The organism is Mycoplana sp. ABR4_002, assembly GCF_056159645.1.
Genome location: NZ_JBSWVO010000001.1, coordinates 3295223 through 3406837, shown reverse-complemented (window position 1 = coordinate 3406837; position 111615 = coordinate 3295223). Strand labels below are relative to the sequence as shown.

Annotated in this window: 100 protein-coding genes (2 of these 100 only partly in view); 41 read left to right on the top strand and 59 right to left on the bottom strand. The window is 66.4% G+C overall.

What is annotated here, in order from left to right; genetic code table 11:
* The 4 genes from ACXAGF_RS16205 to ACXAGF_RS16190 all read right to left on the bottom strand — a co-directional run.
* A protein-coding gene (locus tag ACXAGF_RS16205; protein WP_475018406.1) for an FAD-containing oxidoreductase crosses the window boundary here: on the bottom strand, position 1 shows a 1-nt sliver of it. The gene continues 1355 nt to the left of window position 1, outside the view; just 1 of its 1356 coding nucleotides falls inside the window; its start codon straddles the left edge of the window (only 1 of its three bases is visible, at position 1); the stop codon falls past the left edge of the window.
* 164 nt (positions 2 to 165) lie between these two features.
* On the bottom strand, positions 166 to 402 hold the full coding sequence (locus ACXAGF_RS16200) for a tautomerase family protein (RefSeq protein ID WP_475018405.1): 237 nt from the start codon (positions 400 to 402) through the stop codon (positions 166 to 168).
* Positions 403 to 519: 117 nt separating this feature from the next.
* Entirely contained in the window at positions 520 to 1233 is a 714-nt protein-coding gene (locus tag ACXAGF_RS16195) for an SDR family NAD(P)-dependent oxidoreductase (protein WP_475018404.1), read from the bottom strand.
* 138 nt (positions 1234 to 1371) lie between these two features.
* Positions 1372 to 2304: a LysR family transcriptional regulator gene (locus ACXAGF_RS16190; RefSeq protein ID WP_475018403.1), complete on the bottom strand. Its 933-nt coding sequence runs from the start codon at positions 2302 to 2304 to the stop codon at positions 1372 to 1374.
* 218 nt (positions 2305 to 2522) lie between these two features.
* Between ACXAGF_RS16190 and ACXAGF_RS16185 the strand changes: the two genes are divergently transcribed.
* From ACXAGF_RS16185 to ACXAGF_RS16165, 5 genes are all read left to right on the top strand, one after another.
* Positions 2523 to 4295 (top strand): cytochrome c biogenesis protein DipZ, encoded by a 1773-nt coding sequence (locus tag ACXAGF_RS16185; RefSeq protein WP_475019325.1) that lies wholly within the window; start codon positions 2523 to 2525, stop codon positions 4293 to 4295.
* A gap of 11 nt (positions 4296 to 4306) precedes the next feature.
* Positions 4307 to 5086, top strand: a complete 780-nt coding sequence (gene msrA / locus ACXAGF_RS16180) for a peptide-methionine (S)-S-oxide reductase MsrA (protein ID WP_475018402.1) — start codon at positions 4307 to 4309, stop codon at positions 5084 to 5086.
* 321 nt (positions 5087 to 5407) lie between these two features.
* Positions 5408 to 6214, top strand: a complete 807-nt coding sequence (locus ACXAGF_RS16175; protein WP_475018401.1) for an SDR family NAD(P)-dependent oxidoreductase — start codon at positions 5408 to 5410, stop codon at positions 6212 to 6214.
* 173 nt (positions 6215 to 6387) lie between these two features.
* Positions 6388 to 7335 carry a GlxA family transcriptional regulator gene (locus tag ACXAGF_RS16170; RefSeq protein ID WP_475018400.1) on the top strand — a complete coding sequence of 316 codons (948 nt, stop codon included), beginning with the start codon at positions 6388 to 6390 and terminating at the stop codon, positions 7333 to 7335.
* Between the two features lie 255 nt (positions 7336 to 7590).
* Positions 7591 to 8634 carry an alpha/beta fold hydrolase gene (locus tag ACXAGF_RS16165; protein WP_475018399.1) on the top strand — a complete coding sequence of 348 codons (1044 nt, stop codon included), beginning with the start codon at positions 7591 to 7593 and terminating at the stop codon, positions 8632 to 8634.
* A gap of 275 nt (positions 8635 to 8909) precedes the next feature.
* Here the strand turns inward: ACXAGF_RS16165 and ACXAGF_RS16160 are convergent, their stop codons facing one another.
* From ACXAGF_RS16160 to ACXAGF_RS16105, 12 genes are all read right to left on the bottom strand, one after another.
* Positions 8910 to 10232, bottom strand: coding sequence for a sensor histidine kinase (locus ACXAGF_RS16160; protein ID WP_475018398.1), 1323 nt, complete (start codon positions 10230 to 10232; stop codon positions 8910 to 8912).
* A complete protein-coding gene (locus ACXAGF_RS16155; RefSeq protein ID WP_475018397.1) occupies positions 10232 to 10969 on the bottom strand; it encodes a response regulator in 738 nt (245 codons plus the stop codon). The genes ACXAGF_RS16160 and ACXAGF_RS16155 overlap by 1 nt, the downstream gene beginning before the upstream one ends.
* Positions 10970 to 11238: 269 nt before the next feature.
* Complete coding sequence (locus tag ACXAGF_RS16150; protein WP_475018396.1) at positions 11239 to 13800, bottom strand: GcvT family protein; 2562 nt, start codon at positions 13798 to 13800, stop codon at positions 11239 to 11241.
* Positions 13801 to 14092: 292 nt separating this feature from the next.
* The gene (locus tag ACXAGF_RS16145) at positions 14093 to 15361 is read right to left on the bottom strand and encodes a glycerate kinase type-2 family protein (protein ID WP_475018395.1); all 1269 of its coding nucleotides are present in this window, start codon (positions 15359 to 15361) and stop codon (positions 14093 to 14095) included.
* Between the two features lie 6 nt (positions 15362 to 15367).
* Positions 15368 to 15685 carry a Dabb family protein gene (locus ACXAGF_RS16140; protein WP_475018394.1) on the bottom strand — a complete coding sequence of 106 codons (318 nt, stop codon included), beginning with the start codon at positions 15683 to 15685 and terminating at the stop codon, positions 15368 to 15370.
* Positions 15686 to 15694: 9 nt separating this feature from the next.
* Positions 15695 to 17350 (bottom strand): GMC family oxidoreductase, encoded by a 1656-nt coding sequence (locus tag ACXAGF_RS16135; protein WP_475018393.1) that lies wholly within the window; start codon positions 17348 to 17350, stop codon positions 15695 to 15697.
* Positions 17351 to 17387: 37 nt separating this feature from the next.
* A complete protein-coding gene (locus ACXAGF_RS16130; protein ID WP_475018392.1) occupies positions 17388 to 18164 on the bottom strand; it encodes a 3-ketoacyl-ACP reductase in 777 nt (258 codons plus the stop codon).
* Positions 18161 to 19669, bottom strand: coding sequence for a GMC oxidoreductase (locus tag ACXAGF_RS16125; protein ID WP_475018391.1), 1509 nt, complete (start codon positions 19667 to 19669; stop codon positions 18161 to 18163). Before ACXAGF_RS16125 ends, ACXAGF_RS16130 begins: the two co-directional genes overlap by 4 nt.
* Before the next feature lie 9 nt (positions 19670 to 19678).
* Positions 19679 to 20794, bottom strand: coding sequence for an ABC transporter ATP-binding protein (locus ACXAGF_RS16120; protein ID WP_475018390.1), 1116 nt, complete (start codon positions 20792 to 20794; stop codon positions 19679 to 19681).
* Positions 20795 to 20799: 5 nt separating this feature from the next.
* The gene (locus tag ACXAGF_RS16115; protein WP_475018389.1) at positions 20800 to 21681 is read right to left on the bottom strand and encodes a carbohydrate ABC transporter permease; all 882 of its coding nucleotides are present in this window, start codon (positions 21679 to 21681) and stop codon (positions 20800 to 20802) included.
* Positions 21678 to 22559 carry a carbohydrate ABC transporter permease gene (locus ACXAGF_RS16110; RefSeq protein WP_475018388.1) on the bottom strand — a complete coding sequence of 294 codons (882 nt, stop codon included), beginning with the start codon at positions 22557 to 22559 and terminating at the stop codon, positions 21678 to 21680. The genes ACXAGF_RS16115 and ACXAGF_RS16110 overlap by 4 nt, the downstream gene beginning before the upstream one ends.
* A gap of 176 nt (positions 22560 to 22735) precedes the next feature.
* Positions 22736 to 23950, bottom strand: a complete 1215-nt coding sequence (locus tag ACXAGF_RS16105; protein ID WP_475019324.1) for an ABC transporter substrate-binding protein — start codon at positions 23948 to 23950, stop codon at positions 22736 to 22738.
* A gap of 373 nt (positions 23951 to 24323) precedes the next feature.
* Here ACXAGF_RS16105 and ACXAGF_RS16100 point away from each other — a divergent pair, with 373 nt between their 5' ends.
* Positions 24324 to 25376 carry a LacI family transcriptional regulator gene (locus ACXAGF_RS16100; protein ID WP_475018387.1) on the top strand — a complete coding sequence of 351 codons (1053 nt, stop codon included), beginning with the start codon at positions 24324 to 24326 and terminating at the stop codon, positions 25374 to 25376.
* 44 nt (positions 25377 to 25420) lie between these two features.
* On the opposite strand, the gene ACXAGF_RS16095 is transcribed toward ACXAGF_RS16100, so the two are convergent.
* The 5 genes from ACXAGF_RS16095 to ACXAGF_RS16075 are packed head-to-tail and all read right to left on the bottom strand — an operon-like array spanning position 25421 to position 31368.
* Positions 25421 to 26929 carry an aldehyde dehydrogenase family protein gene (locus ACXAGF_RS16095; protein WP_475018386.1) on the bottom strand — a complete coding sequence of 503 codons (1509 nt, stop codon included), beginning with the start codon at positions 26927 to 26929 and terminating at the stop codon, positions 25421 to 25423.
* Complete coding sequence (locus ACXAGF_RS16090) at positions 26929 to 27708, bottom strand: enoyl-CoA hydratase/isomerase family protein (protein WP_475018385.1); 780 nt, start codon at positions 27706 to 27708, stop codon at positions 26929 to 26931. The genes ACXAGF_RS16095 and ACXAGF_RS16090 overlap by 1 nt, the downstream gene beginning before the upstream one ends.
* Complete coding sequence (locus tag ACXAGF_RS16085) at positions 27701 to 29314, bottom strand: acyl CoA:acetate/3-ketoacid CoA transferase (RefSeq protein ID WP_475018384.1); 1614 nt, start codon at positions 29312 to 29314, stop codon at positions 27701 to 27703. The genes ACXAGF_RS16090 and ACXAGF_RS16085 overlap by 8 nt, the downstream gene beginning before the upstream one ends.
* Before the next feature lie 9 nt (positions 29315 to 29323).
* Positions 29324 to 30325, bottom strand: a complete 1002-nt coding sequence (locus tag ACXAGF_RS16080; protein WP_475018383.1) for a Gfo/Idh/MocA family protein — start codon at positions 30323 to 30325, stop codon at positions 29324 to 29326.
* On the bottom strand, positions 30322 to 31368 hold the full coding sequence (locus ACXAGF_RS16075) for a LacI family DNA-binding transcriptional regulator (protein WP_475018382.1): 1047 nt from the start codon (positions 31366 to 31368) through the stop codon (positions 30322 to 30324). Before ACXAGF_RS16075 ends, ACXAGF_RS16080 begins: the two co-directional genes overlap by 4 nt.
* Before the next feature lie 406 nt (positions 31369 to 31774).
* Between ACXAGF_RS16075 and ACXAGF_RS16070 the strand changes: the two genes are divergently transcribed.
* Positions 31775 to 32941 (top strand): dihydrodipicolinate synthase family protein, encoded by a 1167-nt coding sequence (locus ACXAGF_RS16070; RefSeq protein ID WP_475018381.1) that lies wholly within the window; start codon positions 31775 to 31777, stop codon positions 32939 to 32941.
* 90 nt (positions 32942 to 33031) lie between these two features.
* Positions 33032 to 33727, top strand: coding sequence for a uracil-DNA glycosylase (ung, locus tag ACXAGF_RS16065; RefSeq protein ID WP_475018380.1), 696 nt, complete (start codon positions 33032 to 33034; stop codon positions 33725 to 33727).
* Between the two features lie 66 nt (positions 33728 to 33793).
* On the opposite strand, the gene ACXAGF_RS16060 is transcribed toward ung, so the two are convergent.
* The 6 genes from ACXAGF_RS16060 to ACXAGF_RS16035 form a co-directional block, all read right to left on the bottom strand.
* Entirely contained in the window at positions 33794 to 34747 is a 954-nt protein-coding gene (locus ACXAGF_RS16060; RefSeq protein ID WP_475018379.1) for a nucleoside hydrolase, read from the bottom strand.
* Positions 34748 to 34777: 30 nt separating this feature from the next.
* On the bottom strand, positions 34778 to 36016 hold the full coding sequence (locus ACXAGF_RS16055) for an NAD(P)/FAD-dependent oxidoreductase (RefSeq protein ID WP_475018378.1): 1239 nt from the start codon (positions 36014 to 36016) through the stop codon (positions 34778 to 34780).
* Positions 36017 to 36170: 154 nt separating this feature from the next.
* On the bottom strand, positions 36171 to 37034 hold the full coding sequence (locus ACXAGF_RS16050; RefSeq protein WP_475018377.1) for a metal ABC transporter permease: 864 nt from the start codon (positions 37032 to 37034) through the stop codon (positions 36171 to 36173).
* Positions 37031 to 37861 (bottom strand): metal ABC transporter permease, encoded by an 831-nt coding sequence (locus ACXAGF_RS16045; RefSeq protein ID WP_475019323.1) that lies wholly within the window; start codon positions 37859 to 37861, stop codon positions 37031 to 37033. Before ACXAGF_RS16045 ends, ACXAGF_RS16050 begins: the two co-directional genes overlap by 4 nt.
* Positions 37862 to 37893: 32 nt before the next feature.
* Positions 37894 to 38796, bottom strand: a complete 903-nt coding sequence (locus tag ACXAGF_RS16040; protein ID WP_475018376.1) for a manganese/iron ABC transporter ATP-binding protein — start codon at positions 38794 to 38796, stop codon at positions 37894 to 37896.
* The gene (locus tag ACXAGF_RS16035; RefSeq protein ID WP_475019322.1) at positions 38793 to 39626 is read right to left on the bottom strand and encodes a metal ABC transporter substrate-binding protein; all 834 of its coding nucleotides are present in this window, start codon (positions 39624 to 39626) and stop codon (positions 38793 to 38795) included. The genes ACXAGF_RS16040 and ACXAGF_RS16035 overlap by 4 nt, the downstream gene beginning before the upstream one ends.
* Before the next feature lie 341 nt (positions 39627 to 39967).
* Here ACXAGF_RS16035 and ACXAGF_RS16030 point away from each other — a divergent pair, with 341 nt between their 5' ends.
* Complete coding sequence (locus tag ACXAGF_RS16030; RefSeq protein WP_475018375.1) at positions 39968 to 40624, top strand: hypothetical protein; 657 nt, start codon at positions 39968 to 39970, stop codon at positions 40622 to 40624.
* 93 nt (positions 40625 to 40717) lie between these two features.
* Here ACXAGF_RS16030 and lysS read toward each other — a convergent pair whose 3' ends face one another.
* The 4 genes from lysS to ACXAGF_RS16010 all read right to left on the bottom strand — a co-directional run bounded on the left by lysS (position 40718) and on the right by ACXAGF_RS16010 (position 46702).
* On the bottom strand, positions 40718 to 42214 hold the full coding sequence (gene lysS / locus ACXAGF_RS16025) for a lysine--tRNA ligase (RefSeq protein WP_475018374.1): 1497 nt from the start codon (positions 42212 to 42214) through the stop codon (positions 40718 to 40720).
* Positions 42215 to 42224: 10 nt separating this feature from the next.
* Positions 42225 to 43694 (bottom strand): glutamate--tRNA ligase, encoded by a 1470-nt coding sequence (gltX, locus tag ACXAGF_RS16020; RefSeq protein WP_475018373.1) that lies wholly within the window; start codon positions 43692 to 43694, stop codon positions 42225 to 42227.
* 194 nt (positions 43695 to 43888) lie between these two features.
* A complete protein-coding gene (locus tag ACXAGF_RS16015) occupies positions 43889 to 45661 on the bottom strand; it encodes an SLC13 family permease (RefSeq protein WP_475018372.1) in 1773 nt (590 codons plus the stop codon).
* Positions 45662 to 45943: 282 nt separating this feature from the next.
* Complete coding sequence (locus ACXAGF_RS16010) at positions 45944 to 46702, bottom strand: TerC family protein (protein WP_475018371.1); 759 nt, start codon at positions 46700 to 46702, stop codon at positions 45944 to 45946.
* A 191-nt stretch (positions 46703 to 46893) separates the two neighbouring features.
* On the opposite strand from ACXAGF_RS16010, the gene ACXAGF_RS16005 reads away from it, so the two are divergent.
* The 3 genes from ACXAGF_RS16005 (at position 46894) to xylA (ending at position 50859) form a co-directional block, all read left to right on the top strand.
* Positions 46894 to 47961, top strand: a complete 1068-nt coding sequence (locus tag ACXAGF_RS16005) for a LacI family DNA-binding transcriptional regulator (RefSeq protein WP_475018370.1) — start codon at positions 46894 to 46896, stop codon at positions 47959 to 47961.
* 9 nt (positions 47962 to 47970) lie between these two features.
* On the top strand, positions 47971 to 49425 hold the full coding sequence (gene xylB, locus ACXAGF_RS16000; RefSeq protein ID WP_475018369.1) for a xylulokinase: 1455 nt from the start codon (positions 47971 to 47973) through the stop codon (positions 49423 to 49425).
* Positions 49426 to 49548: 123 nt separating this feature from the next.
* A complete protein-coding gene (gene xylA, locus ACXAGF_RS15995; RefSeq protein WP_475018368.1) occupies positions 49549 to 50859 on the top strand; it encodes a xylose isomerase in 1311 nt (436 codons plus the stop codon).
* Positions 50860 to 51333: 474 nt separating this feature from the next.
* Here the strand turns inward: xylA and ACXAGF_RS15990 are convergent, their stop codons facing one another.
* Entirely contained in the window at positions 51334 to 52365 is a 1032-nt protein-coding gene (locus ACXAGF_RS15990) for a LacI family DNA-binding transcriptional regulator (RefSeq protein WP_475018367.1), read from the bottom strand.
* Between the two features lie 165 nt (positions 52366 to 52530).
* Between ACXAGF_RS15990 and ACXAGF_RS15985 the strand changes: the two genes are divergently transcribed.
* The 4 genes from ACXAGF_RS15985 (at position 52531) to ACXAGF_RS15970 (ending at position 57472) form a co-directional block, all read left to right on the top strand.
* Positions 52531 to 54057 carry a sugar ABC transporter ATP-binding protein gene (locus ACXAGF_RS15985; protein ID WP_475018366.1) on the top strand — a complete coding sequence of 509 codons (1527 nt, stop codon included), beginning with the start codon at positions 52531 to 52533 and terminating at the stop codon, positions 54055 to 54057.
* A gap of 65 nt (positions 54058 to 54122) precedes the next feature.
* Complete coding sequence (locus ACXAGF_RS15980; protein ID WP_475018365.1) at positions 54123 to 55133, top strand: ABC transporter permease; 1011 nt, start codon at positions 54123 to 54125, stop codon at positions 55131 to 55133.
* A 106-nt stretch (positions 55134 to 55239) separates the two neighbouring features.
* Positions 55240 to 56190 (top strand): substrate-binding domain-containing protein, encoded by a 951-nt coding sequence (locus ACXAGF_RS15975; protein ID WP_475018364.1) that lies wholly within the window; start codon positions 55240 to 55242, stop codon positions 56188 to 56190.
* A gap of 229 nt (positions 56191 to 56419) precedes the next feature.
* Positions 56420 to 57472 (top strand): sugar phosphate isomerase/epimerase family protein, encoded by a 1053-nt coding sequence (locus ACXAGF_RS15970; RefSeq protein WP_475018363.1) that lies wholly within the window; start codon positions 56420 to 56422, stop codon positions 57470 to 57472.
* A 2-nt stretch (positions 57473 to 57474) separates the two neighbouring features.
* On the opposite strand, the gene ACXAGF_RS15965 is transcribed toward ACXAGF_RS15970, so the two are convergent.
* Positions 57475 to 58110 (bottom strand): CatB-related O-acetyltransferase, encoded by a 636-nt coding sequence (locus ACXAGF_RS15965; RefSeq protein ID WP_475018362.1) that lies wholly within the window; start codon positions 58108 to 58110, stop codon positions 57475 to 57477.
* 189 nt (positions 58111 to 58299) lie between these two features.
* Here ACXAGF_RS15965 and ACXAGF_RS15960 point away from each other — a divergent pair, with 189 nt between their 5' ends.
* A complete protein-coding gene (locus ACXAGF_RS15960; RefSeq protein WP_475018361.1) occupies positions 58300 to 59484 on the top strand; it encodes a Gfo/Idh/MocA family protein in 1185 nt (394 codons plus the stop codon).
* 138 nt (positions 59485 to 59622) lie between these two features.
* Here ACXAGF_RS15960 and ACXAGF_RS15955 read toward each other — a convergent pair whose 3' ends face one another.
* Entirely contained in the window at positions 59623 to 60513 is an 891-nt protein-coding gene (locus ACXAGF_RS15955) for a LysR family transcriptional regulator (RefSeq protein WP_475018360.1), read from the bottom strand.
* A gap of 167 nt (positions 60514 to 60680) precedes the next feature.
* On the opposite strand from ACXAGF_RS15955, the gene ACXAGF_RS15950 reads away from it, so the two are divergent.
* A complete protein-coding gene (locus ACXAGF_RS15950; RefSeq protein ID WP_475018359.1) occupies positions 60681 to 61577 on the top strand; it encodes a DMT family transporter in 897 nt (298 codons plus the stop codon).
* A 14-nt stretch (positions 61578 to 61591) separates the two neighbouring features.
* On the opposite strand, the gene ACXAGF_RS15945 is transcribed toward ACXAGF_RS15950, so the two are convergent.
* Entirely contained in the window at positions 61592 to 62008 is a 417-nt protein-coding gene (locus ACXAGF_RS15945) for a DUF1801 domain-containing protein (protein WP_475018358.1), read from the bottom strand.
* Between the two features lie 126 nt (positions 62009 to 62134).
* Complete coding sequence (locus tag ACXAGF_RS15940) at positions 62135 to 62857, bottom strand: glutathione S-transferase (RefSeq protein ID WP_475018357.1); 723 nt, start codon at positions 62855 to 62857, stop codon at positions 62135 to 62137.
* A 170-nt stretch (positions 62858 to 63027) separates the two neighbouring features.
* On the opposite strand from ACXAGF_RS15940, the gene ACXAGF_RS15935 reads away from it, so the two are divergent.
* The gene (locus ACXAGF_RS15935; protein WP_475018356.1) at positions 63028 to 64401 is read left to right on the top strand and encodes a GH1 family beta-glucosidase; all 1374 of its coding nucleotides are present in this window, start codon (positions 63028 to 63030) and stop codon (positions 64399 to 64401) included.
* Between the two features lie 24 nt (positions 64402 to 64425).
* Here ACXAGF_RS15935 and trhO read toward each other — a convergent pair whose 3' ends face one another.
* From trhO to ACXAGF_RS15920, 3 genes are all read right to left on the bottom strand, one after another.
* Positions 64426 to 65370, bottom strand: a complete 945-nt coding sequence (gene trhO / locus ACXAGF_RS15930) for an oxygen-dependent tRNA uridine(34) hydroxylase TrhO (protein WP_475018355.1) — start codon at positions 65368 to 65370, stop codon at positions 64426 to 64428.
* 64 nt (positions 65371 to 65434) lie between these two features.
* Positions 65435 to 66337, bottom strand: a complete 903-nt coding sequence (locus ACXAGF_RS15925) for a CHAD domain-containing protein (protein WP_475018354.1) — start codon at positions 66335 to 66337, stop codon at positions 65435 to 65437.
* Positions 66321 to 66809, bottom strand: coding sequence for a CYTH domain-containing protein (locus ACXAGF_RS15920; protein WP_475018353.1), 489 nt, complete (start codon positions 66807 to 66809; stop codon positions 66321 to 66323). The genes ACXAGF_RS15925 and ACXAGF_RS15920 overlap by 17 nt, the downstream gene beginning before the upstream one ends.
* A 188-nt stretch (positions 66810 to 66997) precedes the next feature.
* On the opposite strand from ACXAGF_RS15920, the gene ACXAGF_RS15915 reads away from it, so the two are divergent.
* The 4 genes from ACXAGF_RS15915 (at position 66998) to ACXAGF_RS15900 (ending at position 69508) form a co-directional block, all read left to right on the top strand.
* On the top strand, positions 66998 to 67636 hold the full coding sequence (locus ACXAGF_RS15915) for a 2-dehydro-3-deoxy-phosphogluconate aldolase (protein WP_475018352.1): 639 nt from the start codon (positions 66998 to 67000) through the stop codon (positions 67634 to 67636).
* Positions 67637 to 67774: 138 nt separating this feature from the next.
* On the top strand, positions 67775 to 68491 hold the full coding sequence (locus tag ACXAGF_RS15910; protein WP_475018351.1) for a tellurite resistance TerB family protein: 717 nt from the start codon (positions 67775 to 67777) through the stop codon (positions 68489 to 68491).
* A gap of 112 nt (positions 68492 to 68603) precedes the next feature.
* Entirely contained in the window at positions 68604 to 69296 is a 693-nt protein-coding gene (locus ACXAGF_RS15905; RefSeq protein WP_475018350.1) for a GNAT family N-acetyltransferase, read from the top strand.
* Positions 69293 to 69508: a hypothetical protein gene (locus ACXAGF_RS15900; protein WP_475018349.1), complete on the top strand. Its 216-nt coding sequence runs from the start codon at positions 69293 to 69295 to the stop codon at positions 69506 to 69508. The genes ACXAGF_RS15905 and ACXAGF_RS15900 overlap by 4 nt, the downstream gene beginning before the upstream one ends.
* A gap of 22 nt (positions 69509 to 69530) precedes the next feature.
* Here ACXAGF_RS15900 and ACXAGF_RS15895 read toward each other — a convergent pair whose 3' ends face one another.
* The 3 genes from ACXAGF_RS15895 to ACXAGF_RS15885 form a co-directional block, all read right to left on the bottom strand.
* Positions 69531 to 70592: a nickel/cobalt transporter gene (locus ACXAGF_RS15895; RefSeq protein WP_475018348.1), complete on the bottom strand. Its 1062-nt coding sequence runs from the start codon at positions 70590 to 70592 to the stop codon at positions 69531 to 69533.
* Positions 70586 to 71227: a DUF1007 family protein gene (locus ACXAGF_RS15890; RefSeq protein WP_475018347.1), complete on the bottom strand. Its 642-nt coding sequence runs from the start codon at positions 71225 to 71227 to the stop codon at positions 70586 to 70588. Before ACXAGF_RS15890 ends, ACXAGF_RS15895 begins: the two co-directional genes overlap by 7 nt.
* 100 nt (positions 71228 to 71327) lie before the next feature.
* Positions 71328 to 72242, bottom strand: coding sequence for a LysR family transcriptional regulator (locus ACXAGF_RS15885; RefSeq protein WP_475018346.1), 915 nt, complete (start codon positions 72240 to 72242; stop codon positions 71328 to 71330).
* 543 nt (positions 72243 to 72785) lie between these two features.
* Between ACXAGF_RS15885 and odc2 the strand changes: the two genes are divergently transcribed.
* The 4 genes from odc2 to ACXAGF_RS15865 all read left to right on the top strand — a co-directional run bounded on the left by odc2 (position 72786) and on the right by ACXAGF_RS15865 (position 76360).
* Positions 72786 to 73919, top strand: coding sequence for an ornithine/lysine decarboxylase (gene odc2 / locus ACXAGF_RS15880; protein WP_475018345.1), 1134 nt, complete (start codon positions 72786 to 72788; stop codon positions 73917 to 73919).
* Between the two features lie 88 nt (positions 73920 to 74007).
* The gene (locus tag ACXAGF_RS15875; RefSeq protein ID WP_475018344.1) at positions 74008 to 74598 is read left to right on the top strand and encodes a GNAT family N-acetyltransferase; all 591 of its coding nucleotides are present in this window, start codon (positions 74008 to 74010) and stop codon (positions 74596 to 74598) included.
* Between the two features lie 96 nt (positions 74599 to 74694).
* Complete coding sequence (locus ACXAGF_RS15870; protein ID WP_475018343.1) at positions 74695 to 75720, top strand: serine hydrolase domain-containing protein; 1026 nt, start codon at positions 74695 to 74697, stop codon at positions 75718 to 75720.
* Between the two features lie 196 nt (positions 75721 to 75916).
* The gene (locus ACXAGF_RS15865) at positions 75917 to 76360 is read left to right on the top strand and encodes a glyoxalase superfamily protein (RefSeq protein WP_475018342.1); all 444 of its coding nucleotides are present in this window, start codon (positions 75917 to 75919) and stop codon (positions 76358 to 76360) included.
* A 6-nt stretch (positions 76361 to 76366) separates the two neighbouring features.
* On the opposite strand, the gene ACXAGF_RS15860 is transcribed toward ACXAGF_RS15865, so the two are convergent.
* From ACXAGF_RS15860 to ACXAGF_RS15840, 5 genes are all read right to left on the bottom strand, one after another.
* On the bottom strand, positions 76367 to 76762 hold the full coding sequence (locus tag ACXAGF_RS15860) for a VOC family protein (protein ID WP_475018341.1): 396 nt from the start codon (positions 76760 to 76762) through the stop codon (positions 76367 to 76369).
* A gap of 64 nt (positions 76763 to 76826) precedes the next feature.
* A complete protein-coding gene (gene cysE / locus ACXAGF_RS15855) occupies positions 76827 to 77594 on the bottom strand; it encodes a serine O-acetyltransferase (RefSeq protein WP_475019321.1) in 768 nt (255 codons plus the stop codon).
* Positions 77595 to 77732: 138 nt separating this feature from the next.
* The gene (locus tag ACXAGF_RS15850) at positions 77733 to 78722 is read right to left on the bottom strand and encodes a WD40 repeat domain-containing protein (RefSeq protein ID WP_475018340.1); all 990 of its coding nucleotides are present in this window, start codon (positions 78720 to 78722) and stop codon (positions 77733 to 77735) included.
* The gene (locus ACXAGF_RS15845) at positions 78722 to 79822 is read right to left on the bottom strand and encodes a CobW family GTP-binding protein (protein ID WP_475018339.1); all 1101 of its coding nucleotides are present in this window, start codon (positions 79820 to 79822) and stop codon (positions 78722 to 78724) included. Before ACXAGF_RS15845 ends, ACXAGF_RS15850 begins: the two co-directional genes overlap by 1 nt.
* 99 nt (positions 79823 to 79921) lie before the next feature.
* Positions 79922 to 80716 (bottom strand): creatininase family protein, encoded by a 795-nt coding sequence (locus ACXAGF_RS15840; protein WP_475018338.1) that lies wholly within the window; start codon positions 80714 to 80716, stop codon positions 79922 to 79924.
* Positions 80717 to 80800: 84 nt separating this feature from the next.
* Between ACXAGF_RS15840 and ACXAGF_RS15835 the strand changes: the two genes are divergently transcribed.
* The 4 genes from ACXAGF_RS15835 (at position 80801) to ACXAGF_RS15820 (ending at position 83916) form a co-directional block, all read left to right on the top strand.
* On the top strand, positions 80801 to 81331 hold the full coding sequence (locus ACXAGF_RS15835; protein WP_475018337.1) for a MarR family winged helix-turn-helix transcriptional regulator: 531 nt from the start codon (positions 80801 to 80803) through the stop codon (positions 81329 to 81331).
* 43 nt (positions 81332 to 81374) lie between these two features.
* Entirely contained in the window at positions 81375 to 82406 is a 1032-nt protein-coding gene (locus ACXAGF_RS15830; RefSeq protein WP_475018336.1) for a LacI family DNA-binding transcriptional regulator, read from the top strand.
* A 21-nt stretch (positions 82407 to 82427) separates the two neighbouring features.
* Entirely contained in the window at positions 82428 to 83387 is a 960-nt protein-coding gene (locus tag ACXAGF_RS15825) for a 2-hydroxyacid dehydrogenase (RefSeq protein WP_475018335.1), read from the top strand.
* A gap of 109 nt (positions 83388 to 83496) precedes the next feature.
* Positions 83497 to 83916 (top strand): hypothetical protein, encoded by a 420-nt coding sequence (locus ACXAGF_RS15820; protein ID WP_475018334.1) that lies wholly within the window; start codon positions 83497 to 83499, stop codon positions 83914 to 83916.
* Positions 83917 to 83932: 16 nt separating this feature from the next.
* Here ACXAGF_RS15820 and ACXAGF_RS15815 read toward each other — a convergent pair whose 3' ends face one another.
* Both ACXAGF_RS15815 and ACXAGF_RS15810 read right to left on the bottom strand, forming a co-directional pair.
* Entirely contained in the window at positions 83933 to 84712 is a 780-nt protein-coding gene (locus ACXAGF_RS15815; RefSeq protein WP_475018333.1) for a gamma-glutamyl-gamma-aminobutyrate hydrolase family protein, read from the bottom strand.
* 63 nt (positions 84713 to 84775) lie between these two features.
* The gene (locus ACXAGF_RS15810; protein WP_475018332.1) at positions 84776 to 85033 is read right to left on the bottom strand and encodes a hypothetical protein; all 258 of its coding nucleotides are present in this window, start codon (positions 85031 to 85033) and stop codon (positions 84776 to 84778) included.
* Between the two features lie 201 nt (positions 85034 to 85234).
* Here ACXAGF_RS15810 and ACXAGF_RS15805 point away from each other — a divergent pair, with 201 nt between their 5' ends.
* The 6 genes from ACXAGF_RS15805 to ACXAGF_RS15780 all read left to right on the top strand — a co-directional run bounded on the left by ACXAGF_RS15805 (position 85235) and on the right by ACXAGF_RS15780 (position 91976).
* Positions 85235 to 87547 carry a putative bifunctional diguanylate cyclase/phosphodiesterase gene (locus ACXAGF_RS15805; protein ID WP_475018331.1) on the top strand — a complete coding sequence of 771 codons (2313 nt, stop codon included), beginning with the start codon at positions 85235 to 85237 and terminating at the stop codon, positions 87545 to 87547.
* 168 nt (positions 87548 to 87715) lie between these two features.
* Complete coding sequence (locus ACXAGF_RS15800; protein ID WP_475018330.1) at positions 87716 to 88486, top strand: N-acyl amino acid synthase FeeM domain-containing protein; 771 nt, start codon at positions 87716 to 87718, stop codon at positions 88484 to 88486.
* A gap of 212 nt (positions 88487 to 88698) precedes the next feature.
* Positions 88699 to 88923, top strand: a complete 225-nt coding sequence (locus ACXAGF_RS15795; protein ID WP_475018329.1) for an aa3-type cytochrome c oxidase subunit IV — start codon at positions 88699 to 88701, stop codon at positions 88921 to 88923.
* Between the two features lie 82 nt (positions 88924 to 89005).
* Positions 89006 to 90157: a Re/Si-specific NAD(P)(+) transhydrogenase subunit alpha gene (locus ACXAGF_RS15790; RefSeq protein ID WP_475018328.1), complete on the top strand. Its 1152-nt coding sequence runs from the start codon at positions 89006 to 89008 to the stop codon at positions 90155 to 90157.
* Entirely contained in the window at positions 90157 to 90567 is a 411-nt protein-coding gene (locus tag ACXAGF_RS15785; protein WP_475019320.1) for a proton-translocating transhydrogenase family protein, read from the top strand. The genes ACXAGF_RS15790 and ACXAGF_RS15785 overlap by 1 nt, the downstream gene beginning before the upstream one ends.
* A gap of 11 nt (positions 90568 to 90578) precedes the next feature.
* A complete protein-coding gene (locus tag ACXAGF_RS15780) occupies positions 90579 to 91976 on the top strand; it encodes an NAD(P)(+) transhydrogenase (Re/Si-specific) subunit beta (RefSeq protein WP_475018327.1) in 1398 nt (465 codons plus the stop codon).
* 147 nt (positions 91977 to 92123) lie between these two features.
* Here ACXAGF_RS15780 and ACXAGF_RS15775 read toward each other — a convergent pair whose 3' ends face one another.
* Together ACXAGF_RS15775 and rpsU are read right to left on the bottom strand one after the other, a co-directional pair.
* Positions 92124 to 92999, bottom strand: a complete 876-nt coding sequence (locus ACXAGF_RS15775) for a tetratricopeptide repeat protein (protein ID WP_475018326.1) — start codon at positions 92997 to 92999, stop codon at positions 92124 to 92126.
* A 303-nt stretch (positions 93000 to 93302) separates the two neighbouring features.
* The gene (gene rpsU, locus ACXAGF_RS15770; RefSeq protein ID WP_475018325.1) at positions 93303 to 93530 is read right to left on the bottom strand and encodes a 30S ribosomal protein S21; all 228 of its coding nucleotides are present in this window, start codon (positions 93528 to 93530) and stop codon (positions 93303 to 93305) included.
* A gap of 323 nt (positions 93531 to 93853) precedes the next feature.
* Between rpsU and ACXAGF_RS15765 the strand changes: the two genes are divergently transcribed.
* From ACXAGF_RS15765 to ACXAGF_RS15750, 4 genes are read left to right on the top strand one after another with little or no spacing between them, the layout of a single operon-like run.
* Complete coding sequence (locus tag ACXAGF_RS15765; RefSeq protein WP_475018324.1) at positions 93854 to 95107, top strand: sarcosine oxidase subunit beta; 1254 nt, start codon at positions 93854 to 93856, stop codon at positions 95105 to 95107.
* 56 nt (positions 95108 to 95163) lie between these two features.
* Entirely contained in the window at positions 95164 to 95511 is a 348-nt protein-coding gene (locus ACXAGF_RS15760; protein WP_475018323.1) for a sarcosine oxidase subunit delta, read from the top strand.
* Positions 95508 to 98501 (top strand): sarcosine oxidase subunit alpha, encoded by a 2994-nt coding sequence (locus tag ACXAGF_RS15755; RefSeq protein ID WP_475018322.1) that lies wholly within the window; start codon positions 95508 to 95510, stop codon positions 98499 to 98501. The genes ACXAGF_RS15760 and ACXAGF_RS15755 overlap by 4 nt, the downstream gene beginning before the upstream one ends.
* Positions 98494 to 99042: a sarcosine oxidase subunit gamma gene (locus tag ACXAGF_RS15750; protein WP_475018321.1), complete on the top strand. Its 549-nt coding sequence runs from the start codon at positions 98494 to 98496 to the stop codon at positions 99040 to 99042. Before ACXAGF_RS15755 ends, ACXAGF_RS15750 begins: the two co-directional genes overlap by 8 nt.
* Before the next feature lie 153 nt (positions 99043 to 99195).
* Here the strand turns inward: ACXAGF_RS15750 and ACXAGF_RS15745 are convergent, their stop codons facing one another.
* From ACXAGF_RS15745 to ACXAGF_RS15710, 8 genes are all read right to left on the bottom strand, one after another.
* Positions 99196 to 99684: a MaoC family dehydratase gene (locus ACXAGF_RS15745; protein ID WP_475018320.1), complete on the bottom strand. Its 489-nt coding sequence runs from the start codon at positions 99682 to 99684 to the stop codon at positions 99196 to 99198.
* 128 nt (positions 99685 to 99812) lie between these two features.
* Positions 99813 to 101810, bottom strand: coding sequence for a glycogen debranching protein GlgX (gene glgX, locus ACXAGF_RS15740; RefSeq protein WP_475018319.1), 1998 nt, complete (start codon positions 101808 to 101810; stop codon positions 99813 to 99815).
* 2 nt (positions 101811 to 101812) lie between these two features.
* Entirely contained in the window at positions 101813 to 103441 is a 1629-nt protein-coding gene (locus ACXAGF_RS15735) for an alpha-D-glucose phosphate-specific phosphoglucomutase (protein WP_475018318.1), read from the bottom strand.
* A gap of 3 nt (positions 103442 to 103444) precedes the next feature.
* On the bottom strand, positions 103445 to 104884 hold the full coding sequence (gene glgA / locus ACXAGF_RS15730) for a glycogen synthase GlgA (protein ID WP_475018317.1): 1440 nt from the start codon (positions 104882 to 104884) through the stop codon (positions 103445 to 103447).
* A gap of 9 nt (positions 104885 to 104893) precedes the next feature.
* Positions 104894 to 106156 carry a glucose-1-phosphate adenylyltransferase gene (gene glgC, locus ACXAGF_RS15725; RefSeq protein WP_475018316.1) on the bottom strand — a complete coding sequence of 421 codons (1263 nt, stop codon included), beginning with the start codon at positions 106154 to 106156 and terminating at the stop codon, positions 104894 to 104896.
* 21 nt (positions 106157 to 106177) lie between these two features.
* The gene (glgB, locus tag ACXAGF_RS15720; RefSeq protein ID WP_475018315.1) at positions 106178 to 108382 is read right to left on the bottom strand and encodes a 1,4-alpha-glucan branching protein GlgB; all 2205 of its coding nucleotides are present in this window, start codon (positions 108380 to 108382) and stop codon (positions 106178 to 106180) included.
* Positions 108382 to 110841: a glycogen/starch/alpha-glucan phosphorylase gene (locus ACXAGF_RS15715; protein ID WP_475019319.1), complete on the bottom strand. Its 2460-nt coding sequence runs from the start codon at positions 110839 to 110841 to the stop codon at positions 108382 to 108384. Before ACXAGF_RS15715 ends, glgB begins: the two co-directional genes overlap by 1 nt.
* A gap of 210 nt (positions 110842 to 111051) precedes the next feature.
* Positions 111052 to 111615 carry the final stretch of a pilus assembly protein TadG-related protein gene (locus tag ACXAGF_RS15710; RefSeq protein ID WP_475018314.1) on the bottom strand. 702 nt of this gene lie beyond the right edge of the window, so only the last 564 of its 1266 coding nucleotides appear in the window; the start codon falls outside the window, past its right edge; its stop codon occupies positions 111052 to 111054.

The following is a 111615-nucleotide window of genomic DNA, read 5'->3' as shown; positions in this document are numbered from 1 at the left end:
TCAGATCGCTCCGAAAACCATCCACCGGGCGTCCACCCGACGGAGCCGCCTCATCCCCAATGGCGGCAGAGCATAGCACATCGCGCCGGCGCGGCGCATGGCCGACAAGGCATCGGGGCCGGTCGCAACCACGGCAACCGGCCCAATTGTCGGCGGGCCACTGCTTCAGACGCCTTTGGCGGCCCGCAGCTTGCGGTACTCGGCGGTGGGAAGCCCGCCCCAGCCCCAATTGTCGAGGTCGATCTCCTCGATCACGACGTAGGTCGATTCGAGCGGCTTGTTGAGGACATCGAGCAGGACCTCGCTGACGCCCTTGATGATGGCGGCCCGTTCCCCGGCCGTTATCGACGAGCGCTCGGGGGCGGTGCCTTCGCGCGTGACCTGTACGGTGACGATCGGCATGTCAGTCTCCTTTCGGGTTTTGCTGGGACGATGCAAGTTGCGGTTCGCCGGGCTGCACCCGGGTGCGGCCCGCGGCCGGCCGGTTCTGGGCCGCAACCGCGAACCGATCCGGACCCTTCACCAACGGCCGGCGTTCTGGCCGCCGTCAACGTGGAGGATCTCGCCAGTGACGAACGGCGCGGTCTCGAGGTAGAGGACGGCGTCGACGATATCGCCGATCTCGCCCATCCGACCGACCGGGTGCAGCGCCGAGAGCGCGGCATGGGTGTCCGGCGCATGCATCGGGGTCTTGATGACGCCCGGGGAGACGGCATTGACGCGGACGCCGCTGCCGGCGAATTCCATTGACAGCGAGCGGGTTACCGCGTTCAGCCCGCCCTTGGTGAGCGAGGCCAGCGCCGAGGGCAGGCCGGCAATCGGCTGGTCGACCAGGCTGGTGGTGATGCTGACGATGTGGCCGGCGCCCCGCTTCAGCATGTGGGCGGCGGCGCGACGGGTGATATGGAAAAAGCCGGCAACATTGACCCCGAGATTGTGGTCATAGTCTTCCTGCGTCATGTCGACGAACGGCTTGGCAAGGAAGACGCCGGCGTTGTTGACCAGCGTGTCGATGCGACCGAAGCGTTCGAGCGCTTCGTCGACGACCCGCGCGGCCGTTTCCGGCCGGCTGATATCGCCGGGCACGGCAAGGACATCCGGGTCGGCGCCTTCCCGGATCGACCGGGCGGTCGCGACGACCCGGTAGTTGCGATCGCGGTAGGCGCGAACGAGGCCGGCGCCGATCCCTTGCGACGCGCCGGTGATGATGACGACTTTTTGCTCAGTGCTCATGATGTCGATCCTCGGTTGCAGCGGGGCCTTGTCGGCCACCGCCCTACGCCCTCGGCGTTGGTGCAACAGATCTAGAGAATTCCGTACCCAGGGAGAATTGCCGTCGATTGAGCGACAATCATGCGAAATTCGGCATAATCAGAGAAGTGTCGCTGCCTCGGATGACAGGCGCGCAAAATCAGCCCGCAGGCGGGGCGCCGCGAAATCGACGAAGGCGCGGACTTTGGGCACCGCCATTCGGCCGCTCGGCGCCAGCAGGTGTACCGGCAGCGGCGGATGCTCGGCTTCGGCCAGCACGATCCTCAACCGTCCGTCCCGCACGTGTTCGGCGACGTGATAGGAGTAGAGTCTGGTCAGACCGGTGCCGGCGATGGCCGAGGCGACGGCGACCCGCACGCTGTTGACGATGCACCGCGGCGTGAAGTGGACGGTGCGAGGAACCGCCGAGCCCTCCGCCGGGGTGAAGTTCCAGGACCCGAGGCCGAAATTACTGAAGGCGATGATCTGGTGCTTTGCCAGGTCGGCGGGCTCGTCGATGCGGGGATGGTCGGCAAGATAGCGCGGCGCGGCGACGACGACGCGCCGCACGTCGCCGCCGAGCCGGGTGGAAATGTCCGAGGAATCAGGCAGATGGCCAATGCGCAACGCCAGGTCGACGCCCTCGTCGACGAGATTGACGAACCGGTCGAGCATGAGGAGTTGGATTGACACGGCCGGGTGGCGGACGAGAAAGTCGTCCATGATCGGGCGCAGCAGTTCTTCGCCGACGATGGGCGGTGCCGAGATCGTCAACATCCCGCGCGGGGCGGCGCGCTCGCCGCCCGCCAGGATGTCCGCCTCCTCGAGGTCGACCAGCACCCGGCGGCAGGCCGCGGCATAGCGCTGGCCGGCCTCGCTCAGCTTCAGCGTCCGCGTCGTCCGGTGCAACAACTCGACCCCGACATGCGCTTCCAGGAAGCTCAATGCCCGGCTGACCGCCGTCGGCGACCGCTTCAGCCGGCGGGCGGCACCGGCGAGACTGCCCTCGTCGATGGCGGTGACGAAGACCCTCATGGCGTCAATGCGATCCATCTATTCTGCCGTACTGCGGGATGGTGGCAAGCGAAGAGCGAGTATCTACCCGAAATCGGCAAGAAGCAATCGCAGGCCAGACACCTCGAAGCGCTGCAAGCGGTCCGCCCCGAGCGACCTTCGCCTGCACTCTGATACAAAAGCGCCCGCCTCGGGACATATCGGCGATACCTCACACTGGTCCCCTTTCGCGCATTTCCTGAAGCGGAGGGACAATGATGATCCTGTTGCTGATAGCCTATCTTGCCGGCGTGCTGACGATCGTCAGTCCCTGCATCCTGCCCGTGCTGCCCTTCGTGTTCTCCCGGGCCGGTCATCCCCTCACCCGCAGCATCCTGCCGATGCTCGCCGGCAAAATGGTGACGTTCGCGGCCGTGGCCTCGCTGGCGGCGATCGGCGGCACCTGGGCGGTGCAGGCGAACGAGGTCGGCCGGTCCGCGGCGATCGTGCTGTTGGCGATCGTCGGCGCGACCCTGCTTTCGCCGCGGGTCGCGGCGGTGGCAACCCGGCCGCTCGTTGCGCTCGGGAACCGGATGTTATCGCGGACGGCGCCACAACGCGGGGCCGGCGCCGGCACATCGTTGCTGATCGGCGTTGCCACGGGGTTGCTCTGGGCGCCCTGCGCCGGTCCGATCCTCGGCCTGGTGCTGACGGGGGCCGCGCTCAACGGCGCCAACGTCCAGACGACGCTGCTGCTGCTGGCCTATGCCGCCGGCGCGGCGACCTCGCTGGCCCTGGCGGTCCTGGCCGGAGGACGCGTGCTCGCGGCAATGAAGCGCTCTCTGGGCCTGGGCGAAAGCCTGCGCAAGGGGCTCGGCGTGGCCGTGCTCGCGGGCGTTGCAACGATCGCGCTCGGGTTCGACACGGGGCTGCTGGCGCGCCTGTCCTATGCCAGCACCGCCAATCTCGAGCAGACGCTCCTCGACCGGCTGCACGCCAGCGATGACAAGGGTGCGGGCGAGGTGGTGAGCAATCGCGCGGCCCCGGCTGCACACGGAGCCCAGCGCGCCTATGAAAGCAGCTTGCCGGTAGAGGGAACTCTCCCCTCGCTTGGCGGGGCGGTCGAGTGGCTCAACTCCCCGCCGCTGACGGCGGAGCAGTTGCGCGGCAAGGTCGTGCTGGTCGATTTCTGGACCTATTCCTGCATCAACTGCATCCGCACCGTTCCCTATGTGCGCGCCTGGGCGGAGAAGTACCGGGACCAGGGCCTGGTCGTGATCGGCGTGCATGCGCCCGAGTTCGCGTTCGAGAAAGACATCGACAACGTCCGCCGCGCGGTTCGGAATTTCCAGATCGACTACCCGGTCGCCATCGACAACGACTTCGGCATCTGGCGGGCCTTCGGAAACGAGTACTGGCCCGCCCACTACTTCATCGACGCCAAGGGCCGGGTTCGCCATCATCACTTCGGCGAGGGTGACTACGACCGGTCCGAGCGGGTGATCCAGGACCTGCTGGCGGAGGCAAATGGCGCCCGGCAGGCCAAGGACGGCCTGGTGGCGCCGGCAACCACGGGCGCCGAGGCCGCGCCCGACCTTGCCCGCCTGCGCTCGGGCGAGACCTACATCGGCTACATGCGGGCGGCGAACTTTGCTTCGCCCGAGGGCATCGGCGCCGGCAAGCCGCGCGACTACGGCCCGGGCTGGCCCCAGCTCAACGAGTGGAGCCTCGCCGGCAACTGGACGGTCGGCGCCGAACAGGCAACCCTGAACCGGACCGGTGGAGGCATAACCTACCGGTTCAGCGCTCGCGACCTGCATCTCGTTCTCGGGCCCGGGGCAAGCGGCCGCAAGCTGCGCTTCCGCGTGACGGTCGACGGTGTCGCACCGGGTGCGAGCCACGGTGCCGACATCGACGCCGACGGCAACGGCACGGTTTCGGAAACACGGCTCTACCAAATGGTCCGGCAGACCGGCGAGGTACGGGAGCGGACGTTCGAGATCCGCTTCCTCGATCCCGGTGTCGAGGCCTTCGTCTTCACCTTCGGATGAGAAGGGCACGCATGAGCAGTCAGAACAGGAAATGCGCGCCGTCGGCCGGGGTAGCCATGATCAGGCGCCTGGCCATCGCCGTGGTCGGCGCCGGCATGCTGGCGTTCCCGCTTATCGGCGGCGCGACGGCCGAGGCGGCAAAGGCCGTTCCGGCGCCGGCGGACGACATCGCCGCGACCGGGCAGAGGCAGACCGCAGTGTTTGCGGGGGGATGCTTCTGGAGTGTGCAGGCGGCCTACCAGCACGTGGCCGGCGTCGTCAGCGCCACCACCGGCTATGCCGGCGGTGATGCCGCCACGGCCACGTATGAGGCGACCGAGACCGGCCGCACCGGCCATGCCGAGGCGGTGCAGATCGTCTTCGATCCGGCCAAGGTCAGCTATGGCACCTTGCTGCAGATCTTCTTTTCCGCCGTGCACGACCCGACGCAGGCCGGCGGGCAGGGCTCCGACATCGGGCCGCAGTACCGCTCGGCGGTCTTTCCGCTCGACGCGGCGCAGCGAAGGGTGGCATCCGGTTACATCGCACAGCTGGACGCGGCCGGCGTGTTCGAGGCACCGATCGCGACGACGATCGAGCCTGGCAAGGCGTTCTATCGGGCGGAGGCCTACCACCAGGACTACGTCGTCAACCATGCCGGGACGATCTATGTCCGCTTTCACGAACTGCCGAAGCTCGATGCGGTGCGCCGTCTCTTCCCCGCGCTCTACCGCGAGCAGCCCGTGCTGGTCTCCGCAGCGGCGGGCGCGGGTGGGGCCGACGATCCATCCGGACAGCGGAGCGGTCAGTGACATGCGGAACCTTGTGATAGCCCTCGCGGTTGTGGCGCTGGCTGCCGTGCCGTGCGCGTGGGACACAGACCCGCGGCAACGGCCGGCGATCGCGTCGCTGTTCGGCGGGCCGGTGCAGCCGCCCGATGGCAGGGGGCCGAAGGCTGCAAGCCGGCGGCTGGAAGTGTCGCTTGTCCGACCGAGGTTGAAGTCGCGCGGCGACGGCGAAACGCCGTGAGCACATCCGCCGAACCTGTCCTAAATGGACGGATATATGACATTTGAGACAGAGGCGCCTCGCGCTACTGTCACCGCATGACCTTCAACCCAAGGAGCCCCGCCATGACCCAGAAACCGAAAGGGACCGCCCTGATCACCGGCGCTTCGTCCGGCATCGGCGCGATCTACGCCGATCGCCTGGCGCGCAGAGGATTTGACCTGATCCTCGTCGCCCGCAACCGCCAGCGCCTCGACGAACTGGCCGGGCGCCTCACCGGCGAGACCGGGCGCGGCATCGAGGTCGTCGTGGCCGATCTCGGCAGCAGGGCCGACCTCGGCCGGCTCGAGCAACGGCTCCGCACGGACGCCCGGATCACCATGCTCGTCAACAATGCCGGGGTCGGCGCCACGGCCCCGCTGCTGGCATCCGACGTCGACAAGATGGACGAGATGATCACGCTGAACGTCAGCGCGCTGACGCGGCTGACCTATGCGGCGGTGCCCGGCCTCGTTGCGCGCGGCGGCGGCACCGTCGTCAACATCGCCTCGATCGTCGGCATCGCGCCGGAGGTGCTGAACGGGGTCTACGGCGGAACCAAGGCCTTCGTGCTCGCCCTGACCCAGTCGCTGCAGAAGGAGCTTGCCGAACATAACATCCGCGTCCAGGCTGTCCTTCCCGGCGCGACGGCGACCGATTTCTGGGGCACCGCCGGCACGCCGCTCGAGCATCTGCCCGGCGAACTGGTGATGCCCGCCGAGGCGATGGTTGACGCGGCCCTGGCCGGGCTCGACCTCGGCGAGACGATCACCATCCCGTCGCTGCCCGACCGGGACGACTGGGAGGCCTACGAGGCGGCGCGGCAGAAGTTGATGCCCAACCTCTCCCGCAGCGCGCCCGCCGCTCGCTACCGGGCCGCTTCCTCCATGTAAGCGGAGCGGGGCGCGGTGGCATCGCCGCCCTGTCGAAGCGCAACCGGTCTTGCGTCCGCGATCGGGCGCAAGACCGGCTGCGGTTTGCCGAGTGGTTGGTCCCTGTCTCGCCGCGGTTCCTTTTGTCTTGGCCGGAATATGCTATGTCCGGCAATACGAGACAGGGGCGCGCGATGCACACGATCGGGTTTGTCGTATTTCCAGGTTTTCAGCTGATGGGCTTCGCCGCGGTAACGGCCTTCGAGATGGTCAATGCGGAACTCGGAGCGCAGGCCTACCAAATCGACCTGATCTCGGAGCGGGGCGGCGAGGTCCGATCGTCCGCTGGATTTGCCGTCGTGACCGATGCCTTCGGCGGCGGCAGCTATGACACGGTCATGTTCGGTGCCGGGACGACGATCGAGCCGATGACCCCGGGGCTGCGCGATTTTACCCGCCGTTCCTTCGAGACCGCGCGCCGCGTGGCGGCGCCTTGCACCGGCGCCTTCGTCCTGGCGGAAGCCGGCCTGCTCGATGGTCGCCGGGCGACCACGCACTGGGCCTTCGCCCGCCAGCTGCACGAACGCTTCCCGGCCGTGAAGGTCGAGGAGGACCGCATCTTCATCGTCGACGGCAGTGTCTGGACGTCGGCCGGGATGACGGCCAGCATAGACCTGGCGCTGGCGATGATCGAGGCGGATCATGGCAAGCCCGTCGCCCGCTCGGTGGCGCGCAAGCTCGTCGACTACCACCGGCGCGCCGGCGGCCAGTCCCAGTTCTCCGCCCTGCTGGAGTTGGAGCCGAAATCTGACCGGATCCAGAAATCGATCGACTACGCCAAGACGCATCTTCGCAGCGCCCTGTCGGTGGAAGAGCTGGCTGAGGCGGCCGGGCTGAGCGCGCGTCAGTTCAGCCGGGCCTTCCGGGCCGAGACCGGGCAAACACCGGCAAAGGCGGTGGAGCACCTGCGCGTCGAGGCGGCGCGGCTGCTGATGGAGCAGGGTCGGCATCCGATGGACGTGATCGCGGCCGAAACCGGCTTCGCCGACCGTGATCGCATGCGCCGCGCCTTCCTGCGCACGCTCGGCCAGCCGCCGCAGTCGGTCCGGCGGAACGCGCGAGAGCATGCAGGTGTTGAGTAAGCCGCAACGTTGCTCGGCGCGAGCCGCAATGCCGTTGCGATCGGACGTTGGATACGCCGGAACGAGAGCCTGGCGGCGGATGCCGATCGACCGGAATGTCCGGTTCGACTGAATCCGGAGGGCGGTCGCGGGTACGGAAGTGTGTCGCCGGCCGGGTTGGCCACTCTGGCATTCAAATGCCGGCGGTTCACACATACCCAGGATACATCGTTGCGGCTTCCATGGCCGTGGTTCACGCAATCAGGAAGACAATCGATGACAGAGAACGTCAACCAGCCGCGGCGCCGTTTGCTCGGAATGGCAGCGCTGGCCGCTGCCGCACCGTTCGGCCTTGCCGCCGCCGGGGCGCAAGGGGCCGGCCAGGGCCAGCACGTCGCGCCGATCACGCCGGGCAGCCATGCCGGCTTCGCCACGCTCAAGCAGATCGATGCCGGCCCTTTGAGCGTCGGCTATGCCGAGGCAGGGCCGGACGGCGCGCCGGTCGTCATCCTCCTTCACGGCTGGCCGTACGACATCCATACCTATGTCGACGCGGCGCCGCTGCTCGCGGCCGCCGGCTACCGGGTGATCGTACCCTATTTGCGCGGCTATGGCCCGACACGCTTCCTGTCGGCGGAGACGCCGCGCAACGGCCAGCAGTCGGCGCTCGCCGCCGACGTGATCGCGTTGATGGATGCGCTCGCAGTCGACAAGGCCGTCATCGCCGGCTGCGACTGGGGCGCGAGGACCGCCAATATCGTCGCCGCCCTCTGGCCGGAACGCTGCAAGGCGATGGTGTCGGTGAGCGGATACCTGATCGGCAGCCGGGAGGCCAACAGCAGGCCGCTGCCGCCGGCGGCGGAGCTTGCCTGGTGGTACCAGTTCTACTTCGCCACCGAGCGCGGACGCGCGGGCTACGCGCAACACCGCAAGGCGTTCGCCCGGCTGATCTGGCAACTGGCATCGCCGAGATGGGCCTTTGACGACGCCACCTTCCAACGCAGCGCTGCGGCTCTGGAAAATCCCGACCACGTCGACATTGCCATTCACAACTACCGTTGGCGGCTGGGCCTGGCCGACGGCGAGGCCAAGTACGACCAGCTGGAGGAGCGGCTGGCCGCGTTTCCGACAATTGGCGTGCCGACAATCACGCTCGAGGGTGACGCCAACGGCGCCCCGCATCCCGACCCGGCGGCCTATGCCAGGAAGTTCTCGGGCCCCTATGAGCATCGGCTGATATCCGGCGGCATCGGTCACAACCTGCCGCAGGAAGCGCCCCAGGCCTTTGCCCAGGCGGTGGTGGACGTCGTTCGGTTTTGATCGACCTGCCGACACGCCGTGGCCGCGGAGGCGAGGGGTCCCTTGAGGCAGGCATGGCCCCGCTCCGCGACCACATCAAACCTTTGCGGTCAGGACCGGGCGCCGGTGCTGCAGCCGGCGTCTTCGGCGTTGCGGATCGCGTTGCACAAGGAGACTGCAAGCAGAGGCAGGGATGGGACGCGCGCAGGCATTGAGCAGGCAACGGGCAATGTGGAAAAGCGATCCGGGGCGCCAGGGCAGCGTTGCTCTCAACGACGCCACCCGGCCGGGCGCGGTCAGCGCGGGAGGACGAGCTCGGCCACAAGGCCGCCGCCGTCGCGGTTGTGGAGGGCCAGGCGGGCGCCGATCGCCCCCGCCAGCTGGTGGGCAATGGCAAGGCCGAGGCCCGTTCCGCCCGTGTCGCGGTTGCGGGATGCCTCGATCCGAAAGAACGGCTTCAGGACCGCGTCCAGCTGATCCTCGGGAATGCCGGGGCCACGGTCGAGGACCCGGATGACGACGGTCTGGTCGCTGGGACGCACCACCTCGATCTCCGCGCCGCCGCCGAACTTGAGGGCATTGTCGATGAGATTGGTGAGGATCCGCCGCAGCGCGTGCGGCCGGGTCAGGACCGCGCCGTTCGTCATTTCCGTGACCGCCACGGACTTGCCGGTGTCCTGGTAGTCATAGGCGAGGCTTTCGACGAACGACGCCAGGTCGATGCGCGAGGCCTTCTCGGCGTCGCCGTGGACGCTGCGGGCGTAGGCGACCCCCTCCTTGACGAGGCGTTCGATCTCGCCGAGATCCCGGATCAGCTTGTCGCGTTCCACGACCTCCGCCGTCTCCGCGCGCAGCCGCATGCGCGTGATCGGCGTCTGCAGGTCGTGGGAGATCGAGGCGAGGATCTGCACCCGCTCCTCCAGATACTGGGCGATGCGGTCGCGCATGGCGTTGAAGGCGGTGGCCGCGTAGGCGACCTCGCGTGGGCCGGCCTCACTGAGACGCGGCGTGTTCCGGTTCGGGTCGAGGGTGTCGGCGGCCCGGGCCAGGTTGACGAGCGGTCGAATGGCCAGCCGCACCGCCAGCCAGCAGCAGACGACCAGCAGGGCGAGCTGGGCGACCAGCACCCAGGGCAGCCAGTGTGCGAGCGGCATCACGCCCCTCGGGGTGATGTCGATCGTCAGCGGTGCACCGTCGCTCAAGGTCAGGTGAGCCTGGACGCGCAGGTTGCCGCCGGGGATGACCGCAACCTCGATCGGATATCGCGCACCGACCGCCGATCGGATCCTGGAGGCGATTTCCGCGCTTGCGGCGTCGAGATCGCGGCTGCCGGGAAGCCCCGGTCCCAGGACGAAGCTGTAGCTGCCGCGATCGAGACGGTCGAGCCAGCCGGCGCGCTCGGCCTCAGGCAGCCGGTCGAGAATGGCGATCGCGGTCGCGACATTGGTCTCCAGCGTGTTAAACATCATCGACCGGGTCGCGCTGTAGCGCTCCCAGAACAAGAGCGCGAATGAAAGGGCGTGCGCAACCACCAGCCCGGCCAGAAGAATGACGAACAGCCGCGCCCCGAGCGTGCCTGGCCAGAGGCGCAATCCGCGCAGGCCGCCGCCGGCGGCCATCAGCGCGCCTCCACGATCTCGATCGGCATGGCGAAGACGTAGCCCTCGCTGCGGACCGTCTTGATATAGTTCGGCTCGCGCGCGTCGTCGCCGAGCCGCTGGCGGACGCGGCTGACCAGCAGGTCGATCGACCGGTCGAACAGGTCGGCATCGCGTCCCTGGGTCAGGTTGAGCAACTGGTCGCGGTTGAGAACGCGTTGGGGATGATCGACGAAGACACGCAGGAGGCGGTATTCGGCGCCGCTGAGCGCGATCACCGTGCCGTCGGCATCGACGAGATGCCGTGCGGTGGTGTCAAGGCGCCACTTGCCAAAGCGCAGGATCTGGCCGGCCTCCGATATCTGCAGGTTCGGCGGCAGCATGCGCGTGCGCCGCAGCACGGCTTTGATGCGGGCCAACAGTTCACGCGCCGAGAACGGCTTGGCGACATAGTCGTCGGCGCCCATTTCCAGCCCGAGGATGCGGTCCATCTCGTCCGAGCGGGCCGTCAGCATGACGATGGGCGTCGCCTTGTGCCGGCCGGCGCGCAGTTCGCGGCTGAGGACAAGGCCATCGTCGCCCGGCATCATCAGGTCGAGGATGACGAGATCGACGACGTTCGCCTCAAGGAATGCGCGCATCTGCCGTCCGTCGGCAACGGCCGTCACGCGCAGGCCGTTCTTGGACAGGTAGCCCGACACGAGCTCGCGTATTTCGCGATCGTCATCGACAATCAGGATGTGGTCGATGTGCTCCATGGTTTTCCCTCATGTGGCCGTCCCACAAATGGCTGGCGTGTGTCGCGCCTGTGTCCGGATGCCTTGCCGCTTGCATCCCGCTGTAACAGACAGCAAGCCGGATACATCCTGATACAAAGGTTCCAGGGCGCTGGGCAATATTGTAGACCCAGCCGGCCCAAAACTGCGCTGCCGAATGAGGGTTGGCGCTTCTGCGGACCTGGGGCCGAGCCAAAAAAGGCCCGCTCGGTTGCGAGCGGGCCCACGAGGGTGTCGTCCGATGCGGCCGATCAGGTGCGCGGCTTGAGGTTTTCCGGATCGTAGAGCGGCTTGTAGCCCACGGCCGCCACCTCCACCGGATAGGTTTCGGCGAAGTACTCGACATTCAGCTTGCGGCCGACCTGGCAGTATTCCTTCGGGAGGTAGGCAAGCGCGATGTTGCTGCCGAGCGTCGGGCCGAAGGCGACCGAGGTGGTGTAGGAGATGCGGCCAAGCTCGTCGACCAGCGACTTGCCGGTCTCCGGATCCTGCACCGGCATCGAGCCGACGGGGTAGCGCTTCACGCCCGTGGCGTCGGTGTTCTCGGTCATTACCAGCGTGCAGAGCATCGCCGGCTGCTGGGCACGTGCCTTGTATTCCAGATGCTTGGCCTTGCCGCGGAAGTCGGCGTCCTTGACCTTGGGACGGGCAAGGTCGGACTCGATCAGGTTGTACTGGGTCAGGAGGTCCGCGTTCTGCAGGCGCAGGCTCTTTTCCATGCGCCGCGAGTTGGCATAGGTCTCAACGCCGAAGGCCATCACGCCGGTGGCGCGCAGCGCATCCCAGACGGCCAGCCCGTCCTCGTACTTCATGTGCAGTTCCCAGCCCTGCTCGCCGACATAGGAGATGCGGAAGGCGGTGACCGGCTTGCCGGCGATCTCGATCGGCTTGATTGCGGCGAAGGGGAAGTTTTCCGGGTCGAGGCCGGCCGGGTCGGCGACCGCCTTCTTCAAGGTCGCGCGGGCGTTCGGGCCCCAGATGCCGATGGTGACGTATTTCTCCGACACGTCGGTGATGGTGACGTCGAGGCCGCGATCCTCGGCGACACGCTTCATGTAGTGAAAGTCGCGCGGGCCGGCGTCGGCGCCGTTGACCAGGCGGCAGCGGTCGGCCATGCGGAAGACGGTGAAGTCGGCGCGCACCATGCCCTCGTCGTCGAGGAAGTGGGTGTAGACGCCCTTGCCGACATTGGCGTCACCGCCGATTTTGGCGGCGCAGAGCCATTCGAGCAGCTCGACATGATCGGGCCCCTCGATGTCCACCATGTGGAAGTGCGAAAGGTTGACGATGCCGCAGTCCTCGCTCATCGCCAGGTGCTCGGCATTGGAGACGCGCCAGAAGTGGCGGTTGTCCCATTCGTTCTCGCGCACGGGGACGCGGTCGCCGTATTTTTCGAGAAGGTGTTCGTTGGCGGCGTAACCATGGGCGCGTTCCCAGCCGCCCAGTTCCATAAAGTAGCCGCCGAGCTCGACTTCGCGCTCGTAGAAAGGCGAGCGCTTGATGTTGCGGCCGCTGAGATAGGGCTCGCGCGGGTGCACGGCCGGGAAGTAGATCTTCTGCGCGGCTTCGAAGCAGCGGCCTTCGATGTGCTTTTCTTCGAGCTGGTGCGGGTAGAAGCGGGAATAGTCGATCGAGGCGTGGTCGATGGCGGTGCGGCCGTCGGTCATCCAGTCGGCGATCAGCTTGCCGTAGCCGGGACCGTCCTTGACCCAGATGGCGACGCAGTACCACAGGCCGCGCACCTTCTGGCTTTCGCCGCAGGACGGGCCGCCGGCGGCGGAAACCTGCAGCAGGCCGTTGAACGAGTGGCTCTCGTTGTAGCCGAGTTCGCCGAGGATGGGGGTCAGCTCGATGGCGCGTTCCAGCGGCTCGAGGATCTGTTCCATCTCAAGGTCGCGCTGCGAGGGCGAGAGGCGGGCCTGGTTCTTCTCCAGCAGTTCGCGCGGGTGGCACAGGCGCGGGTTGGCGGCCTCGTAGTAGCCCCATTCGATCTGGCCGCCCTCGGTGGTCTTCGGGTCGCCGGTGTCGCGCATATAGGCCGAATTGCCCTGGTCGCGCAGGAGCGGGTAGCCGATCTCCTTGCCGGTGCCCTCGAACTCGTTGTAGGGGCCGAAGAAGGTGAGCGGATGGTCGACCGGCATCACCGGCAGGTCCTCGCCGACCATTTCGGCGATCAGGCGGCCCCAGAGGCCGGCGCAGACGATTACGTGGTCGGCCATGATCGTGCCGCGGTGGGTGACAACGCCCTTGATGCGGCCGTTTTCGACGATCAGCGACTGCGCGGGCGTGTTGCCGAACATCTGCAGCTTGCCGCTCTTCTCCGCCGCGTCGACGAGCTTGCCGGCGACGGTCTGCGACCGCGGCACGACGAGACCGGCGTCGGGGTCGAACATGCCGCCCATCACCTGGTCCTGTTCGATCAGCGGGAACAGTTCCTTGATCTCGGCGGGCGAGACGTAGCGGGCGCGGGTGCCGAAGGCCTTGGCCGAGGTCAGCTTGCGCTTGATCTCCTCCATCCAGGTGTCGTCGCCGGTGCGCGCGACTTCCAGGCCGCCGATGCGGGCGTAATGCCCCATTTTGTCGAAGAAATCGATCGAATACTGGGTGGTCCAGACCGAAAGATAGTCGTGGCTGGTGGTGTAGCAGAAATCGGAGGCATGTGCGGTCGAGCCGATATCGGTCGGGATGCCCGACTTGTCGATGCCGACGATATCGTCCCAGCCCCGCTCGATCAGGTGATGGGCGACCGAGGCGCCGACGATGCCACCCAGCCCGACAATTACAACCTTCGCCTTGTTCGGAAACTCTGCCATTGATAGCGACCCTAGTTGGTATTTGCGCCGGATATTAAGACCTGGCGCGGCGCGACTACAGCCTGTCTACGACATTATCATCCTGCTGCACGACCAGCGTGCTGTTGCTGCATGTTGATCGGAGCCGATGCCGGTGACCGGTTTTATGTATATGAAATAACTATTCTAATTGGCGCCGCGGTCCGGTCGGATCCGGCCTGCAAATGGCGGATGACGGCTGCATGCGCCGCCTGTTCCAGGCGCGTCAGCAGGCGAGCGCAGGTCTTGCGTCATGGCGGCCCGGATCGCGTCGTCAGAGGATCAGAATCGCGCGGAAATCGTTGACGTTGGTGCCGGTCGGGCCGGTCGTGAACAGGTCGCCAATGGCCGCGAAGGCGGTGTAGGCGTCGTGGCCGAGCAGGCGGGCACGGGGATCCTGGCCGGCGGCGCGCATGCGGGCGAGCGAGCCGCCATCGGCGAAGGCGCCGGCATTGTGCTCGGAACCGTCGCGGCCGTCGGTGTCGGCAGCCAGCGCGTGAATGCCGGACAGCCCGTCGATGGCTGCGGCGAAGGACAGCAGGAACTCGCTGTTGCGTCCGCCCTTGCCGTGTCCCTCATGGCCGATGGTCACCGTCGTTTCCCCGCCGGAGAGAATGAGCACCGGCGCGGCGAAGGGACGGCCGCGGGCGCGCACCTCGCGGGCGATGGCGGCGTGCATCAGGCCGATGTCGCGGGCCTCGCCCTCGATCGAATCCGACAGGATAACGGTTTCGATCCCGGCTGCGCGTGCCTTGGCGGCCGCTGCTTCCAGCGACACGCAGGCCGATGCGATCACGTGATGCTCGTGGCTGGCGAAGGCCGGGTCGTCCGGACCGGGCGCTTCGGCGGCGGCCGAGGCGATGTGGTCCATCACCGGCCCGGGCAGGGTCATGCGGTACTGGCGAACGATGTCCAGCGCCTCCTGCGGCGTCGAACCATCGGGCACGGTCGGTCCGGAGGCGACGTGCGCCGGGTTGTCGCCGGGAATGTCGGAGACGATCAAGCTCACGACCCGCGCCGGCGCGGCCGCATGCGCCAGCCGTCCGCCCTTGATCCCCGAGACGTGCTTGCGCACCACGTTCATGGCCGAGATCGGCGCGCCGGAGGCAAGCAGCGCCCGGTTGACGGCGATCTCGTCGTCGAGGGTCAATGAGCCGGCGGGGGCCGGTAGCAACGAGGAACCGCCGCCGGAGACGAGGGCGATGACGAGGTCGTCCGCGGTCAGGCCCTTTACGGCATCGAGCAGCCGCTGCGCCGCCGCCAGCCCGGCCCTGTCGGGCACCGGGTGCGCCGCCTGCAACACCTCGATCGAGCCGCAGGCGGCCACGGGACCGTGCTGGGCGACGACGACGCCCTCGAGCGGTCCCTGCCAAAGGCGCTCCAGCGCCGCCGCCATCTGGCTCGCCGCCTTGCCGGCGCCGACCACGATCGTGCGCCCTTTCGGCGCCGCCGGCAGGTGCGCGCGGATGGCGGCGAGCGGATCGGCGGCGCTGACCGCTTGGCTGAACAGCGAGGCGAGGAGGGTGCGAGGATCGTCAGTCATGCCGGATCAGTCCACCGATTCGAGATCGTAGACAAGCACGCCGCTCGTGCCGTCGAGCGCGGCGGCGACAATCTTGGCGCCGGTCGCCCTGTGAGCCTCGTCGGCGAGATAGGCGTCGCGGGCGAAACCGTCGTCGAAGTCGACGATGAAGCCGTCCGAGAAGCCCTTGTCCATGCCGATCTCCGGGCTGACATTGGTGCCGACATGCACCGCCAGCAGGCCGGGAATGCGCCCCTTCAACGCCGCGATCTCATCGAAGATCTCGGCCTTGGCGGCGGCGGAGATGGTCGGCTTGAAGCGGATGAACACACAGTGGCGGATCATGCTCGTCTCCTATCGGATGCCGGCGCGGGCGCGCGGCCTTGCATCGTTGCGCTCGTGGGCGAACACCTGCGGCGGCAGCGGCGGCAGTTCGCGGATGATGTCCGCGCCCTTTTCGCCGACCATGATCGTCGGGGCGTTGGTGTTGCAAGAGGGCACGCGCGGCATGACCGAGGAGTCGCACACACGCAGCCCGTCAAGGCCGCGCACCTTCAGGTCCGGCCCGACCACGGCGTCCGGGCCGGTGCCCATCCGGCAGGTGCCGACCGGGTGGTGGTCGGTCTTGGCGTTGGCGCAACCGTATTCGAACAGGTCCGCCTCGCTCTGGCATTTCGGCCCCGGCAGCCGCTCGGCCATGACATAGGGCTTCAGCGCTGCCTGGCTCATGATCTCGCGCGCGATCTTCAGCCCCTCGATCGACATCTTGCGGTCGTGCGGATCCTCCCAGTAGTTCGGATCGATCAGCGGGGCTGCGGCGGGATCGGCGGCGGACAGCCGCACGGTGCCGCGCGAACGCGGGTGCAGATAGGCAGAGTTCAGCGTGACGCCGGCGTTCTTCAGCCGCTCCACGCCCGCCTCGATGCCGGAGCCGAGGCCGAGGTGGAACTGGATGTCGGGCGAGCGGGCGTCGGGGTCGGCATACCAGAACCCGCCCGTCTCGAAGAGCGAGGAGGCGACCGGGCCGGTTCGGAACAGCACGTATTGCAGGCCGGCCCAGAGCGTGCGGTGCAGCTTTGCCACGTTGTCGTAGGTGTGGTCGCCGGTGCATTCGCAAATGACGAACAGGTCGAGGTGGTCCTGCAGGTTGGAGCCGACGCCTGGCAGGTCGTGCCGAACCGCGACGCCGACCGAGGCGAGGTGGTCGGCCGGGCCGATGCCCGACTGCAACAGCAACTTCGGCGAGCCGATCGCGCCGGAGGACACCAGCACCTCGCGCTCGGCTCGGATGGTCTCCGTGCCGCGCGACGTCACGACCTCGACGCCGACGGCGCGGGTGCCCTCCAGAACGATGCGGGCGACGCGGGCCCCGGTGCGGATCGTCAGGTTGCGTCGGTCCTTCACCGGCGAGAGATAGGCAAGCGAGGCCGACGAGCGGCGGCGGTTGCGCTGGGTCAGCTGGTAGAAGCCGACCCCGGCCTGCTGGCTGCCGTTGAAGTCGTGGTTGTAGGGGATGCCGAGTTCCTGCCCGGCGCGGATATAGGCATCGCAGATCGGCAGGCCGGAGACCGGCATGGAAACGCCGAGCGGGCCGCCATAGGAATGGTAGTCGTCGGCAAAGCGCTGGTTGTCTTCCGCGCGCTTGAAATAGGGCAGCACCGAGCGGTAGTCCCAGCCCTCGCAGCCGTCCTCGCTGGCCCACAGGTCGTAGTCGACGGCGTTGCCGCGGGTGTAGAGCTGGGCGTTGATCGAGGAGCCGCCACCCATGACCTTCGCCTGGGTATAGCGCAGCACACGCCCGTTCATGTGCTTCTGCGGCACCGTCTCCCAGCCCCAGCTGGCGACGCCCTTCGTCATCTTGGCGAAGCCTGCCGGCATATGGAACAGCGGGTTCCAGTCGCCGCCGCCGGCCTCCAGCAGCAGCACGCGCACGCCGGGGTCCTCGGAGAGGCGGCTGGCGAGCACGCATCCGGCAGGCCCGGCACCGGTGATGATGTAGTCGTAGGTCATGCACGTGTCCTCAAGAATTTGTCATCAGCGGGATCGCCTAAAGCCGCCCGATCGACAGACCGCCGTCCAGGTCGATCACCGAGCCGGTGGCGAAGGCGAAACGGCCGGAGGCGAGCGCGGCGACGGCCGCGCCGATGTCGCCCGGCTCGCCCCAGCGCTTCATTGGCACGAGGCCGCCGGCGATCAGGGTGTCGTACTTGGCCGAGACTCCGGCGGTCATGTCGGAGCGGATGATGCCCGGGCGCACCTCGAAGACCGAAATGCCGGTCTCCGCCAGCCGCAGCGCCAACCCCCGGCTGAAGGCGGCAAGGCCAGCCTTGGTCATGCAATAGTCTAGCCGCTCGGGCGAGGCCAGGGCGGCCGAGACCGAGGTGATGTTGACGACCGTCCGCGGCACGGCGGCCGGAGCCGCGGTCATTGCCCGCAGCACGGCCTGCGTGAAGAACACGGTGCCGCGCAGATTGGTGGCGACGATCGCGTCGAAGTTTTCCGGCGTCAGCTCGAGGAAATCGCCGCGCACCCGCGAGGCGATGCCGGCATTGTTGACGAGGCAGTCGATGCGGCCGAAGGCGCCCATGACGGCGTCGACGGTCGCCGCGTGACCGTCCACGTCGGCGAGGTCGGCCTTCAGGTACAGGGCCTGCGCGCCAAGGCGGGCGAGCTCGTGGCGCATCGCATCGGTGCTGGCGTCGGTATCGCCGATGCCGGTCACGGCAAGGTCGAAGCCCTCGGCGGCCAGTGCGCTGGCGATGCCGAGACCGATGCCGCGGCGACCGCCGGTGACGATGGCGAGGGGACGGGACGGTGTCGTCATGCTGCAAGCTCCCGCGTGCGGATGTGGTCGGCCACGCGCAGCGCCTGCGCGGCGACCGTCAGTGCCGGGTTCACCGCGGCCGAGGTCGGCAGGAAGGCGGCGTCGACGACGAAGAGATTGGGGTGGTCGTGGGCGCGGCAGTGGATATCAAGCGGGGCGGTTGCCGGATCGGTGCCGATGCGCACGGTGCCGCACTGGTGCGAGGGCGTGCGCTTGTCGAAGGCGCGCGACAGCACGATCGGAAAGCCTGCTTGCTTCAGCACGGCCTTGAGCTTTGCCACCAGACCGAGGTGCGCCTGCCAATTGGTCCGGGTCCATTTCAGCACGATCCGGTCACCGTCGACCATGATGCGGCTTTCGGGATGCGGCAGGTCCTCGCTGACGGTGTAGAAGTCGATTGCGTGTTCGGAGACGCGCTGCAGCAGCCATTCGGGCACCATCGGCATACTGGCCTTGAGGATCTTGCCGGAGACGCGGCCGAGCAGCTGGACGTTGCCGAGCGGCGGCCCGCCATTGCCGTCGGAGAGGTAGAAATCGTTGAAACCGAAGGTCTTCTGGTAGGTCGAGGTGTTGCGATAGAACGGCGAAAGGGCGATCACCGCGCTGGAGTTATGGTTCATGAAGTTGCGGCCGACCTGGTCGGACGAATTGGCGAGCCCGCGCGGGTTGGCCTCGTTGGCCGAGCGCAGCAGAAGTGCGGCGGACTGCACCGCGCCGGCCGAGAGGATCACCAGCTTCGGCGCGAGGCTGTGCTCCTCGCCGTTTCGCGTGTAGCGGAGGGCGGTGATCGCCCGCCCGTCCGCGGCCGTCTCCAACCTCGTCACCCGGCTGCCGGTCTGGAGCGTGACGTTCGGATGCCGCAATGCCTCGGCAAGGGCGGCGCTCTCGGCGTCCATCTTGCCGTCGTCCGCGTTGGGATGGGCGTCCCACGGCGTCTTGCCCTTCTTCAGCCAGCGTTCGATGTCGACGCCGAGCGGCAGCGCGGATGGGTGCATCCCGGCGGCCTTGAGCCGCTGGCGCACGGCCGCGATTGCCGGCTCGTCGGGGACCGGCGGGAAGGGATAGGGGGCGGAGTGCACAGGTTCGGTCGGGTCCTCGCCGAGGCTGCCACGGACCTGGTAGAGCCGCTCCGCCGCCGTGTACCAGGGTTCCAGTTCCTCGTAGGGGAACGGCCAGGCCGGCGAGACGCCGTCGCGATGACGCATTTCCAGGAAGTCCTCGCGCCGGTAGCGCAAAAGCACCGCGCCGTAGAACTTCGAATTGCCGCCGACATTGTAGTAGTTGCCGGGGTTGAAGCCCGTGCCGCCGGCCTCGTACCAGGTCTCCTTCGGGCGGAAATGACCGCGCTGAAAGATCGCGCGCTGGTCGCGGTTCTCCGGCCGGTCCTCGATGTGGCCGCCGGCCTCGAGGATCAGGATGCTGGCGCCCGCCGGCGCAAGGCCGGCGGCGACCGTGGCGCCGCCGATGCCGGAGCCGATGACGACGATGTCGGGTTGCACGCTCATCAGGTCGCCTCAGGCAATGCGCCGCTCGCTTTCGGGATCGAAGAAGCAGGCCTTGTCGAGGTTGAAGGCAAGCCGCGTCTTCTGCCCGGCGGAGATGGGCGCGTCGGCGCGCAGGCGGGCGACGATCTCCTTGCCGCCGAGGTTGGTGACGGCGAAGGTATCCGCACCCGCCGGTTCCACGACCTCGATCAGGCAGTCACCTTCCGCCAGCGTTCTCGCATTGCGGTCGGCTCCGTCGAGGTCGGTCAACGCCTCCGGGCGGATGCCGAAGACGATCTCCTTGCCGTGGTAGCCGGCCAGGGCCCCGGGCGCGTTGGGGACGGCGAGCCGCAAGGGTTCGGCCTCGGTGCGGGCCAGCGAAACCGCCAGTGCACTGCCGTCGCGCTCGATCCGGCCGGACAGGAGGTTCATCGCCGGCGATCCCATGAAATCGGCGACGAAGATGTTGGCCGGGTTGTTGTAGATCTCGGCCGGCGTGCCGAACTGCTGCAGGATGCCGTCGCGCAGGACGGCGATCTTGGTGGCGAGCGTCATCGCCTCGATCTGGTCGTGGGTGACGTAGACGATGGTCGTGCCCATGCGCTGGTGCAGGCGCTTGATCTCGGTGCGCATGTCGACGCGCAGCTTGGCGTCGAGGTTGGACAAGGGCTCGTCGAACAGGAACAGCTTGGGGTCGCGTACCAGCGCTCGGCCCATCGCGACGCGCTGGCGCTGGCCGCCCGACAGCTGGCCGGGCTTGCGGTCGAGCAGATGGTCGATCTGCAGCATTTCCGCGACCTCGTTGATCGCCTTGTCGCGCTGCTCCTTCGGTACGCCGCGGATCTCCATGCCGAAGGCGATGTTCCCGGCCACCGTCATGTTGGGATAGAGCGCGTAGGACTGGAACACCATGGCGATGTCGCGCTTGGACGGGTGCAGTCCGGCGACCGAACGGCCGTCGATGGCGATGTCGCCGGCGGTGATCGGCTCCAGCCCGGCGATGGTGTTGAGCAGGGTGGACTTGCCGCAGCCGGACGGGCCGACGAGCACGAGGAAGCCGCCCTGCTCGATCTCCAGGTTGATATCCTTCAGGATCTCCAGCGCGCCATAGGATTTGCGAAGATTGCTGATCTTGAGAAATGCCATTGCAGTTATCCTTTCACGGCACCGGACATCAGGCCACGGACGAAGTAGCGGCCGGAGACGATGTAGACGATGAGGGTGGGCAGGGCGGCGAGGATCGCGCCCGCAAAGTGGACATTGTATTCCTTCACGCCGGTGGACGACGAGACGAGGTTGTTGAGCGCGACCGTCATCGGCGTGGAGTAGGGGCCGGAGAAGGAGGCGCCGAAGAGGAAGTCGTTCCAGATATTGGTGAACTGCCAGATCACCGAGACGACGATGATCGGTCCGGAGGAGGGCAGCAGGATGCGGCGGAAGATCTGGAAGAAGCCCGCGCCGTCGATCTGGGCCGCCCGCACCAGTTCGCTCGGGAACGCCTCGTAGTAGTTGCGGAAGTAGAGCGTCGTGAAGCCGATGCCGTAGATCACGTGGACGAGGATCAGCCCCCAGATGGTGCCGGCGATGCCGAAGATGCCAAGCATGCGCGCCATCGGGATCAGCACGATCTGGAACGGAATGAAGCAGGACAAGAGCAGCATGCCGAAGAAGATGTTGGAACCGCGGAACTGCCACTTGGTCAGCACGTAGCCGTTCAGCGCGCCGAGGATGGTGGAGATCGCCACCGCCGGCACGACCATCAGGATCGAATTGATGAAGAACGGCCGCAGGCCGGTCGGCTGCACGCCGATCTGTGCCGTCGACCAGGCCGAAAGCCAGGGCTCGATGGTCCAGGTCTGCGGCAGGTTCAGCATCCCGCCCTGGCGGATCTCGTCCAGCGGCTTCAGCGAGTTGACCACCATCACATAGAGCGGCAGCAGGTAGTAGATGGCGAAGATGATCAGCGCGGTATAGATCAGCGCGCGTGTCAGGCGGCCGTGGCTGATGACGTTTTCGGGGCTGGCTGCGCTCATCGGCCTTTGCCTCCACGGATTTCGGAATAGAGATAGGGGACGATGATCGAGAAGATCATCACCAGCATGATGATTGCCGACGAGGCGCCGATCCCCATCTGGTTGCGGGTGAAGGTGTAGGAATACATGAAGGTCGCCGGCAGCTCGGTCGCCTGTCCGGGGCCGCCGCCGGTCAGCGCGATGATCAGGTCGTAGGCCTTGATCGCCAGGTGCGCGAGCACGACGAAGGCGGACAGGAACACCGGCCGCATCAGCGGAATGATGATGCGGCGGTAGACGGTCGGGGTCGAGGCCCCGTCGATCTGGGCGGCCTTGATGATCTCGTTGTCGACGCCGCGCAGGCCGGCCAGGAACATCGCCATGACGAAGCCGGAGGACTGCCAGACAGCGGCGATGACGACGCAGTAGATCGCGAAGTGGCGGTCCTTGATCCAGTTGAAGGAGAAGCTCTCCCAACCCCACAGGTGCATGGTGTGCTCCAGGCCGATGCCGGGATCGAGGAACCACTTCCAGGCCGTCCCGGTGACGATGAAGGAGAGCGCCATCGGATAGAGGTAGATCGGGCGCAGCAGGCCCTCGATGCGGATGCGCTGATCCAGCAGAATCGCCAGCCCCAGCCCGATCACGGTGCAAATGACGATGTAGAGCGAGGCGAAGATTGCGAGGTTGCTGATCGCCCGCCACCAGTGTGGCAGCGTCCAGAGGCGAACGTAGTTCTGCAGTCCGACGAAGTCGTAGGAAGGCAGCATACGGCTGCCCGTCAGCGACAGTAGGCCCGTGTAGGCAATGAAGCCGTAGACGAACACCAGGACTATGAGAAAGCTGGGGGCGAGCACGAGCTTCGGCAAAAGCTCCTGCAGCCGGCTGCGGCTATCCATGATCGTTACCACCGTATTTGTGCGGTTCTGGTTCAGAGGGCGTCTTGCCCGTCACCCTGGTCCTCTCCCCGCAAGGCGCGGGGAGAGGAAAGCTGGGCGATGCGGCACCTGGTTCCTCCCAAGCGGGACGATGGTGCCGTCGGTCGGCAGAGAGGAGGCGGCCGCCCCTGCCTTGCTTACTTTGCGCCTTCGACCGCCGTGACCAGTTCCTCGACGGCTTCCTCCGAGGAGATCTCGCCGTTGAACTGACGGGTCACGACGTCGTAGATCGCGTTCTTGACGGCAGCCGGGTTGGCATGGCCGTGCGCCATGGAGCCGTAGAGCGAGCCGTTGGAGTTGGCCTCGGCCAGGTCCTTGATGCCCTTCTTGCCGCAGTCGTCGAAGTCCGTGTCCGGAACGTCGGTGCGGGCCGGGACCGACCCCTTGACCACGTTGAAGGCCGACTGGAAGGTCGGGCTCTCGATGGCCGAGGCCATGGCGAGCTGCGCCGGCACCTTGTCGTCGGAGACCTTGAACATGGCGAACTGGTCGGAGTTGAAGGTGACTGCGCCCTGGGTGCCGGGGAAGCGCATGCAGACGAAGTCGGTGCCCGGCTTCTTGCCGGCCTTCAGGAATTCGCCCTTGGCCCAGTCGCCCATGAACTGCAGTCCGGCCTTGTCCTCGATGACCATGGCGGAAGCCAGGTTCCAGTCGCGGCCGGAGAAGTTGTCGTCCACGTAGGAGCGCAGCTTCGTCATGCGGTCGAAGGCTTCCTTCATCTGGTCGCTGCCGAGCGTCTCGGCATCAAGGTCGACGAAGGCCTTCTTGTAGAAGTCGGTGCCGAGCGAGAGCACGACAGCGTCGAAGATCGTCGCATCCTGCCAGGCCTGGCCGCCATGGGCGACCGGGGTGATGCCCTGCTCCTTGAAGTTGTCGAGCAACGCGATCAACTCGTCCCAGTTCTGCGGCTCCTTGCCGCCGGCCTTGTCGAGCGCGGCCTTGTTGATCCACACCCAGTTGGTGGAGTGGACGTTCACGGGCGCTGCGATCCAGTGACCGTCATACTTGGAGAACTGCTGCAGGGCGCCGGGAACGACCTCGTCCCAGCCTTCCTTGGCGGCGATCTCGTCAAGGTTGCCGAGCGCGCCTTCCTTGGCCCAGTCGAGGATGTCGAAGCCGAGCATCTGCACGGCCGTCGGCGCGTTGCCGGCGGTGACGCGGGCACGCAGCACGGTCATGGCCTCGGTGCCGCCGCCGCCTGCGACCGGCATGTCGGTCCAGCTGATGCCCTTGGACTCGAGGTCCTTCTTGAGCACGTCGAGCGCTGCCGCCTCGCCGCCGGACGTCCACCAGTGCAGTACTTCCACGTTCTCCTCAGCGCGTGCGGAGACGCCGCCGCCGAGGGTCATCATCACCGCGGCAATCGCGGTCGTCGTCATGAACTTGCGCATCGAATTCCTCCCGTTTGCAAGTTGTCCTGGCGGGTACTCCTCCCGCCGTACCAGGCCGCCGCCGGAATTCCGGCGATGACGTTGGGCTACGGCCACAGCCGTCGGCTCAATTTAAAACGTTATAAGTTCCTGTAAGTCAAGCGTACCTCCGCCCTTGACGGCCAAGCCGCGAAACGCCGCAAATTTCAGCGGGTAGGGACGTTTCCGGGCGATCAAAGCGCCGTTGTGCAGTGCGCGATGCGCATTTAAAACGTTTGCAGTGCAGGATTGCCTCGGACCCGGCCAGTTTGTAAGGTGCCGCCGAAATTGCCACCCCGAACCGAAGAAGAGCGCCGTGCCACGCCGCGAGAAGCTGTCCGATCCCGTGTTGCCTAAGACCGGCGCGCATACCGGCAAGCCGACGCTGAAGACCATCGCCGACATCACCGGTCTTGCCGTGACCACCGTCTCGCGGGCGCTCGGCAACGCGCCGCAGATTTCGGCCGCGACCCGCAAGCTCGTGCACGCGGTGGCAAGCGAGATCGGCTATCTGCCGGATCGCGCCGCCCAGCGGCTGAAAACCGGCCGCACCAACGTCATCTCCGTGCTGCTCGATCCGCACGAGGAAATCCTTGGCTACGGCACGTCGCTGATGCACGGCCTGGCGCGCGCGCTGCAGGCGACGCCCTACCATCTCATCGTCACGCCGAACTTCATCGGCGGCAGCAACGTCGACGCGGTCAATTACATCATCCGCAACGGCATGGCGGACGGCCTGATCTTCTCGCGCACCGAGCCGTTCGATCCGCGTGTGCGGCTGCTGCTGGAAAACGGCTTTCCCTTCGTCACGCACGGACGAACCGAATTCACCACGCCGCATCCCTATGTCGATTTCGACAACTACACCTTCGCCTACGAGGCGGTGCGGCGGCTGATTGCGAAGGGCCGCCGTACCGTGGCGGTCATTCCTCCGCCGAAGCGGCTGACGTTCTCGCAGCACATGCTGCACGGGTTCATGACCGCGGTTCGCGAGGCAGGCATTGCCTTCGAGGTCTTCGAAGCCATCGATCTCGACAGTCCGCCCGACCAGATCCGCGATCACATGCGCCGGCGCATGGCGCAGGCCGACGCACCGGACGGGATCGTCTGTCCCGGCGAGGTCTCGGCGCTGGCGTCGATCACCGGCATGAGCGACCGCGGCCTCAGCCTCGGTGTCGAGTATGACATCGTCGCCAAGCAGACCTCGCGGTTGCTGACCCAGATCCAGCCAAAGGTCGAGACGATCTACGAGGACCTTACCGCAACGGGCGAGGCGATGGGCGCGATCCTGCTGCGGCGCATTGCCGGCGAAGACCCGGCGGGCCTGCACGTGCTGCAGGCCCCACAACTGGGCTTTCCGACCCCTTGAAGGGGCGCAGCCGCCGCCAGCAATAGTTGTCGGAAGGGGGGCGGTCATTGGGGCATCCACCAGTTGGTGCGGGCGCCGATGTGCATGTTGAGCGTTTTCGTTTCGGTGTAGTCCTCCACGGCATGACGACCGAGTTCGCGACCGAGGCCTGACTGCTTGTAGCCGCCGAACGGCAGTTCGGCCGCGCCGTCCATGAAGGTGTTCATCCAGACCGTGCCGGCTCGCACCCGCCGTCCAACCATCAGGCAGGTGTCGAAATCGCGACTCCAGACACCGGCGGACAGGCCGTAATCGATGGAATTGGCGATGCGGATGGCCTCTTCGGTGGTATCGAAGGTCAGGACCGACAGCACCGGGCCGAACACCTCTTCGCGCGCCACCGCCATGTCCGGCGTGACCTGCGCCAACACGGTCGGCGCCATGTACTGGCCGATGCCGAAATCCAGCGAATCCCCGCCGTGGGCGAGGGTTGCCCCGCTACCGGCTGCCCCGAGCACGTAGCCGGCGATCTTCTGCAGGTGCTCCGGTGTGATGATCGCACCCACCTGCGTGGTCGGGTCGAGCGGGTCGCCGACCTTGACCGACTTCGAAAGCTCTGCGACGCGCGCCGTCACCTCGTCGGCGATGTCGCGGTGCAGGATCAGCCGCGAGCCGGCATTGCAGCACTCGCCGGCGTTGAAATAGGCACCGAACACGGCGGCGTCGATGAACTCGTCGAGGTTGGCGTCCGGGAAGACGATCTGCGGGTTCTTGCCGCCGAGCTCGAGCGACACCTTCTTCAGCGTCTGCGCCGCGTTGCCCATGGTCAGCCGGCCGACGCCGGTCGAGCCGGTGAAGGATACCATGTCGACGTCCGGATGCGTCGTCAGCGGCGCGCCGACGTCCGGGCCGGTGCCGGTGAGGATGTTGACCACACCGATCGGCACGCCGGCCTCAAGCAGGATTTCGCCGAGCACCATCGTCGAGCCGGAGGTAAGCTCCGACGGCTTGACCACGGCGGTGCAGCCGGCGGCCAGCGCGAACGGCAGCTTCTGACCGACGATCAGGAAGGGAAAGTTCCACGGCGTGATGATCGAGACGACGCCGACCGCCTCGCGCAGGACGACGCCGAGCGTGCCGTCGCCCAAGGTGTTGTAGCTCTCCCCGTGCAGGTCGCGGGCAAGCGCGGCGGCATAGCGCCAGATGTCGACGGCACCGGCAATCTCGCCGCGCACCTGGCTGATCGGCTTCCCGGCCTCGAGCGCATCGAGATGGGCCAGCTCGTCGGTGCGGGCGGCGATCAGGTCGGCAGCCTTCAAAAGAATGTTGGAGCGCTCGGCACCGGTCATGCGCGGCCAGCGGCCGTAGTCGAAAGCGTGGCGGGCGGCGGCAATGGCGCGTTCGGCGTCGGTCGCTGTTCCAGCCTGATAGCGGCTCACCACGATCCCGTGGCCCGGAGCGGTGCGTTCCAGTGTGTTGCCGCGGTCCGCCTCGACCCATGCGCCGTCGATCAGCATGCGGAACTCGCGCACCTTGTAGTCCGTCAGCGCCTTCGGCTCTACTGTAACTGTCATTACCATTCTCCCTTGAACTCGGCGGGGCGCTTTCCCGTAAAGGCGGCGACGCCTTCCTTCAGGTCCCCGGTCTTGGCGACGAGGATCGAGCCGAGAGCCTCGACCGCGCTGCCATTGTCCTCGCCGTTGGCGACGGCGATCATCAGTTTCGAGACTTCGGTCGCGGCGGGGCCACGGGCCGCGATCCGGGCCGCATAGTCGTTCGCCGCCTGCATCGCAGTTCCGGTCGCGACGACCTGGTCGACGATGCCTAGCGCCTGCGCCTCCGCCGCCGACAGCACTTCGCCGCCGAGAAGCATCCGCCGCACCGCCTGCGCGCCAAAGCGCTTCACCAGCCGCTGCGTGCCCGACCAGCCGGGGACCATGCCAAGGCCCGCTTCCGGCAGGCCGATCATAACCTGCATTTCGGCAATGCGAATGTCGGCGGCGGCGGCAAGCTCCAGTCCGCCGCCCAGCGCGTGGCCGTTGACGGCGGCGATCAGCGGCATGCGCAGGTTCGCCAGTCGCTCGAACACGCGGTGGCCGAAGCGCACCCAGGCATGGCCGAACTCGTTCGGCTCCATGCCGGCCCAGGCCTTGATGTCGCCGCCGGCGGAGAAGGCCTTTCCCGCCCCGGTCAGGATGGCGACGCGGATGGCGGCGTTCGCCTCGATCGCGTCGCAGGCGGCGGCAAGCTCCCTCAGCATGCCGATGTCGAAGGCATTCAGCTTGTCCGGCCGCGCGACGGTCAGCGTCGCGATCGCGCCGTCGACGGCGACCTTGATGCGCGACTCAGCCATGAACGTTCTCCCCGAGCCTGCGCTCCGGCTTGCGTGACAGGGTCAGCCCGAGCGGCGCATCGGCAAAGAGCGCACGGTCCATCACCTTGAGGTTTTCCGATACGATCAGCGGGAACTCCGATTGGTCGAGAATGTGGCTCTGCAGGTCGACGCCGGGCGCGATCTCGGTCAGCACGATGCCGCCAGGCGTCAGCTTCATCACGCAGCGCTCGGTGACATAGGTGATGTCCTGCCCCTGTTCGACGGCGCGGCGGCCCGAGAAGGTGACATGCTCGACCTCGTTGACCAGCTTCTTCAGCTTGCCTTCCTTCTCGATCGCCAGCCGTCCGTCTTCGATGGCGAGCCTGGCGCCGGCATTGAACATGCCGGAGAAGACGATCTTTCTGGCCCGAGCGGTGATGTCGACGAAACCGCCGGCTCCGGCCGTTACATGGGGGCGGAAGGAGAGCTTGGAGACATTGACGGAGCCGTCGCGGCCGATCTCGAGGAACGACAGCAGCGACGCGTCGAAGCCAGCGCCCTGGAAATAGGTGAACTGATAGGGGGAGGGCATGTAGGCATCGGCATTCGAAGCGCAGCCGAAGGCGAAGTCGAGCAGTGGCACGCCGCCGACGGCACCCTGCTCGATCACCCAGGTGACATCGCCATGGAGACCTTCCTCCAGCAGGATGCGCGGGACGTTGGCCGAGATGCCGAAGCCGAGATTGATGCAGCTGCCGGCCTCTAGCTCCTGCGCGACGCGGCGGGCGATCACCTTCTGGATGTTGAACTCGGGTACCCGGAAGGTATCGAGCGGGCGGATCAGTTCGCCGGAAATCGCCGGATCGTAGAGCGTCTGGGTCGTCTGCTTCTGGTCGGGGTCGACGACGACGTAGTCGACCAGCATGCCCGGCACGCGCACGTCGTGCGGGCGCAGCGTGCCGTCCTTGGTGATGCGCTTGACCTGGGCAATGACGATGCCGCCGTTGTTGCGGGCGGCGAGCGCCTGATCGAGCCCGCCGAGATAGGCGCCCTCGTGCTCGTAGCTGAGATTGCCGCGCTCGTCGGCGGTGGTGGCGCGGATGATCGCCACCTGCGGGATGATTGCCGGGAAATACAGCCACTCTTCACCCTCGAAGGCGACCTTCTTGACCACCGGCTCGGCGGCCGCCTTGTCGTTCATCGCACAGCCCTGCCGGGAGGGATCGACGAAAGTGTCGAGGCCGACCTTGGTCAGCACGCCGGGGCGCTTGGCGGCCGCTTCACGGTGGATATCGAACAGGATGCCGGAGGGCACGTTGTAGGCCGGGATCTCGTTGCCGGTCACCATCTGCCAGATCTGCGGCGGCTCGGCCGAGGACGGCCCCGATGGGTAGGAGCCGCCGATAATCCTCGCCAGCAGCCCCTTCTTGGCGATGTGGTCCACGCCCTTGATGCCGCTCATGTCGCCGGCGGCGATCGGATGCAGGGTGGTGATGTTCCGCGGGTGACCGGTTGCATCGAAGCGCTCGCCGATCGCCTTCAGCATCAGGTCCGGGCAACCGAGCCCGGACGATGACGACACGGTGACGATGGCTCCGTCGGGGATCAGGCTGGCCGCTTCGGAAGGAGAAATATGCTTGCTCATCGGATGCACTCAAAGTCCGGTTTCGATCTTGACGGCGCGCCCGCTCCTGGCCGCTTCGACGACGGCAAGGCCGGTCGCCAGCGACCAGACCCCGTCCTTGCCGGTGGCGGAGGGCATCCCCTTGCCGGCAACCGCCGCGTGGAAAGCCGCAAGGGCCGTCTCATAGAGATTGCGCTGGTCGAGCGGCAGTTGCTGTTCGCCCTCGGCATTGCGCAGCGTCACCGTGCCGACCGCGCGCTGGGTCATCACGTTGCGGCCGATCAGCGAGCCCTCGGTGCCGTGCACCTCCAGCCCGGTTTCGGCAAATTTGGTTGTAAAGCCGTCATGGAACTGGGCGATCACGCCGTTCTTGAACCGCAGCACGCCCATCACCGCGTCTTCCAGCCCGGCCTTGCTCATGCCGCCGGCCTGCGAGAAGGCAATGGCTTCGACCGGATCGTCGCCGAGCACGAAGCGCAACGTGTCGGTGTCGTGCACGGTGATGTCGAGGATGACGCCGCCCCCGGCCTCCGGCCTGTCGAGGCGCCAGCCCTGCAGGTGCGGCGGCAGGTAGACCGCGTGGAAGACGCGGGCCGACAGCGGCGTGCCGATCCGGCCGGCGGCAATCGCATCACGCATCGCACGATGGGTGGCGGCGTTGCGCAGATGATGGTTGGTCGCCAGCACGATGCCGGCCTCATTCGCCGCCTTCACCATGGCGCGCGCATCGTCCAGCGACACCGCCAGCGGCTTTTCGCACAGGATGTGCTTGCCGGCGCGGGCGGCGGCGAGCGCCTGGTCGCGGTGCAGTTCGTTGGTGGTGGAGATGTAGACGGCATCGACCTCGGAATCGCCGACCAGTTGATCGAGCGTCACGACCGACTTCGCGATGCCGTGCTCGGCCGCGTATTTCCGGCCGCGCTCGACGCTGCTGCTCATGACGGAAACGATGTCGCCGCCCGTTGCGCGGATCGCGTCGATCACCCACTCATGCGCGATCGTGCTCGCGCCGATCAATCCCCACCGTGTCATGCGAGTACCCTCCGTCCCATGTCCTTCAGCGCCGCCCCGCAGCTCTGGCGTACCACCAGCCGCACCGAGGAAACGATCGTCTCCGGTTCGACCCGACCCGAATTGATCTGCTTCAGCAGCATCTGCGCGGCCCGGCGGCCCATGCCCTGCGGATCGACCGACACCGTCGTCAGCGCCGGCACGGCCGATTCCGCCTCGATCACGTCGTCGAAGCCGACGACGCCGAAGTCGCGGCCCGGCTCGCGCCCGCGGGCGCGCAGGCCGTCGCAGACGCCGAAGGCGACGGCGTCGTTGAAGCACAACGCGGCCGTCGGGCCGTCGGCGATCAGCATGGCGCGCTCGATCGCGGCGACGCCGCCGGCGCGCGACGGCGCGGAGGTGACGACAAGCGCGGCGTCGGGCGCGATCCCGGCGGTCGCAAGGGTCTCGCGATAGCCCTGCATGCGCTCGCTCGACACGGCCGTGTCGGAGAAGCCGCCGAGGAAGGCGATGCGGCGGTGGCCCAGCGCGATCAGGTGTTCGGTCGCGGCGCGGGCGCCGGCATGGTTGTCCGAGGTGAGCGAGGAGATCTTGGCGCCGGCGACGTTGCGCACGACGCCGACAACCGGCACTCTGGCCGCGGTCAGCGGCTTGAGATCGGCGGCCTCCGTGCCGCGCGCCGGAGAGATGATCAGGCCGGAGATGCCGTGCTCGCGCATCGAGGCGATCACCTCGCGCTGACGGTCGACGCTCTCGGCGGTGTTGGCGAGAAACTGCACGTAGCCGGCGGACTGCATGACCATGTCCATGCCGACGGCGAGTTCGGCGAAGAAGGAGTTGGTGAGGTCGTTGACGACTATCCCGACGATCTTTGACGAGGCCGTCTGGCGCAGGTTGGCGGCGCCGCGATTGTAGACGTAGCCGAGCTCGCGGATGGCGGCGTTGACCTTGGCGCGGGTCTGCTCGTTGACCAGCGGGCTTGCCTGCAGCACGAGCGAGACGGTCGATTTCGACACGCCGGCGGCGCGCGCAATGTCGACAACGGTCACCCGGCTCCTGTTCACGAAGTCTCCCTCCCCTGCGAGGCTTGCTGCTCGCGCTTGATGGTCAAGCATTTATTGGATCGTTCCAAATTTGTCAAGCCGGAAATATGAAGGCTCTCGTTGGAACGGTCTCGCCTGACGTTCGGGGGTTCGGTTTGGCGGCTGTGGCGACCTGTGGTTGGCTATCGACTGAGGGCTCGTGCGTCAGATCTAAAAATCACTTATATCTCATATAGATATTCCGCCAATTAGGAGCCGGTTGGGGAGGGGTTCGCAGTTGATGCGGCAACTGGAAACTGGCGCCGACGGCGCCGGTGGAAGGATCGGTGCCCGACATCGGCGCTGTCCGAGGATGTCGGGCCGACTTAACGCTTGCAATTTGGAACGGTCTAAATTATGTCGATGCAAAAGCGTTGAGGAGGTTTCCATGGCGACAGTCACACTGCCGACGGCGGACGGTGCAAGCGCACCGTATCGGCTCGCAGGAACGCCGACCGTCCGGCCGGCCGGCCCGCCGGCGTTTAGCCGCATTGCCTATGCTGCCGCGCATGTCGTCTCCGACCCGTGGAGGGAGGTGCGTCCGTGGGAGAATCCGGCGATCGACTGGGAGGCGACAATGGCGTTCCGCCACCACCTCTGGTCGCTCGGCTTCCGCATCGCCGAGGCGATGGACACCGCCCAGCGCGGCATGGGACTGAACTGGGCCGGCGCGCAGGAACTGATCCGCCGTTCGCTTGCCGAAGCGCGGACGGTGCCGGGCGCCGATCTCGCCTGCGGCGCCGGCACCGACCATCTGGCGCCGGCCGACGCGCGCACACTCGAGGACGTGATCGCGGCCTATGAGGAGCAGATCGGCTTCGTGGAGAAGCATGGCGGGCGGTCGATCATGATGGCGAGCCGGGCGCTCGCGCGGGTCGCGACCTCGCCCGACGACTACCGCACGGTCTATGGGCGCATTCTTGGCCAGGCGAAGGACAAGGTGGTGCTGCACTGGCTCGGCGACATGTTCGACCCGCAACTGAAGGGATACTGGGGCGCGGCAGACTTCGAGGGCGCACTGGAGACGGTGCTTTCGATCATCGGCGAGAACAGGGACAAGGTCGAGGGCATCAAGATCTCGCTGCTCGACAATGCCAAGGAGATGGCGTTGCGCGACCGGCTGCCGGACGGCGTGCTCTGCTTCACCGGCGACGACTTCAACTACGCGGAACTGATCGAGGGCGACGGGCGCAAGTACAGCCACGCGCTGCTCGGCATCTTCGACGCGGTGGCGCCGCAGGCCTCCCGGGCGCTGGCCTCGCTCGCGGCCGGTGACCTGGCAACCTTCCGAAGCGTGATCGAGCCGACCGTGCCGCTGTCGCGCAAGATCTTCGAGGCGCCAACCCAGTACTACAAGGCCGGCGTCGTCTTCCTCGCCTGGCTGAACGGCCACCAGCGGCACTTCACGATGCCGGCGGGCATGCAGTCGGCGCGCGGCATGCTGCACTATGCCGATATTTTCCGCCTCGCCGACCGTGCCAACGTCTTGGACCAGCCGGAACTGGCGGCGGCGCGGATGGCGAGCCTGATGGCCGTGCAGGGGATCGGCGCGTAACGCCCTCCGGCGGAACGGAAGCGCTCTGCCGGGGATACCGCTTTGGCCTGCGGTGCGCTATCTCTCACGGCGAAGGCGACGGGGGGCGGCATGACGGGCGGCGATGTGCGGATCGGGGAAAGCTGGAGGGCGCCGCTGTCGGCGGAGTTCGAGAGCGCCTACATGGCGGCATTGAAAGGCTTCCTCGTCCGCGAGAAGGATCAGGGCAAGCACATCTTCCCGAGGGGCTCGGAGTATTTCCGCGCGCTCGACCTGACGCCGCTTGATACGGTCAAGGTCGTCATCCTCGGCCAGGATCCGTATCACGGCGAGGGGCAGGCGCACGGCCTGTGCTTCAGCGTGCGGCCGGGCGTGCGCATCCCGCCCTCGCTCGTCAACATCTACAAGGAGATCGAGGCGGATCTCGGGATAGGCCCGGCCCGGCACGGCTTTCTCGAGCACTGGGCGCGCCAGGGCGTGCTGCTGCTCAACAGCGTGCTGACGGTGGAGATGGGCCGCGCCGCCTCGCACCAGGGCCAGGGCTGGGAGCGCTTCACCGACGCCGTCATCCGCGCCGTCGACGAGAGCGGCAGCCCGGTCGCGTTCCTGCTCTGGGGCGCCTACGCGCAGAAGAAGGCTGCCTTCGTCGACCAGAGCAGGCACCTCGTGCTGCGCGCGCCGCATCCCTCGCCACTGTCCGCCCATAGCGGCTTTTTCGGCTGTCGGCATTTTTCCAAGGCCAATGCCTTCCTGCAGAGCCGCGGCCGCGCGCCGGTTGACTGGCGGCTGCCGGAACGGCCCGAATAACATTGCCGTTGTCGGTGCCTCGCGGGCATCCGAAGCCTGTCCACCCGTCCTTGCGACTGGCAGCGGTCAGGCGGAACCGGAAAGGGTCTTCTCGATCAATTGCAGCACCCCAGCGGCGTCGATGTCGACGCAGGCGTACTGGCTCGGGCACTCATCCCAGTTGCCGGGCGGAAAGGCGCGGCCGTCGGGCTTCTGGATCGTCTGGCCGTCGGCAATCCCGCCCGCAACGACGCGAATCGCGCCGCTGCGGGTGGTGAAGAGTTCCGGGGCCACGAGATAGACACAGGCGCAGGTGTCGTGCACGACCATGCCGTCCTCGACGTGGCGACCATAGAAATCGATGTAGAGCTGCGAAATGTCGGAAAGCAGCTTGGCGCGCGCGCCGCCCTTCGCGACGATCGCATTCAGCAGCGTCCGGGTCATCACCGTCTTCATCGTCACGTCGAGGCCGACGACCGTGACCTTCCATGGTGCGGTCATCACCGCGTCCGCGGCCTCCGGGTCGCCATGGATGTTGGCCTCCGCCGCCGGCGTGATGTTGCCAGGCACGTCGAAGGCGCCGCCCATGATGATCACCTGTTTCACCAGCGCTGCGATCTCGGGATCCTCCTTCAGCGCGAAGGCGAGGTTGGACATGCGGCCGACGGCGATCAGCGTCACCTCGCCGGGGTTCGCCCTTACCGTGTCGATGATGAACCTGGGGGCGGGGCGCGGGTCGAGAGGCAGGTCGATGGTGGCCGGCAGATCGATGTTGCCGAGCCCGTCATGGCCGTGGATCATCACCGGCCAGTCGACCGGGTTGCGCATCGGGTCGAAGGCCTTGCCGTCGCCTTTGGCGACGGGGGCAGGGATGTTCCATTCACGCTTGAGGAACAACGCGTTGCGGGTGGTCGTGTCAACCGAGGCGTTGCCGAACACGGTGGTGACACCGACAAGGTCGATCGCCGGGTGCTGGTGCAGGAACAGGAGCGCCATGGCATCGTCGATGCCGGGATCGGTGTCGAATATGACCTTGTGCATGGTCGCGGCTCCTTGAGACATGACAACGGGCTACTGGAAGCGCCGGATCGAGAAGGGGTCAAGTTCGGGGCCCGCCTGACCTCCGAAAAGATCGGCCACGAGGCGGCCCGTTGTGGCGGCGAGCGTCAGCCCGAGATGGCCGTGGCCGAAAGCGAAGGCGATGCGCGGGTCGCCGGGGTGCAGGCCGATCACAGGCACCGAATCCGGGGTCGACGGCCGACGCCCCATCCACTCGGTTCCACCCTCGTCCGGAAGATCGGGCACGTAGCGGCGCATTCTCTTGCGCATGGCTTCGGCGCGGCGGTAGTTGGCGGCGGTGTCCGGCCGCGCCAGCTCGACCGCGCCGCCGACGCGCAGCATGTTCTCGAACGGCGTGGCCACGAAGCCATGCTCGGAAAAGAAGATCGGCATTTCCAGCGTCAGCGGCGGGCTTGTAAAGGTGGTGTTGTAGCCGCGCTCGGCCTCGAGCTGGACATGGAGCCCGACGCGCTCGACGAGCGGTTTCGACCAGACGCCGGCGGCGACCACGACCTTGTCGAAGAGGTGGTTGTTCTGCGCCTCGGTGCGCACGGTGATGCCGTCGCTGCTCCAGGCGATCGAGACTGCCGCGGCGTCGACGAGCCGGGCACGGGCCCGGATCGCGGACTGCAGGCGGCGCAGGAAGGTGAGCGGGTATTCGAAGGTCTGGTAGCCTTCGTTGAACACCGCGCCCGCGAACTTTCCGCGCAGCGCCGGGATGCGCCGGCGCGTCTCGGCGACGTCGAGCTTCTCGACGCCGTAGCCGCCGAGCAGGCGGGCATTGTCGACCTCGTGGGCGAAAGCCTTGTCGCGGGCAGCCTCGGAATCGAACACTGCCATGGCGCCGGTCCGGCGGATGTGGCCGGAAACGCCGGCCAGCGCCGCCATCGCGGCATGATCTTGGAGCGCCGACCGCATCAGGAAGCTCAGGGCCTGGCGGGAGCGCTCGACCTGTGCCGGCCGGGAAGAAAGCAGGAAGCGTGTCAGCCACGGCAACAGCGCGGGCAGGTCCTTCCAGCGCAGCGCCAGCGGCCCCAGCGGGTCGAGCAGCCAGCCGGGGACGGAGAGCAGCATGCCCGGCCGGGCGATCGGGTCGATCTCGGGAACGGCGAGGATGCCGGCATTGCCGACCGAGGCCGGCAGGCCGCCGGCGTCGCGTTCGATCACCGTCACGCGGTGACCCCGGTCGAGAAGGTGAAGCGCGGTGGCACAGCCGATGATGCCGCCGCCGACGATGCCGATATGTGCCATGAAAGTCCTGTTTCAGTCCGCCGCCGGGGCCGGCCGAAGAACGACCCCTCCAGATCGCGGCGGACGATAGACGGAAAAGAAATGCCTGTCGACCGCGGCAGCGGCCGCCGGCTGTGGGCAAGGTCGGGGCCGGACGGCCGGCCTGGACGGAGGTTCAGCGCGCCGGCGGGGGAGGCGGGGCGGGCGCGCGGACCGCGCGATGACGGAGCGCCTGCAGCAGAAACGCCCACACGAACAGGACGGTCAGCAGCACCACGATCGTCGGCGCCGGCGCGCTGTCGAGGAAGAAGCTCAGATAGATGCCGCAGAGCGAGGCGCCGACGGCGATCGCAACGGCGGCGGCAAGCATGGTGGTGAAGCGTCGCGTAAGCAGCGCCGCGATCGCGCCCGGCGCCACCAGCATCGCCACCGACAGAATGATGCCGACGGCCTTGAGCGCGCCGACGACGACCAGGGAGAGGACCGCCAGCAGTCCGTAGTGCAGCAATCGAACCGGAAGGCCGATCGCGGCGGCATGCTGCCGGTCGAACGCCTGCACCAGCAGGTCCTTGCGGAACAGCAGGATGAATGCGGTGCAGGCGAGCGCGATCAGGCCTGTCTCGGCGAGGTCGGAGGCGGAAATCCCGAGCATGTCACCGAACAGGATGTGGTCGAGATGCACGTCGGTCTCGACCGCGACATAGAGCACGATCCCGAGCCCGAACATGCCGGAGAAGACGATGCCGAGCACCGTGTCCTCCTTGACCCGGCTGTTGTTGCGGATGTAGCCGGCGGCCAGCGCGCAAAAGAGCCCGGCGACGAAGGCGCCGAGGGCGAAGGGCAGGCCGATGACATAGGCGATGACCACGCCCGGCAGTACCGCATGCGAGACGGCATCGCCCATCAGCGACCAGCCCTTGAGCACGAGATAGCAGGACAGCAGCGCCATCGGTATGGCGATCATCAGCGTCACGGCGAAGGCATTCTGCATGAAGCCGAAGCGGAACGGCATGAGGGCAAGCTCGATGACGTCGCTCATGCCGCGCCTCCCCTCTGCTCCAGCGCCAGCCGCCCCTGGCGGCGCAGCGCGATCAGCCCGTGCTTCGGGGCGAAGACGAAGGCGAGCAGGAAGATCAGCGTCTGCAGCACGACGATGATGCCGCCGGTGGCGCCGTCGAGGAAATAGGAGATGTAGGCGCCGGCGAAGCTGGTGCCGGCCCCGAGCAGCGCGGCGAGCAGGATCAGCCGCTGGAAGCGGTCGGTCAGGAGATAGGCGGTGGCGCCAGGGGTCACGACCATGGCAACGACGAGAAAGGCGCCGACCGTCTGCAGCGCAGCCACGGTGGACGCCGAAAGCAGGGTGAAGAACAGGAGCTTCAGCGCCGCCGGCTTCAGGCCGATCGAGCGGGCATGGTTCTCGTCGAAGAAGGTCACCATCAGGTCCTTCCACTTCAGCAGCAGGACCAGCAGCGTCACGCCGCCGATGATGGCAAGCTGCAGGGTGTCGGCAGGGGTGATCGCCAGGATGTTGCCGAGCACGATCGTCTGGATGTTGACCGAGGCCGGCGAGAGCGAGACCATGAACAGGCCGATGCCGAAGAAGGAGGTGAAGATCATGCCGATGATGGCGTCTTCCCGCAGCCGCGTGCGCTGGTTGAGGAACAGCATGGCGCCGGCCGCGAGGCCGCCCGAGAGGAAGGCGCCGAGCGAGAACGGCAGGCCGAGCATGTAGGCGCCGGCGACCCCGGGCACGATTGCGTGCGAGAGTGCGTCGCCGATCAGCGACCAGCCCTTCAGCATCAGATAGGCGGACAGAAAGCCGCAGACGCAGCCGACAAGCGCGCTGACCCACATGGCATTGACCATGTAGCCGTAGCCGAACGGTTCGAGGAGCAGGCTCACGGTCCGGCCCTTTCTTTCTCCGCCTTGCCCGATCCGCCCGTTTCGTTCCGCGATTCGCCGTAGATGACGTAGGGGCGCTCGTCGTCGGTGATGACCTTGACCTGGCGCCGGTCCTCGTCCTCGTGCAGGTCGTGACCGGAAAGAATGAAATGGCGCAGCACGCCGCCGAAGGCGCGCTCCAGGTTGGCCTCGGTGAAGGTGCTGGCCGTCGGTCCGGCGGCCAGCACCGTCCCCTTGACGAAGACCGTCCAGTCGCAGAACTCCGGCACGCTGCCGAGATTGTGGGTGGAGACCAGGATCACGCGCCCTTCGTCGCGCAGGGTGCGCAGCAGTGCGATGATCTGTTCCTCGGTGGTGACGTCGACACCGGTGAAGGGCTCGTCGAGCAGGATCACCTGGCCTTCCTGGGCGAGCGCGCGAGCGAGGAATACGCGCTTGCGCTGACCGCCGGACAACTCGCCGATCTGGCGCTTGCGGAACTCGCTCATGTTGACGCGGGCGAGCGCGGCGGAAACCATCTCGTGATCGCGGCGCGAGGGAATGCGCAGCCAGTTCATGTGGCCGTAGCGGCCCATCATCACCACGTCCTCGACCAGCACGGGAAAGGACCAGTCGACCTCTTCGGCCTGCGGGACATAGGCGACCAGGTTCTTGCGCAAGGCCTCGCGCACCGGCAGTCCGAGGATCGTCACCTGGCCGCCGGCGAGCGGAACGAAACCCATAATCGCCTTGAACAGGGTGGACTTGCCGCTGCCGTTGACGCCGACCAGCGCCGTGATCGTCCCCTTCGGCACGGAGAAGGCCGCGTGCCTCAGCGCAGTCACGCCGGTGCGGTAGGTGACGGTAACGTCCTCGGCGACGATGCCGTCCGCCGGGCTCCTGCGGCCGCCGATGATCATTGTGACAAGCCCTTCACGATGGTTTCGGAAGTGACGCGCAGCAGGTCGAGATAGGTCGGCACCGGGCCGTCGGGCTCGCTCAGCGAATCGACGTAGAGCACGCCGCCATAGGCGGCGCCGGTTTCGGCGGCCACCTGCCGGGCGGGCTTGTCGGACACGGTGCTCTCGGAGAAGACGACATGGATGTCGTGCGCGCGCACCGCGTCGATCACCGCCTTTACCTGCTTCGGCGTGCCCTGCTGGTCGGCATTGATCGGCCAGAGAAACAGCTCCTTCAGGCCGAAATCGCGGGCGAGGTAGGAGAACGCGCCCTCGCTGCTGACCAGCCAGCGCCGGTCCTCGGGCAGTTTGTCGAGTTCGGCCTCTATCGCGACCTCGAGCGCCTTGATCTTCTCGCCATAGGCCTTCGCGTTCGAAGCGTAGACCTCAGCGTTGTCCGGATCGACATCGGTGAGCGCCTTGCGGATGTTCTCGACATACACAAGCGCATTGTCCGGCGACATCCAGGCGTGCGGGTTCGGCTTGCCGCTGTAGGGGCCCTCGGTGATCCCCATCGGCTCGATCCCGTCGGAGACGATGGCGCTCGGCACGTCGTCGAGATTGGCCAGGAACTTCTCGAACCAGAGCTCCAGGTTGAGACCGTTCCAGAGAACCAGCGAGGCATCCTGGGCCTTGAGGATATCACGCGGCGTCGGCTGGTAGTTGTGGATCTCGGCGCCCGGCTTGGTGATCGACTCCACGACCGCTGCCTCGCCGGCGACGTTGCTGGCGATGTCGGCGATGACGGTGAATGTGGTGATGACCTTCGGCTTGTCCTGTGCGGCAGCCATTGCCGCCCCGCCGACCGTTACAACCGCTGCAAGGAGGGCGGACTTCAGAATGCGAACGAACATAAGCAGTTCCCAATACGCTTTTGCAAATGAGTTGCAATAAAATATAGCCGGCAAATTCGGTCTGTCAATGCAATTGCAAATCATTCGCAAGAGAGGCTCGAGTATCGCGGCTTGGAAGGAGTGTGTTAACCATCCGGAGCGGGAGCCGGGCCAGGCAAGCAGCGCCGGCCGGGCTGCGGCAGCCCCTTAAGCATTCGGCAAGGCCCTGCGCACTAGGGTCGGCCATCGCCCGCCGATGCCGGGTCCGACGTCCCCGTGTTCCAGAGTAGTGCGTATCCTTGAAGTTGCCATCGCTGAAATTGCGTCTGCCGAAGAAGGTGCTGATCCTAGTGGCCGGGCTCGTCGTCCTGACTGGAGCGTCGGGGGCCGTGGCCGCGTATGTCGGCCGCGACGCCATCCTCGGTCCGTCGCAAGAGAAGATTTCCGGCGTCGCCTGCACGACGGTGCTGACCGAACGGCAGGACGAGGACGGGCAGCAGTGGGTGCGCCATTACATCCGCGCCAAGGCCGATGACGGGGACATTCGCGTCCGGACCGCCCTGCGCGTCGCCGCCGCGGTTTCCAACCAGGAAGAGGCCGATCTCTATCAGGTCGTGCTCCTGGACGAGGCCGGTCCGTCCTTGCGCGCCGACATGCGCGGTCGTGCGATCGGCGCCGAGGTGCTGTTCAGTCGCGACCCCGGCAAGATCGCCGGAATGACCGCGCCGTTCGAGGCGCGCTTCATCGACGGCGCAGCGGCGGAGAACGGCGAGTTCTACGGCGAGCGCCGGGTCCTCGCCCTCGGCGAGATCAAGGCCATCGTCACGGCGATGGCGGAACGCGCCGAATGCGTGGATCCCGCAGCGCCGGGCGAAGAGGTGATCGCCGCGGGGCAAGACGGGAGCGCGGGTCATGGTCCGGCGGCCGCGCCGGGCGAGCTGGCCGCCGCCCACTGACCGGCGCGCCGTGTCCGCCGCGGCGGAGGGCGGACATGAAAAAGCCCCGGGCTCTGCCGCGGGGCTTTTTGTTTGGTGCCGATGGGCCGTGCCTCAGTCCTGCTTCGCCCGGCGGGCGGGGAACAGGATGACGTCTCGGATTGAAGGTGCGTTGGTCAGCAGCATGATCAGCCGGTCGACGCCGATGCCGAGGCCGCCGGCCGGCGGCATGCCCTGGTCGATCGCGTCGAGGAACTCGTCATCGAGCTGCTTGGCCTTCTCGCCGCGGGCGTGCGCCTGCTCGAGCTGCTCGACCATGCGCGCGCGCTGCTCGATGGGGTCGTTCAACTCGGAAAACGCGTTGCCGAGTTCCCAGGTGTTGCAATAGGTCTCGAAACGCTCGACCAGGCGCGGTTCACCGGGCACTTCCTTGGCAAAGGGTGAGATGTCCTTCGGGAAATGGGTGACGTGGGCGGGCTGGATCAGCGTCGGCTCGACCTTTTCCTCGAAGATGAAGGCGAGGCACTCGCCCCAGGTCCAGTCCTTCTCGATCTCGAAGCCGGCGGCCTTGGCCGCATCGCGGGCCTCCGCGTCCGTCTTGAGGCTGAGGAAGTCGATGCCGGTCGCCTCCTTGACGGCGTCGGGCATCGGCACGCGCCGGAACGGTCCCTTGAAGGAGATGTCCTTGTCGCCGTAGGCGAACTCGGGCTTGCCGTGCACCGCCACCGCCAGGCTTTCGAACATGCGCTCGACCAGGGTCATGATGTCCTCGTAGTCGGCATAGGCCCAGTAGCACTCCATCATCGTGAATTCGGGATTGTGCCGGGTCGAAACGCCCTCGTTGCGGAAGTTGCGGTTGATCTCGAACACCTTGTCGGTCAGCCCGGACACCAGCGTGCGCTTGAGGTAGAGTTCGGGCGCAATGCGCAGGAACATGTCGAGCTTCAGCGTGTTGTGGTGCGTCTTGAACGGTTCGGCCGTGGCCCCGCCGTAGACGGAGTGCAGCATCGGCGTCTCGACTTCCATGAAGCCTTCGCTCTCCATGAAGTGCCGGATGCCCGAGACGATCTTCGATCGCTGCTGGAAGCGCAGCTTCGATTCGTCGTTGGTCATGATGTCGAGATGGCGTTTGCGGTAGCGGATCTCCACGTCGGCCACGCCGTGCCACTTCTCCGGCATCGGCAGCAGCGACTTGGTCAGCATGGTGATTTCCTGCGCGTTGATGGTCAGCTCGCCACGCTTGGTGCGCCGGACGACGCCGGTCACGCCGATGATGTCGCCGATGTCGATCATCGGCAGCAGCGCGCGCGCCGGCTCGCCGGTCACATCCTTGTGGCTGAACACCTGGATCTTGCCCGAGGCGTCATGGATGTCCATGAACATGCCGGAATTGCGCGAGGAATAGACGCGGCCGGCGACGGTGACGACGTCGCCGCTCTCGGTGTCCGGTTCGAGCTGGGCGTATTTCTCGGCCAGCTCCGCATTGGTGATCGTGCGGTGGAAGTGCGCCGGGTAGACATCGCCGATCTGCTCGCGCAACAGGTCGAGTTTCTGCCGGCGGACCTCGGTGGCATCCGAGGAAAGGGCGGCGGGCGTGGTCTTGTCGTTCATGGTCCTGTCCTTACTTTCCGCTGCCGGTCATCGACGCCACCACCTTGGCGGCGACCTTGAGGCGCTGGCGCACCACGGCGCGGCCGAGAATGGCCATGCTGTCGAACAGCGGCAGCGAACGCGACGAGCCGGAGACGGCGACGAACAGCGGCGCCAGCACCACCTTCAGCTTCTTGCCCATATTGTCGGCGACCGCGCGCAGCTTTTCCTCGATGGACTCGACGTTCCACTCGACGATGGCTTCGAGTTCGGGCTGGACAGTGTTGAGAACCTCGAGAATTTCCTCCGGTGGCGACTTCACCTTGGCAAAGGCGGAGGGCTCGAGGCCGAGGTCCGACTTCAGCAGGAAGCCGGCGAGGTCCGGCAGTTCGCCGAGCTTGGTGATGCGCGACTGCGACAGCTTCAGCCCTTCCTTCAGGCGCTCGTTCTCCATCGCCCAGACCAGAACGCGCTGCATGAACGCCTCTTCGCTGAACTTCTCGCGGATCCAGCGACCGTTCAGCCAGTCGAGCTTCTGGATGTCGAAGATCGCGCCGGACTTGGACAGGTTGTCGGAGTCGAACTTCTCCGAAAGCTCCTGCATCGTCATCAACTCCTCGCCTTCGGCGATCTGGATGAAGAACAGGCCGAGGAAGTTCATCAGCGCCTCCGGCATGTAGCCGAGGGCGGAGTAGTATGAGATCGAGGTCGGGTTCTTGCGCTTCGACAGCTTCGACTTGTCGGCGTTGCGCATCAGCGACAGGTGCATGAACACCGGCGGCTCGAGCCCGAGATACCGGTAAAGCAGGATGTGCTTTGGCACCGATGCCAGCCATTCCTCGCCGCGGGCAACGTGGGTGATCTTCATCAGGTGGTCGTCGACCACGTTGGCAAGGTGGTAGGTCGGCATCCCGTCCGCCTTGAGGATGACCTGCATGTCGACGGAATCCCACGGGATCGAGACGTCGCCATAGACCCCGTCGTGGAAGTCGCACGAGCCTTCGGCCGGGATCTTCATGCGCACGACGTGGGGTTCGCCGGCTTCGACGCGCCTGGTCACTTCCTCGGCGGTGAGGGCGAGGCAGTGCCCGTCATACTTCGGCTGCTTGCCGGCGGCGCGCTGCGCCTCGCGCATCGCCTCGAGCCGCTCGGGCGTGCAGAAGCAGCGGAAGGCGTGGCCGTTGTGTTCGATCTTGCGCACATAGTCGAGGTAGATGTGCTTGCGGTCGCTCTGGCGATAGGGGCCGTGAGGGCCGCCGACATCCGGGCCTTCCGCCCATTCAAGCCCGCACCATTTCAGCGCGTCGAGCACCTTGGTCTCGAATTCCGGCGTCGAGCGGGTGGCGTCGGTGTCCTCGATACGCAGAATGAACGTGCCGTTGTGCTTCCTGGCGAAGAGGTAGTTGAACAGCGCGATGTAGGCGGTGCCGACGTGCGGCTCGCCGGTCGGGGAAGGGGCGATGCGGACGCGTACGGGGGCGTTTGGTGCGGAGGTGTTCATTTGTGTTCGGCCCGGTCGAAATGCTGTGAGACTGTCCGCCGGAGGAGTTCCCGCGTGATCGGCTCATGCTTTGAGGGAGGGAAAGCCCGATGTGCCGCCGAAATTGCGGCGCCGGCGGAGTTTCCATTTGGGCACGGGTGAGACCATATTCGACCCGGCGCGTCAAGGGAAAGTGCCAAGGTTCGGCCTGCCGGTCAGTGTACCGGCCAGATGTTGAGCAGGGCGGGGACGCTGACGAGGACGATCAGCAGCGACAGCGGCAGCCCGAGCCGCGGATAGTCGCCGAAGCGGTAGCCGCCAGGACCCATCACGAGAGTGTTGCACTGGTGCCCGATCGGCGTCAGGAAATCGCAGCCGGCGCCGATCGCCACCGCCATCAGAAAGGCTTCGGGCCGGTAGTCGAGTGCGGAGGCGAAGCTGACCGCGATCGGCGCCATGACCAGGACGGTGGCGGCGTTGTTGAGAAACGGCGTCACGGCCATGGCGGAGACGAGGATCAACGCCAGCGCGCCGTAGGCGGGCATGCCCGAAGCGATCGTGCTGAGCCAGCCGGCGATCAGTTCGCTGCCGCCGGTTGTCCGCAGCGTATCGGATACCGGGATGAGCGCGGCGAGCATCACCAGGATCGGGCCGTCCACCGCGCGGTAGGCGTCCGCCAGCGGAATCACCCTGAACAGCAGCATGGCGATCGCGGCAGCGAAGAAGGCGGTCGCCACCGGCACCGCCCCTGTGGTGCTGGCGATCATCGCCGCCGCCAGGATGATCACCGGCACAATTGCGCGCCGCCGCGTGCCGAGCAGAATCTCGCGCTGGGCCAGCGGCAGGAGGCCGAGTTCCTGCAGGGTCGATGGCAGCGTCTTCCTGCCGCCCTGGACCACCAGCACGTCGCCGGGGGCGAGATTGATCTCGCCCAGGCGTTCGGTCAGCCGCTTGCCCTGCCGACCGACGGCGAGAAGATTGATGCCGTAGCTGTGAAAGAGCGCCAGCCGACGGGCGGACAGGCCCACGAGCCGGGAATCGTTGGAGACCACCGCCTCGATGGCGGCGATCTCCTCGCCGGTTGCCGGGGTTTCTCGGATCGGCTTGCCGGACAGCATCAGCCCGGCCGACGCGGTCACCCGGTCAAGGGCCGTCGGCGTCCCCTCCATCAAAATGGTGTCGCCAGCCTGGATGGTCACGTCCGGCAGCGGCGACATGTGGCGTCCTTCGCGGATGATGGTGGTCGCAATCAGGTCGCCCTCGCCGGGCTTGAGGATGGCGTTGAGCGACTTGCCGACCGCGCTGGACTTTACGGTCACGGTCGCCTCGGAGGAATAGGCGGCAAGATCGAGCGCCTCGTCGAGCGAGGGATTCTGGTTCGTCCGCTCCGGCACGAGCCGGTTGAAGGCGAGCAGGAACAGGATGCCGACGATGGTGAGTATCCCGCCGACCGGGGCGAAGTCGAACATGGTGAAGCTGTCGCCGGTGATCTCCTGGCGCATGCGCGAGACGACGATGTTCGGCGAGGTGCCGATCTGCGTCATCAGCCCGCCGAGCAGCGCGGCGAAGGCCATCGGCATCAGGTAGCGCGAGACCGGCATGCCAGAGCGGCGCGCAAACTGGAACGCCATCGGCATCATGATTGCCAGCGCGCCGATGTTCTTGATGAAGGCGGACATCACTGCGACCGTGACCAGCAGCAGCAGCATCTGCGGCGTGAACGAGGTGAGGCTCGGAAAGAAGCGCTGCACAGTCGTGCCGATAATGCCGGAACGGGCGACCGCCGCGCTGACGACGAGCGCGCTGCCGACGATGATGACAATGTCGTCCTGAAATCCGGAAAAGGCCTTGCTGTGCGGCACGATGCCGACGGCAACCGAAGCCAGCAGGGCCACGCAGGCGACGATGTCGTAGCGGATCCGGCCCCAGATGAAGGCGACCATGGTCGCGAAGATGACCGAGAATGCGAGGATCTGCTGTGTTGTCATGGAGGTTCCTGCCCATCCGCGAAAATAAAGCGTCGTAGAACTGGACGAAAATTTCCAGCGTTAACGGAAAGTTCCGGAACCTTTTCCCCTCCGGCGGCCTGGAGGAGGAGGTGCGGACGTGCCAACCGGACATGGCGGCGATGGAGACGCAGGGGTTTTTCCGGTTTCGTCCTGCGGCCAACGGAACGGCAGCCCGGGCTCCGAACCCGTCCGTCCGCGCCTTGCCGCTTTTGCCGGCCGAAGGACGGCGAGCGCGCTCGCCGTCCTTCATTGTCGGATGGTTCAGTGCCGCGTCTTTTCTGCGGCTTCCTTTTTCAGCCGGGCGTTGCGCGACAGCATGTTGAGCGCCTCCACCAAAGCCGAGAAGGCCATTGCGGCATAGACATAGCCCTTGGGGACATGGAAGCCCATGCCTTCGGCAATCAGCGTCGTGCCGATCATCAGCAGGAAGCCGAGCGCCAGCATGACGATGGTCGGGTTCTTCTCGATGAAATTGGCGAGCGGGGTCGCGGCCAGCAGCATGACGGTGACGGCAACGATGACGGCGACCACCATGATCGGCAGGTGTGGCGTCATGCCGACTGCGGTGATGATGCTGTCGATCGAGAAGACGAGGTCGAGCAGCAGGATCTGGCCGATCGCGGCTCCGAAGGAGGCGGTCGCCGAGGTGGCGATGAAGTCCTCGTCGTGATCGACGGGGTCGACATTGTGGTGGATTTCCTTGGTCGCCTTCCAGACGAGGAACAGGCCGCCGGCAATCAGGATCATGTCCTTCCAGGAAAAGGGCTGTCCAAGGATCTCGAACACCGGCGCCGTCAGCTTGACGATCCAGGCGATGGTGCCGAGCAGCGCCAGGCGCATGATCAGCGCCAGCCCGATGCCGATGCGGCGGGCGGAGATGCGATGCTCCGGCGGCAGCTTGTTGGACAGGATCGAGATGAAGATCAGGTTGTCGATGCCAAGGACCACCTCCATGACGATCAGCGTTATCAAGGCGATCCAGGCTTCCGGGCTCTGCAACAGGACAAGGATGCTGTCCATCCGGTCTTCCTCTCCGTTTCGAACGTGCTGACGCAGGTATGTATGGAGATTCGAAAGGGTTGCAAGCCGGCAGTTGCACCGGTGCCGGGAAATCTGCCCATGTCGAACTGGCCGCTGCGGGCTGAGCCGGTCCGATTTTTTTGATTTACGTACATCAAAAATGCCGCTAATGGTCGTCGCCGGAGGAAACCATGCGACCGACCGTTCACGACATCGCCGCCAGCGCGGGCGTCAGCCTCGCCACCGTCGACCGGGTCCTCAACGGACGCCCCGGGGTTCGCGCGGTGACGCGGGCGAAGGTCGAAGCGGCCATCCGGTCGCTCGGCTACGTCCGGGACGTGGCCGCGGCCAATCTCGCCAAGAGCCGGGTCTATCCGCTGGTCTTCATCCTGCCGGGCGGTGAAAACCCCTTCATGCGCCGGCTGGAATCAGAGGTGCAGGCCGCCGCCGGCCGCTCGAGCTTCGAGCGGACGCGGGTTTTCGTCACCCGCGTGCCGCCCTTCGATGCGGCGGCGCTAGTCAGTGCCATCGACGCTGCGATCGCCGACGGGATGGCGGGCATTGCCGCGGTTGCCGTCGATGCGCCCGCTGTCGCCGACGCCATCGGCCGGGCTCAGGCCGCCGGCATTCCCTTCGTGACGCTGGTCTCCGATCTTGCGGCATCGGGGCGCGATCATTTTTGTGGCGTCGACAACACCGCTGCCGGGCGCACCGCCGGCAGCCTGATGGCGCGCTTCCTCGGCCAGCGTGTTGGCCCGGTCGCCGTGCTGGCCGGATCCATGCTCGTGCGCGACCATCGGGAGCGGCTGGAGGGCTTTCGCGCGATCATGGCACAGGCGGGCGGCGGCCGCCCGGTCCTCGACGTGCTGGAAGGGCAGGACGACCCGGAGATCGCTCGCGCGCTCGTCGCTCGATGCCTCCAGGAGCATCCCGAACTGGCCGGCATCTACAGCCTCGGCGCCGGCAATGGCGGCCTCGTCGAGGCCTTGACCACGGCCGGTCGGGCCGATCTCTGCGTCGTCGCGCACGAGCTGACCCCGCCGACGCGGGCCGGGCTCGAGAACGGCATCATCGATGCGGTCCTGAACCAGGATGCCGGCCATGAGGTCCGAAGCGCCATTCGCGTGCTGCGTTCCCGTTCGGACGGGCTGCCGGTCGTCGAGGCGCAGGAGCGCATCCGGATCGACATCTTCATCAAGGAAAACCTGCCGCCGGAGGGCGGCGAGGCGCCTCGGCCGGACGAACCGGACGCAGAGTAGGAGAAGCCAATGTACCTGGGAATCGATGTCGGCACCTCGAGCGTCAAGGCGATGCTGATGGATGCCGGCCAGAGGGTGGTCGCGTCCGCGACGAGCAGCGAGGTCCAGACATCGCGGCCGCTCCCCGGCTGGTCGGAACAGGATCCGGCCGACTGGATCCGTGCAACGGAGGAGGCGCTGGACGGCCTGAAGGCCACGCATCCGACGCAGCTCGCCGCCGTCCGCGGCATCGGCCTTTCCGGCCACATGCACGGCGCCACCCTGCTAGACCGGCACGACCAAGTCCTGCGCCCCTGCATCATGTGGAACGACACGCGCAGCCATCACGAAGCCGCCGCGCTGGACGCCGACCCGCGCTTTCGCCAGATCACCGGCAACATCGTCTTTCCCGGATTCACTGCGCCCAAGCTCGCCTGGGTGAAAAGCAACGAACCGGCGGTCTTCTCCGCGGTGCGCTGGGTGCTGCTGCCGAAGGACTACCTGCGCCTGTGGCTGACCGGCGAGCACATGTCGGAGATGTCCGACTCGGCCGGCACATCCTGGCTCGACACGGGCGCGCGCAGCTGGTCGGACGAATTGCTGGCGGCCACCGGGCTGGAGCAGCGGCAGATGCCGAACCTCGTCGAAGGCACGGACAGCGCCGGCACGCTGCGGCCCGAGCTTGCCGCCCGCTGGGGCCTCGGCGCCGGTGTCGTCGTGGCCGGCGGGGCGGGCGATAACGCGGCCTCCGCCTGCGGCATGGGCGCGGTAACGGACGGGGCTGCCTTCGTCTCGCTCGGCACCTCGGGCGTGTTGTTCGCCGCCAACGGCAGCTACCTGCCGAACCCGGAAAGCGCCGTCCACGCCTTCTGCCACGCCCTGCCGGAGACCTGGCACCAGATGGGTGTGATCCTGTCGGCAACCGACGCGCTCAACTGGCACGCACGCCTCACCGGCGCCAGCGCCGCCGACCTGACCGCCGAGCTCGGCGAGACGCTCAGGGCGCCGTCCGGCGTCACCTTCCTGCCCTACCTGTCCGGCGAGCGCACGCCGCACAACGATGCCGCGATGCGCGGCGCCTTCACCGGCCTCGGCCACGAGAGCGACCGGGCGGTTCTGACGCAGGCGGTCCTGGAGGGCGTGGCCTTCGCCATTCGCGACAGTCTGGAGGCGCTGCGGCAGGCCGGCACGACCCTGAGCCGGGTCACCGCGATCGGCGGCGGCTCGCGCTCGCGTTACTGGCTGAAGGCGATCGCCACCGCACTGGCCGTTCCCGTCGACGTTCCGGCTGCTGGCGACTTCGGCGCGGCCTTCGGCGCCGCCCGGCTCGGACTGATCGCCGCGACCGGCGATGATCCGCTCTCCGTGTGCACCCTGCCGGCAACGGCCGAGACGATCGAGCCGGAGCGCGCGCTGGCATCCGCCTTTGACGCGGCCTATGGCCGCTATCGTCGCCTCTATCCGGCGATCCGCGACGCGACGTGAGATGCCCTTGGAGCTCATCCGCCTGCCGGGATTGCCGCGGCCCGTCATGGCCGTCGGGGCAGGACAGGGCCGCCATGGCCGGCAAGACAACGAAACCGAGATTCAGACAGCAAGGAGATTCCCATGAGCACCGGTTTTTTCGGCGATATCGCCAAGATCAAGTACGAGGGCCCGGAAAGCACCAATCCGCTCGCCTTCCGTCACTACGACAAGGACGAGGTTGTCCTCGGCAAGCGCATGGAGGACCATCTGCGCTTTGCCGTCGCCTACTGGCACACCTTCGTCTGGCCGGGCGGCGACCCGTTCGGAGGACAGACCTTCGAGCGTCCTTGGTTCGAGGATTCGATGAAGGCGGCCAAGCTGAAGGCCGACGTCGCCTTCGAGTTCTTCCAGCTGCTGGGTGTGCCGTTCTACTGCTTCCATGACGCCGACGTGCGTCCGGAAGGCAAGAGCTTCGCCGAGAACACCAAGAACCTCAACGAGATCGTCGACCATTTCGCCGAAAAGCAGGCGGCGACCGGCGTCAGCCTGCTCTGGGGCACGGCGAACCTGTTCTCCAACCGCCGCTACATGGGCGGCGCGGCCACCAATCCCGATCCGGATGTCTTCGCCTTCGCCGCGGCGACGGTGAAGACCTGCATCGACGCGACACAGCGCCTCGGCGGCCAGAACTACGTGCTGTGGGGCGGACGCGAGGGCTACGAGACGCTGCTCAATACCGACATGAAACGCGAACTCGACCAGCTCGGCCGCTTCGTCAACCTCGTCGTCGAGTACAAGCACAAGATCGGCTTCAAGGGCGCGATCCTGATCGAGCCGAAGCCGCAGGAGCCGACCAAGCACCAGTACGACTTCGACGTTGCCACCGTCTACGGCTTCCTGAAAAGCTACGGGCTGGAGAACGAGGTGAAGGTCAACATCGAGCAGGGCCACGCCATCCTCGCGGGGCACTCCTTCGAGCACGAACTGGCACTGGCAAACGCGCTCGGCATCTTCGGCTCGATCGACATGAACCGCAACGACTACCAGTCGGGCTGGGATACCGACCAGTTCCCCAACAACGTCCCGGAAATGGCGCTGGCCTATTACCAGGTGCTCGCCGGCGGCGGCTTCAAGACCGGCGGGACCAACTTCGACGCCAAGCTGCGTCGCCAGTCGATCGATCCGCAGGACCTGCTGATCGCCCACATCGGCGGCATGGACTGCTGCGCTCGCGGCCTGAAGGCGGCGGCGAAGATGATCGAGGACAAGGCACTGTCGAAGCCGCTGGAAGATCGCTATGCCGGCTGGAGCGGACCGGAGGCCCGAAAGATGCTCGACGGCGGCTTCTCGCTCGAGGAGATCGAAGCCCGGGTGCTGAAGGCCGACCTCAATCCGAAGCCGAAATCCGGCAGGCAGGAACTGCTGGAGAACATCGTCAACCGTTACGTCTGATGCGAACGGTCGTGATCGCAGCGCCGAACTGACAGAGGAAACGAAAGCCGGGAAGCGGAGACTTCCCGGCTCTCATGTTTGGGGGCGGCCCGGGCCGCACCGGGCGCAAACCGGTCGATCGTGCATGGCGGCCTGACCTAAGAGCTTCAACCGGCCACGGCCTGCGGGTCTTGCGGGCGCACTCGTTTGTCAGGCGCTACTGGAGTGCCTTGTTCGCTTGTCGCCATGGACGAAATCGGGATGCGGCGGGCCGGACCCGACGGGAGCCCGCCGCAGGGATCGCCGAGGCGAGAGGGGGCGTCTCGGCAATGGAACGCAAGTATCTGAGCACTTCGGGTTGGGTAGTTGCGAAATGGGTTATAGACCGAAGACCGAGGTCCCTCCAACTATCCATGGATATAGGGGAAGAGGCGGAGGCTGGTGGTCCCGTCCGCGCAAACGGCCGGCTTGCCGGAGACCCGGGACTGCACAGCTTCAGCGCCTGGTCCATTGCCTGGACGGCGCGGCCACCGAGTTGCGGACCACCAGGTCCGGCCGGAGCAGAATTTCGCTCTCCGCCGGGCTGCCGTCGGACAGCATCTCCAGCAGCAGGGCCATGGCGGTCTTGCCGATCGCCGTGCGCGGCTGGCGGATCGTCGTCAGCGAGGGCGTCATGAAGCTGGCCTGCGGCACGTCGTCGAAACCGGTGACGGAAAAGTCGCCCGGGATGTCGTAGCCGCGCGCCTTCAGCCCGATCATGACGCCGAGGGCGGTCTGGTCGTTGACGCACATGAAGGCGGTCGGCAGGTCGTCGCGCATGAAAAGCTGCTCGAGCGCCAGCCGGCCGCTCTCGATCGTGCCGTCACCTTCCATCACGATCCGCCGCTCTCTCGGCACGCCCGCGGCATCAAGGCCGGCGTCGTAACCCTCGCGCCGGCGGCTGTGGGCAAGCCGGGTGCGGGAATCGCCGATGAAGGCGATCTTGCGGTGACCCTCGGTGATCAGCAGGTCGACCGCCTTGCGTGCGCCCTCGACGTCGTCGACCCCGACATAGGGGATGCCGCCGTTGAAGACCGGCTCGAACACGCCCACGCATGGCGGCAGGCGCGCCGTCATTGCCTGATGCCCGAAGGGCAGGATGCCAGTGAACAGGATCAGTCCGGCGGCCTGGTTGGAATTGAGAAACTTCAGATATTCCAGGCCACGCTGCGGCTCGTTCTGGGTATGGCCGATCAGCACGCCATAGCCATGCGCGCGCGCCTCGTTCTCCAGCCCCACCAGTATGTTGGAGAAGTTCGGGTCGCCGATGTCGGGGGCCACCACGAGGATCATGTTGGAGCGGCCGAGCCTCAGGCTGCGCGCCATGGCGTTGGTGGTATAGCCGGTGATCGCGATCGCCTGGTTGACCTTCAGCCGCGTCGACTTCGCCACCTTTTCCGGCGTGTGGATCGCCCGTGAGACGGTGGCGATCGACACCTCGGCGATGCGGGCGACGTCCTCGATGGTCGCGGGGGTGGAATTCGACACTGCGTTCTGCCTCGGGCTGCTTTGCGGGGACACTACACAGACTTGCCCGGCGGTCAAACGCCGGACCTCGAAAGAATCGCGCTAAGACGTCATGTAAACCTTTACATTGCGCGATGTAAAGGTTTACATCATCGCCAAGCGGTTGGGAGCCGCATGGAGGAAATCATGAATTCGAGGCTTGCCGACGGGGCGCCCGTCGTGCTGTCTGCGCGGCGCATCAGCAAGTCGTTCGGCGGCGTGCAGGTGCTGTTCAGCGTCGATTTCGAACTGCGGCAGGGCGAGATTCACGCGCTGATGGGCGAGAACGGCGCCGGCAAGTCGACGCTGGTGAAGATCCTGTCCGGCTTCGAGCAGCCGACGGCGGGCGACATTGTCCTCGACGGCCAATCGGTGACGCTGCCGCCGAACGGCGCCGCCGAGGCGCTCGGCATCGTCATCATCCACCAGGAATTCAATCTCGCCGATCACCTGACCGTCACGGAGAGCCTGTTTCTCGGGCGCGAGGTGACACGCTACGGCGTGCTCGACCGCAAGTTCATGCGCGCGGAGGCCCGGCGAGTGCTCGACCTGCTAGGCTCGCATGTCGACGAGAACGCGATGATCGCCTCGCTGTCGATCGCCGAGAAGCAGATGGTCGAAATCGCCAAGGCAATCAGCCGCGATGCGCGCGTCGTCTTCATGGACGAGCCGACCGCGGTTCTGTCGCGCGAGGAGACGAACTTCCTGTTCCGCCAGGTGCGCAAGCTGCGCGACCAGGGCACGAGCTTCGTGTTCGTGTCGCACAAGCTCGACGAGGTGATGGAGCTGACCGACCGCGTCACGGTCCTGCGCGACGGCCAGTGGATCAAGACCTCACCGACCGCGATCCTCGACGGCGAGGCGATCGCGCAACTGATGGTCGGGCGCGAGCTTTCCAGCCTCTATCCGGCCAAGACGGAGCCCGACGTCGACGAGGATGTCGTCCTGCAGGTCGAGGCGGTGTCGACCGGCTATGTCCGCGACGCAAGCTTCGCGGTCCGGCGCGGCGAAATCCTCGGCTTCTCAGGCATGATCGGATCGGGGCGGACGGAGCTGATGGAGGCGATCGTCGGGCTTCGTTCGCGGCTTTCCGGCGAGGTGCGGGTCTCCGGCCAGCCGCTGCCGTCCGGCGACGTGCATGCGGCCAACCGCAGCGGGCTTGCCTACATGACCAAGGACCGCAAGGCCAAGGGGCTGCTGCTGGACGCGGGCATGATGGCGAACCTGACGCTGCAATCCCTGGAGCGCCACAGCCGGCTTGGCTACCTCGATCCGGGCAGCGAGGCGGCGTCGCTGGACAGGGCCCGGCGGCGGTTCGATATCCGGGTGCGGGACGAGAGGATCGTGGCCGGACGCATGTCCGGCGGCAACCAGCAGAAGCTGCTGCTCGCCAAGGTAATGGAGACCGAACCGCAGATCATCATCATCGACGAGCCGACCCGCGGCATCGACGTCGGCACCAAGCAGCAGATCTATCATTTCATCTCGGCGCTCGCGCGCGACGGACGCTCGATCATCGTGGTGTCTTCGGAGATGCCGGAGATCATCGGGCTGTGCAGCCGGGTGGCGGTGATGCGCGAGGGCCATATCGCCGGCATCCTCGAGGGCGACGAGATCTCCGAACAGGAGATCATGCGCTACGCGGCGGGACTGAAGAGGAAGGCCGCCGCCTAGGGCGGACGGCCTGCAGGAAATGAACTTCCCCGCCTGGAGGGCGGGACGGGAGGATGGACGTGGACATGAGCGTGAACGAAGAGGGTGGCCAGGCGACGATCCGGCGCCGCGGTTGGAAGGACGTCGACCTGAGGGCCGTGGCGCCGTTCGCAGCGCTGGCGCTGCTGCTGGTGATCGGTGCGCTCGTCAACCCCAATTTCATCGGTCTGACCAATCTGGCCAATGTCGCCACGCGCAGTGCCTTCATCGCCATCATCGCGGTCGGGGCGACCTTCGTCATTTCCTCGGGCGACCTCGACCTGTCGGTCGGCGCGATGGTGGCCTTCATCGCCAGCCTGATGATCCTGTTCATGAATTCCGGCGTGATCGCGGATCCGGCATTGATGCTGACGGCTGCGATCGCCTTCGCCGTCGCCGCCGGTGCGGCCTGCGGGCTTGCCAACGGCCTGATCACCACCATCGGCAAGATCGAGCCCTTCATTGCCACGCTCGGCACGATGGGGATCTATCGCGGGCTCACCACCTGGCTGTCGCAGGGCGGGGCGATCACGCTCAGGGAGCCCCAGTTGCAGGAGATGTATCGGCCGGCCTACTTCGGCACCCTCCTCGGCGTGCCGGTGCCGATCGTCGTCATCCTCGCCGTCACGGCGGTGGCCGCGTTCGTCCTCTACCGGACAAGCTACGGCCGGCACGTCGTGGCGGTCGGCTCCAACCGCGATGTCGCCCGCTATTCCGGAATCTCGGTCAACCGCGTGCGCACCATCGCCTTCGTCATCCAGGGGCTGTGCGTGGCGATCGCCGTGCTGCTCTACGTGCCGCGCCTCGGCTCGACGTCGGCAACGACTGGCATCCTTTGGGAACTGCAGGCGATCACCGCCGTCGTCGTCGGCGGCACCGCGCTCAAGGGCGGCGCCGGGCGCGTCTGGGGCACGATCTGCGGCGCCTTCATCCTCGAACTGGTCGGCAACATCATGCTGCTGTCCAACTTCATCAGCGAGTACCTGATCGGTGCCATCCAGGGCGCGATCATCATCATTGCGATGCTCGTCCAGCGTTCGCTGGTGCGGAAGTCGTAACACCCGTCGGTGCCGGCCGACAGGCGGCGCCGCTGCGGGAAGGAAGAGCCGGGCCAACAGGTCTCCCGGCAGTTGAAGAGACGGACCTGACTTTGGGAGGAACTTCATGCGCAAGAAACTACTGGGCCTCACCGTCGCCGGTGTCGCGGCCCTGTCCGGCCTCGGCCACGCCCAGGACAAGGATGTGACGATCGGTGTGTCGATCCCGGCCGCCGACCACGGCTGGACCGCCGGCGTCGTCTATCACGCCGAGCGCGTCGCCAAGCAGCTGATGGAGCAGCACCCCGGCCTCAACGTGATCGTCAAGACCTCGCCGGATCCGGCGAGCCAGGCGAACGCTGTGCAGGACCTCGAGACGCAGGGCATCGACGCGCTCGTGATCCTGCCGACCGACCCCGATCCGCTTGTCAATGCGATCAAGGAAGTGAAGGGGAAGGGCACCTTCGTTGCCATCGTCGACCGCGCGCCGTCGGTAAATGACGGATCGGTCCGCGATCTCTACGTCGCCGGCAACAACCCGGCGCTCGGCCAGACCGCCGGCGAATACATCAAGGCGACGACGCCGGATGCCGAAGTCGTGGTCATTCGCGGCCTGCCGATTCCGATCGACCAGCAGCGCCAGGACGGCTTCGACAAGGGCATCGAGGGATCCAACGTCAAGGTTCTCGACCGCCAGTACGGCAACTGGAACCGCGACGACGCCTTCAAGGTGATGCAGGACTACCTGACCAAGTACCCGAAGATCGACGTCGTCTGGTGCCAGGACGACGACATGGCCGTCGGCGTGCTGCAGGCGATCGAGCAGGCCAAGCGCACCGACATCCAGTATGTCGTCGCCGGCGCCGGCTCGAAGGAGATGGTCAAGAAGGTCATGGACGGCGACAAGATGATCCCGGTCGACGTGCTCTATCCGCCGGCCATGGTCGGCACCGCGCTGGAGATGACGACGGCCAATTTCTACGGCCAGGTCCCGGTGCGCGGCGTCTACACGATCGACGCGACGCTGATCACCAAGGACAACGCCAAGGACTTCTACTTCCCGGACTCTCCGTTCTGATCCGCTAGCCAGACAGTGCCGCCCGGGCCGCCAGCCCGGGCGGTCGTTCAAGACAGTCCTATTTTTCGTTTCGACCCGCCATGCGCATTGCCCGTCGGCGCAATCGCCGCTAGCTTCGGGCGAGACTGAAACGTTGCAGGTGTGGCGGTCGAGCGGTCTTTTGGCCAAGACGGTCCGTCTCGCGAGTTATTGCCGCATGGGCGGCGCATGCGTTGGGAGGAACTACAAGATGAAGACGATCAAGGGGCCAGCGCTGTTTCTGGCGCAATTCGCCGGGGACGCGGCGCCGTTCAACTCGTGGGACGCGATCACCAAGTGGGCGGCGGACTGTGGCTATCGGGGTGTGCAGGTGCCAAGCTGGGACGGTCGGCTGATCGACCTGAAAAAGGCGGCCGAATCCAAGAGCTATTGCGACGAGTTCGCCGGCAAGGCGCGCGAGAACGGCGTCGAGATCACCGAGCTTTCCACGCACCTGCAGGGCCAGCTCGTCGCCGTGCATCCGGCCTATGACGAGGCTTTCGACGGCTTCGCCGCGCCCGCGGTGCGGGGCGATCCGAAGGCGCGCCAGGCCTGGGCCGTCGAGCAGGTGAAGCTGGCGCTGACGGCCTCGAAGAATCTCGGCCTCAACGCGATGGCCAGCTTTTCCGGGGCGCTCGCCTGGCCATTCGTCTATCCCTGGCCGCAACGCCCGGCCGGCCTCGTCGAGACCGCCTTCGACGAGCTCGCCCGCCGATGGAGGCCGATACTCGACCATGCCGAGGACTGCGGGGTCGACGTCTGCTACGAGATCCACCCGGGCGAGGACCTGCACGACGGCATCACCTACGAGATGTTCCTGGAGCGCACCGGCAACCACGCCCGCGCCTGCATGCTGTACGACCCGTCGCACTACGTGCTGCAGTGTCTCGACTACCTCGACAACATCGATATCTACAGGGACCGCATCCGGATGTTCCACGTCAAGGACGCGGAATTCAACCCGACCGGGCGGCAGGGCGTCTATGGCGGCTACCAGGGCTGGGTGAACCGGGCCGGGCGCTTCCGTTCGCTGGGCGACGGCCAGGTCGACTTCGGCGCGGTCTTCTCGAAGATGGCCGCGAACGACTTCTCCGGCTGGGCCGTGGTCGAATGGGAATGTGCGCTGAAGCATCCGGAGGACGGCGCGCGCGAGGGTGCCGAATTCGTCCGGCACCACATCATCCGCGTCACCGAAAAGGCCTTCGACGACTTCGCCGACGCCGGCACCGACGAGGCCGCCAACCGGCGCATGCTGGGGATCTGAGCTCAGGCGGAGCGCAGGGCGGCCAGGTCGCCCGTTTCGAGCGCAGCGACGTTGCGCTCGATCCGTTCGGGATCCCAGTCCCACCACGCCAGGTCGAGGAGGGTCGAGTTCACGTCATCGGCGAAACGCTTGCGCAGGGGGACGGCCGGGTTGCCGCCGACGATGGAGTAGGGCTCGACGTCGCGCGTCACCACCGCGCCGGCAGCGACGATCGCCCCCGAACCGATCGTGACGCCGGGCATGACCAGCGCGCCGTAACCGAGCCAGACGTCGTGGCCGATCACCGTGTCCGCAAAGGGCAGATCGGGATAGCCGCCGGTGTTGGCCAGGTCGAAGATGCGGAAGGGATAGGTGGTGAAGCCGTCCATCGGATGGTTCGCCGAACTGGTAATGAAGCGCACGCCCTGGGCGATCTGCACGAACCGGCCGATAACGAGCCGCTCCGGGCTGAAGGCAAAAAGGTAGGGCGCGAGCGTCGCGGCCCAGTCGTCGGGGCAGGCGAAGTCGCTGGCATAGGAATAGTCGCCGACCTCGAACCTGGGGTGGTCGATGACGTTGCGAAGGTGGACAGTGTTCCCGACGACGGTTCCGTCGGGGGCGGTGATCGGATGGGTCCGAATGGGGTTGAGCAATGGCATGAGGGGCCTCTCCGGCAGTGACAGGGGGCGAGCGCCGGGGCGCCGCGTTCCGATGCGTGATCGAGCCGCCCCGAAGGCGGCCGGTTCTACCTGTCCATTGTCGCGAGCTCCCATAGGCCGGAGCCGGATATAGGCACAAAGTCGATTTCAATCCAACCCCGCAAGGGGAACAGGCAAGGAGGAAACAGCATGGCAATCGAAGCAGGCGCGACCGAGGCGCGGGAACCGCGGATCAGGCTCGGGATGGTCGGAGGCGGGGCCGGCGCCTTCATCGGCGCGGTGCACCGCATCGCCGCCCGGCTCGACGATCACTTCGAACTGGTGGCGGGGGCGCTGTCTTCGACGGCGGAGAAATCGATCGCGTCCGGCCGCGAACTCGGGCTCGAACCGTCGCGCTGCTACGGCAGCTTCAAGGAGATGGCGATCCGCGAGGCCAAGTTGAAGAACGGCATCGAGGCGGTCGCGATTGTGACGCCGAACCACGTGCACTACGAGGCCGCCAGGGAGTTTCTGAAGCGCGGCATCCATGTCATCTGCGACAAGCCGCTGACCTCGACGCTGTCGGATGCGAGGAAGCTGAAGAAGCTCGCCGACGAGAGCGAGGCGCTGTTCGTGCTCACCCACAACTACACCGGCTACCCGATGGTGCGGCAGGCACGGCAGATGGTGCTGGACGGGGAGATCGGCGCCGTCCGGCTGGTGCAGATGGAGTACCCGCAGGACTGGCTGACGGAGAGCATCGAACAGACCGGCCAAAAGCAGGCGGCCTGGCGCACGGATCCGTCGAAGTCCGGTGCGGGTGGCTCGACCGGCGACATCGGCACCCACGCCTACAACCTCGGCTGCTTCGTCTCCGGCCTCGAACTCGACGCACTGTGCGCCGACCTCGACAGCTTCGTGCCGGGCCGCCAGCTCGATGACAACGCCCATGTGATGATGCGGTTCAAGGAAAAGGACGGCGTCCGCGCCAAGGGCATGCTGTGGTGCAGCCAGGTGGCGCCGGGCAACGAGAACGGGCTGATGGTGCGCGTCTACGGCACCAAGGGCGGGCTGGAGTGGGTGCAGCGCGACCCGAACTACCTGTGGTACACGCCCTTTGGCGAGCCGAAGCGGCTGATCACCCGCGGCGGGGCCGGCGCCAATGCCGCCGCCGCCCGCGTCACCCGCGTGCCCCCGGGCCACCCCGAGGGCTACCTCGAGGGTTTCGCCAACATCTATGCCGAGGCCGCACGGGCGATCTTCTCAAGGCGCAAGGGCGCCCCGGTCGACCCGGCCGTGACCTATCCGACCGTGGACGACGGGCTGAAGGGCATGCTGTTCGTCGACGCCTGCGTGCAGTCCTCGAAGAAGAACGGTGCCTGGGTGAAGGTCTGATCGTCGTCGTGCCCCTGGCGCGATGAAGAGGGCGAGGGGCGGGCTGGCCGCCCCTTGGCCGTTTCTCACACTCTGCTTTTGAGATCGGTGGTCCAAGACGCCTGCTCGTGCTGCGGCTGTGTCGCGGGGCCGCTTGGCCTAGCTGGCCAAGACGAGCCCGCCGTAGCGGCTGATCTCGCTCTCGATTTCGGCAACGAGGGTGTCGAGCGCGGGGTTTCTCATTTTGCGGCTGCGGCGCACCACATAGGCGAGCGCCGGCGGGGCGGGCAGGAGATCGGTGACGACCTGCATCTCGCTGCGCAGATGCCGGTCGCTGAGGAGCGCCACGCCGAGTCCCGAGGTGACGGCGGCGATGATGCCGGCGGCGCTGGCGCATTCGAACACGGTTTCGAGCAGGAGGTCGCCATCCTGCCCGATGTCGAGCGCCCACTGGCGATAGAAGCACTCGTCGTCGAAGGACAGAAACGGGATCGGGCCGGCCCGCGGCAGCGACAGGTCCGGGTGTTTGACCCAATGCAATTCCTCGCGGAACAGCACGGCGTCGGTGGGGCGGACCTCGTGGGCGAAAACCTGGACGATGGCGGCGTCGAGTTCGCCCCGCTCCAGCATGGCGCGCAGGACCAGGCTCATGCGGACCTTGGTGCGCACGGAAACTTGCGGGTGCAGACGGCGGAAGCGCCCCAGTATGCGCGCAAGGTCGGTGCAGGTGGTGTCCTCGGTCAGCCCGAGGGCGATGCGGCCGGCGAGCGGCGTCTTCGACAGGCTCAGAAGCGCCTCGTCGTGCAGGCCGAGGATGCGGCCGGCAAAGTCGAGCAGGTCCTCGCCGGCCGCGGTGAACATCGGCGAACCGGGCTTGCGGCTAAGCAGTTCGCAATCGAGGCTGGTCTCCAGCCGCCTGAGCTTGTGGCTGACCGCCGATTGCGACAGGCCCAGGGCCTCGGCCGCCCGGGTGATGCCGCCGTGATGGCGGATCGCCCAGAGGGCGCGCAGGGCGTCGATTTCCAGGCGCCGGCCGTTGGTCTCCGTCATGATCTGTCCATCCCGATGAAGTCTGCAAAATTATGCTGACCAGCGCGGCATATTGCAACGATCCAGTGCAATTCCGGCTGATATGTCATGCATCGATCGATATTTGTCATGTGCATGGCGACGCACTCGGTCCTATTGCTGTGCGGCGAGCCAAATCCGAGCACCCCATGACCGATCAGTCCCTTTCCCTGCCGGCGACCAATCCACGCCGCTATCTCTGGCCGCTGATGGCGGTTCTCCTGGTGATCGGCTGGAGTTCGGGCTTCGTCGGCATCCGCTATGCCAGCGAAGAGGCGAGCGTCGTCCTGGTGCTGTTCTGGCGCACGCTGTTGTCCGGGCTGATCCTGCTGCCGTTCGCGCTCGCCTTCGGACCGCGGCTTCGCCTGCGCGGGATCTTGGAGCAGGCCCTTTTTGGCGTCATGTCGGTGTTCCTCTATCTCGGCGGCTTCGCCCTGGCGATCGAACAGCGGGTGCCGACCGGGCTGGTCGCGCTGATCTCGGATCTGCTGCCGCTGGCGATCGCAGCCATGGCGCAGCCGCTCCTGGGCGAGCGCCTGAGCGGGCGGCAATGGCTGGGAACGGCGATCGCGGTGGCGGGCGTGCTGGTCGTGTCGTTCGACAGCCTCGGCTTCGGCGCGGCACCGCTGTGGGCCTATGGGGTGACGGTGGGGTCGATGCTGGCATTCGCGCTCGCCTCCGTCATCTACAGGCGCCGCCGGACGCAGCAGATGCCCGTGCACCAGAGCCTTTGCATCCATACCCTGACCGGTGCGCTGCTGTTCGGCCTGTGCGCGCTGCTGCAGGGCAACATCGTCCCGCCGATGACCTACAATTTTGCCGTGGGCATGGTCTGGCTGGTGCTGATCGCGACCTTCGTCGCCTACGCGGTCTACTATGCAAGCCTGCGGCTGTTCCCGGTGGCGCAGGTCAGCGCCGCGATCTACCTCAGCCCGCCGGTCACCATGCTTTGGGCCTGGGTCCTTTTCTCCGAGCCTCTGACGGCGGCGATGTTCGTTGGCCTGGCGCTGACGCTGGTGGGCGTCTGGATGACGTCGCGCGGCTGAGACCGCGCCAGGCCTCAGCCAGCCTTCGCGCGCTTGCCGGAGCGGGCGGTGTTCAGCGCCACGGCGGCCTGGACCAGCGCCTTCAGCGCCGGCTCGTCCAGTGCCTCGCCCTCACGAATGTCGATGGCCCTGCGGGTGTTGCCGTCCAGGCTGGCGTTGAACAGGCCGGAAGGATCGGCCAGCGCGGCGCCCCTGGCGAAGGTCAGCTTGACTATGCTCTTGTAGGTCTCCCCGGTGCAGATGATGCCCGCGTGCGACCATACCGGCACGCCCCGCCACTTCCATTCCTCGACCACCTCGGGGTCTGCCTGCCGGATCAGGCCTCGCACCCTCGCCAGCATCTCGCCACGCCAATCACCAAGATCCGCGATCCGCGTATCAATCAGCGCTGCGGGCGAAGCGCCGTCGCCGCTCTCCTTGCTCCCGTCCATTTGATGCTCCTCTTGCCGGCGGTGTAGTGGCGGGATCATAGCGCCTCTGCGTTGCAAATTCCAAGGCCCCCGCGGACCCGCGGGTGCCACCGATCGCCTCATCCGGCAGGTGGCCTTCTCTCGGGGCTACGGCGCTATGTCGAGTTCGAAATAGCGCCGGAATATGCCGTTCTCATTGAACGCCAGCCGCCTTGGCGAGGCCAGGTAGGCCGCAATCCTGGGCCTGTCAGCGATCGACCGGTGAAGCCGCACGAGACCGGGACAGCGGCGCTCGTGATGCTGCATCGCCGTCGGGAAGGCGTAGCGCAGCCCCTCGATCATCTGGAACAGCGACAGGTCGACATAGGTGGCGTTGCCGCCGACGGCAAAACCACTTTCGGCCGGGTTCTGGTTGAGGACGCGCTCGAAATAGTTGAGGAACTTCGGCATGCGATTGTGGACGAACACGGTTGCGCGGGCCTTCGCCTGCTCCTTCTGGTCCTCGTAGCAGTGGGAGACGGCAATCGGGTGGTGCGTGTCGTGGACCTCCGTGACCAGGTCGGTGATGGTCAGTTGCAATGCATTGGCGAACCAGCGCGACCGTTCCCCCGCCGGGGCGAGGCCGAGCCGGGGGCCAAGATAGAGCAGGATGTTCGCCACGTGCGAGACGATCTGGTCGCCGTCCTTGAGGAATGGCGGGGCGAAGGGGATCTCGGCATCGGTCGTACCTTCGATCAGCCGCATCATCTCGCCGGTGCCGCGGCCCGGTTCCCGCGCGACGTCGACATAGGCGGCACCGGCCTCTTCCAGCGCCAGCCGCACGAATTCGCCGCGCCCCTGGATGCCGTCCCAATAGTAGAGCTCGTACATCGATCGCCTCCCTCTCGCCATGGCTTGCCCGATCCGACGACCTATCAGACCTTTGTGGCGACCGCAGGCACCATTCGTCATTGACATTTCATGCGACCCGGTTACGGCAACGTTGCAGGAGGGCAAACCGGACCAGGTTGCCCATGCATGTCCAGTGGCGGAAATTTCCCATGACCGACCCCAACATCCTCTCAGCCCGGTTTCCCGGTGATTTCGTCTTCGGCGTGGCGACGGCCGCCTTCCAGATCGAGGGCGCCACCAAGGCGGACGGCCGCAAGCCGTCGATCTGGGACGCCTTCGCCAGCATGCCCGGACGGGTCCATGGCCGCCACAACGGCGAGGTCGCCTGCGACCACTACAACCGACTGGAGCAGGACCTCGACCTGATCGAGGCGCTCGGTGCAAGAGCCTACCGCTTCTCGATCGCCTGGCCGCGCGTCATCCCCGAGGGCACAGGTCCGGTGAACGAGCGCGGGCTCGACTTCTACGACCGGCTCGTCGACGGGTTGAAGGCGCGCGGGATCAAGGCCTTCGCCACGCTGTACCACTGGGACCTGCCGCTGGCGCTGATGGGCGACGGCGGCTGGACCGCGCGCGCCACGGCCTACGCCTTCCAGCGCTATGCCAAGACGGTGATCGCCCGGATCGGCGATCGGCTCGACGCCGTCTCGACCTTCAACGAGCCGTGGTGCTCGGTCTGGCTCAGCCATCTCTACGGCGTCCACGCACCGGGTGAGCGCAACATGGACGCGGCCCTGCACGCTTTGCATTTCACCAATCTCGCCCATGGGCTTGGCGTTGCCGCGGTGCGGGCCGAGCGGGCGAATCTGCCGGTCGGTATCGTGCTCAATGCACACCAGACCTATGCGGGCTCGGACAGCGCCGACGATCTTGCGGCGGAACAACGCGCCTTCGATTTCCACAACGGCGTCTTCTTCGGTCCGGTGTTTGCCGGCGCCTATCCGGATTCGTTCATGCGGGCGCTCGGGCAGCGCATGCCGGACATCGAGCCCGGCGACATGGAGACGATCCAGGCGCCGCTCGACTGGTGGGGGCTAAACTACTATACGCCGATGCGGGTCTCCGCCGACCCGTCGGCGGACGCCGAGTACCCGGCAACCCTTCCCGCGGCCGCGGTCAACAAGGCCAAGACCGATATCGGCTGGGAGGTCTGCGCGCCGGCGCTCGGCGACCTGGTGCGGCGGCTGAACGTCCGCTATCGCCTGCCGGACTGCTACATCACCGAAAACGGCGCCTGCTACAACATCGGGGTGGAAGACGGTGCGGTCGACGACCAGCCGCGGCTCGACTACATCGCCGAGCATCTGGGCGTGACGGCCGACTTGATCGCCGAGGGCCATCCGTTGCGCGGCTATTTTGCCTGGAGCCTGATGGACAATTTCGAGTGGGCCGAGGGCTACCGGATGCGTTTCGGCATCGTCCACGTCGACTACGACAGCCAGGCGCGCACCATCAAGAACAGCGGGCACTGGTACAAGGCGCTGGCGCAGCAGTTCCCGCGGGGCAAGTCCAAGGCGGCCTAGCGGGCGTCGGCCGCCGCACCTCCCTCAGCCGCCGAGATGTGGCTTGCCGCGCCGGCGGGCGAGATCCATCTGCTTCTGGCGTTGGCGGAAGCGGGTCCGGTCGTCGTCGCTGCGGCTGTCGAAGCAATGCGGACAGGAGACGCCGGCCTCGTAGGTTGCCGCCGTGACCTCGTCCGCCGTCAGCGGGTGGCGGCAGGCGCGGCAGAGGGTGTGCTCGCCCTCCTCGAGGCCATGGGTGACGGAGACGCGCTCGTCGAAGACGAAGCAGGCGCCCTCCCACAGGCTTTCCTCCGGGGGCACGTCCTCGAGGTATTTCAGGATGCCGCCCTTGAGGTGATAGACCTCGTCGAAGCCCTGCTCCTTCATGAAGGCGGTCGCCTTCTCGCAACGGATGCCGCCGGTGCAATACATCGCGATCTTCGGCTTGTTGTGCAGGCCGGTGTGGTTGCGTACCCAGTCCGGGAACTCGCGGAACGTCTTCGTCTGCGGATCGAGCGCGCCGCGGAAGGTGCCGATGGCCGTCTCGTAGTCGTTGCGCGTGTCGATGACGATCGTGTCGGGATCGGCGATGAGCGCATTCCAGTCCTTCGCAGCGACATAGGTGCCGACCACCCGCCTGGGGTCGATCTCCTCGACGCCCATCGTCACGATTTCCTTTTTCAGCCGCACCTTCATGCGCAGAAACGGCATCTCGGCGGCCCGGCTTTCCTTGTGCTCGAGCGTCGCGAATTCCGGCTGCGCGCGCAGGAAGGCGAGCACGGCCGCAATGCCGGCATCGGTCCCGGCGATCGTGCCGTTGATCCCCTCGTGGGCGAGCAGCAGCGTTCCCCGCACGCCGTTCTGTTCGCAAAGCGCCTGCAGCGGCGCGCGCAGTTCGGCAAAGCGCGGCACCGACACGAAGTGGTAAAGGGTCGCGACGAGGAACGGCGCCTCGTTCTGGTTCGGAGTTGCGGTGTGGGTCGCTGTCATGCCGGCCCAAATACAGCTTTGCGCGCGGTGGCGCAATCGGCCGGAGCGCTCAAGCGTCCCGCGATCAGGCGGCGTGCCGCCACAACAGTGCGATGCGGCCGGCGTCCTGTTCGACATGCGGGGGGAAGATCAACTCGGCGAGCGGCAGCGCGGCGGCGCGCAGGCGGTTCTCCTCGGCGGACATCACGGCCATCAGATGCGCGAGGTCCTTCGCCTTGCCCATCGCCTCGGGATGTGCCTCGGCGAAGCTCGAAAGCAGGGCGATGTCCTGGTTCTGGCCAAGCAGCTTGACGAGTTGACGGGTCTGCTGGCGGGTGCTCTTCAAGGCCGCCGGCCATGCCTCGGCGAGGAAGCGGCAGTGTACCCAGCGATCCTGCGCCCGTTTGCGCAGGGTGTGGAAGGCCTCGGCGACGCCGCCGTCCCTGGCCTCGACCAGGGCCGCGGCCCCCTTTTCACCCGTCTTGCGCCATCCCTCGCCCAGCACCTGCGCGGCGCGCTTGTGGCCGGGGCGCAGTCTGAAGTCGGCCAGCGCCTCCAGCGCCTCGTCGCAGGCGGAGATGGCGTCCCCGATCTGCTCGTCCGTCGTGCCGGGATCGGCGACCGCGTCGCGCCTTGCCTCCAGTCGCTGGAGAATTCTTCCCGCCGCCATGCGTTGCTCTGCCGTCGAGGTGGTTTGGGTAAGCCGGCGCGCCACCTCGACCAGCGAGGTCGCATCGCGGCTCGCTCGCAGGCTGCGGCCGAGCGCGCCGACGCGCTCGTCCTCACGCTTTTGAAACGGCCTGTCGGCGGTCGCCACGAGCCGATAGAGGCTGCGGACCCGCTTGAACTGCTGGCGGGCGGTGTGGATCGCCTCGTGGGGGCCTTCCGGCTGCTCGGCAAGCACGGACCGCGCCCGCTTCAGATAACGCGCCGCAATCCGCTGCACTTCACTGTCGAGCGGCTTGTCTGGTCTAAGAACCGGACGCATGCTCCGTCACCAACGCTCCCTCAGACAATGCCAATGACTGGTTGGAGTAGCGGGAATCCCCCGTCACCTCGCGTCCCACCCAGGCGGGTAACTCGGGACGATCGCTCTCGCTATCGAGTTCGATCTCGGCCACGACGAGGCCCTTGTAGCTGCCGCCATAGACGTCAACTTCCCAGGTGAAGCCCCTGTGGGCGATCTCGTAGCGGACCTTCTCCAGCACCATTCCCACGGCGTGATCGAGCATTTCGGTGGCGAGCTCGGTGCTTATCGCGACCTCGAATTCGTCGCGGGTCAGCGCCGACGGTCCAATCTTGACCGTCAGCATGGCGCGACCGTCACCATAGATGCGAACCCTCAGCGACCGGTCCTCGGAGGTGATCACGTAGCCTTGCCGGATGGAGACACCACCTTCGGCAAGGCGGCGCCATTGATCGCCGGCGACGAGGAACTTGCGCTCGATTTCCTTGGCCATTCCGCGCTTTCTGTCGAGGATGGTTGGTCTCGCTAGACTACACGATGACGTGAATATGACAAGGCGCGGGGGCGGACGGTCCGTTTGCCGGCTACAGGCAGGCGACCTCGTGGCGGCCATTTTTGCTCGACACCGGCTTGCGGAAGGGGTATTCCAGCATCGAATTCAATCGTTTTAAGGATGCACGCATGGCTAACAAGGCCGAGAAGCTTCTGTCGGTGCTGAAACTGCAGCCGGTCGTTCCCGTCCTCGTCGTCGACGATGCGGCTTCCGCCGTGCCGCTGGCCCGTGCGCTCGTCGCCGGCGGGCTGAAGGCGATCGAGATCACGCTGCGCACGCCGGCCGCATTGGAGGCGATCCGGCGCGTGGCCAACGAGGTCGAGGGCGCGGTCGCCGGCGCCGGCACCATCCTGAACGGCGCGCAGTTCGAAGAGGCGGTCGAGGCGGGCTCGCAGTTCATCGTCAGCCCCGGCACCACCCGGCAGTTGCTCGACGCGGCGTCGCGGTCGACGGTGCCGCTGTTGCCGGGGGCGGCCACTGCCAGCGAGGTCATGACACTGCGGCAGGAAGGCTACACGGTGCTGAAGTTCTTCCCGGCCGAGCAGGCGGGCGGCGCCAGCTACCTGAAGTCGCTCGCCTCGCCGCTTGCCGGTACGCTGTTCTGCCCGACCGGCGGCATTTCACTGGCCAATGCCAATGACTACCTGTCACTGCCGAACGTCGTCTGCGTCGGCGGCTCCTGGGTCGCGCCGAAGAACCTTGTCGCCGCCGGTGACTGGGATGGCATCACCAGGCTCGCGGCCGAGGCCGCGGCGCTAAAAAGTTAGCCGGCTAGCAAATCCATCGCACTGACAGGTGACGCCGCCGCGGAACTTCCCGGCGGCGTTTGTGCACGGCGCGTTTGTATTCCGCCTGTCTCGTTCCTATGTCTCAGTCCGACCTAACTCGGCATGGGAGAGACCGCGATGTTTGATGCCAAAAAGTTGCTGGACCAGTTTCTCGGATCGCAGATTCCCGGAGCGGGCGGCACCGTGCGCGAGCGCGCCGGGCAGGCGACGCAACTGGCCAAGGACAATCCGCTCGCCGCCGGCGCTATCGCCGCAGTGCTGCTCGGAACCAAGGGGGGACGCGAGGTCACCGGCGCCGCGATGAAGCTCGGCGGGCTGGCGGCCATCGCCGGGCTCGGTTACCAGGCCTACCGGAACTACCAGCAGGGCAAGGCGCCGGCCACGGCCGCCGCCGACGCGGCGAAGGAGCCGGAACTGCTGGCGCCGCCGGCAAGCTCGGGCTTCGAAACGGAGGCTGTGAGCGATGATTTCGCGCTGACTCTGGTGCGCGCCATGATCGCCGCCTCCCGTGCCGACGGGCACATCGACGCCGCCGAGCGCGCGCACATCATGGACAGGCTCCGGGTCTCGGGCATCGGCGGCGACGCAGCCGCCTTCCTGGAGAAGGAGCTGGCCGATCCGATCGACATCGACGGGATCGTCGCCGCGGCGAAGACGGAGGAGCAGCGCGTCGAGCTCTACACCGCCTCGCGGCTGACGATCGAACCGAACAGCCGGGCCGAGCGCGGCTATCTCGATCTGCTGGCCGGTCGACTGGGCCTGCCGGACCCGCTCGTCGACCATATCGAGGCGACCGTGTCCGCCGCCAAGGCCCCGGCCAGCCCCTGGGCGTGATCGGTGCATCAGCACTTTGCATTTGTGTCCCGGCCCCCTGCTGGCTATGGCTTTCCGCACCAGGCCCTTGGCGGTCGAGGCGGGAAGCGATCTGACGGCAGGGGGTGAGGACATGCGCGATCTGAAAGACTGGAAGGGCTGCCCGGCTCCGGCCGCGGTCACGCTGGAGGGGCGGCTGGTGCGGATCGAGCCCTACGATCGCGCGCGCCATCTCGAGGCGCTGTGGGAGGCCTTCGGCGGGATGGCGATCAATCCGCTGCTGAAATACTTTGCACAGGACGATTTCGAAGGAATCGCGGATTTCGACGCCTGGTCCGCGGCGGTCATCGGGTCCGGCTGGGTACGCGAGGTGATGGTCGACAAGGCAAACGGCAAGGTCGTCGGCATGGCGCACTACATGCGCCCCGATCCGGCCAACGGCGTCGTCGAGATCGGCGGCATCGCCCACGGTCCGGCGATGGCGCGTTCGCCACTTTCGACCGAGGCGCAGTACCTGCTGGCGAAGCACGTGTTCGAAGACCTCGGCTACCGCCGCTACGAGTGGAAGTGCGACAATCGCAACGAAGCGAGCAAGCGCACGGCACAACGACTCGGCTTTTCCTTCGAGGGCGTCTTCCGCCAGCACATGCTCTCCAAGAGGGACAATCGCGATACCGCCTGGTTCTCGATCATCGATGGCGAATGGCCGATCCTGTCCAAGGCCTATCAGGCCTGGCTGTCACCCGACAATTTCGACGCCGACGGTCGGCAGAAGCGACGGCTGGAGGACATACGTGCCGAAGCGAAGGCGGCGGGCGAACGATGACCGACAATTCGGACAAGGGCGGCCGCTCGGCCGCGGTCGCCGCCGCGGTCATCCTCATCGTCACCGGGATCGCATTCTTCCTGCTGCCTGACGTGATGCTTGCGCTCGGCGCGGTCTCGCCCTGGCTGGCGGCCGCGGCCGGCGCTGCGCTGGTGCTTGCCTTCTTCCTGCTGTTCTGGCTCAGGGCGCGCTACCAGCGACGCGACGACTAGGAGGCGGCTATCGCCGCGGCGCTCAGCCCTGCAGCGAGGCGCCCAGCAGCACCAGCCCCAGCACCAGCACCAGCAGCGCGCCCAGCACCTCGATCGCATTGCCGACGCGCAGGGCGGCGCTGTCGCCGCCGGCGAAGCGCATCGCCGCGCCCTTGGCCGTGACGGCGAGGGTGGCAAGGATCGAGACTGTGATGGCCGTTCCGATCGACATGGCGAGCACCGACAGCACTCCGCCGAGATAGAGCCCGTTCAGGAGCGCGAAGGAGAGCACGATCAGCGCGCCGGAGCAGGGGCGCAGGCCGACGGCGACGATCGCCGACCAGGCCTCGCGCAGCGCGAAGCGATCGCCCTTCAACAGTTCGGGATCGGGCGCATGGGCATGGCCGCAGGTGGCGCAGACCTCGCCGGGCGCGTGTACATGGCCGTGGTGATGATCCTCGCCGCGATGACGGTGATCGTGCCCGGCAGGGACGGCAGCTGCGAGGGGGGCCGAGCCGTCGTTGTGGCCCAGCACATAGGCCTCGACCGGCGCCGACCGGTGCGACCGGCGCCAGAGCTTGCGGTAGAGCAGCCAGGCGCCGAAGAGGGCGATCAGGGCGTAGCTCGCGGTCTCCAGCGCCCGGGTGGCGTCGGTCATCGACACCGCCGTCCCGCGCAGGACGAGATAGGCGCCTCCGACCAGGAGGATGGCGACCAGCCCCTGCAGAAGCGAGGAGAGGAACGACAGCAGCACGCCGCGGCGCAGCTCGATCTCGTTCGCCAGCATGTAGGAGGAAATCACCGCCTTGCCGTGGCCGGGGCCCGCGGCGTGGAAGACGCCATAGGCGAAGGACAGGCCGACGAGTGTCGAGACAGACCAGGGATTGTCGCGCATGTCCTTCAGTGCGCCGGTGAGCAGGCGATAGAAGCCCTGCTGCTGGGTGTTGATCCAGGCGAAGAGGTCGCCGAACAGGCCAGTGGTCTTGAAGGCAGGCTCGGCGCTGCCGATGCCGAGCGGCGACTGGGCGTGCGCCAGCGTCAGGCCGGCCAGCAGCAGCAGCGCGGCGAGAGCCGACGCGCGAGGAATGGTGCAGCGCCTCAGCATGTGATCTCCAGGCGTGTTGCGAACAGCTTCGACATGTCGGTGCCGGCCGGATCGTTCCAGAAGGCGTCGGTAAGCGTGCCCTCGTTCTGCGCCAGCACCTCGTCCGGATCCGGGCGCACCACCTGCTGCTTGCAGGCGGATACCTTGCCGCCGACGGCGACCATGTTGTCGTCCGAGGGGAAGTCCATCGCCGCATACATGGTCGGGTCATAGACGCCGAAGGTCATCTTGCCGTTCAGCGGCATCGCCTCGGCCGGCTTGACGGCGAAGATCATCAGCAACTGGCCGTCCTTGAAATCGACGTTGATCGCCTCGGGCTTGGCGACCTTGACGTCTTTGCCGTCGGCGGTGATCGTCGTGTAGTAGCTGAACTCCTCCAGCGACTCGAGCACCGTCTGGCCGACCTCGGCGAGTTCCTCCGGATCGAGCGCCAAATTGGTGTTCTTGTCGAAGTCGAGGACGACGCTGGAGGAGAACATCTCGTCGAAGCGCCAGACGTTGCGCAGTTCGGAAATCGTGCCGTCGTCGCCGGCGACGACCTCGAGCCGCGCCTCGGCGAAGATGTGCGGATGCGCGAGCGCTGCGACCGGTGCCAGCCAGACGATGCCTGCGGCGAGGAAGGTTGCGGGCTTCATGGCGATGGGTCCTTGTATCGGCGTTCGGATTCGTTGACCGAATCTAACCTAATTCGGCCGGAATTGCGGCTGCCTGCATGCGCCTTTTGTCGCGCCGCCCCTAGCTGCGGGTATCGGCCGCGCCGCCGTACTTCCTGAACCAGCTGTGCAGAAAGTCGACGAAGGTTCGCACCTTTGCCGGCAGGTAGCGCCGGTGCGGGTAGATGGCGTAGATTCCGCGATCCGACGGAAGATAGTTGTCGAGGATGGAGATGAGCTCGCCGGAATCGATGCGGCTCCGGGCGATGAACTCCGGCACGGCGGCGATGCCGAGGCCGCTGGCGGCGGCCCTGGCGGCGGAGCTCGGGCTGTTGACCTCGATCTGCCCGCTCACGGGAACGCTGAAGCTGGTGCCCTTCTCGTCGACGAAACGCCAATTGCTGTGCGACTTCCCATTGGTGTCGATAACGCAGGGCAGGCGCGACAGTTCGGAGGGGTGGACGATCGGTCCGCTGCCCTTGAGGAACTCTGGAGAGGCGCAGATCTTCACGTAGAAGTCGCCGAGTTTGCGGGCGATCAGCGCCGAATCCTCGAGCCGGGTGATGCGAATCGCCACGTCGAATCCCTCCTCGACCAGATCGACGAAGCGGTCGTCGGACACGATCTCGAGCGACAGCTCGGGGTGCGCCCGGCCGAAGTCGATGAGAGACTGGCCGATCTCGGCATCGACGAAGGTGCGCGGCGCCGAGATCTTCAAACGGCCCTTGAGATCGGCGTTGTTCTCGCGCACGAGGTCGGCGAGGTTGTCGATTTCCTTCAGGATTTCAGAGGCCGTGCGGTAGTAGGTGTGGCCGGCCTCGGTCATGGAGAACTGGCGCGTCGTGCGGTTCAGAAGGAGGGCGCCCAACTCGTCCTCCAATTCGCGCACATATTTGGACAGCAGCGCCTTGGACTTGCCGACCTTGCGGGAGGCGGCGGAGAAGCCCTCTGCATCCACGACGTCGATGTAGGCGCGAATGCGGGTCAGCGTATCCATGAAATTTATTCCTTGCAGCGCGGTTGCGGCCAGTCCGATGCGACGACCGAACAGCCGAAATGTCGTTGGCAGCGGAATTTTTTTCAATAGTTGCGGCAAAAAACTCTTGATTGCGACAGGGAATTTCCTTATCTCCGCCCTTGCCCAAAGTCGCACGTGCCTGTGGGTGTCCGCCGACCCTCGATTTGGTGAGGACCATCGGTAAGGTACCTGGAACTAACCGCTCCAGTCGCTATCCCGGCCAACCGGGAAATGCGAGGACATCTTGAAGCAACGACGGTGCGGGCCTTTCTGGTGTCTGCCGGCTTTCCATCAGCCGGGGTTACTGAAGAGGCACACCTTCATTGCCGGAAGTGCGGTTGGGATTTCCCCTCCAATCCATGGCAGACAAAGCGAACTCGAGCCTCGGCGGGCTCAGGTTCACCGTTCGCGCACGATGCGCATGCCTGGCACCGGGGTCTCCACCGGCTGGTTCCATCGCATGATCGCGTCTGCCCTTTGTCCTCCGGTTTTCCGGAGCGGTTGATCACGGGGAATACACAGATGACCACTGCACGCATTATCGACTTCCTGAACACCCGACGCCCCGAAGGCCCGTGCCTCGTGGTCGACCTCGACGTCGTGCGCGACAATTTCAAGGCTTTCCGCCATGCGCTGCCGGACAGCGCTATCTACTATGCCGTCAAGGCCAATCCGGCGCCGGAAATCCTTCGCCTTCTCGCCAGCATGGGCTCCAACTTCGATTGCGCGTCCGTCGCCGAGATCGAGATGGCGCTCGATGCCGGCGCGACCCCGAGCCGCATTTCGTTCGGCAACACCATCAAGAAGGAGCGCGACGTCGCCCGCGCTCATGCGCTCGGGGTCAACCTCTTCGCGGTCGACAGCCATGAGGAAGTCGAGAAGATCTCGCGGGCGGCACCCGGCGCGCGCGTCTTCTGCCGCGTTCTGACCAATGGCGAGGGCGCCGAGTGGCCGCTGTCGCGCAAGTTCGGCTGCGTGCCGCAGATGGCCGTCGACGTGCTGGTCTACGCACACCAGCTCGGGCTTGTCTCCTATGGCGTCTCGTTCCACGTCGGTTCGCAGATGACGAAGACCGATGCCTGGGATTCGGCGCTCGCCGATGCCAAGCGCGTGTTCGTCCAGCTCGCCAAGCAGGGCATCGAGCTGAAGATGGTCAACATGGGCGGCGGCTTTCCGGCGAAGTACCTGAAGGACGTTCCGGCGGCCGAGGCCTATGGCCAGGCGATCTTCGGCGCGCTGAAGAAGCACTTCGGCAACCACATCCCGGAGACCATCATCGAGCCGGGCCGCGGCATGGTCGGCAATGCCGGCGTGATCAAGGCCGAGGTCGTGCTCGTGTCGAAGAAGTCGGACAACGACGCCCATCGCTGGGTGTTCCTCGACATCGGCAAGTTCGGCGGCCTCGCCGAGACGATGGACGAGGCGATCCGCTACCCGATCCGCACCGCGCGCGACCGGGACGCGATGGAGCCCTGCGTGCTCGCCGGCCCGACCTGCGATTCGGCCGACGTGCTCTACGAGAAGAACATGTACCCGCTGCCGATCTCGCTGACGATCGGCGACGAGGTGCTGATCGAGGGCACCGGCGCCTACACGACGACCTACTCGGCCGTCGCCTTCAACGGCTTCGAGCCGCTCAAGGCCTACGTGATCTGATCCGGGCCGCTCCCGCACCAGCGGGAGCGCCACTCACAACGAGATCCGATGACCGCATGTGGCGGCAGTTGAGGTTCGGGAGGCCGGGATGGCCACTGTTCTTGGTTCCGTGCGCGCCTTCTTCGCGCAATCCGCCTTCACCATCGACCGCGAGAACGCCGGCGACGTGGTCGCGCGCGAGCGCCTGCTCGACCGCGCCATGGGCGAGGGCCGCTTCCGCAAGTCCTCCGAGAAACTGCGCCGCGGGCGGGTGCCGGCGGCGGAGCTTTCGCTCGTTGCCCGCGATGCCGGCGGCCGGGTGATCGGTACGGTGCGGCTGTGGAACGTCGAGGCCGGTGTCGACGCCGACGGCAACCCGGTCCCGGCGCTGCTGCTCGGTCCGCTTGCGGTTGACCCCGCGCACGAGGGCAAGGGCATCGGCGCGGCACTGATGCGTGCGGCGGTGACCGAGGCCGCCCGCCTTGGACATGGTGCGGTGTTGTTGGTCGGCGACGCTCCCTACTACGAGCGCTTCGGCTTCTTCGCCGAAAGGGCGCGCCATCTCGTCATGCCGGGACCGTTCGAGCGTCATCGCTTTCTCGGCCTGGAACTGAAGGACGGCTGGCTCGTCGGCGCGGCTGGCGTGCTGGTCGCCTCCGGCGGCCGACTCGGGCGCAGCGAGCAGCGCATCGCCGCCTGAACGCGGTGCTTGGCACTGCGGAGGAAACGCTTTCAAAATCGCGTGAACCGCCTGTCTTGCCGCGAAATCGGCGAAACAGACGCCTAGCTGTCGGGGATGGACAGAAGGACCTTCGTCGCCGCCCTTTCGCTCGCGCCACTGGCGTTGCCGCTGCTCGCCCGGGCGCAGCCGACGAACCCGTCCACCGTCGATCCGGCGGTCCTCGCACGCACGCTCGACCAAGCCGCAGAGCTGGCGCCGCTGAAGACCGTCGTCGTGGCGCGAAACGGAAAGATCGTCGCCGAGCGGGGCTATCGCGGCCACGCGACCACCGACAGCACGAACATCAAGTCGGCGTCGAAGGCGGTCATCTCGGCGCTGGTGGGCATCGCCATCGACAGGGGCTTGCTCGACGGCGTCGACCAGCCGATGGCGCCGCTCCTCGACGCCGACCTGCCTGAGAACCCGGACCCGCGCCTTGCCCGCGTGACAATCGGCCACTTACTGTCGATGCGGGCCGGGCTGGAGCGGATGTCGGGTGCCAATTACGGCCGCTGGGTCTCGAGCGGCAACTGGGTGCGCGCCGCGCTGGCCGCCCCCTTCGTCGACGAGCCGGGCGGCGCGATGCTCTACTCGACCGCCTCGACCCATCTGCTCTCGGCGATCCTGACCCGGGTGGGGCGAAAGTCGACCCTGGCGCTGGCCGTCGAGTGGCTGCAACCGCTCGAGGGCTTTCGCATCGGCGCGTGGGAGCGCGATCCGCAAGGCATCTATCTCGGCGGCAACCAGATGACGATGAGCGCACGTTCGCTTCTGGCCTTCGGCGAGCTCTATCGCAACGGCGGCCGCACCCCGGACGGCCAGCAACTCGTTGCGGAGACCTGGGTCAGACAATCGTGGCTGTCACGGACCAACTCCCGATTTTCCAACGACGGCTACGGCTACGGCTGGTTCGAGCGCGCCATCGGCGGCCGGACGGTGCACTTCGCCTGGGGGTATGGCGGCCAGATGCTCTACATCGTGCCGGAGCTCGCGCTGACGGTGGTGATGACGTCGGACGAAGGCGGCCCCTCCGCCCGCAGCGGCTATCGCGACGCCCTGCACGGCCTGCTGAGGCAGATCATCGGTACGGTGGAAGGCTGACGCGGCCGTCTGACGGGCTTGACCGCCACCGTCCGGACGTGTAGCGGAAGGCCACGGGTGAGAGCCCCGGCCGTCCGCGAGCGCAAGCTTTGGTGAAGTCTCTCGTTTTCCGACACGGTTTTCCAGCTTCATCGCATGCGAACCGGTGGCAATGCGGGCCCCTCCGAACAGACGCATGCAGAGACTGGAGAAACCCATGCGTCGATCGACGCCACTTCCCTCCCTCGACGGCCTAAAGGACCAGGCGCGACGCCTCAGGGCACGATTCGCCGGCGAGGATCAACCGATCAGCCACGGGCGCGCACTGGAACTCGTCGCCGCGCAATACGGCTTCCGTGACTGGAACACCCTGCACGCCGCCGTCGGCAACCGGCCGCCGTTCGATCCCTGGCAACTCGGCGCGCGCGTCCGCGGCCATTATCTCGGCCAGCCTTTCGACGCGAAGATTCTCGGGGTGCAGGCGTTGACCGCGCAGCCCGGACAATACCGGCTGGTCCTGCGTTTCGACGAGCCGGTCGACGTCGTCACCTTCGAGAGCTTCTCCTCCTTCCGCCAGCGCGTCACCTGTACGGTCGACGAGAGCGGGCGCACGGCGGCACGGACCTCGGACGGGCGGCCGCATCTCGAACTGGAATGGTAGCCGCAGCTATTTCAGGTTCAGCTGCCAGGAGACGCCGAAGCGGTCGTTGATCCAGGCGAACTCACGGCTGAAGCCATAGCTGCCGAGCGGCATCAGTTCCTCGCCGCCGTCGGCGAGGGCGGCGTAGATCTCGCGGATCTGCGCTTCGGACTCGCACTCGACGAACAGTGAAAAGGCGGGCGTGAACCCGAAGTCGTGCGTGATCGGGCTGTCGATGCACAGAATGGTCTGGCGACCGAGGTGGAAGCGCGCCGAAGCGACGCTGCCCTCGGCGCCGGCCTCGTTCGGCCCGTAGCGAAGGATCTCGTCGATGCCGCAGTCGGGGAAGACCGAGGCATAATGGACCATGGCCTCCTCCGCCCGGCCCTGGAACATCAGGAATGGCTTTGCCGAAAACCCCATCGCCGCCTCCCGTCGGTTGCGGCAACGACGATAGCAGGCCGTGACCTGCCTGCCCACTGCCCAGCTAGAGCGTGGTCTGGTCCATTTCCTCGGCCGGAATCGTGTCGATGTCGTGCCGGCGGACGACCACGGCCGGGACACCGGCCACGGTGCTGTGCGGCGGCACCGGCTTCAGCACGACGCTGCCGGCCGCCACCTTGCTGAAGGCGCCGATCTCGATGTTGCCGAGAATCTTCGCGCCGGCGCCGATCATGACGCCCCGCCGTACCTTCGGATGCCGGTCGCCGCTCTCCTTGCCGGTGCCGCCGAGGGTGACGTTCTGCAAGATCGAGACCTCGTCCTCGATGACGGCGGTCTCGCCGATGACGATGCCCGTGCCATGGTCGAGCATGACGGCGCTGCCGATGCGGGCCGCCGGGTGGATGTCAACGCCGAAGACCAGCGAGGCGCAATTGGAGATCCACAGTGCGGTCTCGCGGCGGCCGGTGTGCCACAACCGATGGGCGGCGCGATAGGTCTGCAGCGCCTGGAAGCCCTTGAGGTTGACCAGGACGTGCAACAGGCCGGGGCAGGCCGGGTCACGGTCGCGCACGGCGGCAAGATCATCTGCCACGTCGGCGAGGATTGCGTCGCTGCCGGCAAAGGCGTCTGCCAGCAGCGCGCCGATCGCCGCCACCTCGACGCCGCCGGCCGCGGCGAGCCGGTGCGACAGCACGGTCGCCAGCATCTCGGACGCCGATGCGGCGTCGACGATCGGTCGCAGGCTCGCCCGCAGAACGGGCTCGCGCTCACCCAGCGCGCCGGCTTCCTCGCGGATCGTGCGCCAGACCATGCCCTGATCGCTCCGGCCTGGACCGGAGACCTCCGCAAGCCGCGGGTTTGTAGCGATCTGCGTTCCTGCCATGGCGTCACCATTCCTCCCTGTACCGCCTACGCGCCGCGGCTGTCGGGCCACGGCGCAGCGCATGCCTCAGGCGCTGATATCGACCACGCCGCAGTCGCCGGCCTCCGAGGCGAAGGCCAGCTGGCGACCGTTCTTGTTCCACGCCATTGACGAAATCGCGCCCTTGCCCGGTCGCCGCAGCAGCACCTCGCGGCTGTCGGCGAAGCGGGCGGCCATCACCATGCCGTCGGAATAACCGATCGCCACGACCTCTTCCGCCGGATGGCAGGCCACCGACGTCACCATCACGTCGGCCCGGGTCCCGAGCTCCAGCGGCGCCTTGCCCATCGGGCCGTCCTTGGAGGCGAACGGCCAGACGATCGCCGCCGGCGCGCCGGAGGATGCAAGCCACTTGCCCTTGGTCGACCAGGACAGCGACTTCACCTTGGCCGGATAACCGGTCATGCGCATATGGCGGGTCTCGGCGCCCGGCTTGCTGTCGAGCTTCCAGCCGTGCAGCGCATTCTCCTGCATGGCGGTCACGACGAAGCGGCCGTCCGGCGAGAAGGTGACGCCGGTGTGGGCACCTTTCCACTCAAGGTCGACCGGCTGGCCGGCCGTTGCCACCCAATGCATCGAGACCCCGTTGTAGCGCGCCACGGCGATGCGCAGGCCCTTCGGGGCGAAGGCGAGGCCCTCGACCGTGCGTGCCTCGGCAAGCTCCTTCACCGTGCCGTCGGACAGGCGGACGCGCGTCGTGCGGCCCTCGGCGAAGGCGACAGCGCCCTGCGGCCCGGGGGCAACGATCGCGATCCACTTGCGCGGCACCTCGGCGAGCAGGTGCGCGGCGCCGTCGGTGGCGATGCGGAAGACCTTGCCGTCCTCGCCGCCGGTGACGAGCGTGTCGCTCGCCTCGTCATGGACGCAGGCGAGCAGGCCGTCATTGGCCTGGGTGACCTTGTGGCCGTGGTCGAGCCGGTGAATGTCGCCGACGGCCGTCGCAAAGAACGGGACGTCGCCGAGGAAGGCCGTCGCGACGACGTGGCCGTCGAGGTCGAGGGGGGCGACGGTGGGCATCAGTGCGCCTGTGCCTCGCAGGCCTTGAAGGTGCGTTCGATCTTCTCGCGGTCGAGCTCGCGACCGATGAAGACGAGGCGGCTTTCACGCTTCTCGCCGTCCTTCCAGGCGCGCTGATGGTCGCCCTCGACGATCATGTGCACGCCCTGCACGACATAGCGATCGTCGTCGCCGGCAAAGGCGATGATGCCCTTCAGACGCAGGATATTGGGGCCGTCGGTCTGGGTGATCTTCTGAATCCAGGGAAAGAACCGGTCCGGGTTCATCTCGCCGCCGCGCAGCGAGATCGACTGCACCGTCACGTCATGGATCGGCGAGGGATCATGGTCGTGGTGATGGTGGCCGTGGTCGTGGCCATGCTCGTGATGGTGATGATCATGGTCGTGATGATGGTGATGATCGTGGCCGCACTCGGGCCCGCACTCGTGGTCCGGGTGGTCGTGGTCGAGGAAATGCGGGTCGTTCTCGAGGGCACGCTCCAGGTTGAAGGCGCCCTGGTCCAGCACCTTGACCAGGTCGATGTCGGACCGGGTGGTGCGGTAGATGCGGGCGGACGGGTTGATGACGCGGACGGTCGCCTCGACCCGTTCCAGTTCCTCCGGCGTGACGAGGTCCGTCTTGTTCAGAAGCACGACGTCGGCAAAGGCGATCTGGTCTTCCGCCTCGCGCGAATCCTTCAGCCGCAGCGGCAGGTGCTTGGCGTCGACGAGCGCGACGACCGCGTCGAGCTCGGTCTTCGAGCGGACGTCATCGTCCATGAAGAAGGTTTGGGCAACGGGGACAGGATCGGCAAGCCCGGTGGTCTCGACGATGATCGCGTCGAAGCGGCCGGGGCGGCGCATCAGGCCCTCGACGACGCGGATCAGGTCGCCGCGCACGGTGCAGCAGATGCAGCCGTTGTTCATCTCGTAGATTTCCTCGTCCGACTCGACGATGAGGTCGTTGTCGATGCCGATCTCGCCGAACTCGTTGACGATGACGGCATACTTGCGGCCATGGTTTTCGGTCAGGATCCGGTTGAGTAGCGTCGTCTTGCCGGCGCCGAGGTAGCCGGTGAGGACGGTGACGGGAACGGGCTTTGGCGTAGCGGTGTCGGTCATGGGGGCCTCGAGAGCGGTCGGGGATGGGCTGGGCGCATCCGGGTTGGCGTCTGATATAGGAGATGCGGGGCGGCAGCGCAAATAGCGCCGGCACGTCGATCAGCGCAACGCCGCCAGGTCGAAGGCATGGACATCGTCCAAGAGTTCGACAAGGCCGGCCGTTGCGTGCTCGAGCAGCCTTTCGCCGCGCTCGGCTGTCGCTGCAGCGGCATTGCCGGCGGCCCCTTGCGGGTTCAGGTCCGACATCTTCCAGCCGAAGGCGTGGGGGCCGTAGGCGCGCAGATGGCGGAAGCGCAAGGCGAAGGCGGATTGCCGCGAGGCGAACGTTGCGGCCTTGCCCATGTCGACCAGGTCGGGATGGGCGGCCAGCATCACCGAGGTCTCGATGTCGCCGCCGTGAATGTCGACTGCCTTGTCCTCCGGAGCGATCCAGCCGTCCGGCTGGCCGAACCGGGTCCAGCTCGTCGCGACCGCGAGCATGTCGAAGCGCACGCGCGCCTCCGTGGCGACGATCGTCATCAACGGCGCGTTGCCGCCATGCGCATTGAGCATGACGAACTTGCGGACGCCCAGCCGCGACAGGTCGGATGCAATGCCAACCCAGCGCTCCACCGCCTCGTCAAAGGCAAGCGTCTTCGTGCCGGGGACGTCCAGGTGTTCCGGCGAATAGCCGATCCGTTCGGTCGGCAGGAAGGTGGCGGGCAGGCCGGCGGGGAGGGCCCGGATCAGACGGTCGACGATCGCGTCGGCAATCAGCCAGTCCGTTTCGAGCGGCAGGTGGGGGCCATGCCCCTCGTGCGCGCCAAGGGGAAGCACGGCGATCCAATCGGCACGCGACTCGGCACCGAGCGCGGGGTCGTTGTCCTGCCAGCGTCGCTTGGGCCGGACGCCCATGGCTCACTCCTTGGATGGTCTTGCCGCAAACGGGTCGGCTCTGTCATACAAGGTAGGGGAAGCGAAGCAAGACGTGGAGGTCGCATGGCCAAGAAAAAGAAGGAAGAGAAGAAGGACAAGTCGAAGAAGAAGGGGCATGCTGCGGTCGGCCCCAGCGATGTGTCCGGGGCCATTGTCCAGGCGGCTCGCTCCATTCGCACGGTCCTTTCCCGAAACCTTCTTTCCAGCGGGCTCTATGCGGGGCAGGACGGGGTCATGCTGGCGCTGGCCGAAAACGGTGGGATGACGGCGGGCGCTCTCGCCGCCCGTCTCGGCGTCAAGGCCCCGACGATGACACGCACGATCGGCCGGCTTGAGGCGCAGGGTTTCGTCGAACGCAAGCCCGACACGGTCGACGGTCGGCTGACCGTCGTCGAGCTGACGCTGGCGGGACGGGAAACGCTCGGTCTCATCACCCATGCCTGCAATCTCAGCGAGCGGCAGGCGCTCGACGGCCTGAGCGACAAGGAGGTGCGCACGCTGCTGAAGCTGCTGCGCGTCGTCGACGGCAACCTGCGCGGCGTCGAGCCGGTGGAGGACAAACCCGGTGCAAAGAGCGTTGCGGATGGAATTTAAATAGTTTAAATAAACGATTTAAATGCCGGCGCGAGGGAGAGGGATGGCGCAAAAGGTCAAACTGTCGACGATTGCGGAGACACTCGGGGTCTCCACCGCCACCGTATCCCTTGCCCTGCGCGACAGCCCGCTCGTCGCGCTCACGACCCGCGACCGGATCAAGGAGCAGGCACGGGCGCTGGGCTATATCTACAACCGTCGCGCGGCCAGCCTGCGCACCTCCCGCTCCGGCATCATCGGCGTCGTCGTGCACGACATCATGAACCCGTTCTACGGCGAGATCCTGAAGGCGATCGAAAGCGAACTGGATCGCGACCGCCAGACCTTTATCCTGTCCAACCACTACGATTCGGTCGAGAAGCAGCGCAATTTCATCGAGACGCTGCTGCAGCTCGGCGGCGACGGGGTGATCATGTCGCCGGCAATCGGCACGCCGGCGGAGGACATCCTGCTGGCCGAGGACAACGGCATGCCGGCGATCCTGATCGCGCGGTCGATCGACGGCGTCGACGTGCCGATCTTCCGCGGCGACGATACCTACGGCATTTCGCTCGCCACCAACCACCTGATCGGGCTGGGCCATCGCGTCATCGCCATGGTTGGCGGCACCGACCAGACCTCGACCGGGCGCGACCGCTACCAGGGTTACGTCAATGCACTGCGCAAGGCCAATATCGAGGTCGATCCGGCATTGCGCATCTCCGGTCCGCGGTCCAAGCAGGGTGGCTTCGAGGCGGCGGTACACTTCCTGTCGCTGCCGCAGAAGCCAACGGCTGCAGTCTGCTGGAACGACCTCGTCGCGATCGGCCTGATGAACGGCATCGCCCGCGCCGGGCTGCTGCCGGGCCGCGACGTATCGGTAACCGGTTACGACGACCTCGAAGAGGCCGCGATCGCCACCCCCTCGTTGACGACCGTCTGGAACGGGCAGTCGGAGGTCGGCCGCAGTGCCGCCCGCGCGCTGCTCGACAGGCTCTCCGGCAGCCACGAGCCCGACGGCATCCACCTGATCAAGCCGGAGATGCGCATTCGCCAGTCGACCGGGCCGTTGCGGCACAACGGACACGACGGCTGAAGCCAAGCAGGAGCGACGCCGATGACGGAACGACCGAAGGTGCTCATCGTGGGAAAGGTGCGCGACCGCGTCGCCGAGCGGCTTGGCGATCAGGTCGAGCTGGTGCGTTGCCCCTCGCCGCTCGCTTCCGGCGCGCTCGATCCCGCCCTTGCCAGCCAGATCCGCGGGGTCGCCGTGTCGGGAGCGTTCGGCCCCGAGGCATTTTCCTGCCTTCCCAACCTCGAGATCGTCGCCCATTTCGGGGTCGGGTATGACGGCGTCGACGTCAAGGCGGCGGCGGCGCGCGGCGTGATCGTCACCAACACGCCGGACGTCCTGAACGACGAGGTTGCCGACACGGCGATCGCGCTCTTGCTCAACACCCTTCGGCGGTTTCCCGAGGCCGAAGCCTGGCTGCGCGCGGGACGCTGGGAGCGGGGCGGTCAATTCCCGCTGTCGCCCCTGACCCTGCGCGGCCGCTCTATCGGGATCTACGGGCTCGGCCGGATCGGCATCGCCATCGCCCGCCGGCTCGAGGGCTTCGGCGTGTCGATCAGCTACCACACCCGGACGCAGCGCGCCGATGTCGCCTATGCCTACCACCCGACCTTGCTGGGCATGGCCGAGGCCGTGGACACGCTGATAGCGATCGTGCCGAAGACGCCGGAAACCTACAAGACCATCGATGCGGCCGTGCTGTCGGCGCTGGGGCCGAACGGCGTGCTGATCAATGTCGGCCGCGGCTGGACGGTGGACGAGCAGGCGCTGGCCGCAGCGCTGGACGCGCGCACGATCGCGGCCGCGGGGCTCGACGTGTACCAGGACGAGCCCTATGTCCCCGCGGCGTTGCTGCATGCCCCCAACACCAGCCTTCTGCCGCATGTCGCCTCGGCCTCGGTCGTCACGCGCGACGCAATGGCGGATCTCGTTGCCGACAACCTTCTTTCATGGTTCCGCACGGGCCGGCCGCTGACGCCCGTGGCGGAGACGCCGGTCGGCTGAGCTGCCCGCGTCTGCGCCGGCCGTGCCAGATCCGGCCCCACGCCGTTAAGCTTTCGGCAAGCTTGCGGGCGCAGGCTCCTCGCGAGTCAGACGATTTCGGAGAGCGCCAATGCGAAAGCTGATCCTGCCGGCTGCCGGCACCCTTGTCCTGCTTGCCGGGATGTGGTCGCTTGAGGCGGGATCTTCGCCGCACGTCGATCCGGTCGTGTCCGGCTCGATTGCCAAGGCGGCGAAGCCGGCCGTTGGAAAGCTGTTCTCCCTTTCGAATATCCAGAGCGACACCGCGTGCCTCGCCTCGCGCGGCGAACGGCTGACGAACCACAGCATGCGCTTTGTCGTCTCGGCGGACTGTGCGGGGGTCTGGCCGGGCCTGCCGGAAGCGGTGACCTGGGTGGAGACCGGCGACGGCACCGTCGTCGTCGCCGACCTTTCGGGCGATGCGATCCTGACGCTGGCGGAGGCCGACGGGCTTTCCTACGAGGTGCTCGACCCGCCGAACGCGCTGATCACGGTCAGCGCCGCCAACTGATGCCTCCGGACGGGCTTCAGCCGGCCGCCTGGCGAGGCTGCCGGAGAACCTTCGCGGCGGCATAGGCGCGTACGGCCTCGCCGAACGCGCCGAACAGCCGGTTCGAGGGCTCGTCCGGCCCGACCCAATACTCCGGGTGCCACTGCACGCCGACGGCAAAGGCCTTGGCGCCGATCACCGACACGGCCTCGATGGTGCCGTCCTCGGCAATCGCCTCGACGGCCAGCCGTGGCGCCGCGGCCGAAATCGCCTGCCGGTGCAGGGAGTTGACGCGGACCGTGCCGGCGCCGATGACGGAGGCGAGGCAGCTCCCCTCCTTGACCAGGACATCCTGGCGGATGCCGTAGGCGAGGTCGAGGTCGGGTGTGTCGGGTTTGCGGTGGTCCCAGTTGCCGGGGATCTCCTGGATCTCGTTGGCCAGCGTGCCGCCCAGGGCGACGTTCAGCTCCTGCAGTCCGCGGCAGATCGCCAGGAGCGGAATGCCCCGCTCCAGCGCGCGCTTGATCAGCGGCAGCGCCGTCGCGTCGCGGGCCAGGTCGAACGGACCGTCCGACTCGGTGGCTTCGCGTCCGTAGTGCGACGGGTGGATGTTGGTGCGCGAGCCACTTACCAGCAGCCCGTCGACGCGGTCGAGGATCTCGTCGAAGTCGTGTCCGCTCTCGAGCGCCGGCACGAGCAGCGGGATGACGTCAGACCCCTTGACGGCGGCACGGACGTACTGGTTCGGCGTGGCCTGCCAGACGTTGCCTTCGATCTCGCGAATGTCCGCCGGGATGGCGACGACAGGTTTCGGCATGCGGAACTCCGATCGAATGGGCGTGGGCGCCGGCGACTGGCGGCGGTCTGACCAAGCCCGGGTTCATTTGCGCGTACGCGCGGAAAAACCCGGCGCGGCGCTGGCGTTCATAGGCTTGCCGCCAAATTGCAGCCCAGTCAATTCCAAAGCCGCGCCCGAGCGCGAGGTCCTGTCGTCAAAGAATGGCGAATCAGGGGGAGACGGCGGATTTTCGTCGACCAAAGCTAGCATTTGATTTACCAAGTTCACCGGAACCTGCGTCGCGGCCGATGAAATTGGCGTGATGCACCCGGCGCGGGCCGTACTGGCCCGGTGCTTCATTTTCGCATTGTTCTGCTATGTCCGGTTGCGTTTGCACAACCTTTCGGCGGTGAACTGCAAGATCCGGTTGAGCGCTTGATAGAAGGACACGGCATGGGTTGGGGAATGTCGGCGCGTCCGTTGCCCGATCGGGTAATTTCGCGAAATCATTCATTAAATTTTCCCCGGTAACCCTCGCCCGTCAATGGGAGTGCCGAGTCCATGAAGGATCGAGGTCAAAGCACGCTGCCGACGGATGTGTATCTGTCGTTCGTCAGCTCGCTTTACGGTAACCGCCAGACCCTGTTCGTCGGCATGATCTCGCACGTCGTCACCTTCGCGTTCGTGTATGCGAAGACGGCCGACCCGTTCTTCCTCGCCTGCGGCGCCGCCGTCATCCTCATCTGGTCGCTGCGCGCCTATGGCATGCGCCGGTTCGACCTGGTCGACCAGTCGAGCCTGGACAATGACGGCATCCGGTACTGGGAAAACTGGTACAACACCGGTGCGGTGGGCACGACGCTGGTGTTGGGCACGTCCAGCGGATACAGCCTTCTCGTCAGCCGCGACGGTTTTGCGGAACTTGCCTGCATCTCGGTGACGCTCGCCACCATGGTGTCGGTCGTGGGGCGCAACTGCGGCTCGCGCCGTGCCGTCGACTACATGACCTTCTGCGCCTGCTTTCCGATGGTGGTCGGCTTTCTCGGGCTGCAGGACTTCTATCACGCCGTGCTGGCGCTGCTGATCCTGCCGTTCAGCCTGACGACGCGGATGATGGCGAATGGCGTGCGCAGCTTCCTGGAGCGCGCGGCGCTCGCCACGCGTGAAATCAGGACCATCGCTGACCGTTTCGACACGGCGCTCAACAACATGCCGCACGGCCTGCTGATGCTGGATGCCGAACGACGCATCCTCGTCGCCAACCGGCGCGCCTGCGAACTGCTCCAGCTCGGCGACAAGGATCGCCTGAAGGACTGCCATCTCGACGTCGTCCTGCGCTATGGCGTGCGCAGCACTTTCCTCAGCTCGGACCAGAGCAAGGCATTGCTGCAGAAGCTGGACGAACTGCTGAAGGGCGAGCGCTCGCGGGCGCTCGTGCAGGTGACCGACGACTTCTACCTCGAATTTACCGCGAGCCGCCGGGACAACGGCGGCGCGGTGCTGATCTTCGAGGACGTCACGGCGCGCATGCGCGCCGAGAACAAGATCCTGCACATGATCCGCTACAACAGCCTTACCGGGCTGCCGAACCGCACCTATTTCGGTGACCTGGTGCAGCAGACGCTGGCCGAACGCAAGCGGCCGGGGATGGTCGGGTTCGTGGTGCTGGACGTGGACGACTTCAAACACGTCAACGACGTCAAGGGCCATGTCACCGGCGACCGGCTGCTTTGCATGGTCGCCGAGCGCATGCGCAAGGTGGCCGGCGATCGCGCGCTCGTCGGACACCTGATGGGTGACGAGTTCATCCTGTTCTTCCCGAACGAGAGCAACCGCAGCGATCTCGAGGAGCGCATGCGCAGGGTGCACCAGCAGGTGCAGGGAAGCTACGAGGTGGGGGGAACGACCTTCCGGGTCTCGCTCAGCGCCGGCGGCGTCCTCTGCGAGAGCGACGAGTTTCGCATGGAAGACACGCAGATCAAGGCCGATCTCGCCCTGTTCGAAACCAAGTCGCGCGCCAAGGGCGGTTTCACCACGTTCGAGGAAGAGATGGACGCGCGCTACCTCGAGCGCCAGAAGCTCAAGCTGGACCTGCGCGAGGCCGTGTCCCGCAACGAACTGTCGATTGCCTACCAGCCGATGTTCCGCCCCGACGGCTCGCGCATCGAATGCTGCGAGGCGCTGGCGCGCTGGACGCATCCGGAACGCGGGCCGGTGTCGCCCGCCATCTTCATCCAGATCGCCGAGGAAATGGGGATCGTCTCGGATATCACGCGCCTGATGATCGATCGCGCCTGCGCGGACTGCGCGCAGTGGCCCGAGCACATGGGGGTGTCCATCAACCTGTCGGTTCAGGACCTGCGCAACTCCGAAATCGTCGGCGTGGTGTCGGACGCGCTCGTCAAGTCCGGACTGAAGCCGTCGCGACTGCATCTGGAGGTGACCGAGAGCTGCCTGATGGAGGAACCGGTCAAGGTCCAGGCGGTGCTGCAGGAACTGCGCGCGCGCGGCATTACCATTGCGATCGACGACTTCGGCACGGGCTATTCGAGCCTCAGCTATCTGGACGCGCTGCCGCTCGACCTGATCAAGATCGACCGCTCCTTCGTCCGCAACATCAGCGAGGACGCACGCCGGTTCAAGCTCTTGCGGGGGACGGTCAATCTCTCGCGCGAACTCGGCCTGCGCATCGTCGTGGAGGGGGTGGAGACGCGCGAGCAACTGGCGCTGATCAACAAGTACAACTGCGCCGACTTGATCCAGGGCTACGTCTTCGCCGCGCCGATGGCGTCCAGCGCCATCATTGACCTGACCGAAGGGCTCGCCCGCAAGGCAGCCGATGGTCGTGCCAAGGGCGGCCTTCACGTCGCCTGAGCCCTTTCCGATTTCCGCATAGTAGCATACGCTAAAATGTTGATATCATTATATCCACTGGAAATCTGTTAAGGTTAATATCTGGTAATTTACACAAATTGTCCGAAATGATTGAGTGTATGTCTGCGGTACGGCAACCGCAGCCACGCAATCGGGGATTTGTGACTCATGTCCGGCGCGCAATCGGCCACCAATCGATTCTCAGACAAGCTCATGGAACTGCTCGACCGGGTGGAATACCGCCGGGTCGAGACCGGGGAAGACATGGAGGAGGTAGCGCGCATCCGCTACAAGGCCTACAAGGCCGGCGCGGTGATGCACCTGGGCGACGAGGCGCCGCTGCTGATCGACGAGGTCGACTTCGACAGCCACGCCTACGTGTTCGGAATCTATTACGAGGAGCGGCTGATCTCGACCGTGCGCCTGCACCACGTGACGCCGGAACACCGCGTCAATTCCTCCGGCAAGGTGTTTCCCGACGAGATCAACGCCTTTCTGGACGCCGGCATGACGCTGATCGATCCGGTCCGGCTGGCGGCCGACCCGGAGATCTGGAGTGAAATGCCGGCGATTCCCTACCTGACGCTGCGCCTCGCCACGATGGCGACCGACTACTTCCAGGCCGACCGCTGCCTGCAGATGGTGAAGCCGGCCCACTCGGCGTTCTACAAGCGGGTGTTCGACGCGGATTTCGTCGCCTCGCCAAAGAGCAACCAGGGCAAGTTCATCATCGACCTGATGCTGATGGCCACCCGCGTCAAGGAGGTGCTGCCGAAGCTCTACGTCCGCTTCCCCTTCTTCAAGTCGGAAGCCTTCGAACGCCGGATGATGTTCGACCGCGGCGCGGAGATCACCCCGCTGACGGTCCGCCCGACCGCCCGACTCGCGCATTTCGGCACCAGCCGCATCCAGATTGGCCAGCAGGGCCTGGGTGGCTGACGCAACCGCGCGCTGGAAGGGCGCGCCCAGGCCGCACAACAATTCTCGGGTTGTGGCCCCGTCGCGCGTTGCGCTTTGCCAAGCCATTGTGTAAGGCCAGAGCACGTACGCTTGTGTGCGCGATCGGGCGAAGGGTTCTGGTGGCCTGCGCCGGATGAGTGGTGCGTTCCCGGTTGTTCAGGGCCGGGGGCGCGGAGACAGGAGACGATAGCATGGCTGAACATCATTCCGGACCGGTCGAAATGGGTGCTCCGATGGACTATGCCGAGCACGAGAAGACCTACAATCTATTCCTCAACGCGACCAAGTACGGCACGATGTTCTGCGTGACGCTGCTGATTGCCATGGCGGCTGCCTTCTTCACCGCCGCCGGCTTCTTTTCCGCTCTCTTCCTGCTGATCGTCCTCAACGTTCTCGGCTTCGTGCTCCTGCGCTAAAGGAGACGTCCTCGAACTGTCGAATGCTGCGCCCGGTTCCGGGCGCACGGATCTAACGCGACCAGGCTGAGGGGGATGGCGTGTGAGTGGGACTGTGTTCGTTGCGCGGGAGAGTGATCCTGCGGAAAGCCGCGTTGCGGCATCGATTGAAACCGTAAAGAAAATCAAGGGCCTGGGTTTCGACGTCGTCGTCGAAGCTGGGGCGGGACTGGGCTCGCGCGTCGCCGATGCCGACTTTGAGGCGGCGGGCGCCACGGTCGGCACGGCCGCAGCTGCAAAGAGCGCCGACGTCGTCCTCAGGGTGCGCCGCCCGAACGACAAGGAAATCAAGACCTACAAGCCGGGGGCGATCGTCATCGCCGTGATGGATCCCTACGGCAATGAGCGGGCGCTCGCGGCGATGGCCAAGGCAGGGCTTGTCACGTTCGCCATGGAACTGATGCCGCGCATCACCCGGGCGCAGTCGATGGACGTTCTGTCCTCGCAGGCAAACCTTGCCGGCTATCGCGCGGTGATCGATGCCGCCGAGGAATATGACCGCGCCCTGCCGATGATGATGACGGCCGCGGGCACGGTTCCGGCCGCGAAGGTGTTCGTCATGGGGGCGGGCGTCGCCGGTCTTCAGGCAATCGCGACGGCCAAGCGCCTGGGCGCCGCCGTGACCGCGACCGATGTCCGTCCCGCCGCGAAGGAACAGGTGGCCTCTCTCGGGGCCAAGTTCATCGCCGTCGAGGACGAGGAGTTCAAGGCGGCCGAGACCGCCGGCGGCTACGCCAAGGAGATGTCCAAGGAGTACCAGGCCAAACAGGCCGCACTCGTTGCCGACCACATCGCCAAGCAGGACATCGTCATCACCACCGCCCTGATCCCCGGCCGGCCGGCGCCGAAGCTGGTCAGCCGCGACATGCTGAGGGCGATGCGCTCCGGTTCGATCGCCGTCGACCTCGCGGTCGAGCGCGGCGGCAATATCGAGGGTTCGGTGGCGGGCGAAGTCGTCGATGTCGACGGCGTCAAGGTGATCGGCCATCTCAACATGCCCGGCCGCATCGCGGCCTCCGCCTCGCTGCTCTATGCCAAGAACCTGGTGAACTTTCTCGAGACCCTGGTGGACAAGGAGACAAAGACGATCGCGGTGAAACCGGACGACGAACTGGTCAAGGCGACGATGCTGACCTTCGACGGCGCGATCGTTCATCCGAACTTTGCCCCGGTCCAGCGCAAGGAGGACGCATGATGGCCAACGAACTGCTGGACAAGGCTCTCACCGATCTCGAGCGCGCCGTCGAAGCGGTGCGCGCGGCATCCGAATACGGTCCCGAAGCCGCCGGTGCGATCGCGCACGGCGTCTCCGGCGGTGCGATCGATCCGTTCGTCTTCCGGCTCGCGATCTTCGTGCTGTCGATCTTCGTCGGCTACTACGTCGTCTGGTCGGTGACGCCGGCGCTGCACACGCCGCTGATGGCCGTCACCAACGCCATCTCGTCGGTGATCGTCGTCGGTGCGCTGCTCGCCGTCGGCATATCGCTGTCGGGGATCGCCACCGGCTTCGGCTTCGTCGCCCTGATCCTTGCCTCCGTCAACATCTTCGGCGGCTTCCTCGTCACCCAGCGCATGCTGGCGATGTACAAGAAAAAAGAGAAGTGAGGTCGCGCTGAATGTCCCCGAATATCGCAGCCTTCCTCTATCTCGTCTCCGGCGTGCTGTTCATCATGGCGCTCCGGGGGCTGTCGCACCCGACCACCAGCCGGCGCGGCAACCTGCTCGGCATGACCGGCATGGCCATCGCCATCGTCACGACGCTGCTGCTGGCAAAGCCTTCGCTCGGCGGGCTCGGGCTGATCGCCGTCGGCCTTGCCATCGGCGGTGGCGCGGGCGCCTATATCGCCCGTTCGATCCCGATGACGTCGATGCCGCAGCTCGTTGCCGGCTTCCACTCGCTGGTCGGTCTGGCGGCTGTGCTCGTCGCCGCAGCGGCCCTCTATTCGCCCTCCGCCTTCGGCATCGGCGAGGTCGGCTCCATTCACGCCCAGGCCCTTGTGGAGATGGCGCTCGGCGTCGCAATCGGTGCAATCACCTTCACCGGATCGGTCATCGCCTTCCTGAAGCTCGACGGGCGCATGTCCGGCAAGCCGATCCTGCTGCCGTCGCGACACCTGATCAACGCGGTGCTGCTCGGCCTGATCGTGTTCTTCATCGTCGGGCTGGCGCTGACCGAGAGCCACTTCAACTTCTGGGCCATCGTACTGCTGTCGCTGATGCTCGGCGTGCTGATCATCGTGCCGATCGGCGGGGCCGACATGCCGGTGGTCGTCTCGATGCTCAACTCCTATTCGGGCTGGGCGGCGGCCGGCATCGGCTTCACGCTCGGCAATCTCGCGCTGATCGTGACCGGTGCGCTGGTCGGCTCCTCCGGTGCGATCCTGTCCTACATCATGTGCAAGGGCATGAACCGTTCGTTCATCTCGGTCATCCTCGGCGGCTTCGGCGGCGAAACGGCGGCCGCGGCGGATGACGGCGTGCAGCGCACGGTCAAGCAGGGCTCTGCCGACGATGCGGCCTTCCTGATGGCGAACGCCTCAAAGGTCATCATCGTGCCGGGCTACGGCATGGCGGTGGCGCAGGCGCAGCACGCGCTGCGCGAGCTCGCCGACAAGCTCAAGGAGGCGGGCGTCGAGGTCAAATACGCGATCCACCCGGTCGCCGGCCGCATGCCGGGGCACATGAACGTGCTGCTGGCGGAAGCGAACGTGCCCTATGACGAAGTGTTCGAGCTCGAGGACATCAACTCGGAATTCGCCCAGGCCGACGTCGCCTATGTCATCGGCGCCAACGACGTGACCAACCCGGCCGCGCGCGACGACAAGACCTCGCCGATCTACGGCATGCCGATCCTCGATGTCGACAAGGCCAAGACCTGCCTGTTCGTCAAGCGCTCGCTCGGCTCCGGCTACGCCGGCATCGACAACACGCTGTTCTACAAGGACGGCACGATGATGCTGCTCGGCGACGCCAAGAAGATGACCGAGGACATCGTCAAGGCGATGAATCACTGATCCGCCGGTCACTGCACCTGGCGAGGGCCGGCGACGCAAGTCGCGGGCCATTCTTCTTTCAGGTCCTGATCGGAGCCGGCCGTTCGGCGACGAAAAAGCCCGCGTGGGTCACGCGGGCCTGAAGCGTTTTGGTGCTGGGATCAGCCCTCAGGCCGGCTTGCCGCGCGTGCGGGCGACGCCGTCCTTGGCCGGCTGGTATTTGGGGTCGAGCTGGAGGGCGTGCGAATAGGACTTGGCAGCCTTGGCCATGTCGCCCTTGCGCTCGTAGATCAGCGCCTGGTTGGCCCAGGACTCGGCAACCCGGCCGTCGAGCGAGATCGCCGTGTTGAAGTCGGCAAAGGCGTTGTCGTCGTCGCCCTGGGCGGCGTAGGAGAGGCCGCGGCCGTTATAGGGCTCGGGCGAGCTCGGCGACAGCGAGATCGCCTTGGAGAAATCCTCGATCGCCGGGCCATGCTGGCCGCGCTTCTGGTAGATCAGGCCGCGGTTGTGGTAGGCGCGCGGATCAGTCGTGTCGAGTTCGATCGCCTTGTTGAAGTCGCGGAAGGCATCATCCACGCGTCCGGCCTGGCGATAGAGATTGCCGCGCCCGATATAGGCGACGTCGTAACTCGGGTTGATCTGCAGCGCCGCGTTGTAGTCGGCGGCTGCCTCGGCCTGATTGCCGAGGTTGCGCTGCACCAGCGCCCGGTTGGCGTAGGCCTGGTAGAAGCGCGGGTTCAGTTCGATCGCGCGGTTGAAGTCGTCGATCGCCTTGCGGAACTCGCCGGCGCGACCATAGGCCGAGCCGCGGACGTTGTAGCCCTCGGGATCCTGGGGGTTGGCGGCGATCACGCTCGTCAGCGAGGAGATGTTCTCGGTGGTGCCCTGAGCGCGCTCGACCCGGATCACATCCGAGGTCGTGGTGCTTTGGCAGGCGGTCAGGAACGCACCTGCGGCTATGACAAGGGCGACGGCGACAGGCCGGCGAAGGCCGGCGACATCGGCGAGGCGAGTGAAGGTCGGATGCCCCGTGGAAGCTGCCATTTTCAAGTTCTGGTCCCTCAATGCGGCGCGGATCCCGCGCCAGATGCTGCAACCGGCCCGGCCGGCATGCGTCCTGCCACAACGTGGCCGTCCATCGGGCAGTCGGCTGGAAAACCCAACGTCGCGGCCTTGGCCGCAAGCCTCATGCGCCCGCTGCCCTGCAGCGCCATGGGCACCCACCCCGCGGCGGATTGAAACGATGCGCGTGCCGCCGGGCATCGGCCCGATGCGCATCAAAAAAGGCGGCGGCGAAAATTCGCCCCCGCCAGACCTTGCATCGGAAAACGTCGAAAAAACGACCGATCAACGACCGCTGCGGCCACCGCTGATCAAGCCCTCGCGCTGGGCGCGCTTGCGGGCGAGCTTGCGGACGCGGCGAACGGCCTCGGCCTTCTCGCGGGCGCGCTTCTGCGACGGCTTTTCGTAATAGTCCCGCATCTTCATTTCGCGGAAGATACCTTCGCGCTGCATCTTCTTCTTGAGAGCGCGGAGCGCCTGATCGACGTTGTTATCGCGGACTAGTACCTGCACGAGAATCCCGTTCCTTCGGTTTGAGTTGGAAGCCTCGATCCAGGTCGACGAGGCAATATATCTGTCATTTCGCAGCCCGGAGGGCGTGCGACTGAGAGGTGCGATAGCAGAACCGTGTACCGAAGTCCAGACGGTGCAGCGGAAAGGCCGGGAAAATTCGGCACACCGGGAAAATCGCCCTGCGACATTCGGCCTCTGGACCCATGTCGCTTGCGACACAAGGCGCGGCGGAATGCGTCGCAAAGAAACCGTTGTAACCTCCCGAGATTTGCTTTCTATCGGCAACACGGAAATCGACCCGGACATATACGGAGTAGAGGCGGATGCGCAAATATTCGGTCTTTGCCGTCGCACGCGAAGCGCTGCGCGGCCACAAGGGATGGGAGCCGCAGTGGGCCTCGCCCGAGCCGCGCAAGGAGTACGACGTCATCATCATCGGCGCGGGTGGCCACGGCCTCGGGACCGCCTATTATCTCGCCAAGGAACACGGCATCACCAACATCGCCGTGCTCGAGAAGGGTTGGCTCGGTGGCGGCAACACCGGCCGCAACACCACCATCATCCGCTCCAACTATCTCTACGACGAGAGCGCTGCGCTCTATAACCACGCGCTGAAGCTCTGGGACAACCTGTCCCAGGACATGAACTACAACGTGATGTATTCGCCGCGCGGCGTGATGATGCTCGCCCACAACATTCACGATGAGCAGGTGTTCAAGCGCCACATCCATTCTAACCGGCTGAACGGCGTCGACAACGAGTGGCTGACGCCGGAACAGGCGAAGGACTACTGCCCGCCGCTCGACATCTCGCGTTCGGCCCGCTATCCGATCGTCGGCGCGGCGCTGCAGCGCAAGGGCGGCACCGCGCGCCACGACGCGGTCGCCTGGGGCTATGCCCGCGGCGCGTCCGATCGCGGCGTTCACATCATCCAGAACTGCGAGGTGACCGGCATCCGCCGCAATGCGGACGGCTCGGTCGCGGGCGTCGAGACTTCACGCGGCCCGATCAACGCCAAGAAGGTGGGCGTCGTCGCCGCCGGCCACACCTCGGTCGTCATGCAGATGGCCGATATCCGCATGCCGCTGCTCAGCTACCCGCTGCAGGCGCTGGTGTCGGAGCCGGTCAAGCCGATCTTCCCGTGCGTGGTGATGTCGAACACCGTCCACGCCTACATCTCGCAGTCGGACAAGGGCGAACTGGTGATCGGCGCCGGCACGGACCAGTACCAGTCCTATTCGCAGACCGGCGGCCTGCACATCATCAACCACACGCTCGACGCGATCTGCGAACTGTTCCCGATGTTCAACCGCATGAAGATGATGCGCTCCTGGGGCGGCATCGTCGACGTGACGCCGGACCGCTCGCCGATCCTGGCCAAGACGCCGGTCAAGGGGCTCTACGTCAACTGCGGCTGGGGCACTGGCGGCTTCAAGGCGACGCCGGGCTCGGCCCATGTCTTCGCCCACACGATCGCGCGCGACGAGCCGCACCCGATCAACGCGCCGTTCACGATGGAGCGGTTCCGCACCGGGCGCCTGATCGACGAGGCGGCCGCCGCCGCCGTGGCCCACTGATATCGGAAATCGCCTGCGCCGTCCCGGAAGGATCGTGCCAGGCAGGAGACGACAAGATGCTGCTGATCCATTGCCCCTATTGCGAGGAAGAGCGTCCGGAGCTGGAGTTCCGCAACGCCGGCGACGCGCACATCGTGCGCCCGACCAACATCGCGGACATCTCGGACGAGGAGTTCGAGGCCTTTTTCTTCCTGCGCGACAACGTCAAGGGCCTCATCTACGAGCGCTGGCGCCACATCCATGGCTGTGGCCGCTTCTTCAACGCAGCGCGCGACACCGTGAGCGACAAGTTCGTCACGACCTACAAGGCCGGCCTGCCCAAGCCGGATCTCTCCCCGGCGCCGGTCGCGGCGACGGAGAAGACCGTCGAAACCTATGAAGCTACGGAAGGACTGGCAGAATGAGCGGGGCAAATCGTATCGCAGGTGCAGGCCGTCTCACCCCCGCCCGCAAAGCGCGCTTCACCTTCGACGGCAAGAGCTACGAGGCGCTGGAGGGTGACACCGTCGCCTCCGCGCTGCTCGCCAACGGCGTTCACCTTGTCGGCCGCTCGTTCAAGTATCACCGTCCGCGCGGCGTCGTCTCCGCCGGAGCGGAGGAGCCGAACGCGCTGATCGACGTCGAGCGCGACGCCGCCCGCAAGCAGCCGAACGTGCGCGCCACCGTGCAGGAGGTATTCGACGGCGCCAGGATCAGCTCGCAGAACCGCTGGCCCTCGCTCGCCTTCGACGTCGGCGGCGTCAACAACTACCTTTCGCCCTTCTTCGCCGCCGGCTTTTACTACAAGACCTTCATGTGGCCGAAGAAGGCCTGGGAGAAGATCTACGAGCCGCGCATCCGGGCGGCCGCCGGACTCGGCGTGTCGCCGACGGAGGCCGATACCGACCATTATGCCAACCGCTTCGCCCATTGCGACGTCCTCGTCATCGGCGCCGGCATCGCCGGCCTGTCGGCGGCGCTGGCCGCGGCTGAGAGCGGCGCCCGCGTGATCCTCTGCGACGAGCAGCCGGAGGTCGGCGGCGCGCTGCACTTCGACAAGTCGGTCAAGGTCGACGGCGAGGAGGGTTACGCCTGGGCGCAGACGACGGCCGAGCGGCTGGCGGCGATGGACAACGTCACGGTGCTGACCCGCACGACCGCCTTCGGCTACTACGCCCAGAACTTCGTCGCCCTGGCCGAACGTGTCACCGACCACCTGGCGCGACCGGACAAGAAGCTGCCGCGCGAGCGGATGTGGCAGGTGCGCGCCAGGCGCGTGATCCTCGCCACCGGCGCGATCGAGCGCCACATGGTGTTCGCCAACAACGATCGCCCGGGCATCATGCTGGCTTCGGCCGCGCGCACCTTCCTCAACCACTTCGGCGTTGCCGTCGGCAAGAAGATCGGCGTCTATACCGCCAGCGATTCGGCCTATGAGGCGGCCTTCGACCTGAAGCGGGCCGGGGTGGAGATCGCCGTGATCGTCGACAACCGCACCAAGCCGGGCGAGGCCGTGCTCAACGAGGCCCGTGGACTCGGCATCGACGTGCTGGTCGGCCATTCGGTCGTCGACACCAAGGGGCATCGACGCGTCTCTTCGATGACGGTCGAGCGCAACGGCGGCGGCGGCAAGCGTGCCTTCGCCGTGGATGCGCTGCTGACCTCGGCCGGCTGGACGCCGTCGGTGCACATGTTCTCGCAGTCGCGCGGCAAGGTCGCCTATGACGCGCAGAGCGGCCAGTTCCTGCCCGGCACCTATGCCCAGGAATGCACCTCGGTCGGCGCCTGCAACGGCACCAGCGGCCTGCAGGCGGCGATCGACGAGGCACTGGCCGCCGGCCAGCTGATGGCGCGCGCCACCGGCAACAAGGGCGGCGGCAAGGTCGAGATCCGCGCCCAGAACGCCTTTGAGTGGTCGGGCGGCATGGCCGGTGCGGCCGAAGGGGCGGGCGCGGACGCGAACGTCAAGGCCTTCATCGACTTCCAGAACGACGTCTGCGCCAAGGACATCCGCCTGGCCGTGCGCGAGGGCATGCACTCGATCGAGCACATCAAGCGCTTCACCACCAACGGCATGGCGACGGACCAGGGCAAGCTGTCCAACATCCATGGGCTGGCGATCGCCGCGGAGACCCTGCGTCGCGACATCCCGAAAGTCGGCCTGACCACGTTCCGCGCGCCCTACACGCCGGTGACGTTCGGCACCATCATCAACCACTCGCGCGGCGAGCTGTTCGACCCGGCGCGCAAGACGCCGATCCAAGCCTGGGAAGAGGCGCACGGTGCCGTCTTCGAGGACGTCGGGCAGTGGAAGCGTGCCTGGTACTACCCGCGCGCCGGCGAGACCATGCACGAAGCGGTCAACCGCGAGTGCAAGACCGTGCGCGAGGTGGCGGGCCTGTTCGACGCCTCGACGCTCGGCAAGATCGAGGTCGTCGGCCCGGATGCGGCCGCGTTCCTCAACCTGCTCTATACCAACGCGTGGGATACGCTGAAGCCGGGCCGCTGCCGCTACGGCATCATGCTGCGCGAGGACGGTTTCGTCTATGACGACGGCGTCGTCGGCCGCATCGCCGAGGACCGCTTCCACGTGACCACCACCACCGGCGGCGCGCCACGGGTGATGCACCACATGGAGGACTATCTCCAGACCGAGTTCCCGCACCTGAAGGTGTGGCTGACCTCGACCACCGAACAGTGGTCGGTGATCGCTGTGCAGGGGCCGAAGGCCCGCGAGATCCTTGAGCCGCTGGTCGAGGGCATCGACCTTTCCAACGAGGCGTTCCCGCACATGAGCGTGCGCGAGGGCAAGATCTGCGGCGTGCCGACGCGGCTGTTCCGCATGTCGTTCACCGGCGAGACCGGCTACGAGGTCAACGTTCCCGCCGACTACGGCCAGGCGGTCTGGGAGGCGATCTGGGCCCGGGCCGAGCCGATGGGCGCCTGCGCCTACGGCACGGAGACGATGCACGTCCTGCGCGCCGAGAAGGGCTACATCATCGTCGGCCAGGACACCGACGGCACGGTCACGCCCTATGACGCGGGCCTTGGCTGGGCGGTGTCGAAGAAGAAGCCGGACTTTGTCGGGATCCGCGGGCTGAAGCGCCCAGACCTCGTCGCCGAAGGCCGCAAGCAGCTTGTCGGCCTGAAGACCAAGGATCCGAAGGTGGTGCTGGAGGAGGGCGCGCAGATCGTCGACGATCCGAACCAGCCGATTCCGATGAAGATGCTCGGCCACGTCACCTCGTCCTACTGGTCGGAGAACTGCGGGCGGTCGATCGCGCTGGCGCTCGTCGCCGGCGGGCAGGCCCGCATGGGCCAGACCCTCTATGTGCCGATGCCCGACCGCACGATCGCGGTCGAAGTCACCGACATGGTCTTCATCGACAAGGAAGGAGCACGCCTCAATGGCTGATCAAGCACTGCGCAAGGCCGCGCTCGGCGGCTTTCACGGCGGCTCCGCCGCCGCCCATGTCACCGCCGCCGGGCCGGCCACGCGCCTGTCGCTGCGGGCGGCGCCCGACGCGCTCAAAGCGCTGTCACGGGTGCTCGGCGTCGAGCTGCCGACCAAGCCGAAGAGCTCTGCGTCGAAGGACGGTCGCCATGCCCTTTGGCTCGGACCGGACGAGTGGCTGCTGATCGACGAGAAGGGGGCCGATCTTGCCGCCGCGGCGGCAAAGGCGAACGCGCTGCACTCGGCCGTCGACGTCTCCCATCGCAACACCGCGATCCTCGTCGCCGGACCGAAGGCGGCCGAGGCCGTCGCGAGCGCCAGCCCGCACGACCTCTCCCCGTCCGTGTTCCCGGTCGGCGCCTGCGCGCGCACCGTGCTCGGAAAGATCGAGGTGATCATCTTCCGCACGGACGAGCAGGACTACCGCATCGAATGCTGGCGGTCGTTTGCACCCTATGCCTTCGGCATGCTCGCCGAAGGCGCCGAGGACGCGGGTCTCTGAGCGGGCGTGCCCGGCCGGACGCTTTGCGGCGGCCGGGGCTTCCGTCGATGCATGAAAGAAGAATGGCGGTTTGCCGTGAAGGCGATCGGGGGCCGTGAACGCGACAGCGCCAGGGCACGTGGCACATTGTGAGTTCAAGCCGCCTCGGCAGTGTCAGGCGTCAGCCGGGCGGTCCTTGGGGTCGAACTGGATGATCGTCTGCCAGGTTGCCGTCAGTGCCGGTTTGCGTTCGTTCTCGATGTCGACGGTCACGTCATAAGTGCACATCAGCATGCCCGCGCCCCGGAAGCGGGCCTCGGCCATCGTGAAGCGGCCGCGCACGCGCGCGCCGCATTTCACCGGCGCCATGAAGCGCACCTTGTCGAAGCCGTAATTGATGCCCATCGTCTGCTCGATCACCCGCGGCAGGCAATCGTAGTTCATTGCCGACAGCAAGGACAGCGACAGGAAGCCGTGGGCGATCGTTCCGCCGAAGGGGGTTTCCTCGGCGGCGCGCACGGGATCGGTATGGATGAACTGGTGGTCCTGCGTCGCCTCGGCGAACCGGTCGATCATGGTCTGATCGACCGTGAACCACTTGGACACGCCGATCTCCTGGCCGACCAGGTCCCTGACCTCACCAAGATGGATATCGCGCGGCATCGACAGACCTCTCACCCAGCAACTTTCCAGCGATGTGTAGCGCATGGATCGCGGAATCGTAACCCCCGTTCTTCGCCGTGATTTGCATGCGGAACAGGTGCTTGCGAAGGTCCGGAACGCCCCTCGGATCAGGCTTGTTCCACGAGGATGTCGAGACTGCGCGGCGCCATCAGTCCCGGTGGCTCGTCGGAGTCGGCGAGGAGGCCGAGCCAGACCCTGCCGTCTGCCGGGGGAAGCCGCACCGGTACCGGGTCATGTCCCCTGTTGACGCAGATGGCGAGGCGGACGATTTCCTTGCTCTCCGCGTCCGGGGTGGTCAGCACCATCACGAGCGCGGCGGCGGCCGGCGTCTCCCAGTCGCCCACCTGCATTGGCGCGCCGTCGGGCCGAAGCCATTCGACGTCGCCGCAACCGTCGAAGAAGGCGGTCCGGGCCAGCGCGCCGAAGCGCCGGCGGATCTGGGCGAGCCTTCCGGTGTGAGCGATCAGGTCCTGGTCCAGCGCGGTCCAGTCGAGCCAGGCGGTCTCGTTGTCCTGGCAGTAGGCGTTGTTGTTGCCGCGCTGGCTGCGCCCGCCGTCGTCGCCGGCAGTCAGCAAAACCGTCCCTTTGGAGACGAACAGGCTGGCGAGCAGCGCCTTGACGTCGCGCTTTCGGGCTGCGCGCACCAAGAGATCGCCGGATTGTCCTTCGACGCCGTTGTTCCAGGAATGGTTGTCGTTGTGGCCGTCGCGGTTGTCCTCGCCGTTCGCCTCGTTGTGCTTTGCGGCATAGGACACGAGGTCCATCAGGGTGAAGCCGTCATGCGCGGCGACGAAATTGACGCTGCGGGTCGCCATCTGTCCGGCGCGCTGGAAGATGTTCGAGGAGCCGCACAGGACGGTGGCGAAGGCACCGAGCCGGCCGGCATCGCCGCGCCAGAACAGGCGTGTGTCGTCGCGGAACCGGTCGTTCCACTCAAGGAAGGGTGGCGGAAAGTTCCCCAGCTGGTACCCGCCCGGGCCGATGTCCCAGGGCTCGGCGATCAGGACGCGATCGCCGAGAACGGGGTCGGCCAGCATTTCAGTGAACATGGCGGCCTTCGGGTCGAACGCCTCGGGGCTGCGCCCGAGTACTGCCGCGAGGTCGAAGCGGAAGCCGTCGATGCCGGCGTGGACGACGAAGTGGCGCATGGTGTCGAGGATCAGCTGCCGCACGACCGGATGTTCGCAAGCCAGCGTGTTGCCGCAGCCCGTGTCGTTGGTCAGTTCGCCGGGGCGCCCGGGCAGGTGACGATAGTAGGCGAGGTTGTCGAGCCCGCGCATGGACAAGGTGGTACCGAAACGATCGCTTTCGCCGGAGTGGTTGAAGACGAGGTCGAGAATGACGCCGATGCCCGCGCCATGCAGCGCCGCCACCGTGGCCGCAAGTTCGGTCATGCCGCCCGGCGCGAGCCGTGGGTCCACCGCCATCAGCGCGATCGGGTTGTACCCCCAGTAGTTGTGAAGTCCGAGCGGCGGCAGATGGCGTTCGTCGATCCAGGCGACGATCGGCATCAGTTCGACCGCATCGACGCCGATGCGCCGCAGGTGGGCGAGCACGGCCGGGTGCGCCAGCGCTCCGACGGTGCCGCGCATTTCTTCGGGAATATCCGGGTGGCGCATGGTGAAGCCGCGCACGGCGATCTCGTAGACGACGCCGCCCGGCCGGAAGAGCGGGGCGGCGACCGGCGCCGGCCGGTCGAGCGTGACGATGGCCTTCGGCACGAGATCCGCCGTGTCCTCGCCACGGCGCGCGAGGCGGGGGTCGTGGACGAAGCGCCGGTCCAGTTGCTTGGCATAGGGATCGACCAGCAGCTTGGCCGGGTCGAACCACAGCCCATGGTCGGGCGAATAGATGCCGTCGGCGCGCAGGCCGTAGCGAGTTCCCGGACCCGCTCCGGCGACGAACGCCCGGTGCACGTTGTTGGCGTCGCGCTGCATCGGCACGCGCCGGATCTCCCGCTCACCCGCGTCGTCGAACAGGCACAGGTCAAGCCGCGTAGCGTCGCGCGAGGCGGCGGCAAAGGCGACGCCGCCGTCGACGACGGTTGCGCCAAGGCGCTCCGCCGGCATTGGCGCGGCGGCGGCGGCGGGGAAGGGCGCTGCCATGCTCAGGTGATCACGCTCGGGGCGTCGCGGCCGGTGCGGGCCTTGATGCCGGCGATCTCGTCGGCGGCGGCGATCAGATCGGCCAGCGCCTCCTGCGTATCGATGTCGTGACGCGAGGCGTCCGGCTCGTAGCGCTCGAGATAGACGCGCAGCGTGGCGCCCGACGTGCCCGTGCCGGACAGGCGGTAGACGATGCGCGAGCCGCCCTTGAACAGGATGCGAATGCCCTGGTTCTTGCTGACCGACTGGTCGATCGGGTCGTTATAGGCAAAGTCGTCCGCCTCTTCCACGACCAGTCCTTTGAAGCTCTTGCCGGGCAGGTCGGCGAGCCGCTCGCGCAGCGACGCAATCAGGCTGTTCGCTGCGCTCGCATCCACTTCCTCGTAGTCATGCCGGGAATAGTAGTTGCGGCCGTAGGTCGCCCAGTGCTTGCGGACGATGTCCAGAACGCTCTCCTTGCGGGCCGCGAGGATGTTGAGCCAGAGCAGCACGGCCCACAGCCCGTCCTTCTCGCGCACGTGGTCGGAGCCTGTGCCGGCGCTTTCCTCCCCGCAGATCGTCACCTTGTCCGCGTCGAGCAAATTGCCGAAGAACTTCCATCCGGTCGGCGTCTCGTAGAGGCCGATACCCAGTTTCTCGGCAACCCGGTCGGCCGCCCCGCTGGTCGGCATCGAACGCGCAATGCCGGAGAGGCCCTTGCTGTAGCCGGGCGCGAAATGGGCATTGGCGGCGAGCAGCGCCAGGCTGTCGGACGGCGTGACGAAGATGCCGCGGCCGATGATCAGGTTGCGGTCGCCGTCGCCGTCGGAGGCCGCGCCGAAGTCCGGGGCATCGTCGGCCATCATCGCCTCGTAGAGCGCGCGGGCATGCACGAGGTTCGGATCGGGATGGTGCCCGCCGAAGTCGGGCAGGGGAACGAAGTTGAGGACCGAGCCCTTGGGCGCACCGAGGCGATTCTCGATGATTTCCTTGGCATAGGGGCCGGTGACCGCGCTCATGGCGTCGAACACGACACGGAAACCGCCCTTGAACATGGCGCGGATCGCGTCGAAGTCGAACAGTTCCTCCATCATCTCGGCGTAGTCGGTGACCGGGTCGACGACCGTCACGGTCATGCCGGCGACGGTCTGCGTGCCCTCGAGGTCGAGATTGATGTCCGCCACCTCGGCGATCTTGTAGCGATCGATCACCTTCGAGCGGGCGTGGATCGCATCGGTGATCTTCTCCGGCGCGGGGCCGCCATTGCCGGTATTGTACTTGATGCCGAAGTCCTCCGTCGGGCCGCCGGGGTTGTGGCTGGCCGACAGGATGATGCCGCCGAAGGCCTTGTACTTGCGGATGATGTTGGAGGCTGCGGGCGTCGACAGGATGCCGCCGCGCCCGACCAGAACCTGGCCGAAGCCATTCGCAGCCGCCATCTTGATGGCGGTCTGGATGACCTCGCGGTTGTAGAAGCGACCGTCACCGCCGATCACAAGGGTTTTGCCGGCGAACCCTTCCAGGGAATCGAAGATCGACTGGATGAAGTTCTCGGCATAGTTCTCCTGCTGGAAAACGGGCACCTTCTTGCGCAGGCCGGAGGTGCCTGGCTTCTGGTCGTCGTAGGGCTTGGTCGAAACGGTCTTGATCATGACTTAGACTCTTGCAAGGAGGCTGGAATAGAGGTGGGCATAGCGTTCTGCGCTGCGTTCCCAGGAAACGTCTGATTTCATTCCCTGATTCTGCAGCCGTGCCCATACCTTTGGCTCGGAAAATGCGTCCAAAGCGCGGCGAACGGCAAAGCGCAGGCCGTCGGCGTTCACCGGGGCGAACTGAAAGCCGGTGCCGACGCCGATCGATAGCGCCGCCGGGTTGGCATCGATGACGGTATCGGCGAGGCCGCCGGTGCGGGCGACGATCGGCACGCAGCCGTAGCGCAGGCCGTAGAGCTGGGTCAGCCCGCACGGCTCGAAGCGCGACGGGATCAGGATGGCATCGCCGCCGGCCTGCATCAGATGGGAGAGCGGTTCGTCGTATCCGATGACGATGCCGATGCGCCCGCGATGGCGCGAGGCGGCGGCCAGCAGCGCCCCTTCAAGGCCCTGGTCGCCCGAGCCGAGCACGGCCAGCTTGCCACCCTCGGCCACGATCCAGTCGGCGACCTCGGCGATGAGGTCGATTCCCTTCTGCCAGGTGAGGCGGGAGACGACGCAGAAGAGCGGGCCGCCATCCTCGCCAAGGCCGAAGCGCTGATGCAGCGCCTTGCGGTTCCTGGTGCGGGCGCGCAGGGCGCCCGGGCCGAAGTTGGCGGCGATATGCGGGTCTGTCCTCGGGTTCCACACGGTCGTGTCGATACCGTTGACGATGCCCGTCAGTTCGTCCGCGCGGGCGTTGATCAGGCCCTCCAGCCCCATGCCGAACGCCGCGGTGGTGATTTCCTGCGCATAGGTCGGGCTCACCGTCGTGACCTCCCAGGCCGTGCGCAGACCACCCTTCAGGAAGCACACGTCGCCGTAATATTCGAGCCCTTCGACGCTGAAGGCGTCCGGCGGCAGGCCCAGTTGCGGGAAGATGTCCGGGCCGAACTGGCCCTGGAAGGCGAGATTGTGCACGGTAATGATGTTGGGGATGTGCCCCAGGCCGGTGTAGCGCATGTAGACCGGCGTCATCGCCGCCTGCCAGTCATGCGCATGGACGACCTCGGGCACCCAGTCCGGCAGGATGCCGCGGGCGATCTCGGATGCGGCGTAAGACAGGGCGGCGAAGCGCTTCCAGTTGTCGGGGTAGTCCTTGCCGGTCGAATCGACATAGGGGCCGCCGCTGCGGTCGAAATAGGCCGGCGCATCCAGCACGAGCATGTCGAGCCCGGCGTGCCGGGCGGCGAGGATGCGCATCTCGTCGCCGAAGACGCTGGGCAGCGCCGCCAGCTTCCGCGGCTTGACGAGCTGCTCCATCACGGCCGGATAGCCTGGCAGGAGCGTGCGCATCCGCACGCCGTTGCCGTCTAGCGCCAGCGGCAGGGCGCCGGCGACGTCGGCAAGCCCACCCGTCTTGATCAGCGGAAATACCTCGGACGCCACCGAAAGCACGTTCATGGAGGGACCCTAGAGCTCTAGCCGGTCAATCATCGCCTGCGTGATCAGGCAGATGCCATTTTCCGTCCTGCGGAAACGCCTGGCATCGAGTTCCGGATCCTCGCCGATGATCAATCCTTCCGGGATCACCACGCCGCGGTCGATGACGACGTCGCGCAACTGGGCATGCCGGCCGATCGTCACGTCGGGAAGGACGACGGCCCCTTCCAGGCGCGAATAGGAGTTGGCCCGCACGCCGGTGAAGAGCAGGCTGCGGTGCAGCGTCGACCCGGAGATGATGCAGTCGCCGGAGACGAGCGAGGAAATCGCCGAACCGCGACGGTTCTCGTCGTCATGGACGAATTTTGCCGGCGGCCTGATTTCGGCATAGGTCCAGATCGGCCAGGTGCTGTCGTAAATGTCGAGTTCGGGCGTCACGTCGGTCAGGTCGATGTTGGCCTGCCAGTAGGCGTCGACCGTGCCGACGTCGCGCCAATAGGCTTCGCGCTCGAAGTCGGAGCGGACGCAGGAGGCGGTGAAGCGATGAGCCACTGCCTTTCCGTGCTCGACGATGTAGGGGATGATGTCCTTGCCGAAATCGCGGGTCGATTTGGGATCGGCCGCGTCCCGGCGCAGAAGGTCCATCAGGAACTTCGTGTGGAAGACGTAGATGCCCATCGAGGCGAGCGCCATGTCGGGGTTTCCGGGGATGCCGGGCGGATCGGCCGGCTTCTCGACAAAGGCGATGATCTCGTCCTTCTCGTTGACGTGCATGACGCCGAAGCCGGTCGCCTCCATGCGCGGCACCTCCAGGCAGCCGATCGTCACCTGGGCGCCGGAATCGACGTGCTGCTGCAGCATCAACTCGTAGTCCATCTTGTAGATGTGGTCGCCGGCGAGGATGACCATGTACTCGACGCCGTAGTCCTCGATGATGTCGATGTTCTGGTAGACCGCGTCGGCCGTGCCTTCGTACCATTGGGTCTCGGAGACGCGCTGGCTGGCGGGCAGGATGTCGAAGCTCTCCTTGCGCTCCGGGCGGAAGAAGTTCCAGCCGCGCTGGAGGTGCCGGATCAGCGAGTGGGCCTTGTACTGGGTGGCGACGCCGATGCGGCGGATGCCGGAATTGAGCGCGTTCGACAGCGCAAAATCGATGATGCGGGCCTTGCCGCCGAAATAGACGGCTGGCTTGGCGCGACGGTCGGTCAGTTCTTTCAGGCGGCTCCCCCGCCCGCCCGCCAGAACGTAGGCCATCGCGTCACGCGCGAGGGGTTGTATTCGCTTCTGCTCCATCGTGTCCTCCCGACTGTCCGTTCACCCATCCAGCTCCAGCATCAGGGTCGCCAGCGGCGGCAGGCAGACCCAGGCTGCAACATTCCCCCCATCCTCTCTGGCCGCCTGAACGGCCCCACCGTTGCCCTTGCCCGAGCCGCCGTAGATTTCGGCATCGGTGTTGAGGATCTCCTTCCATCGTCCCTCAACCGGAAGCGGAATGCGATAGTTTTCGCGATGGACCGGGGTGAAGTTGGTGACCACTGCGACCGGCTGTCCGCCGGGCGCGCGGCGCAGCCAGGCGAACACCGAGTTGTCGCGGTCGTCGGCAAGCAGCCATTCGAAGCCCTCTCCCTCGCAGTCGCGCCCGTGCAGGGCCTCCTTCTTGCGATAGGTACCGTTGAGGTCGCGCACCAGGCGGCGCATGCCCTCGTGCAGGGGGTATTCGAGCAGGTTCCAGTCGAGTGCGCGGTCCTCGCTCCACTCGCGCCATTGCGCGAACTCCTGCCCCATGAACAGCAGCTTCTTGCCCGGATAGCCCCACATGAACCCGTAGTATGCCCTGAGGTTTGCGAATTTCTGCCAGTCGTCCCCCGCCATCTTGGCGACCAGCGAGCCCTTGCCGTGCACCACCTCGTCATGGGAGAGCGGCAGGACGAAATTCTCAGAGAAGGCATAGAGCAGGCCGAAGGTCATGTCGTTGTGGTGGAATTTCCGGTGCACCGACTCGCGCGCCAGATACTGAAGCGTGTCGTGCATGAAGCCCATGTTCCACTTAAAGCCGAAGCCGAGACCTCCCTCGTGCACAGGATGGGACACCTTCGGCCAGGAGGTGGATTCCTCGGCGATCGTCATCACGCCGGGGTGTGTGCCGTAGATGCGGGCGTTCATCGACTGCAGAAAACGAACGGCTTCGAGGTTCTCGTTACCACCATATTCGTTCGGCACCCATTCGCCGTGCTTGCGCGAATAGTCGAGGTAGAGCATCGAGGCGACGGCGTCGACGCGCAGCCCGTCGACGTGGAACTTTTCCGCCCAGTACAGAGCATTGTTGATCAGGAAGGCGAGCACCTCCTGGCGGCCGAAATTGTAGATCGCCGTGTTCCAGTCGGGATGAAAGCCCTGGCGCGGGTCTTCATGCTCGTAGAGCGCGGTGCCGTCGAACCAGCGCAGGCCGTGCTCGTCGGTCGGGAAGTGCGCCGGCACCCAGTCGAGGATGACGCCGATGCCGACCTTGTGGGCGCCGTTGACGAACCGCGCGAAGCCCTCCGGCTCGCCGAAGCGCGCGGTCGGGGCATAGAGGCCCGTCGTCTGGTAGCCCCAGGACGGATCGAACGGGAACTCGGAGATCGGCAGGAACTCGATGTGGGTGAAGCCCATGTCGATGCAGTAGGGGATCAGGCGATCGGCGAGCTCGTCCCAGGACAGCATCTCGCCGTTGTCGCGGCGCTGCCAGGAACCGGCGTGCACCTCGTAGATGGAGATCGGCTGGCGGCGCGCGTCGGCGGTCGCCCAGAACTCCCGATGGGCGCCGTCCTCCCAGTCCTGCCCGATCTCCGGCGTTGTCATGGAGGCGGTCCTCGGCCGCAGCTCCGAGCGCCGGGCGAAGGGATCGGCCTTCAGCGGCAACAACTCGCCGTTCTTGCCGACGATCTCGTACTTGTAGGCCTGCCCGGCCGTCACGCCGGGCAGGAAAATCTCCCAAATGCCGGTGTCGCGGCGCAGCCGCATGACGTGGCGACGCCCGTCCCATTCATTGAAGTCACCGACGACGGAGACCCGCTGCGCATTCGGCGCCCAGACGGCGAAGTGGAACCCGTCCGCGCCCTCGAGCGTCAGCGGATGGGCGCCCATGCGGTCGAACAGCCGCAGATGCGAACCTTCCCGGATGTAATAGTCGTCCATCGGGCCCAGCACCGGGCCGAACGAATAGGGGTCGACGACGATCCATTCGCCGCCGGCGTTGCGGGCCCGGTAGCGCAGCGGCTGCTGCTTGCGGATGGTGAGCGGTCCGGCGAAGAAACCTGCCGGATCGAGGCAGGCAAGTTCGCCGGCAGGCTTGCCGGCCAGGGTCTCGGCGGCGACGGCGTCGGCATGGGGAATGAAGCAACGGGCGACAAGCTTGTCGCCCAGGTATTGGACGCCCAGGATCGAGAACGGATCGATATGGCGACCTTCAAGAACTGCCACGATATCGGCCTGCGCCAGACCCGTCGATCGTGTCTCCAGCGGGTCCTTTTTCGCCATCAAGCGCCCCAGATCTCGGTTGCGTATTGTCGGATCGTCCGGTCGGAGGAGAACCAGCCCATGCGCGCGGTGTTGAGGATCGCCTTGCTGTTCCAGCCCGTCTTGTCGTTCCACAGCCGGTCCACGTCCCGCTGCGCCCTGGCATAGGCGTCGAAGTCGGCGGCCACCATGAACCAGTCGTGATTGTAGAGCCCATCGATGAGACCTGCAAACCGGTTGCGGTCGTCCGGGGAGAATACGCCGGAGGATATTGCCGAGAGCGCCTGCGACAGCTCCGGTGAACCCTCGATGATGGCACGCGGATTGTGGCCCTCGGTGCGCAACTGCGCGACCTCGTCGGCCGTCATCCCGAAGATGACGATATTGTCGGCGCCGACATGGTCGCGCATCTCGACATTCGCCCCGTCGAGCGTTCCGATCGTCAGCGCCCCGTTCAGCGCGAACTTCATATTGCCGGTGCCGGAGGCTTCCATGCCGGCGGTGGAGATCTGCTCCGACAGGTCCGCGCCCGGCACGATCACCTCGGCCAGCGAGACGTTGTAGTTCGGCACGAACACGACCTTCAGCAGGCCGCGCACGGCCGGGTCGTTGTTGATGACACGGGCAACGTCGTTGGCAAGCTTTATGATCAGCTTGGCATTGTGATAGCTCGGGGCCGCCTTGCCGGCGAACAGCTTCACCCGCGGGACCCAGTCCAGTTCCGGGCGCGAACGGATCTGGTCGTAGAGCGCGACGGCCTCGACGATGTTGAGCAACTGCCGCTTGTACTCGTGGATGCGCTTGATCTGGATGTCGAACATCGCGTCCGGATTGAGGCGAATGCCGAGGCGGGCCTGCACGAGATTGGCGAGCCTGACCTTGTTCTGTCGCTTGATCTGCGCGAAGCGCTCCTGGAAGGCGGCATCGCCGGCGAAGCGGTCCAGGTCCTTCAGCCGCTCGGCGTCATCCTCGAAGGCGTCGCCGATCGCTTCCCTGATCAGGTGGAAGAGGCCCGGGTTGCACTGCATCAGCCAGCGACGCGGGGTGATGCCGTTGGTCTTGTTGTTGATACGGTTCGGGTACAGCCGGTGCAGGTCGGCGAACACCGTCTCCTTCATCAGCTCGGTGTGGAGCGCAGAGACGCCGTTGACCGAATGCGAGCCGACGAAGGCGAGGTTGCCCATGCGCACCCTCCGCTCGCCGCCTTCCTCGATCAGCGAGATGTTGCGGACCGTCTGCTCGTCGTAGCCGCGCTCCCGGCGCGCCTCGAGCAGGATCTTGGCGTTGATGGCGTAGACGATCTGCATGTGACGCGGCAGCAGCCGCTCGACGAGGGGAACCGGCCAGCTCTCCAGCGCCTCGGGCAGGAGCGTGTGGTTGGTGTAGGCGAAGGTCTTGCGGGCGATATCCCAGGCCGCATCGAACTCCATCCCGTGCACGTCGGTGAGCAGGCGCACCAGTTCGGCGACGGAGACGGCCGGGTGTGTGTCGTTGAGCTGGATGGCGACCGCGTCCGGCAGGGTGGTGAAGTCCGGATACTGCTGCAGGTGGCGACGCAGGATGTCCTGCAGCGAGGCCGAGGAGAAGAAAAATTCCTGGCGCAGACGCAACTCCTGGCCGGCCGGCGTCGCGTCGGCGGGGTAGAGCACGCGGGTCAGGCTTTCGGCCTTGTTGCTCTCACGCAGTGCGCCGATATGGTCGCCGGCGTTGAAGGCATCAAGCAGGATCGGGTCGATCGGATAGGCCGACCACAGCCGCAACGTGTTGACGCGCCGCGCGCGCCAGCCGACGGCCGGGGTGTCGTAGGCCGTGGCGATGACCCGCTCGGCCGGCTTCCAGACGAAGCGCTGCCGGCCCTCGCCGATTTCGAGGGTTTCCACCGCGCCGCCGAAGCCGATCTCATAGGAGCTTTCGCGCCGCTCGAATTCCCAGGGGTTGCCGTGGGCCAGCCAGGTTTCCGGCAGCTCGACCTGCCAGCCGTCGGCCAGTTGCTGGCGGAACAGGCCGTGGACGTAGCGGATGCCGTAGCCATAGGCGGGGACGTCCGTGGTCGCCATCGATTCGATGAAACAGGCGGCCAGTCGGCCAAGGCCGCCGTTGCCGAGCGCGGCGTCCGGCTCCAGTTCGGCGATGACGTCGATGTCGACGCCGAGCGAGGCGAGCGCCTCGCGCATCTCGTCCATGATGCCGATATTGGTCATGGCATCGCGCATCAGGCGGCCGATCAGGAACTCCAGCGACAGGTAGTAGACGCGCTTTGCGCCGGTAGCATAGGTCCTGCGGGTGGAATCCATCCACTTGTCGGTGACGCGGTCGCGCGCGACCAGGATCGCCGCCGTCAGCCAGTCATGGGGCTTGGCGACCTTCGGGTCCTTGCCGATGCGGTATTTCAGGCGCTCGAGCAGCTCCGTCGCGAGCTGGCTCGGCTCGGTGGAACGCAGCGCTGGCGTGGGGATATCGCTGGAAGAGACCTTGTTCATCATTGGCGACAACGAACCTCACTGCTTCGTCCAGCAGCCACCGGATCGTGGCCGTCGCCAGCAATTTTGCATCTATCCTTAGCGCTTGCAATACGAGTTCTTGTAGGAGGAGCTATGCAAGCAGCGCAATGTTTCTGCTTAAGAAATAGGCAAAGCCCGCTGCGTGCGGGCGCAGCGGGCTTTGCTTCGGTCCGGCCGGAGCCGGCCCTGTCAGTGCGTTAGGCGGGCGATCTGGGCGGTGGCCTTCTCGCCGATCGCCTTGAACGCCTGGACGAGCTGGTCCATGTCCTCGGCCTCGTAGTAGTTTTCTTCCGTCGTCGCGCAGTACTTCAGAAGGTTCTGCCCGTTCGTCGGCGCCATGAAGGCCACGGTGTAGACCTGCACCTTGGAGGCACGCGCCTTGTCGCAGTAGGTCTTGGTGTCGGTGTCGGCCTTCTTGCCGTTCGACGTCGAGGAACTGCCGTTGTAGGCGGTGTTGTTGCCGTCGGTCATGAAGACGATGTACTTGGTCGGCACCTGGCCGTTCTCCTGCTTGTGCGCGGGATTTTCCGTCTCGTTGGTACTGTTCGACGGCACCAGCTTGTCGTAGGCCTTCTGGAACGCGCCGTGCGAGTCCGTGCCGCCGGTCGGTTCGTCCGGCAGGGCGTTGACATAGGCGAGCGCGGCCGTCGTGCCCCAGGCCAGCGACGTCTCCGTCTGCATCTTGTCGTTGTAGGAGACGGCGGCGGTCCGCACCAGCTTGACCGGCGAATCGGCCGTGGCCTTGTTCAGTTC

What these genes read in the sequence shown, in the direction of transcription:
- ACXAGF_RS16010 (WP_475018371.1), bottom strand. Translation starts at nt 46,702, where the DNA reads ATGGACAGCATCCTTGTCCTGTTGCAGAGCCCGGAAGCCTGGATCGCC.
- ACXAGF_RS15905 (WP_475018350.1), top strand. Translation starts at nt 68,604, where the DNA reads ATGCGCGATCTGAAAGACTGGAAGGGCTGCCCGGCTCCGGCCGCGGTC.
- ACXAGF_RS15755 (WP_475018322.1), top strand. Translation starts at nt 95,508, where the DNA reads ATGAGCGGGGCAAATCGTATCGCAGGTGCAGGCCGTCTCACCCCCGCC.
- ACXAGF_RS16140 (WP_475018394.1), bottom strand. Translation starts at nt 15,685, where the DNA reads ATGATCCGCCACTGTGTGTTCATCCGCTTCAAGCCGACCATCTCCGCC.
- ACXAGF_RS15785 (WP_475019320.1), top strand. Translation starts at nt 90,157, where the DNA reads ATGGCCAACGAACTGCTGGACAAGGCTCTCACCGATCTCGAGCGCGCC.
- ACXAGF_RS15820 (WP_475018334.1), top strand. Translation starts at nt 83,497, where the DNA reads ATGCGAAAGCTGATCCTGCCGGCTGCCGGCACCCTTGTCCTGCTTGCC.
- ACXAGF_RS15815 (WP_475018333.1), bottom strand. Translation starts at nt 84,712, where the DNA reads ATGCCGAAACCTGTCGTCGCCATCCCGGCGGACATTCGCGAGATCGAA.
- ACXAGF_RS15935 (WP_475018356.1), top strand. Translation starts at nt 63,028, where the DNA reads ATGACCGACCCCAACATCCTCTCAGCCCGGTTTCCCGGTGATTTCGTC.
- ACXAGF_RS15840 (WP_475018338.1), bottom strand. Translation starts at nt 80,716, where the DNA reads ATGGGCGTCCGGCCCAAGCGACGCTGGCAGGACAACGACCCCGCGCTC.
- ACXAGF_RS16185 (WP_475019325.1), top strand. Translation starts at nt 2,523, where the DNA reads ATGATCCTGTTGCTGATAGCCTATCTTGCCGGCGTGCTGACGATCGTC.
- ACXAGF_RS16015 (WP_475018372.1), bottom strand. Translation starts at nt 45,661, where the DNA reads ATGACAACACAGCAGATCCTCGCATTCTCGGTCATCTTCGCGACCATG.
- ACXAGF_RS15715 (WP_475019319.1), bottom strand. Translation starts at nt 110,841, where the DNA reads ATGAACAAGGTCTCTTCCAGCGATATCCCCACGCCAGCGCTGCGTTCC.
- ACXAGF_RS15775 (WP_475018326.1), bottom strand. Translation starts at nt 92,999, where the DNA reads ATGGCAGCTTCCACGGGGCATCCGACCTTCACTCGCCTCGCCGATGTC.
- ACXAGF_RS15965 (WP_475018362.1), bottom strand. Translation starts at nt 58,110, where the DNA reads ATGCCATTGCTCAACCCCATTCGGACCCATCCGATCACCGCCCCCGAC.
- ACXAGF_RS16045 (WP_475019323.1), bottom strand. Translation starts at nt 37,861, where the DNA reads ATGGTCAATGCCATGTGGGTCAGCGCGCTTGTCGGCTGCGTCTGCGGC.
- ACXAGF_RS15780 (WP_475018327.1), top strand. Translation starts at nt 90,579, where the DNA reads ATGTCCCCGAATATCGCAGCCTTCCTCTATCTCGTCTCCGGCGTGCTG.
- msrA (WP_475018402.1), top strand. Translation starts at nt 4,307, where the DNA reads ATGAGCAGTCAGAACAGGAAATGCGCGCCGTCGGCCGGGGTAGCCATG.
- ACXAGF_RS15830 (WP_475018336.1), top strand. Translation starts at nt 81,375, where the DNA reads ATGGCGCAAAAGGTCAAACTGTCGACGATTGCGGAGACACTCGGGGTC.
- ACXAGF_RS15875 (WP_475018344.1), top strand. Translation starts at nt 74,008, where the DNA reads ATGGCCACTGTTCTTGGTTCCGTGCGCGCCTTCTTCGCGCAATCCGCC.
- ACXAGF_RS16050 (WP_475018377.1), bottom strand. Translation starts at nt 37,034, where the DNA reads ATGAGCGACGTCATCGAGCTTGCCCTCATGCCGTTCCGCTTCGGCTTC.
- cysE (WP_475019321.1), bottom strand. Translation starts at nt 77,594, where the DNA reads ATGGTCTGGCGCACGATCCGCGAGGAAGCCGGCGCGCTGGGTGAGCGC.
- ACXAGF_RS16190 (WP_475018403.1), bottom strand. Translation starts at nt 2,304, where the DNA reads ATGGATCGCATTGACGCCATGAGGGTCTTCGTCACCGCCATCGACGAG.
- ACXAGF_RS16120 (WP_475018390.1), bottom strand. Translation starts at nt 20,794, where the DNA reads ATGGCATTTCTCAAGATCAGCAATCTTCGCAAATCCTATGGCGCGCTG.
- ACXAGF_RS15940 (WP_475018357.1), bottom strand. Translation starts at nt 62,857, where the DNA reads ATGTACGAGCTCTACTATTGGGACGGCATCCAGGGGCGCGGCGAATTC.
- ACXAGF_RS15925 (WP_475018354.1), bottom strand. Translation starts at nt 66,337, where the DNA reads ATGCGTCCGGTTCTTAGACCAGACAAGCCGCTCGACAGTGAAGTGCAG.
- ACXAGF_RS15805 (WP_475018331.1), top strand. Translation starts at nt 85,235, where the DNA reads ATGAAGGATCGAGGTCAAAGCACGCTGCCGACGGATGTGTATCTGTCG.
- ACXAGF_RS15975 (WP_475018364.1), top strand. Translation starts at nt 55,240, where the DNA reads ATGCGCAAGAAACTACTGGGCCTCACCGTCGCCGGTGTCGCGGCCCTG.
- ACXAGF_RS15910 (WP_475018351.1), top strand. Translation starts at nt 67,775, where the DNA reads ATGTTTGATGCCAAAAAGTTGCTGGACCAGTTTCTCGGATCGCAGATT.
- ACXAGF_RS16105 (WP_475019324.1), bottom strand. Translation starts at nt 23,950, where the DNA reads ATGATGACCCTCGGCGGCGGCGTCTCCGCACGCGCTGAGGAGAACGTG.
- ACXAGF_RS16115 (WP_475018389.1), bottom strand. Translation starts at nt 21,681, where the DNA reads ATGAGCGCAGCCAGCCCCGAAAACGTCATCAGCCACGGCCGCCTGACA.
- ACXAGF_RS16005 (WP_475018370.1), top strand. Translation starts at nt 46,894, where the DNA reads ATGCGACCGACCGTTCACGACATCGCCGCCAGCGCGGGCGTCAGCCTC.
- ACXAGF_RS15760 (WP_475018323.1), top strand. Translation starts at nt 95,164, where the DNA reads ATGCTGCTGATCCATTGCCCCTATTGCGAGGAAGAGCGTCCGGAGCTG.
- ACXAGF_RS15950 (WP_475018359.1), top strand. Translation starts at nt 60,681, where the DNA reads ATGACCGATCAGTCCCTTTCCCTGCCGGCGACCAATCCACGCCGCTAT.
- ACXAGF_RS15850 (WP_475018340.1), bottom strand. Translation starts at nt 78,722, where the DNA reads ATGCCCACCGTCGCCCCCCTCGACCTCGACGGCCACGTCGTCGCGACG.
- ACXAGF_RS16170 (WP_475018400.1), top strand. Translation starts at nt 6,388, where the DNA reads ATGCACACGATCGGGTTTGTCGTATTTCCAGGTTTTCAGCTGATGGGC.
- ACXAGF_RS16040 (WP_475018376.1), bottom strand. Translation starts at nt 38,796, where the DNA reads ATGATCATCGGCGGCCGCAGGAGCCCGGCGGACGGCATCGTCGCCGAG.
- ACXAGF_RS15745 (WP_475018320.1), bottom strand. Translation starts at nt 99,684, where the DNA reads ATGCCGCGCGATATCCATCTTGGTGAGGTCAGGGACCTGGTCGGCCAG.
- ACXAGF_RS16150 (WP_475018396.1), bottom strand. Translation starts at nt 13,800, where the DNA reads ATGGCAGAGTTTCCGAACAAGGCGAAGGTTGTAATTGTCGGGCTGGGT.
- ACXAGF_RS15835 (WP_475018337.1), top strand. Translation starts at nt 80,801, where the DNA reads ATGGCCAAGAAAAAGAAGGAAGAGAAGAAGGACAAGTCGAAGAAGAAG.
- ACXAGF_RS15955 (WP_475018360.1), bottom strand. Translation starts at nt 60,513, where the DNA reads ATGACGGAGACCAACGGCCGGCGCCTGGAAATCGACGCCCTGCGCGCC.
- ACXAGF_RS15920 (WP_475018353.1), bottom strand. Translation starts at nt 66,809, where the DNA reads ATGGCCAAGGAAATCGAGCGCAAGTTCCTCGTCGCCGGCGATCAATGG.
- glgB (WP_475018315.1), bottom strand. Translation starts at nt 108,382, where the DNA reads ATGGCGAAAAAGGACCCGCTGGAGACACGATCGACGGGTCTGGCGCAG.
- ACXAGF_RS16095 (WP_475018386.1), bottom strand. Translation starts at nt 26,929, where the DNA reads ATGACAGTTACAGTAGAGCCGAAGGCGCTGACGGACTACAAGGTGCGC.
- ACXAGF_RS15735 (WP_475018318.1), bottom strand. Translation starts at nt 103,441, where the DNA reads ATGATCAAGACCGTTTCGACCAAGCCCTACGACGACCAGAAGCCAGGC.
- ACXAGF_RS16155 (WP_475018397.1), bottom strand. Translation starts at nt 10,969, where the DNA reads ATGGAGCACATCGACCACATCCTGATTGTCGATGACGATCGCGAAATA.
- odc2 (WP_475018345.1), top strand. Translation starts at nt 72,786, where the DNA reads ATGACCACTGCACGCATTATCGACTTCCTGAACACCCGACGCCCCGAA.
- ACXAGF_RS16070 (WP_475018381.1), top strand. Translation starts at nt 31,775, where the DNA reads ATGGCGACAGTCACACTGCCGACGGCGGACGGTGCAAGCGCACCGTAT.
- ACXAGF_RS15865 (WP_475018342.1), top strand. Translation starts at nt 75,917, where the DNA reads ATGCGTCGATCGACGCCACTTCCCTCCCTCGACGGCCTAAAGGACCAG.
- ACXAGF_RS15860 (WP_475018341.1), bottom strand. Translation starts at nt 76,762, where the DNA reads ATGGGGTTTTCGGCAAAGCCATTCCTGATGTTCCAGGGCCGGGCGGAG.
- glgA (WP_475018317.1), bottom strand. Translation starts at nt 104,884, where the DNA reads ATGAACGTGCTTTCGGTGGCGTCCGAGGTATTTCCGCTGATCAAGACG.
- ACXAGF_RS16160 (WP_475018398.1), bottom strand. Translation starts at nt 10,232, where the DNA reads ATGGCCGCCGGCGGCGGCCTGCGCGGATTGCGCCTCTGGCCAGGCACG.
- ACXAGF_RS15980 (WP_475018365.1), top strand. Translation starts at nt 54,123, where the DNA reads ATGAGCGTGAACGAAGAGGGTGGCCAGGCGACGATCCGGCGCCGCGGT.
- xylA (WP_475018368.1), top strand. Translation starts at nt 49,549, where the DNA reads ATGAGCACCGGTTTTTTCGGCGATATCGCCAAGATCAAGTACGAGGGC.
- ACXAGF_RS15960 (WP_475018361.1), top strand. Translation starts at nt 58,300, where the DNA reads ATGGCAATCGAAGCAGGCGCGACCGAGGCGCGGGAACCGCGGATCAGG.
- ACXAGF_RS15985 (WP_475018366.1), top strand. Translation starts at nt 52,531, where the DNA reads ATGAATTCGAGGCTTGCCGACGGGGCGCCCGTCGTGCTGTCTGCGCGG.
- ACXAGF_RS16060 (WP_475018379.1), bottom strand. Translation starts at nt 34,747, where the DNA reads ATGCACAAGGTCATATTCGACACCGATCCCGGCATCGACGATGCCATG.
- ACXAGF_RS16090 (WP_475018385.1), bottom strand. Translation starts at nt 27,708, where the DNA reads ATGGCTGAGTCGCGCATCAAGGTCGCCGTCGACGGCGCGATCGCGACG.
- ACXAGF_RS16135 (WP_475018393.1), bottom strand. Translation starts at nt 17,350, where the DNA reads ATGACCTACGACTACATCATCACCGGTGCCGGGCCTGCCGGATGCGTG.
- ACXAGF_RS15825 (WP_475018335.1), top strand. Translation starts at nt 82,428, where the DNA reads ATGACGGAACGACCGAAGGTGCTCATCGTGGGAAAGGTGCGCGACCGC.
- ACXAGF_RS15810 (WP_475018332.1), bottom strand. Translation starts at nt 85,033, where the DNA reads ATGAAGCACCGGGCCAGTACGGCCCGCGCCGGGTGCATCACGCCAATT.
- ACXAGF_RS15915 (WP_475018352.1), top strand. Translation starts at nt 66,998, where the DNA reads ATGGCTAACAAGGCCGAGAAGCTTCTGTCGGTGCTGAAACTGCAGCCG.
- ACXAGF_RS15800 (WP_475018330.1), top strand. Translation starts at nt 87,716, where the DNA reads ATGTCCGGCGCGCAATCGGCCACCAATCGATTCTCAGACAAGCTCATG.
- trhO (WP_475018355.1), bottom strand. Translation starts at nt 65,370, where the DNA reads ATGACAGCGACCCACACCGCAACTCCGAACCAGAACGAGGCGCCGTTC.
- ACXAGF_RS16145 (WP_475018395.1), bottom strand. Translation starts at nt 15,361, where the DNA reads ATGACTGACGATCCTCGCACCCTCCTCGCCTCGCTGTTCAGCCAAGCG.
- gltX (WP_475018373.1), bottom strand. Translation starts at nt 43,694, where the DNA reads ATGAACACCTCCGCACCAAACGCCCCCGTACGCGTCCGCATCGCCCCT.
- ACXAGF_RS15795 (WP_475018329.1), top strand. Translation starts at nt 88,699, where the DNA reads ATGGCTGAACATCATTCCGGACCGGTCGAAATGGGTGCTCCGATGGAC.
- ACXAGF_RS15845 (WP_475018339.1), bottom strand. Translation starts at nt 79,822, where the DNA reads ATGACCGACACCGCTACGCCAAAGCCCGTTCCCGTCACCGTCCTCACC.
- ACXAGF_RS15900 (WP_475018349.1), top strand. Translation starts at nt 69,293, where the DNA reads ATGACCGACAATTCGGACAAGGGCGGCCGCTCGGCCGCGGTCGCCGCC.
- ACXAGF_RS15765 (WP_475018324.1), top strand. Translation starts at nt 93,854, where the DNA reads ATGCGCAAATATTCGGTCTTTGCCGTCGCACGCGAAGCGCTGCGCGGC.
- ung (WP_475018380.1), top strand. Translation starts at nt 33,032, where the DNA reads ATGACGGGCGGCGATGTGCGGATCGGGGAAAGCTGGAGGGCGCCGCTG.
- ACXAGF_RS15750 (WP_475018321.1), top strand. Translation starts at nt 98,494, where the DNA reads ATGGCTGATCAAGCACTGCGCAAGGCCGCGCTCGGCGGCTTTCACGGC.
- ACXAGF_RS16125 (WP_475018391.1), bottom strand. Translation starts at nt 19,669, where the DNA reads ATGAGCGTGCAACCCGACATCGTCGTCATCGGCTCCGGCATCGGCGGC.
- xylB (WP_475018369.1), top strand. Translation starts at nt 47,971, where the DNA reads ATGTACCTGGGAATCGATGTCGGCACCTCGAGCGTCAAGGCGATGCTG.
- glgX (WP_475018319.1), bottom strand. Translation starts at nt 101,810, where the DNA reads ATGGCAGCGCCCTTCCCCGCCGCCGCCGCCGCGCCAATGCCGGCGGAG.
- glgC (WP_475018316.1), bottom strand. Translation starts at nt 106,156, where the DNA reads ATGGAGCAGAAGCGAATACAACCCCTCGCGCGTGACGCGATGGCCTAC.
- ACXAGF_RS16175 (WP_475018401.1), top strand. Translation starts at nt 5,408, where the DNA reads ATGACCCAGAAACCGAAAGGGACCGCCCTGATCACCGGCGCTTCGTCC.
- ACXAGF_RS16055 (WP_475018378.1), bottom strand. Translation starts at nt 36,016, where the DNA reads ATGGCACATATCGGCATCGTCGGCGGCGGCATCATCGGCTGTGCCACC.
- ACXAGF_RS15895 (WP_475018348.1), bottom strand. Translation starts at nt 70,592, where the DNA reads ATGCTGAGGCGCTGCACCATTCCTCGCGCGTCGGCTCTCGCCGCGCTG.
- ACXAGF_RS16085 (WP_475018384.1), bottom strand. Translation starts at nt 29,314, where the DNA reads ATGAGCAAGCATATTTCTCCTTCCGAAGCGGCCAGCCTGATCCCCGAC.
- ACXAGF_RS16195 (WP_475018404.1), bottom strand. Translation starts at nt 1,233, where the DNA reads ATGAGCACTGAGCAAAAAGTCGTCATCATCACCGGCGCGTCGCAAGGG.
- ACXAGF_RS16130 (WP_475018392.1), bottom strand. Translation starts at nt 18,164, where the DNA reads ATGACGACACCGTCCCGTCCCCTCGCCATCGTCACCGGCGGTCGCCGC.
- ACXAGF_RS16035 (WP_475019322.1), bottom strand. Translation starts at nt 39,626, where the DNA reads ATGGCTGCCGCACAGGACAAGCCGAAGGTCATCACCACATTCACCGTC.
- ACXAGF_RS16200 (WP_475018405.1), bottom strand. Translation starts at nt 402, where the DNA reads ATGCCGATCGTCACCGTACAGGTCACGCGCGAAGGCACCGCCCCCGAG.
- ACXAGF_RS16110 (WP_475018388.1), bottom strand. Translation starts at nt 22,559, where the DNA reads ATGGATAGCCGCAGCCGGCTGCAGGAGCTTTTGCCGAAGCTCGTGCTC.
- ACXAGF_RS16165 (WP_475018399.1), top strand. Translation starts at nt 7,591, where the DNA reads ATGACAGAGAACGTCAACCAGCCGCGGCGCCGTTTGCTCGGAATGGCA.
- ACXAGF_RS15890 (WP_475018347.1), bottom strand. Translation starts at nt 71,227, where the DNA reads ATGAAGCCCGCAACCTTCCTCGCCGCAGGCATCGTCTGGCTGGCACCG.
- ACXAGF_RS15885 (WP_475018346.1), bottom strand. Translation starts at nt 72,242, where the DNA reads ATGGATACGCTGACCCGCATTCGCGCCTACATCGACGTCGTGGATGCA.
- ACXAGF_RS15870 (WP_475018343.1), top strand. Translation starts at nt 74,695, where the DNA reads ATGGACAGAAGGACCTTCGTCGCCGCCCTTTCGCTCGCGCCACTGGCG.
- ACXAGF_RS15945 (WP_475018358.1), bottom strand. Translation starts at nt 62,008, where the DNA reads ATGGACGGGAGCAAGGAGAGCGGCGACGGCGCTTCGCCCGCAGCGCTG.
- ACXAGF_RS15970 (WP_475018363.1), top strand. Translation starts at nt 56,420, where the DNA reads ATGAAGACGATCAAGGGGCCAGCGCTGTTTCTGGCGCAATTCGCCGGG.
- ACXAGF_RS16080 (WP_475018383.1), bottom strand. Translation starts at nt 30,325, where the DNA reads ATGACACGGTGGGGATTGATCGGCGCGAGCACGATCGCGCATGAGTGG.
- lysS (WP_475018374.1), bottom strand. Translation starts at nt 42,214, where the DNA reads ATGAACGACAAGACCACGCCCGCCGCCCTTTCCTCGGATGCCACCGAG.